General features: G+C 72.3%; 106 protein-coding genes and 1 tRNA gene (2 of these 107 running past the window's edge). 26 read left to right on the top strand and 81 right to left on the bottom strand.

What is annotated here, in order from left to right:
* Together ISU07_RS12150 and ISU07_RS12145 are read left to right on the top strand one after the other, a co-directional pair.
* On the top strand, positions 1 to 650 hold the 3' portion of the coding sequence (locus ISU07_RS12150) for a class I SAM-dependent methyltransferase (RefSeq protein WP_194707057.1). The gene continues 46 nt to the left of window position 1, outside the view; 650 of the gene's 696 nt are visible here — the last part of the coding sequence; the start codon falls outside the window, past its left edge; its stop codon occupies positions 648 to 650.
* A gap of 48 nt (positions 651 to 698) precedes the next feature.
* Positions 699 to 1,964 carry an oligosaccharide flippase family protein gene (locus ISU07_RS12145; RefSeq protein WP_194707056.1) on the top strand — a complete coding sequence of 422 codons (1,266 nt, stop codon included), beginning with the start codon at positions 699 to 701 and terminating at the stop codon, positions 1,962 to 1,964.
* 230 nt (positions 1,965 to 2,194) lie between these two features.
* Here the strand turns inward: ISU07_RS12145 and polA are convergent, their stop codons facing one another.
* The 5 genes from polA to ISU07_RS12120 all read right to left on the bottom strand — a co-directional run bounded on the left by polA (position 2,195) and on the right by ISU07_RS12120 (position 9,481).
* Positions 2,195 to 4,888 (bottom strand): DNA polymerase I, encoded by a 2,694-nt coding sequence (gene polA, locus ISU07_RS12140; protein ID WP_407671418.1) that lies wholly within the window; start codon positions 4,886 to 4,888, stop codon positions 2,195 to 2,197.
* A gap of 151 nt (positions 4,889 to 5,039) precedes the next feature.
* Complete coding sequence (locus ISU07_RS12135) at positions 5,040 to 5,966, bottom strand: carbohydrate ABC transporter permease (protein ID WP_228521754.1); 927 nt, start codon at positions 5,964 to 5,966, stop codon at positions 5,040 to 5,042.
* Complete coding sequence (locus ISU07_RS12130) at positions 5,963 to 7,117, bottom strand: carbohydrate ABC transporter permease (protein ID WP_323742569.1); 1,155 nt, start codon at positions 7,115 to 7,117, stop codon at positions 5,963 to 5,965. Before ISU07_RS12130 ends, ISU07_RS12135 begins: the two co-directional genes overlap by 4 nt.
* 7 nt (positions 7,118 to 7,124) lie before the next feature.
* Positions 7,125 to 8,393, bottom strand: coding sequence for a sugar ABC transporter substrate-binding protein (locus ISU07_RS12125; protein WP_194707055.1), 1,269 nt, complete (start codon positions 8,391 to 8,393; stop codon positions 7,125 to 7,127).
* Positions 8,390 to 9,481, bottom strand: coding sequence for a LacI family DNA-binding transcriptional regulator (locus ISU07_RS12120; protein WP_194707054.1), 1,092 nt, complete (start codon positions 9,479 to 9,481; stop codon positions 8,390 to 8,392). Before ISU07_RS12120 ends, ISU07_RS12125 begins: the two co-directional genes overlap by 4 nt.
* A gap of 150 nt (positions 9,482 to 9,631) precedes the next feature.
* Here ISU07_RS12120 and ISU07_RS12115 point away from each other — a divergent pair, with 150 nt between their 5' ends.
* The gene (locus ISU07_RS12115; RefSeq protein ID WP_194707053.1) at positions 9,632 to 11,701 is read left to right on the top strand and encodes an amylo-alpha-1,6-glucosidase; all 2,070 of its coding nucleotides are present in this window, start codon (positions 9,632 to 9,634) and stop codon (positions 11,699 to 11,701) included.
* Positions 11,634 to 12,602 carry an aminoglycoside phosphotransferase family protein gene (locus tag ISU07_RS12110; RefSeq protein WP_228521752.1) on the top strand — a complete coding sequence of 323 codons (969 nt, stop codon included), beginning with the start codon at positions 11,634 to 11,636 and terminating at the stop codon, positions 12,600 to 12,602. The genes ISU07_RS12115 and ISU07_RS12110 overlap by 68 nt, the downstream gene beginning before the upstream one ends.
* Positions 12,603 to 12,624: 22 nt before the next feature.
* Here ISU07_RS12110 and ISU07_RS12105 read toward each other — a convergent pair whose 3' ends face one another.
* Entirely contained in the window at positions 12,625 to 13,191 is a 567-nt protein-coding gene (locus tag ISU07_RS12105) for a GNAT family N-acetyltransferase (protein WP_194707052.1), read from the bottom strand.
* 367 nt (positions 13,192 to 13,558) lie between these two features.
* Here ISU07_RS12105 and ISU07_RS12100 point away from each other — a divergent pair, with 367 nt between their 5' ends.
* Positions 13,559 to 14,908: an ABC transporter substrate-binding protein gene (locus ISU07_RS12100; RefSeq protein ID WP_323742568.1), complete on the top strand. Its 1,350-nt coding sequence runs from the start codon at positions 13,559 to 13,561 to the stop codon at positions 14,906 to 14,908.
* Positions 14,909 to 15,074: 166 nt separating this feature from the next.
* Here the strand turns inward: ISU07_RS12100 and ISU07_RS12095 are convergent, their stop codons facing one another.
* From ISU07_RS12095 to ISU07_RS12070, 6 genes are all read right to left on the bottom strand, one after another.
* On the bottom strand, positions 15,075 to 15,950 hold the full coding sequence (locus ISU07_RS12095) for an ABC transporter ATP-binding protein (protein ID WP_194707051.1): 876 nt from the start codon (positions 15,948 to 15,950) through the stop codon (positions 15,075 to 15,077).
* Positions 15,950 to 16,927, bottom strand: coding sequence for an ABC transporter ATP-binding protein (locus ISU07_RS12090; protein ID WP_194707050.1), 978 nt, complete (start codon positions 16,925 to 16,927; stop codon positions 15,950 to 15,952). Before ISU07_RS12090 ends, ISU07_RS12095 begins: the two co-directional genes overlap by 1 nt.
* The gene (locus ISU07_RS12085; RefSeq protein ID WP_228521751.1) at positions 16,920 to 18,089 is read right to left on the bottom strand and encodes a branched-chain amino acid ABC transporter permease; all 1,170 of its coding nucleotides are present in this window, start codon (positions 18,087 to 18,089) and stop codon (positions 16,920 to 16,922) included. The genes ISU07_RS12090 and ISU07_RS12085 overlap by 8 nt, the downstream gene beginning before the upstream one ends.
* A 26-nt stretch (positions 18,090 to 18,115) precedes the next feature.
* Positions 18,116 to 19,465 (bottom strand): branched-chain amino acid ABC transporter permease, encoded by a 1,350-nt coding sequence (locus ISU07_RS12080; RefSeq protein ID WP_323742567.1) that lies wholly within the window; start codon positions 19,463 to 19,465, stop codon positions 18,116 to 18,118.
* A gap of 172 nt (positions 19,466 to 19,637) precedes the next feature.
* Complete coding sequence (locus tag ISU07_RS12075; protein WP_194707049.1) at positions 19,638 to 20,231, bottom strand: ANTAR domain-containing response regulator; 594 nt, start codon at positions 20,229 to 20,231, stop codon at positions 19,638 to 19,640.
* A 20-nt stretch (positions 20,232 to 20,251) separates the two neighbouring features.
* Positions 20,252 to 20,452, bottom strand: coding sequence for a hypothetical protein (locus tag ISU07_RS12070; protein WP_194707048.1), 201 nt, complete (start codon positions 20,450 to 20,452; stop codon positions 20,252 to 20,254).
* A 98-nt stretch (positions 20,453 to 20,550) separates the two neighbouring features.
* Here ISU07_RS12070 and ISU07_RS12065 point away from each other — a divergent pair.
* Positions 20,551 to 20,624, top strand: a tRNA-Leu gene (locus ISU07_RS12065).
* A 10-nt stretch (positions 20,625 to 20,634) separates the two neighbouring features.
* Here ISU07_RS12065 and pyk read toward each other — a convergent pair.
* The gene (gene pyk, locus ISU07_RS12060) at positions 20,635 to 22,077 is read right to left on the bottom strand and encodes a pyruvate kinase (RefSeq protein WP_194707047.1); all 1,443 of its coding nucleotides are present in this window, start codon (positions 22,075 to 22,077) and stop codon (positions 20,635 to 20,637) included.
* Positions 22,078 to 22,122: 45 nt separating this feature from the next.
* Positions 22,123 to 22,560, bottom strand: a complete 438-nt coding sequence (locus ISU07_RS12055) for a MarR family winged helix-turn-helix transcriptional regulator (RefSeq protein ID WP_194707046.1) — start codon at positions 22,558 to 22,560, stop codon at positions 22,123 to 22,125.
* A gap of 46 nt (positions 22,561 to 22,606) precedes the next feature.
* Here ISU07_RS12055 and ISU07_RS12050 point away from each other — a divergent pair, with 46 nt between their 5' ends.
* Positions 22,607 to 23,005, top strand: coding sequence for a DUF1304 family protein (locus ISU07_RS12050; RefSeq protein ID WP_194707045.1), 399 nt, complete (start codon positions 22,607 to 22,609; stop codon positions 23,003 to 23,005).
* A 3-nt stretch (positions 23,006 to 23,008) separates the two neighbouring features.
* Here ISU07_RS12050 and ISU07_RS12045 read toward each other — a convergent pair whose 3' ends face one another.
* Together ISU07_RS12045 and gltB are read right to left on the bottom strand one after the other, a co-directional pair.
* Positions 23,009 to 24,475, bottom strand: coding sequence for a glutamate synthase subunit beta (locus tag ISU07_RS12045; RefSeq protein ID WP_194707044.1), 1,467 nt, complete (start codon positions 24,473 to 24,475; stop codon positions 23,009 to 23,011).
* Entirely contained in the window at positions 24,468 to 29,027 is a 4,560-nt protein-coding gene (gene gltB, locus ISU07_RS12040; RefSeq protein ID WP_194707043.1) for a glutamate synthase large subunit, read from the bottom strand. Before gltB ends, ISU07_RS12045 begins: the two co-directional genes overlap by 8 nt.
* 236 nt (positions 29,028 to 29,263) lie before the next feature.
* On the opposite strand from gltB, the gene ISU07_RS12035 reads away from it, so the two are divergent.
* Positions 29,264 to 29,782 (top strand): SigE family RNA polymerase sigma factor, encoded by a 519-nt coding sequence (locus ISU07_RS12035; RefSeq protein ID WP_194707042.1) that lies wholly within the window; start codon positions 29,264 to 29,266, stop codon positions 29,780 to 29,782.
* An 8-nt stretch (positions 29,783 to 29,790) separates the two neighbouring features.
* Complete coding sequence (locus ISU07_RS12030; protein ID WP_194707041.1) at positions 29,791 to 30,576, top strand: hypothetical protein; 786 nt, start codon at positions 29,791 to 29,793, stop codon at positions 30,574 to 30,576.
* A 41-nt stretch (positions 30,577 to 30,617) separates the two neighbouring features.
* Here ISU07_RS12030 and lgt read toward each other — a convergent pair whose 3' ends face one another.
* The 10 genes from lgt to ISU07_RS11980 form a co-directional block, all read right to left on the bottom strand.
* A complete protein-coding gene (lgt, locus tag ISU07_RS12025) occupies positions 30,618 to 31,553 on the bottom strand; it encodes a prolipoprotein diacylglyceryl transferase (protein ID WP_194707040.1) in 936 nt (311 codons plus the stop codon).
* Between the two features lie 9 nt (positions 31,554 to 31,562).
* Entirely contained in the window at positions 31,563 to 32,156 is a 594-nt protein-coding gene (locus ISU07_RS12020; protein ID WP_194707039.1) for an SCO family protein, read from the bottom strand.
* A 7-nt stretch (positions 32,157 to 32,163) separates the two neighbouring features.
* The gene (gene trpA / locus ISU07_RS12015; RefSeq protein WP_194707123.1) at positions 32,164 to 32,940 is read right to left on the bottom strand and encodes a tryptophan synthase subunit alpha; all 777 of its coding nucleotides are present in this window, start codon (positions 32,938 to 32,940) and stop codon (positions 32,164 to 32,166) included.
* A gap of 11 nt (positions 32,941 to 32,951) precedes the next feature.
* Entirely contained in the window at positions 32,952 to 34,166 is a 1,215-nt protein-coding gene (gene trpB, locus ISU07_RS12010) for a tryptophan synthase subunit beta (protein ID WP_194707038.1), read from the bottom strand.
* The gene (trpC, locus tag ISU07_RS12005) at positions 34,163 to 34,945 is read right to left on the bottom strand and encodes an indole-3-glycerol phosphate synthase TrpC (RefSeq protein WP_194707037.1); all 783 of its coding nucleotides are present in this window, start codon (positions 34,943 to 34,945) and stop codon (positions 34,163 to 34,165) included. The genes trpB and trpC overlap by 4 nt, the downstream gene beginning before the upstream one ends.
* Positions 34,946 to 35,006: 61 nt before the next feature.
* Positions 35,007 to 35,195: an HGxxPAAW family protein gene (locus tag ISU07_RS12000; protein WP_194707036.1), complete on the bottom strand. Its 189-nt coding sequence runs from the start codon at positions 35,193 to 35,195 to the stop codon at positions 35,007 to 35,009.
* 44 nt (positions 35,196 to 35,239) lie between these two features.
* Positions 35,240 to 35,857, bottom strand: a complete 618-nt coding sequence (locus tag ISU07_RS11995; protein WP_194707035.1) for a Trp biosynthesis-associated membrane protein — start codon at positions 35,855 to 35,857, stop codon at positions 35,240 to 35,242.
* Entirely contained in the window at positions 35,850 to 36,200 is a 351-nt protein-coding gene (hisI, locus tag ISU07_RS11990; RefSeq protein ID WP_194707034.1) for a phosphoribosyl-AMP cyclohydrolase, read from the bottom strand. Before hisI ends, ISU07_RS11995 begins: the two co-directional genes overlap by 8 nt.
* A gap of 118 nt (positions 36,201 to 36,318) precedes the next feature.
* Entirely contained in the window at positions 36,319 to 38,115 is a 1,797-nt protein-coding gene (locus tag ISU07_RS11985; protein ID WP_323742566.1) for an ABC transporter ATP-binding protein, read from the bottom strand.
* Entirely contained in the window at positions 38,112 to 39,908 is a 1,797-nt protein-coding gene (locus tag ISU07_RS11980) for an ABC transporter ATP-binding protein (RefSeq protein ID WP_194707033.1), read from the bottom strand. The genes ISU07_RS11985 and ISU07_RS11980 overlap by 4 nt, the downstream gene beginning before the upstream one ends.
* A 167-nt stretch (positions 39,909 to 40,075) precedes the next feature.
* Here ISU07_RS11980 and ISU07_RS11975 point away from each other — a divergent pair, with 167 nt between their 5' ends.
* Positions 40,076 to 40,729 carry a TIGR03085 family metal-binding protein gene (locus ISU07_RS11975; protein WP_194707032.1) on the top strand — a complete coding sequence of 218 codons (654 nt, stop codon included), beginning with the start codon at positions 40,076 to 40,078 and terminating at the stop codon, positions 40,727 to 40,729.
* 100 nt (positions 40,730 to 40,829) lie between these two features.
* On the opposite strand, the gene hisF is transcribed toward ISU07_RS11975, so the two are convergent.
* The 7 genes from hisF to hisD form a co-directional block, all read right to left on the bottom strand.
* Positions 40,830 to 41,594 carry an imidazole glycerol phosphate synthase subunit HisF gene (gene hisF, locus ISU07_RS11970; protein WP_194707031.1) on the bottom strand — a complete coding sequence of 255 codons (765 nt, stop codon included), beginning with the start codon at positions 41,592 to 41,594 and terminating at the stop codon, positions 40,830 to 40,832.
* Positions 41,591 to 42,319 (bottom strand): bifunctional 1-(5-phosphoribosyl)-5-((5-phosphoribosylamino)methylideneamino)imidazole-4-carboxamide isomerase/phosphoribosylanthranilate isomerase PriA, encoded by a 729-nt coding sequence (gene priA, locus ISU07_RS11965; RefSeq protein ID WP_194707030.1) that lies wholly within the window; start codon positions 42,317 to 42,319, stop codon positions 41,591 to 41,593. The genes hisF and priA overlap by 4 nt, the downstream gene beginning before the upstream one ends.
* A 107-nt stretch (positions 42,320 to 42,426) precedes the next feature.
* Entirely contained in the window at positions 42,427 to 42,750 is a 324-nt protein-coding gene (locus ISU07_RS11960; protein ID WP_194707029.1) for a hypothetical protein, read from the bottom strand.
* Positions 42,751 to 42,757: 7 nt separating this feature from the next.
* A complete protein-coding gene (gene hisH, locus ISU07_RS11955; RefSeq protein WP_194707028.1) occupies positions 42,758 to 43,387 on the bottom strand; it encodes an imidazole glycerol phosphate synthase subunit HisH in 630 nt (209 codons plus the stop codon).
* A gap of 4 nt (positions 43,388 to 43,391) precedes the next feature.
* Positions 43,392 to 43,991, bottom strand: a complete 600-nt coding sequence (gene hisB / locus ISU07_RS11950; RefSeq protein WP_194707027.1) for an imidazoleglycerol-phosphate dehydratase HisB — start codon at positions 43,989 to 43,991, stop codon at positions 43,392 to 43,394.
* A complete protein-coding gene (locus tag ISU07_RS11945; RefSeq protein WP_194707026.1) occupies positions 43,988 to 45,103 on the bottom strand; it encodes a histidinol-phosphate transaminase in 1,116 nt (371 codons plus the stop codon). The genes hisB and ISU07_RS11945 overlap by 4 nt, the downstream gene beginning before the upstream one ends.
* Positions 45,100 to 46,428, bottom strand: coding sequence for a histidinol dehydrogenase (gene hisD, locus ISU07_RS11940; protein ID WP_194707025.1), 1,329 nt, complete (start codon positions 46,426 to 46,428; stop codon positions 45,100 to 45,102). Before hisD ends, ISU07_RS11945 begins: the two co-directional genes overlap by 4 nt.
* An 81-nt stretch (positions 46,429 to 46,509) precedes the next feature.
* Between hisD and ISU07_RS11935 the strand changes: the two genes are divergently transcribed.
* Together ISU07_RS11935 and ybaK are read left to right on the top strand one after the other, a co-directional pair.
* Complete coding sequence (locus ISU07_RS11935; RefSeq protein ID WP_194707024.1) at positions 46,510 to 47,172, top strand: LON peptidase substrate-binding domain-containing protein; 663 nt, start codon at positions 46,510 to 46,512, stop codon at positions 47,170 to 47,172.
* On the top strand, positions 47,169 to 47,633 hold the full coding sequence (gene ybaK, locus ISU07_RS11930) for a Cys-tRNA(Pro) deacylase (protein WP_228521750.1): 465 nt from the start codon (positions 47,169 to 47,171) through the stop codon (positions 47,631 to 47,633). The genes ISU07_RS11935 and ybaK overlap by 4 nt, the downstream gene beginning before the upstream one ends.
* Before the next feature lie 6 nt (positions 47,634 to 47,639).
* Here ybaK and ISU07_RS11925 read toward each other — a convergent pair whose 3' ends face one another.
* The 3 genes from ISU07_RS11925 to dnaE form a co-directional block, all read right to left on the bottom strand.
* Positions 47,640 to 49,397: a DUF3352 domain-containing protein gene (locus tag ISU07_RS11925; RefSeq protein WP_194707023.1), complete on the bottom strand. Its 1,758-nt coding sequence runs from the start codon at positions 49,395 to 49,397 to the stop codon at positions 47,640 to 47,642.
* A 66-nt stretch (positions 49,398 to 49,463) separates the two neighbouring features.
* Positions 49,464 to 50,072 (bottom strand): hypothetical protein, encoded by a 609-nt coding sequence (locus ISU07_RS11920; RefSeq protein ID WP_194707022.1) that lies wholly within the window; start codon positions 50,070 to 50,072, stop codon positions 49,464 to 49,466.
* Positions 50,057 to 53,623: a DNA polymerase III subunit alpha gene (gene dnaE / locus ISU07_RS11915; RefSeq protein ID WP_194707021.1), complete on the bottom strand. Its 3,567-nt coding sequence runs from the start codon at positions 53,621 to 53,623 to the stop codon at positions 50,057 to 50,059. Before dnaE ends, ISU07_RS11920 begins: the two co-directional genes overlap by 16 nt.
* Positions 53,624 to 53,807: 184 nt before the next feature.
* On the opposite strand from dnaE, the gene ISU07_RS11910 reads away from it, so the two are divergent.
* Complete coding sequence (locus tag ISU07_RS11910) at positions 53,808 to 54,314, top strand: VOC family protein (protein WP_323742565.1); 507 nt, start codon at positions 53,808 to 53,810, stop codon at positions 54,312 to 54,314.
* A gap of 72 nt (positions 54,315 to 54,386) precedes the next feature.
* Here the strand turns inward: ISU07_RS11910 and ISU07_RS11905 are convergent, their stop codons facing one another.
* The 23 genes from ISU07_RS11905 to mraZ all read right to left on the bottom strand — a co-directional run bounded on the left by ISU07_RS11905 (position 54,387) and on the right by mraZ (position 77,000).
* Complete coding sequence (locus tag ISU07_RS11905) at positions 54,387 to 55,124, bottom strand: GNAT family N-acetyltransferase (protein WP_194707019.1); 738 nt, start codon at positions 55,122 to 55,124, stop codon at positions 54,387 to 54,389.
* Between the two features lie 2 nt (positions 55,125 to 55,126).
* On the bottom strand, positions 55,127 to 56,062 hold the full coding sequence (locus ISU07_RS11900; protein ID WP_323742564.1) for an RluA family pseudouridine synthase: 936 nt from the start codon (positions 56,060 to 56,062) through the stop codon (positions 55,127 to 55,129).
* A complete protein-coding gene (gene lspA, locus ISU07_RS11895; protein WP_194707018.1) occupies positions 56,059 to 56,634 on the bottom strand; it encodes a signal peptidase II in 576 nt (191 codons plus the stop codon). The genes ISU07_RS11900 and lspA overlap by 4 nt, the downstream gene beginning before the upstream one ends.
* On the bottom strand, positions 56,607 to 57,635 hold the full coding sequence (locus tag ISU07_RS24795; protein ID WP_194707017.1) for a TraR/DksA family transcriptional regulator: 1,029 nt from the start codon (positions 57,633 to 57,635) through the stop codon (positions 56,607 to 56,609). The genes lspA and ISU07_RS24795 overlap by 28 nt, the downstream gene beginning before the upstream one ends.
* A 195-nt stretch (positions 57,636 to 57,830) precedes the next feature.
* The gene (locus ISU07_RS11885) at positions 57,831 to 58,613 is read right to left on the bottom strand and encodes a DivIVA domain-containing protein (protein ID WP_194707016.1); all 783 of its coding nucleotides are present in this window, start codon (positions 58,611 to 58,613) and stop codon (positions 57,831 to 57,833) included.
* An 83-nt stretch (positions 58,614 to 58,696) separates the two neighbouring features.
* Positions 58,697 to 58,987 (bottom strand): YggT family protein, encoded by a 291-nt coding sequence (locus tag ISU07_RS11880; RefSeq protein ID WP_194707015.1) that lies wholly within the window; start codon positions 58,985 to 58,987, stop codon positions 58,697 to 58,699.
* A gap of 44 nt (positions 58,988 to 59,031) precedes the next feature.
* The gene (locus ISU07_RS11875) at positions 59,032 to 59,523 is read right to left on the bottom strand and encodes a cell division protein SepF (RefSeq protein ID WP_194707014.1); all 492 of its coding nucleotides are present in this window, start codon (positions 59,521 to 59,523) and stop codon (positions 59,032 to 59,034) included.
* Positions 59,524 to 59,564: 41 nt separating this feature from the next.
* Entirely contained in the window at positions 59,565 to 60,269 is a 705-nt protein-coding gene (locus ISU07_RS11870) for a YggS family pyridoxal phosphate-dependent enzyme (protein ID WP_194707013.1), read from the bottom strand.
* Positions 60,266 to 60,970 carry a peptidoglycan editing factor PgeF gene (gene pgeF / locus ISU07_RS11865; protein ID WP_228521788.1) on the bottom strand — a complete coding sequence of 235 codons (705 nt, stop codon included), beginning with the start codon at positions 60,968 to 60,970 and terminating at the stop codon, positions 60,266 to 60,268. Before pgeF ends, ISU07_RS11870 begins: the two co-directional genes overlap by 4 nt.
* A 45-nt stretch (positions 60,971 to 61,015) precedes the next feature.
* Positions 61,016 to 62,221, bottom strand: coding sequence for a cell division protein FtsZ (gene ftsZ, locus ISU07_RS11860; protein WP_194707012.1), 1,206 nt, complete (start codon positions 62,219 to 62,221; stop codon positions 61,016 to 61,018).
* Between the two features lie 407 nt (positions 62,222 to 62,628).
* On the bottom strand, positions 62,629 to 63,420 hold the full coding sequence (locus ISU07_RS11855) for a cell division protein FtsQ/DivIB (RefSeq protein ID WP_194707011.1): 792 nt from the start codon (positions 63,418 to 63,420) through the stop codon (positions 62,629 to 62,631).
* Complete coding sequence (gene murC / locus ISU07_RS11850) at positions 63,417 to 64,829, bottom strand: UDP-N-acetylmuramate--L-alanine ligase (RefSeq protein WP_194707010.1); 1,413 nt, start codon at positions 64,827 to 64,829, stop codon at positions 63,417 to 63,419. The genes ISU07_RS11855 and murC overlap by 4 nt, the downstream gene beginning before the upstream one ends.
* Complete coding sequence (gene murG / locus ISU07_RS11845) at positions 64,826 to 65,905, bottom strand: undecaprenyldiphospho-muramoylpentapeptide beta-N-acetylglucosaminyltransferase (RefSeq protein WP_194707009.1); 1,080 nt, start codon at positions 65,903 to 65,905, stop codon at positions 64,826 to 64,828. The genes murC and murG overlap by 4 nt, the downstream gene beginning before the upstream one ends.
* A gap of 24 nt (positions 65,906 to 65,929) precedes the next feature.
* The gene (gene ftsW / locus ISU07_RS11840; RefSeq protein WP_194707008.1) at positions 65,930 to 67,201 is read right to left on the bottom strand and encodes a putative lipid II flippase FtsW; all 1,272 of its coding nucleotides are present in this window, start codon (positions 67,199 to 67,201) and stop codon (positions 65,930 to 65,932) included.
* Positions 67,202 to 67,213: 12 nt separating this feature from the next.
* The gene (gene murD / locus ISU07_RS11835; RefSeq protein WP_194707007.1) at positions 67,214 to 68,686 is read right to left on the bottom strand and encodes a UDP-N-acetylmuramoyl-L-alanine--D-glutamate ligase; all 1,473 of its coding nucleotides are present in this window, start codon (positions 68,684 to 68,686) and stop codon (positions 67,214 to 67,216) included.
* Between the two features lie 87 nt (positions 68,687 to 68,773).
* Positions 68,774 to 69,883: a phospho-N-acetylmuramoyl-pentapeptide-transferase gene (mraY, locus tag ISU07_RS11830; protein WP_194707006.1), complete on the bottom strand. Its 1,110-nt coding sequence runs from the start codon at positions 69,881 to 69,883 to the stop codon at positions 68,774 to 68,776.
* Positions 69,880 to 71,256, bottom strand: coding sequence for a UDP-N-acetylmuramoyl-tripeptide--D-alanyl-D-alanine ligase (locus tag ISU07_RS11825; protein ID WP_228521784.1), 1,377 nt, complete (start codon positions 71,254 to 71,256; stop codon positions 69,880 to 69,882). The genes mraY and ISU07_RS11825 overlap by 4 nt, the downstream gene beginning before the upstream one ends.
* 5 nt (positions 71,257 to 71,261) lie before the next feature.
* Complete coding sequence (locus ISU07_RS11820) at positions 71,262 to 72,803, bottom strand: UDP-N-acetylmuramoyl-L-alanyl-D-glutamate--2,6-diaminopimelate ligase (RefSeq protein ID WP_194707004.1); 1,542 nt, start codon at positions 72,801 to 72,803, stop codon at positions 71,262 to 71,264.
* Entirely contained in the window at positions 72,796 to 74,613 is a 1,818-nt protein-coding gene (locus tag ISU07_RS11815; RefSeq protein ID WP_194707003.1) for a peptidoglycan D,D-transpeptidase FtsI family protein, read from the bottom strand. The genes ISU07_RS11820 and ISU07_RS11815 overlap by 8 nt, the downstream gene beginning before the upstream one ends.
* Before the next feature lie 14 nt (positions 74,614 to 74,627).
* Entirely contained in the window at positions 74,628 to 75,236 is a 609-nt protein-coding gene (locus ISU07_RS11810; protein WP_194707002.1) for a hypothetical protein, read from the bottom strand.
* Positions 75,237 to 75,239: 3 nt separating this feature from the next.
* Complete coding sequence (gene rsmH, locus ISU07_RS11805; RefSeq protein ID WP_194707001.1) at positions 75,240 to 76,208, bottom strand: 16S rRNA (cytosine(1402)-N(4))-methyltransferase RsmH; 969 nt, start codon at positions 76,206 to 76,208, stop codon at positions 75,240 to 75,242.
* Between the two features lie 9 nt (positions 76,209 to 76,217).
* On the bottom strand, positions 76,218 to 76,367 hold the full coding sequence (locus ISU07_RS11800) for a hypothetical protein (RefSeq protein ID WP_194707000.1): 150 nt from the start codon (positions 76,365 to 76,367) through the stop codon (positions 76,218 to 76,220).
* 204 nt (positions 76,368 to 76,571) lie between these two features.
* A complete protein-coding gene (gene mraZ, locus ISU07_RS11795) occupies positions 76,572 to 77,000 on the bottom strand; it encodes a division/cell wall cluster transcriptional repressor MraZ (RefSeq protein WP_194706999.1) in 429 nt (142 codons plus the stop codon).
* Positions 77,001 to 77,343: 343 nt separating this feature from the next.
* On the opposite strand from mraZ, the gene ISU07_RS11790 reads away from it, so the two are divergent.
* The 3 genes from ISU07_RS11790 to ISU07_RS11780 are packed head-to-tail and all read left to right on the top strand — an operon-like array spanning position 77,344 to position 82,047.
* Positions 77,344 to 78,357, top strand: a complete 1,014-nt coding sequence (locus ISU07_RS11790) for an AAA family ATPase (protein WP_194706998.1) — start codon at positions 77,344 to 77,346, stop codon at positions 78,355 to 78,357.
* Between the two features lie 10 nt (positions 78,358 to 78,367).
* The gene (locus tag ISU07_RS11785) at positions 78,368 to 79,645 is read left to right on the top strand and encodes a DUF58 domain-containing protein (protein ID WP_194706997.1); all 1,278 of its coding nucleotides are present in this window, start codon (positions 78,368 to 78,370) and stop codon (positions 79,643 to 79,645) included.
* A complete protein-coding gene (locus ISU07_RS11780) occupies positions 79,642 to 82,047 on the top strand; it encodes a transglutaminase family protein (RefSeq protein ID WP_194706996.1) in 2,406 nt (801 codons plus the stop codon). Before ISU07_RS11785 ends, ISU07_RS11780 begins: the two co-directional genes overlap by 4 nt.
* A 276-nt stretch (positions 82,048 to 82,323) precedes the next feature.
* On the opposite strand, the gene ISU07_RS11775 is transcribed toward ISU07_RS11780, so the two are convergent.
* The 7 genes from ISU07_RS11775 to ISU07_RS11745 form a co-directional block, all read right to left on the bottom strand.
* The gene (locus tag ISU07_RS11775; protein WP_194706995.1) at positions 82,324 to 82,776 is read right to left on the bottom strand and encodes a DUF3040 domain-containing protein; all 453 of its coding nucleotides are present in this window, start codon (positions 82,774 to 82,776) and stop codon (positions 82,324 to 82,326) included.
* Positions 82,777 to 82,945: 169 nt separating this feature from the next.
* A complete protein-coding gene (gene dinB / locus ISU07_RS11770) occupies positions 82,946 to 84,130 on the bottom strand; it encodes a DNA polymerase IV (RefSeq protein ID WP_194706994.1) in 1,185 nt (394 codons plus the stop codon).
* Positions 84,131 to 84,150: 20 nt separating this feature from the next.
* Positions 84,151 to 84,885 carry a class I SAM-dependent methyltransferase gene (locus ISU07_RS11765; protein WP_194706993.1) on the bottom strand — a complete coding sequence of 245 codons (735 nt, stop codon included), beginning with the start codon at positions 84,883 to 84,885 and terminating at the stop codon, positions 84,151 to 84,153.
* A gap of 31 nt (positions 84,886 to 84,916) precedes the next feature.
* The gene (locus ISU07_RS11760; RefSeq protein ID WP_194706992.1) at positions 84,917 to 88,804 is read right to left on the bottom strand and encodes a DNA polymerase III subunit alpha; all 3,888 of its coding nucleotides are present in this window, start codon (positions 88,802 to 88,804) and stop codon (positions 84,917 to 84,919) included.
* A 7-nt stretch (positions 88,805 to 88,811) separates the two neighbouring features.
* Positions 88,812 to 89,249: an SAV_6107 family HEPN domain-containing protein gene (locus ISU07_RS11755; RefSeq protein WP_228521749.1), complete on the bottom strand. Its 438-nt coding sequence runs from the start codon at positions 89,247 to 89,249 to the stop codon at positions 88,812 to 88,814.
* A 6-nt stretch (positions 89,250 to 89,255) separates the two neighbouring features.
* Positions 89,256 to 89,654, bottom strand: a complete 399-nt coding sequence (locus tag ISU07_RS11750; protein ID WP_228521748.1) for a DUF6504 family protein — start codon at positions 89,652 to 89,654, stop codon at positions 89,256 to 89,258.
* Positions 89,655 to 89,864: 210 nt separating this feature from the next.
* The gene (locus tag ISU07_RS11745) at positions 89,865 to 90,383 is read right to left on the bottom strand and encodes a hypothetical protein (RefSeq protein WP_194706990.1); all 519 of its coding nucleotides are present in this window, start codon (positions 90,381 to 90,383) and stop codon (positions 89,865 to 89,867) included.
* Positions 90,384 to 90,428: 45 nt separating this feature from the next.
* Here ISU07_RS11745 and ISU07_RS11740 point away from each other — a divergent pair, with 45 nt between their 5' ends.
* From ISU07_RS11740 to ISU07_RS11730, 3 genes are read left to right on the top strand one after another with little or no spacing between them, the layout of a single operon-like run.
* Entirely contained in the window at positions 90,429 to 90,902 is a 474-nt protein-coding gene (locus tag ISU07_RS11740) for a YbaK/EbsC family protein (RefSeq protein ID WP_194706989.1), read from the top strand.
* 7 nt (positions 90,903 to 90,909) lie between these two features.
* Positions 90,910 to 91,269 (top strand): ArsC/Spx/MgsR family protein, encoded by a 360-nt coding sequence (locus ISU07_RS11735; RefSeq protein WP_194706988.1) that lies wholly within the window; start codon positions 90,910 to 90,912, stop codon positions 91,267 to 91,269.
* 9 nt (positions 91,270 to 91,278) lie between these two features.
* The gene (locus ISU07_RS11730) at positions 91,279 to 91,860 is read left to right on the top strand and encodes a DUF4126 domain-containing protein (RefSeq protein ID WP_194706987.1); all 582 of its coding nucleotides are present in this window, start codon (positions 91,279 to 91,281) and stop codon (positions 91,858 to 91,860) included.
* 1 nt (position 91,861) lies between these two features.
* On the opposite strand, the gene ISU07_RS11725 is transcribed toward ISU07_RS11730, so the two are convergent.
* Entirely contained in the window at positions 91,862 to 92,590 is a 729-nt protein-coding gene (locus ISU07_RS11725; protein ID WP_194706986.1) for a TSUP family transporter, read from the bottom strand.
* 22 nt (positions 92,591 to 92,612) lie between these two features.
* Here ISU07_RS11725 and ISU07_RS11720 point away from each other — a divergent pair, with 22 nt between their 5' ends.
* Positions 92,613 to 94,010 carry a hypothetical protein gene (locus ISU07_RS11720; RefSeq protein ID WP_194706985.1) on the top strand — a complete coding sequence of 466 codons (1,398 nt, stop codon included), beginning with the start codon at positions 92,613 to 92,615 and terminating at the stop codon, positions 94,008 to 94,010.
* A gap of 68 nt (positions 94,011 to 94,078) precedes the next feature.
* Positions 94,079 to 95,368 carry a phytoene desaturase family protein gene (locus ISU07_RS11715; RefSeq protein WP_194706984.1) on the top strand — a complete coding sequence of 430 codons (1,290 nt, stop codon included), beginning with the start codon at positions 94,079 to 94,081 and terminating at the stop codon, positions 95,366 to 95,368.
* Between the two features lie 2 nt (positions 95,369 to 95,370).
* On the opposite strand, the gene ISU07_RS11710 is transcribed toward ISU07_RS11715, so the two are convergent.
* Together ISU07_RS11710 and metF are read right to left on the bottom strand one after the other, a co-directional pair.
* Positions 95,371 to 95,970, bottom strand: a complete 600-nt coding sequence (locus ISU07_RS11710) for an SIMPL domain-containing protein (RefSeq protein ID WP_194706983.1) — start codon at positions 95,968 to 95,970, stop codon at positions 95,371 to 95,373.
* A gap of 21 nt (positions 95,971 to 95,991) precedes the next feature.
* On the bottom strand, positions 95,992 to 96,900 hold the full coding sequence (gene metF, locus ISU07_RS11705) for a methylenetetrahydrofolate reductase [NAD(P)H] (RefSeq protein ID WP_194706982.1): 909 nt from the start codon (positions 96,898 to 96,900) through the stop codon (positions 95,992 to 95,994).
* Between the two features lie 41 nt (positions 96,901 to 96,941).
* On the opposite strand from metF, the gene ISU07_RS11700 reads away from it, so the two are divergent.
* Positions 96,942 to 98,006, top strand: coding sequence for a polyprenyl synthetase family protein (locus ISU07_RS11700; RefSeq protein WP_194706981.1), 1,065 nt, complete (start codon positions 96,942 to 96,944; stop codon positions 98,004 to 98,006).
* Positions 98,007 to 98,086: 80 nt separating this feature from the next.
* Here the strand turns inward: ISU07_RS11700 and ISU07_RS11695 are convergent, their stop codons facing one another.
* From ISU07_RS11695 to ISU07_RS11685, 3 genes are read right to left on the bottom strand one after another with little or no spacing between them, the layout of a single operon-like run.
* Positions 98,087 to 98,521, bottom strand: coding sequence for a barstar family protein (locus ISU07_RS11695; RefSeq protein WP_194706980.1), 435 nt, complete (start codon positions 98,519 to 98,521; stop codon positions 98,087 to 98,089).
* Positions 98,518 to 98,922 (bottom strand): ribonuclease, encoded by a 405-nt coding sequence (locus ISU07_RS11690; protein WP_323742563.1) that lies wholly within the window; start codon positions 98,920 to 98,922, stop codon positions 98,518 to 98,520. The genes ISU07_RS11695 and ISU07_RS11690 overlap by 4 nt, the downstream gene beginning before the upstream one ends.
* 10 nt (positions 98,923 to 98,932) lie before the next feature.
* Positions 98,933 to 99,316, bottom strand: coding sequence for an Rv2175c family DNA-binding protein (locus tag ISU07_RS11685; RefSeq protein WP_194706979.1), 384 nt, complete (start codon positions 99,314 to 99,316; stop codon positions 98,933 to 98,935).
* Positions 99,317 to 99,438: 122 nt separating this feature from the next.
* On the opposite strand from ISU07_RS11685, the gene pknB reads away from it, so the two are divergent.
* The 3 genes from pknB (at position 99,439) to ISU07_RS11670 (ending at position 103,554) form a co-directional block, all read left to right on the top strand.
* Complete coding sequence (gene pknB / locus ISU07_RS11680; RefSeq protein ID WP_323742562.1) at positions 99,439 to 101,457, top strand: Stk1 family PASTA domain-containing Ser/Thr kinase; 2,019 nt, start codon at positions 99,439 to 99,441, stop codon at positions 101,455 to 101,457.
* Between the two features lie 13 nt (positions 101,458 to 101,470).
* Positions 101,471 to 102,364, top strand: a complete 894-nt coding sequence (locus ISU07_RS11675; RefSeq protein WP_194706978.1) for a DMT family transporter — start codon at positions 101,471 to 101,473, stop codon at positions 102,362 to 102,364.
* 74 nt (positions 102,365 to 102,438) lie between these two features.
* On the top strand, positions 102,439 to 103,554 hold the full coding sequence (locus tag ISU07_RS11670) for an NADase-type glycan-binding domain-containing protein (RefSeq protein WP_194706977.1): 1,116 nt from the start codon (positions 102,439 to 102,441) through the stop codon (positions 103,552 to 103,554).
* A gap of 3 nt (positions 103,555 to 103,557) precedes the next feature.
* On the opposite strand, the gene ISU07_RS11665 is transcribed toward ISU07_RS11670, so the two are convergent.
* Positions 103,558 to 104,568, bottom strand: coding sequence for a threonine aldolase family protein (locus tag ISU07_RS11665; protein ID WP_194706976.1), 1,011 nt, complete (start codon positions 104,566 to 104,568; stop codon positions 103,558 to 103,560).
* Between the two features lie 28 nt (positions 104,569 to 104,596).
* Between ISU07_RS11665 and ISU07_RS11660 the strand changes: the two genes are divergently transcribed.
* Entirely contained in the window at positions 104,597 to 105,175 is a 579-nt protein-coding gene (locus ISU07_RS11660) for a GNAT family N-acetyltransferase (RefSeq protein WP_194706975.1), read from the top strand.
* Between the two features lie 34 nt (positions 105,176 to 105,209).
* Here ISU07_RS11660 and ISU07_RS11655 read toward each other — a convergent pair whose 3' ends face one another.
* The 8 genes from ISU07_RS11655 to ISU07_RS11620 form a co-directional block, all read right to left on the bottom strand.
* Complete coding sequence (locus tag ISU07_RS11655; protein WP_228521747.1) at positions 105,210 to 106,130, bottom strand: trypsin-like serine peptidase; 921 nt, start codon at positions 106,128 to 106,130, stop codon at positions 105,210 to 105,212.
* 111 nt (positions 106,131 to 106,241) lie between these two features.
* Positions 106,242 to 106,829 (bottom strand): cupredoxin domain-containing protein, encoded by a 588-nt coding sequence (locus ISU07_RS11650; protein ID WP_194706974.1) that lies wholly within the window; start codon positions 106,827 to 106,829, stop codon positions 106,242 to 106,244.
* Positions 106,830 to 106,861: 32 nt separating this feature from the next.
* A complete protein-coding gene (locus tag ISU07_RS11645) occupies positions 106,862 to 107,491 on the bottom strand; it encodes a hypothetical protein (protein ID WP_194706973.1) in 630 nt (209 codons plus the stop codon).
* Positions 107,492 to 107,551: 60 nt separating this feature from the next.
* Complete coding sequence (locus tag ISU07_RS11640; protein WP_194706972.1) at positions 107,552 to 108,934, bottom strand: class II 3-deoxy-7-phosphoheptulonate synthase; 1,383 nt, start codon at positions 108,932 to 108,934, stop codon at positions 107,552 to 107,554.
* Positions 108,935 to 108,960: 26 nt separating this feature from the next.
* Positions 108,961 to 109,251: a hypothetical protein gene (locus tag ISU07_RS11635; protein WP_194706971.1), complete on the bottom strand. Its 291-nt coding sequence runs from the start codon at positions 109,249 to 109,251 to the stop codon at positions 108,961 to 108,963.
* 132 nt (positions 109,252 to 109,383) lie between these two features.
* A complete protein-coding gene (locus ISU07_RS11630) occupies positions 109,384 to 110,016 on the bottom strand; it encodes a response regulator transcription factor (RefSeq protein WP_194706970.1) in 633 nt (210 codons plus the stop codon).
* On the bottom strand, positions 110,007 to 111,989 hold the full coding sequence (locus tag ISU07_RS11625) for a sensor histidine kinase (RefSeq protein ID WP_194706969.1): 1,983 nt from the start codon (positions 111,987 to 111,989) through the stop codon (positions 110,007 to 110,009). Before ISU07_RS11625 ends, ISU07_RS11630 begins: the two co-directional genes overlap by 10 nt.
* Positions 111,990 to 112,058: 69 nt before the next feature.
* Positions 112,059 to 112,521: the 3' end of an APC family permease gene (locus ISU07_RS11620; protein WP_194706968.1), read on the bottom strand. Its footprint extends 992 nt past the window's final position; 463 of the gene's 1,455 nt are visible here — the last part of the coding sequence; its start codon lies beyond the right edge, outside the window; it ends in the stop codon at positions 112,059 to 112,061.

The following is a 112,521-nucleotide window of genomic DNA, read 5'->3' as shown; positions in this document are numbered from 1 at the left end:
GGTGGCTGACCCGTGAGCAGGCCCGCGTGCTGCACGACGCCGTGGTCGCGCTGCCGCCGGGGTCGACCGTGGTCGAGATCGGGTCGCACCAGGGCCGCTCGACGCTGGCGCTCTCGCTCGCCCGGCCGGACGTCACGGTCGTCGCGGTCGACCCCTTCCGGGCGGGCGGGAAGTTCGGCGGGCCCGAGACCCGGGGCGTCTTCGAGGCCAACCTGCGGCGCGCCGAGGTACGGGACCGGGTCGACCACGTCGGCGAGCCGAGCGGCGACGTACGCCGCGGCTGGCGGCGGCCGGTCGACCTGGTGTTCGTGGACGGCAAGCACGACGTGTGGAGCACGCGCACCGACCTGCTGTGGGCGCAGCGGCTGCCGGCCGGTCGCGTGCTGCTCGTGCACGACGCGTTCGGGTCGGTCGGGGTGACGCTCGCGCTGCTGCTGTTCGTGCTGCCGTCGCGGTCGCTGCGGTACGCCGGCCGGGTCGGCAGCCTGGCCCGGTTCGAGCGGACGCGGCCGACCCTGCACGACAGGGCTGCTCTGCTGGCCCAGCTGCCGTGGTTCGCGCGGAACGTCGGGATCAAGGTGCTGCTGCGGCTGCACCTGCGGCCGCTGGCCCGCCTGGCGGGGCACCGCGACACCGCCGACCCGTACTGACGCCGGCTGATGCGGCGTACGGGCCGGACCCGATTAGGGTGGCGGGTTGTGACGTCCACCGACCGCGACTCCGGCGGCCCGTCGCGCCTGCGCGAGCGCGGGGCGAGCGTCGCCGTCGCGATGGCGGGCATGAACGTCGCGACGTACCTCTTCACCGCCCTCGCGGCCCGGCTGCTCGGTCCTCAGGCGTACGGCGCGATGGCCTCGCTGCTCGCCGTGCTGCTGGTCGTCACCATGATCCAGCTCGGCATCCAGGCCACCGCGGCGAGGCGCATCTCCGCCGAGCCGGAGCACGTGGCCCAGATCGAGCGGGAGATCCTCTCGCTGACGTACTGGTGCGCGGGAGCCGTCGGCGTGCTGCTGCTGGTGCTGGCGCCTCTCCTGGACCGGCTGCTCCGGCTCGACAGCGTCGCCACGGCCGCGCTGGTCGGCCTGACCGCCGTCCCGCTGACGATCGTCGGCGGCCAGCTCGGCGTCCTCCAGGGCGAGCGCCGGTGGTGGCCGGTGTCGGTCGTCTACCTGGCCAGCGGCGTACCGCGCCTGCTCGTCGGCACCGCGCTGATCCTGTGGCGCCCCGACGAGTTCATGGCCATGCTCGGCGTGCTGATCGGCACCATCGTCCCGGCACTCTTCGGGTGGTACGCCCTGCGCATCAAGCGCCCGGCCCGCGAGCACGTCGAGCACCACTCCCGGCGCACGCTGATCCGGGAGATCCTCGGCAACTCCCAGACCCTGCTGGCGTTCATGTGCCTGATGAACTGCGACGTGATCGTGGCCCGAAACATCCTCCCCGAGCACGACGCGGGCCTCTACGCCGGCGGCCTCATCCTCACCAAGGCGATGCTGTTCCTGCCGCAGTTCGTGGTGGTCGTCGCGTTCCCGGCGATGTCGACCGCCGAGGAGCGCCGGGGGGCACTGATGCGGGGGCTCACCCTGGTGCTGGGCCTCGGCGTCGCCGGTGTGCTGGCCAGCGCCGTGCTCCCCCAGCTCGCGCTGATCTTCGTCGGCGGGGACGAGTACGCCGAGATCGACTCCCGCCTCTGGCTCTTCGCCGTGCTCGGGACGGCCCTGTCGCTGCTCCAGCTGCTGATCTACGCGGTGCTCGCCCGGCAGGGTACGAAGTCGGTGTACCTCGTGTGGGCCGCTCTCGCCGCGGTGCTGGCCATCGGCTCCCAGGCCGACAGCATCGGCACCCTGCTCCTCACCGTGGTCACCATCGACAGCCTGCTCTTCCTCGGCCTGCTGGTCATCAGCCTGCACCGGCTCCGCTCCCCCGTCTCCGACGAGGAGCTCCCGCCGGAAGCGGTGATGTAGCCCCCGTCGGGCGCAGCCGCTGGTGCCGATTCGTCAGCGCTCCTCCGGGTACCTGCAGCGGGCGGCGTACGAACCAACGCACCGTGACTCGGGGCCGCGTCATCTCCGCCGGGTCCGAGCGCGCCGCCCCGTCTGGACTGACGAGCGCATGCGAGCGCCAGCGAGCGAGCGAGGAGGGAAGACGGGGCGCCGACGCGCGCTCGGACAGGCGAGCTCCGCTCGCCCGGGCATCAGTGGGCGGCTTCGTGCCAGCTGCGGCCGGTGCCGATGGAGACGTCGAGCGGGACCTTGAGCGACGCGGCGCCGCCCATCTGCGCGCGGACGAGCGCCTCGAACTCCTCGCGCTCGCCCGGGAACACCTCGAAGACCAGCTCGTCGTGGACCTGGAGCAGCATCCGCGACCGCAGCCCGGCCGCGACGGTCGCGTCGTGGACGCGCAGCATGGCGACCTTGATGACGTCGGCGGCCGAGCCCTGGATGGGGGCGTTCAGCGCCATCCGCTCGGCCATCTCGCGGCGCTGGCGGTTGTCGGAGGTCAGGTCGGGGAGGTACCGGCGGCGGCCGAGGATGGTCTCGGTGTAGCCGGTGCGCCGCGCCTCGTCGACGACGCTGGCCAGGTAGTCGCGGACGCCGCCGAACGTCTCGAAGTACTCGTCCATCAGCACCCGCGCCTCGCTCGGGTCGATGCGCAGCTGACCGCCGAGGCCGAACGCCGAGAGGCCGTAGGCGAGGCCGTAGTTCATCGCCTTGATCTTGGCCCGCTGGCCGGGCGTGACGTCGTCGGCCGGCACGTCGAAGACCCGTGACGCCGTGATCGAGTGGAAGTCGCGGCCGGAGTTGAACGCCTCGATCAGGCCGGCGTCCTCGGAGAGGTCGGCCATGATCCGCATCTCGATCTGGCTGTAGTCGGCGGTCATCAGGCACTCGTAGCCGTCGCCGACCACGAACCCCTCGCGGATCCGCCGGCCCTCCTCGGTGCGGATCGGGATGTTCTGCAAGTTCGGCTCGGTCGACGAGAGCCGGCCGGTGGCCGCGATGAGCTGGTTGAACGTCGTGTGGATGCGGCCATCGGTCGCGACCGTCTTGAGCAGCCCCTCGAGCGTCTGCCGCAGCCGGGACACGTCGCGGTGGCGCAGCAGCGCGAGCAGGAACGGGTGCTCGGTCTTCTCGTAGAGCGACTGCAGCGCGTCGGCGTCGGTGGTGTATCCCGTCTTCGTGCGCTTCGTCTTCGGCATCCCGAGCTCGTCGAACAGTACGGTCTGCAGCTGCTTGGGCGAGCCCAGGTTGATCTCCTTGCCGATCACCGAGAACGCGTCCTCGGCGGCGCGCTTCACCTCGCCGGCGAAGTGCGCCTCCAGCGACTGGAGGTGGTCGATGTCGACGGCGATGCCGGTCTGCTCGAGCAGCGCGAGCAGGTCGATGAGCGGCAGCTCGACGTCGGCCAGCAGCTGCTTGCCGCCCCGCTCCTCGATCTCGTTGTCGAGCGCGTCGGCCAGGTCGACCACCGCTCGGGCGTGCAGCATCGCGGTGTCGGCCGCGTCGGTGGAGGCCGAGTCGTCGAGCGCGTCGAACGTCAGCTGCCCGTCATCGGTGGCGCCCTGCTTGAGCTCGCGCTTGAGGTAGCGGAGCGTGAGGTCGGCCAGGTCGTAGGAGCGCTGGTCGGGACGGGCGAGGTACGCCGCCAGCGCGGTGTCGCTGACCAGCCCGCGCAGCGGCCAGCCCCGGGCCGCCAGCGCGAGCATCGGACCCTTCGCGTCGTGCAGGACCTTCTCGCGGGCCGGGTCGTCGAACCACGTCGTCAGCGCGGCGTCGTCCTCGGGCGAGACCTCGCCGGCGTCGACGAACGCGCCGGTGCCGTCGGCCGCGGCGAACGCGATCGACCACACCTCGCCGGTGCCCGATCCCCAGCGGCCCTGGACCGTCACACCCGTGCGGCCCTCGGCCGTGTGATCGGCCAGCCAGTCGGCGACCTGGTCCTGCCCCAGCCGCGCGCCGGCCAGCTCGAACCCGGACTCGTCGATCTCCTCGTGCTGCACGTCCCACGACTCCAGCAGCCGCTCGCGCAGGACGCGGAACTCCAGCGAGTCGAACAGCGTGTGCACCAGCTGCCGGTCCCACGACTCCGCCTGCAGGTCCTCGGGCGCCAGCTCGAGGTCGAGGTCGCGGACCAGCTCGTTGAGCTGACGGTTGCGGATCACGTCGCTGAGGTGCTCGCGCAGCGCCTCACCCTTCTTGCCGGTGATCTTGTCGGCGTGGGTGATGACGTTGTCGAGGCCGTCGTACTCCTTGAGCCAGCGGGCCGCGAACCCCGGCCCGACGCCGGGCACGCCCGGCAGGTTGTCGGACGTCTCCCCCACGATCGCCGCGAGGTCGGGGTAGCGCGCGGGCGAGACGCCGTAGCGGGCCTCGACCGCGGCGGGCGTCATCCGTGCGAGCTCGGAGACCCCGCGCATGGGGTACAGCACCGTGGAGCGGTCGGTGACGAGCTGGAAGGCGTCGCGGTCGCCGGAGAGGATCAGGACCTCGAAGTCCTCGTCGGCCAGCGCCCGGGTGACGAGGGTGGCGATGATGTCGTCGGCCTCGTAGCCCTCCTTGCGCAGGTGCTTGATCTTGAGCGCGTCGAGCACCTCGTCGATCAGCGGGAGCTGGCTGGAGAACTCGTCGGGCGTCTTGTTGCGCTTCGCCTTGTACTCGGAGTACTGCTCGAGCCGGAACGTCTGCCGGGACTTGTCGAAGGCCACGCCGATGTGGGTCGGCTGCTCGTCGCGGAGCACGTTGATGAGCATCGAGGTGAACCCGAAGACCGCGTTGGTGTGCTGCCCGGTAGTCGTGGAGAAGTTCTCGACCGGCAGGGCGAAGAACGCACGGTAGGCCAGCGAGTGGCCGTCGAGCAGGAGCAGACGCTTCGTCGGTGCGGGCACCACCCGAGCCTAGTCACGCCCACCGACACCGCCATCGCTGGTCGAGGAGGTTGCGCTAGCAACCGTCACGAGACCCGGTGGGAGGTACGCCGACCCCTCGCCGGGTCTCGTGACAGGCGCTAGCGCGCCTTCCTCGACCAGCGAACGAAGGCTTCTAGCCCTTTTCAGCCCCGGCGTTGGCCCCCTGGGTGAAGAACCGCTGGAACACCACGAACACCATCGCCACCGGGATGGTCATCAGCAGCGCGGCGGCCATCTTGATCGGGAACTGGTTGCCGGCGCCGAGGCTGCCGGAGGTCAGGCCCGCGACGCCGCGGGTCAGCGTGTAGAGGTCCGGGTTGTTGGTGGCGATGATCATGTGGCCCAGCTCGTTCCAGGACGCCTGGAACGACAGGATCGTCAAGGTGATCAACGCCGGCTTGGACATCGGGAGCACGACCGACCAGAAGATCCGGAACGTGCTCGCCCCGTCGATGCGGGCCGCCTCCTCCACCGACGCGGGGATGCTCTCGAAGAACTGCTTCATGATGAACACCCCCGCGGCGTCCGCGATGAGCGGGACGATCAGCGCCGGGTAGGTGTTGTACATGCTCAGGTAGTTGAGCACCAGGAACTTCGGGATCAGCAGCACGACGCCCGGCACGGCCATCACCGCGATCACGGCGTTGAAGACCGCCGACCGGCCGGGGAACCGCAGGCGGGCCAGGGCGTACCCCGCCAGCGAGTCGAAGAAGACCCGTCCCACCGTCACGCAGACCGCGACCACGACCGAGTTGGTGAACCAGAGCGCGAAGTCGTTGGCGAAGAGCGTGTCCAGCGCCTTGCCGGTGAAGGGGCGGGGCACGAGCGTCAGCGGGTGCGCCACCGCGTCCGGGTTCGTCTTGAACGCCGTGACCAGCTGCACCACGAACGGGTAGAGGTAGAGCAGGGCGAAGAAGAGGAGCAGCCCGTACACGACGACCTTGCGGGCGCCGCTCGACGTGTGCAACGCCTGACCGCTGCCCTTGGGTGGCGAGCCCGCGACCTTGGTCATCGCCGTGCCTTCGTACCCCGTCTGCACGGTCGAGCTGTCGATGCTCATGCCGCCGCCTCCTCACGCTGACGACGGCGCTGCCGCCGCAGGGCCTGCTTGCGGGCCCACTCGTCCTTGTCCCGGAGGAACCAGCGCTGCGCACTCGTGAGGACGAGGATCAGCGCGAAGAGCAGGAACGCGATCGCCGCGCCCTGGCCCCAGTGCTGCTGGTTGAAGGCCGCCTGGTAGCTCAGGTACGCCGGGGTCAGCGTCGTCTTCGCCGGGCCGCCCTGGGTCATGACGTACATCTGGTCGAAGACCTGCCAGGTCCCGATCACGCCGAGCGTGACGACCAGCAGGATGGTCGGCCGCAGGTGCGGGACCGTCACGTAGCGGAAGACGTTCGACTTGGTGGCGCCGTCGACCATGGCGGCCTCCTCGACGTCGGCCGGGAGGTCCTGGAGCGCGGCCAGGAACATCAGCATGAAGGTGCCGGCCGTCGTCCAGACGACCTGCATCATGATCGCGCTCAGCGCGACGCTGGGGCCGGCCAGCCAGTCCCACCACGACAGGCCGAGCACCTGGTGGTCGGCCAGCGCGGACGGCGGGCTGTCGATGTTCCAGAGGCCCAGGCTGTTGCCGAGCAGGTGGATCAGCCCGCGGGAGTCGGCGAACCAGGTCGGCCCGTTGATGCCGACGGCGTCCAGCGCCTGGTTGACCGCGCCGGTGCCGGTGAAGAGGTAGAGGAACACCAGCGAGATGGCGACCGAGGACACCACGGAGGGGAAGTAGAACGCCGTGCGGAAGAAGGTCCGGCCCTTGAGGAACCGCTGGTTCACGATCACCGCGAGCAGCAGCGCCAGCACCGTCTGCAGCGGCACCACCCCCACGACGTAGTAGAAGGTGTTGCGCAGCGACAGCATGAAGTCCTGCCGGCTCAGGCCGGGCTCGCTCAGCAGCGGCTGGTAGTTGTCCGGGCCGACGAAGCCGACGTTGCCGGAGAACGGGCTGCCCCGGCCGCTCCAGTCGCTGACCGAGACCCACAGCGCCATCAGGATCGGCAGCACCAGGAACAGCCCGAGCAGCACCAGCATCGGCGTCACGAACAGCCAGCCGGAGCGTGTCTGCCGGTTGAGCGAGTTGCCCGTGCGCCGCGGGGCGCGGTCCCGGTGGGGAGGCTGCGTGGCCGCAGCCTCCTCACCGGTCTGGGTGGTGGTCACGGGCGCTTCACTGGCCCAGCGCGGCGTCCGCGTTGGTGTCGAAGGACTTCACGACCGACGCGAGGTCGGCGCCCTTGAAGTCCTCCAGCTTGGAGTTGAGGTCGGCGATGACCTGGTCCATGCCGGGGGCGGTGATCGGGCCGTGGCCGTAGTCGGCGCCCTCGATGAACGCCTTGTCCTCGGGGTACTTGGATTCGTAGTCGCCGGCGGCGCTCTGGCGGCTCGGCATCACGCCGAACGCGTCGGAGAAGGCCAGCTGCTGCTCGTCGGTGGTCAGGAAGTTCACCAGGTCGACGGCCTGCGACTGTGCCTTGGACTGCGCGGCGACGCCCCAGCACTGGGTGAAGAGCAGGGTGCCCTTGCCCGCCGGGCCCTCGGGCATCGGCGCCACGGTGTACTTCACGTCCGGGTAGTCGCTGGTCATCGCGCCCTTGATCCAGTTTCCCTCGATCGTCATCGCGGCCTTGCCCGTGCCGAACGCCTCGCCGCCCCAGCCGGTGTCGAGGTCGCTGGACATCGCGAAGGACCCCTTCGTGAGGTTGTCCTGGACGTACTGCAGGGCGTCGAGCACCGACGGGTCCTCCGCGGCGCCCTCGGTGTTGTCCTCGTTGAGCCACCAGCCGCCGTTCTCCACGACGAACGCACCGGCGCGGTCGATGCCGGGACCGATCGCCAGGCCGACCTGGTCACCGGTGGTCAGCTTCTCGGCCACACTCGCCAGGCTGTCCCAGTCGGTGGGGATGTCGGCGTCGGTGAGGCCGGCCTTCTTCCAGGAGTCGGTGTTGATCTCGAGCGCGATCGTGGAGACGTCCTTCGGCACGCACTGCAGCTGGTCGTCGAAGGTGAACGTGCTGCGCAGGGACTCGTAGAAGTCGTCGACGTTGTCCACCTGGTCGCCGTAGGCGTAGAGGCTGCCGTTGCTGGCGTAGTTCGCGAACTGCGAGGCGTCGAGGTAGAAGACGTCCGGCGGGTTGCCGCCGGCGAAGCCCTGGGCGAGCTCCTGGTTCATGTCGCTGGCCACCGTCACCTTCACGGTGTTGCCGGACTCGTCACCCCACTTCTTGACCGCGTCCTGCACCGCCTGGGTCTCCGCGTCGCCGGAGGAGGCGATCAGCATGTTCAGCGTCACCGGCCCGTCGGCCGACGAGCCCTCGCCGTCCCCGCCGCCACTGCCGCCGGAGCTGTCGAACCCTCCGCCGCCGCAGGCCGTCAGCGCCAGGCCGCCGGCCAACGCCGTCGCGAGCAGCAGGCTCTTCCTCGTCGCCCGAGTCCTCATGTCTTCTCCTCTTCCTTGGTCCCGGTCAGGGGCCGGGTCGCATCCAGTGGTGGTGTGTCGGTACGTCGGGTGGAGCCGCGGGGGGTGAGCCCGGGCCGCAGGAGTACCCCGTCGGCGCGCGTGGCATCCCCGCCGAGCGCTTCGTGCACCAGCTCCAGGGCGGTGCGGGCGATCTCGGCCAGCGGCTGGGAGACCGAGGTGAGTCCGTGCATGCGGGCCAGCTCGGAGTCGTCGAACCCGACGATGCCGATGTCCCTGCCGGGCTCCAGGCCCGCGCGCCAGACGGCGTGCAGGACGGCCACGGCGTGCAGGTCGGTGACGCAGACGACGGCCCCGCCGGGGCCGACGGCGGCGACGAGCTCGTCGGCCACGCGGCGTACGGCGTCCAGCTCGTCGGGGCCGGACCGGTCGGGCCCGGGAGCCCGACCGGTCGCGCGACACCCGTCCTGCCACCCGCTGCGCCGGGCGTCCGCCACGACCGAGACCCCGTCCGGAGAGCCGAGGTACCCGATCGTGGCGTAGCCCGCGTCGACACAGTGCGCCACGGCCAGTCCCGTGCCGTGGTGACCGTCCACGTCGACCCAGCGGGTGAAGGCCGGGTAGTCCCAGACCCGGCCGAAGGACGCGAAGGGGATGCCCTGGTCGCGCAGCCACGCGGGCCGCGGGTCGCCGACGTGGGTGTCGGCGAGGACGAAGGCATCGACGACCCGGCCCCGCCAGAGCTGCTGGTAGCTCTCGAGGGTCGGGGTGTGGGTCGGCGACCCGAAGGTCACCATGTGGAAGGAGTGGCCCGGCGCGGCGAGGGTGAGCTCGGCGACGAACGGCGCCATCACGGCGTTGTGGTACTCCGCGCCGAGCGCGTTCAGCTCGACGCCGATCGCCCCCGCCCGGCTCGCCTGCAGCGACTGGGCGGCGGCCGACGGCCGGTAGCCCAGCCGCACGATCTCCGCCTGCACCCGGGTGAGCGTCTCCGGGGCGACCCGCTCGGGGTGGCGCAGCACGTTGGTGACGGTCTGACGCGACACCTGGGCAGCCTCGGCGACGGTGTTGACGTTGACCCGGCCGGTCGGCTCGTGGGTCCCGCTCATCGTCGCTCCCGAGGCTGGTGTTGAACCTTCAAATCCTTCCCACTGGCGGTTTGAAGGTTCAAATGAGTACGGTGTGGACTGTGCTCCCCGTCACAGCGGATGTCAAGAGCCACTCCTCCGCCCTCGCAGGCCACCCTCTCGGGACCCCTCGTGTCGAGCAGACCTGAGGACACTGGTCGGCAGCCCTGGCTGCACGACCTGGAGATCGCCGCGCACGGGAACCTGACGTGTGTGGGCGACCGCAGCGGTGACCTGGACTCCCCCGGCACCGGCCTGTTCGTCGACGACCGCCGCGCCCTGACCCGCTGGACCCTCACCGTCGACGGTGACCGGCCGGTGCGGGTCTCGGCCCACAGCACCGGCGCGACCACCCACGTGATGTCGGTGGCCCGCAACCTGGGTGGCGCGGGTCCCGACCCGACGATCGAGGTGCACCGGCGGCGCCGGCTGGTCGACGGCGGCCTGCACGAGGAGGTCTCGGTCGTCTCACGCTGGGACCGTCCCCTGCGGTGCCGGCTTCGGCTGGAGGCAGCCGGGGACGGCGCCGAGCTAGGCATCCTCAAGGCCGGCCGCGCGCCGCGCGAGCTGCTGGCCGTGACCGCGGACGGCGACGCCCTGGCGTGGCGCGACGACCGCCACGAGACCCGGGTCCGCCTGGCGGGTGCCCGCGCGGAGGTGGGCGAGGGCGGCGTGGGAGCGCTGGTCTGGGAGGCGGACGTGCCGGCCGGCGGTCGCCGCGACTGGACCGTGGACGTCGCGGTCCGTCGTACCTCCGCCACGGTCTTCGGTCCCGAACCCGGCGGCCACCTGGTCGACTGGGGCGACGTCGTCGTCGCGGCCACCGACCGGCGCCTCGACCTGGTCGTCGACCGCTCCTTCGCCGACCTGACCGAGCTGGTGCTCGCCGATCCCGACTCGCCCGGCGACCCGTTCGCGGCGGCCGGGACGCCGTGGTACCTCACGCTGTTCGGCCGTGACTCCCTCTGGGCCGCCTCCCTGACGCTGCCGTTCGGGACCGACCTGGCGGCCGGCACGCTGCGCACGCTCGCGCGCCGGCAGGGACGGGTCGACGACCCCACCACGGAGGAGCAGCCGGGCAAGATCCTCCACGAGGTGCGCAGCGCGCCCAACGTGGACGCGCTCGAGAGCCACCTGCCACCTCTCTACTACGGCACGGTCGACGCGACCCCTCTCTGGGTGCGGCTGCTCCACGACGCGTGGCGCTGGGGGCTCGCCGACGACGTGGTGCGCGAGCTCCGGGGACCCCTCGACGCCGCGACGGGCTGGGTGCGCCGCGCCGCCGCGGACAGCCACGACGGCTTCCTCAGGTACGTCGACGCCACCGGCACCGGCCTCGCCAACCAGGGGTGGAAGGACTCCGCCGACGCGATGCGCCGCCGCGACGGCACGATCGCCACGGCACCGATCGCGCTGGTGGAGACCCAGGCGTACGCCGTCTCCGCGGCGTTCGGGGCGGCCCACCTGCTGGAGGCGGTGTTCGACGAGGAGGGGGCCGAGCTCCGCGCGTGGGCCGAGGACCTCGTCGGGCGGGTGCGGGACCGGTTCTGGGTGGAGGACGCCGGCGGCCCCTACCTCGCGATGGCCCTGGACCGGGACGGCGCACCCGTCGACGGGGTCGGCAGCAACATGGGGCACGTGCTCGGCACGGGCACGCTCACGGCCGGGGAGAGCGCGCTGGTCGCGGCGCGGCTGACCGGCGCCGACCTGCTCGGTCCGTTCGGCGTGGGCACGCTCGGCCGCGCGAACCCGGCGTACAACCCCATCGGCTACCACACCGGCTCGGTCTGGACCCACGACACCGCGATCTCGGCGCTGGGGCTGGCCCGCGACGGCCACGCCGCCGAGGCGGCCGCGGTGCTGCGCGCCCTCGTGGACGCCGCGACCCACTTCGAGTTCCGCTTCCCCGAGCTGTTCGGCGGGAGCCCGGAGTCCGGGCTGCCGGTCCCGTACCCGGCCTCGTGCCGGCCGCAGGCCTGGTCGGCCGCCTCGGCCGGAGCCATGGTCACCGCCGCGCTCGGGCTCGAGGCGGACGTCCCGGCCGGCCGGCTGACGGTGAGCCCGATGCGGCCCGTGCCGTTCGGGGACCTGCGGGTGCGGGGGCTGCGGGTGCGCGGCGAGGCCGTCGAGATCGATGTCGACGACGATGGTCGGGTCCGCGACGTCCGCGCCCCCGAGTGGCTGGAGGTCCGGGTCACCTGATGATGGTCCGCTGATCGAGGTACCTCCGGGGCTGCTCGGCTCCCCCCGCTTCTGGCACGACCCGGCCGGGTTGGCCTGGCTCGACCGGCTGCCCGCGCTGGTGGAGACCACGTGCGCCGAGTGGGGTCTGCGGGTGGACGGGGCCCCGCGCCACGGCTCCAACGCGCTGGTGCTCCCGGTGGCGTCGGACGGCGGCCCGGCCGTGCTCCGGCTGACGCCCCCGGACGCCCGGGCCGCCGAGGACCTGCGAGCGCTGCGGTTCTGGGCCGACGGCCCGGTGGTCGGCGTCCTGCGGGCGTCCGAGGACGGCTCGAGGCTCCTGCTCGAGCGGCTGGACCCCGACCGGTCGCTGGCGACGCGGCCACCGGACGAGGTGGCGCAGGTGCTCGGCAGGCTGGTGACCGCCCTGGCCGTCACCGACCCGCCCGCGGACGCGCCCAGCACCGCCGGCGCCGCCGCCGAGCTGGCCGAGCACGGCCGGCGGCGCTGGCACGCTTCCGGCCGCGCGGTGCCGGCCGAGGTGCTCGGAGCCGCGGTGGGGCTGGCGAGCGACCTGGCCGTCGACGACGAGGGGCTGGCCACGAACGGGGACCTGCACGCCGACCAGGTGCTCCGCGACCCGGCCGGTGCCTGGCGGGTGGTCGACCCCGTGCTGATGCGCGGCGACCCGGCGTACGACCTCGCTCGCGCGGTGTGGACGACCGTCGACCGGCTGCCGGACGCCGGGGCGATCCTCGGCTTCACCGACCGGCTCGTCGGCGCGACCGGTCTGGACCGGTCACGCGCCGAGGCGTGGCTGATCGTGCGGACGGTCGCCTACTGGCTCTGGTGCCTCGAGGCGGGGCTGACCGAGGACCCGGTGCGCTGCGCGAGGTTCGTCGCGGCCTTCGCCGACGACTGAGCGGCCGTCACCGGCCGAGCGGTCAGGAGCCGGTCGCCTGGCGCCGTACCGCGCGGCGTACGGCGAGCACGTGGGTCAGCTGCCGGGTCGGGCGGGCGACCGGCGGCCGCTGGGCCGCCAGCTTGGCCCGGACGACTGGCGTGGCCGCGATGCGCAGGGTCGCCGAGGGGCCGAGGCCGAGGCGTGCGAGGAACCGGTTGGCGTCGCGCAGCCCCGACGGCGCGGCGGTGGCGACGTGGCTCGCTCCGGTCTCCTCGGCGAAGGTGACGGCGGCATCCATCAGCGCCCGGCCGACGCCGTGACGGCGGTGCTCCGGGAACACCGTCGGCGACATGACCTGCACAGACAGGTCCAGGTTGAGCGGTGTGATGGTGGTCAGCCGCAGGTGGACGGCACCGGCCAGGACGCCGTCGTACTCGGCGACCACGAGCTTCTGGTCCGGATCCTCCCGGGCGGTCTCGACCACGTGCAGCATGTCGGCGTGCCGGTCGGAGACGTCACCGCGGCGCAGCACGTCGATCCAGAGATCGGTCAGCTGCGGGACGTCGGTGGGAACCGCTTCTCTGAGGTACACCAGCGACCGACTCATACTTCGCCTCCAGGCCCGGGGCGAGCGACACTCCTGCCCCCGCGGACGTCGCTCTCGGCCGACCCTAGCGGCACGGGCGGGCCTTGTCCCCAGGTCGGGGGAACCCGGTCCTGGTGGTAGGTCGCCGCGCCCCGTCGTACGGCGAGCCTCCGAGGCCCCGTAAATGGGCGGTTATCCGCCCTTTGGGCTCGCCGCGACGGTCATTGACGTAACGGTTTCCTAACGACAGGGTTCGGTGTGCAGTCCTGCAACATTGCCGGTTTACGGTGACCTCGCTGCCCAACCCTGACTCCTCGGACCGGGGGTCGTGGCAGCGGTGACCGTGCACCCAAAAGAAAGGTCCCACCCCGTGAGTCGTACCAAACCCGTGACCTGGGCCAAGGTCATGGCCGGCACCGCGGTGCTCGCCCTGTCCCTGGCTGCCTGTGGTTCCGACGACAGCAGCACTCCTGAGGCCACCGACACCAACACCCCGTCGGAGTCCACCTCCGCCTCGGAGTCGGCGTCGAGCGCCCCGGCCGAAACCTTCACCAACGACAAGTGCAAGGGCAACCAGGACAGCAGCAACACGCTGCGCGTCGGCGGCATCCTGCCGCTGACCGGCAACCTGGCCTTCCTCGGCCCCCCTGAGATCGCGGGGGTCGGCCTGGCCGTGTCCGAGATCAACGCCGCCGGAACCGACCTCACCGCGTGCCACGACATCCAGGACTCCGGCGACTCCACCGACATGTCCATCTCGTCGTCCTCGGCGCAGACGCTGATCCAGAGCAAGCCGTCGGTCGTCATCGGTGCGGCGTCCTCGTCGGTGTCACTGAACGTCGTCGACACGTTCGCCAGCAGCAAGATCGTCGAGATCTCGCCGGCCAACACCGCCATCGACCTCAGCGGCTACTCGCCGTGGTACTTCCGTACCGCTCCCCCGGACACCATCCAGGGTTCGGCGCTCGGCCAGCTGATCTCCTCCGACGGCTACCAGAAGATCGCGTTCCTGGTGTTCAACGACACCTACGGCACGGGCCTTCGTGACGCGGTCCAGAACACCGTGGAGAGCCAGGGCGGCCAGTGCGTCTACGGCTGCAAGGGCGACGGCAACGAGTTCCCCGCCGGCCAGACCACGTTCTCGACCGAGGTCGGCGCGGCGCTCGCGTCCAACCCCGACGCGATCGTGATCCTCGCCTTCGACGAGACCAAGGCCATCGTGCCCGAGCTCAAGGGGCAGGGCTGGGACATGTCGAAGACCTACTACTCCGACGGCAACACCGCGGACTACAGCAAGGACTTCCCGAAGGGCACGCTCGAGGGCGCCCAGGGCACCATCCCCGGTGCGGATGCCTCCGCCGAGTTCAAGGGCCGTCTCGACGGCTGGGCCCAGTCCGCAGAGGGCGCGGCTCTCGACAACTACGCCTACGGTCCCGAGTCGTACGACGCCACCATCCTGGCCGCGCTCGCCGCGCTCAAGGGTGGCGACACCACGGCCCCGACGATCAAGGCGAACCTGGCTGCGGTCTCCGGCTCCACCGGCGGCACCGAGTGCGCGAGCTTCAAGGAGTGCGCTGACCTCATCGCCGGTGGCGACGAGGTGCACTACACCGGCCCGTCCGGCATCGGCCCGATCAACAAGCAGAACGACCCGTCGTCTGCCTTCGTCGGGATCTACAAGTTCGACGCCAACAACAAGAACATCTTCACGACCACGGTCGAGGGTTCGGTGGAGTGACCTGACGGTCACCCTCTGATCTGTTCAGCGAAGGCCCCGGGCGTCAGCCCGGGGCCTTCGTGCATGTCCGGGGTCCGACTCGGCGCACGCGCGGGCCCGCGATTCGTCAGCGATCCTCCGGGTGGTCGTCGCCGGAAGATCCCTGACGAATCGCGTGAACGGACCGTCAGGCCGAGCCCTCGACGTGCTGGCCGTCCCGGTGCTCGTGGTGCGGGTGGGCGTGGCCGGAGGCCTGGTCGTGCTCGTGGCCGGCGGGCTTCTCGTCGCGCTTCTCGTCGACGTCCTTCGCCAGGGTGCCGAGGTACAGCTCGATGACCTTGGGGTCGTTGGCCAGCTCGCGGCCGGTGCCGGAGTAGGCGTCACGACCCTGGTCGAGGACGTACCCGCGGTCGCAGATCTGCAGGCAGCGGCGGGCGTTCTGCTCGACCATGACGACGCACACGCCGGTCTTGTTGATGTGACGGGTGCGCAGGAAGGTCTCGTCCTGGCGGACCGGGGACAGGCCGGCGGACGGCTCGTCGAGCAGCAGCACCGACGGCTCCATCATCAGGGCGCGGGCCATGGCCAGCGACTGGCGCTCGCCGCCGGAGAGCGCGCCCGCTCGCTGGTTGCGGCGGTCGTGGAGCACGGGGAACAGGTCCCACATCGCCTTCAGCCGGTCGCCCAGCTTCGCCGGACGCAGGAACAGCCCCATCCGGAGGTTCTCCTCGATGGTCAGCGTCGGGAAGACGTTGTTGGTCTGCGGGACGAACCCGACCCCGGTCTCCACCAGCCGGTTGGCCTTGAGGTTGGTGATGTCCTTGCCGTGCAGGGTCACCTGGCCGGAGTGGACGCGCACCAGGCCGAACATCGCCTTGAGCAGCGTCGACTTGCCGGCGCCGTTGGGGCCGATGATGCCGATCATCTCGCCGGGGTAGGCGACCAGGCTGCAGCCGTTGAGGATGTTCACGCCGGGGAGGTACCCGGCGACGAGGTCCTTGGCCTCGATGACGGCGTCGCCGCGCGGTGCCGTCGTCGTGGTGCTGGTCTGGGTCTCGGTCATCAGCTCTTCTCCTCAGCCTCGCGCTCGGCCTCTTCCGCCGCGACCTCCTGGGCCATCTCTTCCAGGGCCTCGTCGGAGAGCAGGGAGTCGTCACCGAGGTCGGTGTCATGGTGGGCGCCGAGGTAGGCGTCGATCACGGCCGGGTTGGACATCACCGTGTCGGCCGGGCCCTCGGCCACGATCCGGCCCTCGGCCATCACCACGACCCAGTCGGAGATGTGTCGTACGACGTGCATGTCGTGCTCCACGAAGAGCACGGTCATCCCCTCGTCCCGCAGCGTCTGGATGTGGCTCAGCAGCGACTGCGTGAGGGCGGGGTTCACCCCGGCCATCGGCTCGTCGAGCATGATCATCGTCGGGTCGCTCATCAGGGCCCGCGCCATCTCCAGGAGCTTGCGCTGACCGCCGGAGAGGCTGCCGGCGTAGTCGTCCTTCTTGGCGTAGAGCTTGAACCGGTCCAGCAGCTCGTAGGCCTTCTTCTCGACCTCCTTCTCCTGAGCGCCCCAGGTGCCCTTGAACATCGCCGTCAGGAGGTTCTCGCCGCGCTGGCCGCGCGCCCCGAGCATCATGTTGTCCATCACCGTCATCCGGTTGAGGGACTTGGTCAGCTGGAAGGTGCGGACCATGCCGGCGAGCGCGACCGAGGACGCCGACGTCTTGTCGAGCTTCTTGCCCTCGAAGGACCAGTGCGCGCCGGTCTTGGCCGAGCTGGGCCGGTCGAAGCCGGTGATCAGGTTGAAGAACGTCGTCTTGCCCGCGCCGTTCGGCCCGATCAGCGCGGTGATGATGCCGCGCTGGACCTCGAGGTGGTCCACGTGCACCGCGGTCATGCCGCCGAAGTTGCGGATGATGTGGTCGACCTCCAGGATCGGGTCCGGCTTCGAGGAGCCGGCCTCGGGTGACACGCCGCTCATGAGAGCGCGCCGGGCCTCGGGGTCGGCCAGCTTGCTCGGCGTACCGATCGTGGCTTCAGACATTGAACCGCAGCTCCCTCTTGTCGCCGAGGATTCCTTGTGGTCGGAAGATCACCAGCAGCATCAGCGTGATGCCCACGCAGATCCAGGCGAACTGAGCCGTCTGGGAGAGGTTCATGATGCTGTCGGGCACGATCGCGCCGGCCGTGCCCTGGATGAAGACGCGCAGGGCGAAGAAGAGGATCGCCCCGATCACCGGCCCGAAGACGGTGGCCGCGCCGCCGAGCAGAAGGGCCGTCCAGCAGAAGAACGTCAGGTTTCTTCCCATCGCGTCCGGTTGCATCGACGACGGCAGGATGTAGACCATCCCGCCCAGCGCACCGAACAGGCCGCCGATGACCAGCGCCTGCATCTTGATGGCGAAGACGTTCTTGCCGAGGCTGCGGATGGCGTCCTCGTCCTCGCGGATGCCGCGCAGGAGCCGGCCCCACGGGCTGCGGGCCAGAAGGAAGACGATGACGCAGCACAGCGCCACCAGCAGCCAGGCCACGAACCGGACCCACCACCCGTTGACGCCGGTGGACTGCAGGTTGGGCAGCCAGCCGCCCGCGTCGAAGGTGCCGTCCCCGAAGAAGGACAGGTTGACGAACGGGTCGCGGTACTGCGAGCCGGGGATGCCCTGCGCGGCCCCGGTGAAGTTCTCCAGCTTCGCCAGCCGGCCGACGTACCTGAGGATCTCCGCCGCCGAGATGGTCACGATCGCGAGATAGTCGCCTCGGAGCTTCAGGGTCGGTACGCCGAGGATCAGGGCGAACACGAACGCCGCCAGGAAGCCGACCAGGATGCCCACCGGCATCGGCAGGCCCTTCCAGATCGAGATCGAGAAGCCGTAGGCGCCGAGCAGCATGAAGCCCGACTGGCCCATGTTCAGCAGGCCGGTGTACCCGAAGTGGACGTTCAGGCCGATGATCGCGATCGCCACCGCGGCGGTCTGCGCCGACAGCGACTCGCGGAGCATGCCGCGGGCGATGACCCCCACGGTGCCGGGAGCGAACTTGGCGACCAGCAGGATCACGACGAAGTACCCGATGAAGATCGCCGCCGCGATCATGGCTCTGCGCTGCGGCGGGGGCCCCTGGGGGTCGTTGGGGTCGTAGACGCCGGCCGCGGTGTCGCCGGCCTGCGCCTGGTCCGGGGTCGGGATGGACTCGGAGACGGTGGACATGTGTGGCTCTCCCTTGTCTGTCGGCCTCAGCCGACCCGCTCGGCGCGTCCCAGCAGGCCCTGCGGGCGCACCAGGAGCAGCAGGATGAGGATCAGCAGCGCGGACGCGTACTTCAGGTCGCCCGGCGCTCCGAGCACCGGCGCGAGCTCCACGATCAACCCGATGACGAGGGCGCCGACGAGGGCCCCGAACGCCGTGCCGAGACCGCCGAGCGTGACCGCGGCGAAGAGCAGCAGCAGGATCTGGAGACCCGAGTCCCACTTCATGCCGTGCTGGATGACCAGCGAGTACAAGATCCCGGAGAGCCCCGCCAGCGCGGCCGACACGGTCCACACCAGGCGGATCACGCGGTCCACGTCGATGCCCGAGGCCGACGCGAGTGCCGGGTTGTCGGACACCGCGCGGGTGGCGCGGCCGATGCGGGTGCGCAGCAGGGCGTACCCGACGAGGGCGATCATCACGATCGAGATCACCATCGCCATCAGGTCCAGGGCGTTGTAGACGATCGGCCCGACCTTGTGGGGTGTCGGGTCCGAGACCACGATCTTCACGGTGGCCGCGCCCACGAAGTACTGGTAGACGTACTGCAGCGCGAGCGAGAGACCGATGGTCACGATCATCATCTGGGCCAGGCCCAATCCGCGCCGGCGGAGCGGTTGCCAGACGACCCGGTCCTGGAAGTAGCCGGTGAACGCGCAGAAGGCCACGACCAGCAGGCAGCCCAGCCAGACGTTGACGCCCCACTTGTTGACCACGATGTAGCCGAGCATCCCGCCCATCGTCACCTGCTCGGCGTGCGCGAAGTTCGACAGGCCGGTGGTGCCGTAGATCAGTGACAGGCCGATCGAGGCCAGAGCCAGCAGCAGACCGAGCCGGAGGCCGCTGAAGATGCTCTTGATGACGCGGTCCGTGGTGGTGACGGCGGCGCTGTAGTCACCGGTCCGGACGCCGAACGTCACCGCCTTGCCCTGCGTCAGGCTGGCGATCGTGACCGTCACCTTGCCCTCGTCGCCGGTCACGGCGGTGCCCTTGGGGAGGGTCTCCTGGTCGAGCTCGGCGGTGTAGTCGCCCGGCTCGAGGACGGTGACGCTCCACTTCCCCGCGTCGTCGCTGGTGGCGACCTCGTCGAACCCGTTGGGCCCGGTGACGTGCACGTCGACGCCGGGGACGACGTCCTTCTCGGTGCGGATGGTGCCGCTGATGCAGCCCTTGTCCGCGGTGCCGGCGAAGCAGGTCTCGGCGCTGGCCGGCGAGGCGAACGCGATCACCGCCAGCGGCGCGAGGAGTGCGGCGAGGACCAACCCGATGATCCGTGGAAGCGACCGTGTCAGCCGGCGGGGCCGCCCGCGGTCGTGGACGGTGCGAGCTGGGCTCACGCGGGCCTCCCACAATCTTCTTCATTGGGCGCCGGCCAGGGGGGCCGGTGCGTTTCGCGCAGTCTATGGGCGTGCCGGGGTGACGGACACCCACCTGGCAGGCCGGAGCAGGATACGGCCTGGTGACGGTGCGGGTGCGGGAGGCGTCGTACGACGGGCGTGCCCCTCGGCCTCAGCCGCCGGCGAGCCCGGGCCCGTGCGTGATGACGCCGTCCGCGACCTGCCGCATGGTCAGCCGGAGGTCCATCGCGGTCTTCTGGATCCAGCGGAAGGCGTCGGGCTCGGTGAGGCCCAGGTCGCGCTGCAGGACGTTCTTGGCCCGCTCGACGGCCTTGCGGGTCTCCAGCCGGTCCTGCAGGTCGGTGACCTCGGCCTCGAGGGCCTTGATCTCGGCGAACCGGCTGACCGCCATCTCGATCGCCGGGGCGAGGTCGGACTGCGAGAACGGCTTGACGAGGTACGCCATCGCGCCGGCGTCCCGGGCCCGCTCGACGAGGTCGCGCTGCGAGAACGCCGTCAGCATGACGACCGGGGCGATGCGCTGGGCCGCGATCCGCTCGGCGGCCGCGATCCCGTCGAGGACGGGCATCTTCACGTCCAGGATCACCAGGTCGGGCCGCTCGCGCTCGGCCAGCTCGACGGCCTGCTGGCCGTCCGCGGCCTGGCCCACGACCTCGTACCCCTCGTCGGCCAGCATCTCGGCCAGGTCCATGCGGATCAGCGCCTCGTCCTCGGCGATGACCACGCGAGTCGGCTGCTGGCTCACGGCCTCAGGCTATCGGGGCCTCAGGCGATGACCGACGGGCGCTCCCGCTGCTGGACCCGCTGCTCGTTGAGCTCGGCGACGTACAGCTCGACCTCGATCCGCTCGACCAGCGCGCGGCTGCACTCGACGGCCGCCGCGCGGGCGTTCTCCACGGCGACCTCCTGGGTACGCCGGCTCCAGTCAGCCACGGTGCCGGCGACGACCGTCCACGGTGTCCACATCGAGTTGTCCCTCCCTCCGCAGGGTGAAAGTCTAGCGAATCGATAGACATTTGCAAGGTCGGTCCGGCAGCGTGTCTCCGCTACCGTTGTCCGCCGTTGCCCCGGTATCCCAACCGGCAGAGGAAGCGGTCTCAAACACCGTCCAGTGTGGGTTCGAATCCCACCCGGGGCACCTCAGGACGTCACCGGTGGTACGCCGGGGCCACCTCGTTGACGGCGTCGCCCATCTGGTGGACGCGGAGGGCGTTCGTGGAGCCCGGGATGCCAGGAGGGCTGCCGGCGATGATGACGACGGTGTCGCCCTCGACCACGCGGCCGATGTCGAGGAGCTGTTCGTCGACCTGGCGGACCATCTCGTCGGTGTGCTCGACGTCGACGGTCTTGAAGGTCTCCACGCCCCACGACATCGCCAGCTGGGAACGGGTCGAGTCGAGCGGGGTGAAGGCGAGCACCGGGGTGTGGGTGCGGATCATGGCCAGTCGACGCGCGGAGTCGCCGGACTGGGTGAACGCCACGATGTACCTCGCGCCGCTCTGGTCGGCGACGTCCGCGGCGGCCTTGGCGATGATCCCTCCGCGCGTCTCGGGGCTCCAGTCGATGCGGGCCATGTGCGCCAGGCCGTGGTCCTCGGTGGACTCGATGATCCGGGCCATCGTCTCGACGGCGACGATGGGGTACGCCCCGACGCTGGTCTCCCCCGACAGCATCACCGCGTCGGCGCCGTCGAGGACGGCGTTCGCGACGTCGGAGGCCTCGGCGCGGGTCGGCGCGGGGTTCTCGATCATCGACTCGAGCATCTGGGTGGCCACGATGACCGGTTTGGCGCGGCGGCGCGCCTTGTCGATGACCAGCTTCTGGTGCACGGGCACGTCCTCGAGCGGGCACTCCACGCCGAGGTCGCCACGCGCCACCATGATCCCGTCGAACGCCTCGACGATCCCGTCGATGGCCTCCAGGGCCTGCGGCTTCTCGATCTTGGCGATGACCGGCAGGCGGCGGTTCTCCTCGTCCATGACCTTGTGCACGTCGTCGACGTCGTTGGCCGACCGCACGAAGCTCAGGGCCACGAAGTCCACGCCCATCCGCAGCGCCCAGCGCAGGTCCTCGACGTCCTTCTCCGACAGCGCGGGCACCGAGACCGCGACCCCGGGCAGGTTGATGCCCTTGTGGTCACTGACCTTGCCGCCCACCACGACCGTGCAGCGCACCTCGTCGGCGGTCACCGAGTCGACCACCAGGCGCACCTTGCCGTCGTCGATGAGGATCGGGTCGCCCTCGCCGACGTCCCCGGGAAGTCCCTTGTACGTCGTGCCGCAGATCTCGGCCGTCCCCTCCACGTCGCGCGTGGTGATGGTGAACTGGTTGCCCTTCTTCAGCTTCACCGGCCCGTCGGCGAACTTCTCCAGCCGGATCTTGGGGCCCTGGAGGTCGGCGAAGATGCCGACCCCGTGGCCGCTCTCGTCGGACATCCGCCGGACCATCCGGTAGTTCGCCTCGTGGTCGGCGTACGACCCGTGGCTCATGTTCAGCCGGGCGACGTCCATCCCGGCGTCGACGAGCTCGCGGATCTTCTCCGCTCCGGCGACGGCGGGACCCAGGGTGCAGACGATCTTGGCTCTACGCACGCCACCACACTATCGAGGCTTGGATCGATCAAAGGCGCACGGGTCTCACGCGAACGGATCGGTGATCTCGACCAGGTCCGCCAGGATGCGCCTGAGCTGCTCGTACTTCGCGACCCCGAGGTGCTCCCGCCACCGCGCCTCCACCTGGTGAAGGACGGGCAGCCCCGCCTCGATCGCCTGCCGCCCCCGCTCGGCCACCACGACCAGGCGCGCACGCGCGTCGTCAGGATCGGGCACGCGCTCGACGTACCCCGCACTCTCGAGCTGGTCGACGATGGAGCCGATGGTCTGCTTGCTGACTTGCGACGCCTCCGCGAGCTCGCCGAGCCGCGACCCGGCGGGGCCGATCCGCTGGAACACCCTCGCCTGGTTGATCGGCATCTCGAACCCCTGTCGCCGGACCTCCTCGAGCACGGCGCTCTCCATGGCGCGATACGGGATGAACAGCAGGAGGCCGAGGTTCGCTCCAGGGCCGTCGCTCATGACTCTCACTCTGGCACAAGTCCGAAACTCGGACTAATTTGCCAGCATGAGTTCTCTCTCCCAGCTTGCCGCCCTCGTCGGCGCCCTCGCCTACCTCGGCGCCGCGCCCTTCGAGATGGTCCTCTTCGGCCGGCCCGCGACCATGCGCTTCCTGCACGTCGAGACGGACCACGTCGAAGACGTCCGGATGTGGGCCTTCTGCATCGGCGCCCGCAACGCGCTGGCCGGAGCCGGCACGATCGCCGGACTGGTCATCCTCCACTCGGGCGACGCGACCGTCGGGCGGGCGGTCGTGATCACGTGCGTGGCGTACATGCTCCTGGCCAGCCTGGCGATGGGTGTGGCCGATGCGCTGGGGTACTGGCGTCCGCGCGGCGGCAGCGTGCTCGGCACGGTCGCGTCCAGCGCACCGCCCCTGGTCGCCCTCGTCGCCGCGACCCTCTGAGCCCTAGACCGCCAGAGGTCGAGCCGTGGGCGGGATCGGGGAGGGCAGGGCGGTCGAGCCCGTGAGGTACACGTCCACGGCGGCCGCCGCGGCCCGGCCCTCCGCGATCGCCCAGACGATCAGCGACTGGCCGCGACCGCAGTCGCCGGCCACGAAGACGCCGTCGACCGAGGAGGCGTACGACGCGTCGCGGCGTACGTTGCCCCGCTCGTCGAGCTCGCACCCGAGGTCCTCGACCAGGCCGGCGGTCTGCGGGCCGGTGAAGCCCATCGCCAGCAGCACCAGGTCGGCCGGGATCTCCCGCTCCGTGCCGGGCACCTCCACGGGGCGGCCGCCCTCGAACACCACGTCCACGAGCCGCAGGGCCCGCACGTGGCCGGACGCGTCACCGAGGAACTCCTGCGTGGAGACGGCGTACACCCTCCTCCCGGCCTCCTCGTGGGCCGAGGAGACGCGGAAGATCATCGGGTACGTCGGCCAGGGTTGGCCCGCAGGTCGCTCGCTGGGAGGCTCCGGCAGGATCTCCAGCTGCGTGATCGAGGCGGCGCCCTGGCGGGTGGACGTGCCCAGGCAGTCCGCGCCCGTGTCGCCGCCGCCGATGATCACGACGTGCTTGCCCTCGGCGGTCACCTGGCCCTCGACCGTCTCGCCGAGCGCGACCCGGTTGGCCGGCGGCAGGAACTCCATCGCCTGGAGGATCCCCCCGAGCTCGCGGCCGGTGGCCGGCAGGTCGCGCGGGAGGGTGGCGCCCATGGCGAGCACGATCGCGTCGTACCGGTCCTGGAGCTGCGCGGCGGTGAGGTCCTCCCCCACGTCCACGCCCGCCCGGAACACCGTGCCCTCGCGGCGCATCTGGTCCAGCCGACGGTCGAGGTGCGCCTTCTCCATCTTGAACTCGGGGATGCCGTACCTCAGCAGGCCGCCGATCTTGTCCGCGCGCTCGTAGACGGCCACGGTGTGACCGGCCCGGGTGAGCTGCTGGGCCGCCGCCAGGCCGGCGGGACCCGAGCCCACGACAGCCACCGTGCGACCGGAGAGCCACTCCGGGGGCTGGGGCCGCACGTACCCCGAGCCCCACGCCTTGTCGATGATCGCGACCTCGACGTTCTTGATCGTGACCGGGTCCTGGTTGATCCCGAGGACGCAGGCCGTCTCGCACGGCGCCGGGCACAGCCGCCCGGTGAACTCCGGGAAGTTGTTCGTCGCGTGCAGCCGGTCCATCGCGCCGTCCCAGTCACCGCGCCAGACCAGGTCGTTCCACTCGGGGATGATGTTGCCCAGCGGGCAGCCCTGGTGGCAGAACGGGATGCCGCAGTCCATGCACCGGCCGGCCTGCGTGGTGATGATCGGCAGCAGTGCACGGCCGATGCCGTCGGGGTAGACCTCGTGCCAGTCGTGCACCCGCTCCTCGACCGGGCGTCGCTCCGCGACCTCGCGGCCGTGGTTCAGGAAACCCTTGGGGTCAGCCATGAAGGACCTCCATGATGCGTGCCTCGGCCTCGTGGTCGTCGAGGCCGTCCTCGATCGCCTCGGCCTTCGCCTCCAGCACCCGCTTGTAGTCGCTGGGCATCACCTCGGTGAACCGCGCCACCGCCGCGGGCCAGTCGGCCAGCAGCGCTTCCGCGACCGCCGACCCGGTCTCCTCGTGGTGGCGGCGGACCAGGTCGTGCAGCTCGTCGGCAGCCTGTCCGGAGACGGCGCCGAGCTCGACGAGCTCGCCGTTGACCCGGCCTTCGTCGAGGTCGAGCACGAAGGCGTACCCGCCTGACATGCCGGCCGCGACGTTGCGGCCGGTCGGTCCCAGGATGACCGCGCGGCCGCCGGTCATGTACTCGCAGGCGTGGTCGCCCACGCCCTCGACGACGGCGGTGACACCGGAGTTGCGGACGCAGAACCGCTCGCCCACGCCGCCGCGGATGAAGATCTCGCCGGCGGTCGCGCCGTACCCGATCACGTTGCCGGCGATGATCTGCTCCTCGGCCCTGAACGTCGCGGCCCGGTCCGGCCGGACGACGATCCGGCCGCCGGAGAGGCCCTTGCCGAGGTAGTCGTTGGCGTCGCCCTCGAGCCGCAGCGTGATGCCACGCGGCACGAACGCCCCGAACGACTGGCCGGCCGACCCCGTGAACGTCAGGTCGATGGTGTCGTCCGGGAGCCCGGCGCCGGCGTACCTCTTGGTCACCTCGTGGCCGAGGATCGTGCCGACCGTGCGGTTGACGTTGCGCACCGGCAGCGTCGCCCGCACCGGCTCGCCACGCTCGAGCGCGTCCTCGGCCAGCGCGACCAGCTCGTTGTCGAGCGCCTTGTCCAGACCGTGGTCCTGGCTCTTGGTGCAGCGCATGTCCTGGTCGGGGAAGACGTCCTGGTACGCCGGCACGTGCAGGACCGGGGTCAGGTCAAGGCCGCTGGCCTTCCAGTGGTCGACGGCGTCGGCGACGTCGAGCGCGTCGACCCGGCCGATGGCCTCCTCGAGCGTGCGGAAGCCCAGCTCGGCGAGGATCTCGCGGACCTCCTGGGCGATGTACTCGAAGAACGTGACCACGAACTCCGGCTTGCCGCTGAACCGCTCGCGCAGGACGGGGTTCTGGGTGGCGACCCCGACCGGGCAGGTGTCCAGGTGGCAGACGCGCATCATGATGCAGCCGCTGACGACCAGCGGAGCGGTCGCGAAGCCGTACTCCTCGGCGCCCAGCAACGCCGCGATGACGACGTCGCGGCCGGTCTTCAGCTGACCGTCGGTCTGCACCACGATCCGGTCGCGCAGGCCGTTGAGCAGCAGCGTCTGCTGGGTCTCGGCGAGGCCGAGCTCCCACGGGCCGCCGGCGTGCTTGAGCGACGTCAGCGGCGAGGCGCCGGTGCCGCCGTCGTGGCCGGAGATCAGCACGACGTCGGCGTGCGCCTTCGAGACGCCGGCCGCGACCGTGCCCACGCCGACCTCGGCGACCAGCTTCACGTGCACCCGGGCTCGCGGGTTGGCGTTCTTGAGGTCGTGGATGAGCTGCTTGAGGTCCTCGATCGAGTAGATGTCGTGGTGTGGCGGCGGGCTGATCAGGCCGACGCCCGGGGTGGAGTACCGCGTGCGCGCGACCCACGGGTAGACCTTGTGGCCCGGCAGCTGGCCGCCCTCGCCGGGCTTGGCGCCCTGGGCCATCTTGATCTGGATGTCGTCGGCGTTGGTGAGGTACTCCGACGTCACGCCGAACCGGCCCGACGCGACCTGCTTGATCGCGCTGCGGCGCTCGGGGTCGTGCAGCCGGTCGGCGTCCTCGCCACCCTCGCCGGTGTTGGACTTGGCGCCGATGCTGTTCATCGCGATCGCCAGCGTCTCGTGCGCCTCCTGGCTGATCGAGCCGTAGGACATCGCGCCGGTCGAGAAGCGCTTGACGATCGACGCGACCGGCTCGACCTCGTCGATGTCGATCGGCTCCCTGTCGGATTCTGTGGGGTCCTTGAAGCGGAACAGCCCCCGCAGCGTCATCAGCCGCTCCGACTGCTCGTCGACGCGCGCGGTGTACTGCTTGAAGATGTCGTAGCGCCCCGCCCGCGTCGCGTGTTGCAGCCGGAACACCGTCTCGGGGTCGAACAGGTGCGGCTCGCCGTCACGCCGCCACTGGTACTCCCCGCCGATCGCGAGCTCGCGGTGACCCGCGGAGTGACTGGCCGAGATGCCGCCGCGGGGGTAGGCCACAGCGTGCCGCCGTGCGACCTCCTCGGCGACCACGTCGAGCCCGATGCCGCCGAGCTTGGAGGTGGTGCCGGTGAAGTAGCGGTCGACGACGTCCTGGGAGATGCCGACGGCCTCGAAGATCTGGGCACCGGTGTACGACGCCACGGTGCTGACGCCCATCTTCGACATCACCTTGAGCACGCCCTTGCCGAGCGCCTTGATGAGGTTCTTGACCGCGACCTCCGGCTCGACCTTCACGTAGAAGCCGTCGCGGGCGAGGTCCTCGACCGACTCCATCGCGAGGTACGGGTTGACCGCCGCCGCGCCGTACCCGATGAGCAGCGCGACGTGGTGCACCTCGCGCACGTCTCCGGTCTCGACGAGCAGCCCGACCTGGGTGCGGGTCTTCTCGCGGACGAGGTGGTGGTGCACGGCGCCCGTGAGCAGCAGCGACGGGATCGGGGCCAGCTCCGCGGTGGAGTGCCGGTCGGAGAGCACGATGATGCGGGCGCCCTCGGCGATGGCCGCGGAGATCTCCGCGCAGATCTCGTCGATGCGGGCCGCCATCGCGGCGCCGCCGCCCTCGACGTCGTACAGGCCGCGCGCGACGTGCGTGGCGAAGCCGGGCATGTCGCCGTCGCGGTTGATGTGCCGGATCTTGGCCAGGTCGTCGTTGGAGAAGACGGGGAACGGCAGCAGCACCTGGCGGCACGAGGCCGGGGTCGGGTCGAGGAGGTTGGCCTCGGGGCCGATGCTGCCGGCCAGGGAGGTGACCAGCTCCTCGCGGATCGCGTCGAGCGGCGGGTTGGTCACCTGCGCGAACAGCTGGCTGAAGTAGTCGAACAGCAACCGGGGCTTGTCGCTCAGTGCCGCGATCGGCGCGTCGGTGCCCATCGAGCCGATCGGCTCCGCGCCGGTGTTGGCCATCGGGGTGAGCAGGATGCGCAGCTCCTCCTCGGTGTACCCGAAGATCTGCTGGCGCCGCGTCACCGACGCGTGGGTGTGCACGATGTGCTCGCGCTCGGGCACGTCGCCGAGGTGGATCAGCCCGGCGTGCAGCCACTCGTCGTACGGGTGCTCGGCCGCCAGCTCGGACTTGATCTCCTCGTCCTCGATGATGCGGTTCTCGTCGGTGTCGACGAGGAACATCCGGCCCGGCTGGAGCCTGCCCTTGCGCACGATGGTGGCCGGGTCGAGGTCGAGCACGCCGACCTCCGAGGCCAGCACCACCAGGCCGTCGTCGGTCACCCAGTAGCGCGAGGGGCGCAGGCCGTTGCGGTCGAGGACCGCGCCGATCTGCGAGCCGTCGGTGAAGACCACGGCCGCCGGCCCGTCCCACGGCTCCATCAGCGAGGAGTGGAACTCGTAGAAGGCGCGGCGCTTGGCGTCCATCTCGGCGTGGTTCTCCCACGCCTCCGGGATCATCATCAGCACCGCGTGCGGCAGCGACCGGCCGCCGAGGTGCAGCAGCTCGAGCACCTCGTCGAACGACGCGGAGTCGGACGCGCCGGGCGTGCAGATCGGGAACAGGCGCTCGAGGTCGCCCGGGATCAGGTCGGAGGCCAGCAGCGCCTCGCGGGCCCGCATCCAGTTGCGGTTGCCCATCACGGTGTTGATCTCGCCGTTGTGCGCGATGAACCGGAACGGGTGCGCCAGCGGCCAGCTCGGGAAGGTGTTGGTCGAGAACCGCGAGTGCACGACCGCCAGGGCGCTGGCGAGCCGCTCGTCGGTGAGGTCGGGGAAGAAGTGGTCGAGCTGGTCGGTGGTGAGCATGCCCTTGTAGACCAGGGTGCGCGAGGAGAGCGACGGGAAGTAGACGTCCGCCTCCTTCTCCGCGCGCTTGCGCAGGCAGAACGCCTGGCGCTCCAGGGCCATCCCGGCCACGCGCGAACCCGCGCCGGCCACGAACACCTGCACGAACGCCGGCATCGCGCTCCGCGCCATCGCGCCCAGCACGTCGTCCTGCACCGGGACCTCGCGCCAGCCGAGCACCTGGAGGCCCTCCTCGACCGCCAGCTCCTCGACCTTCTGCCGCGACTTGGCCACGTCGTCGGCGTCACCGGCGAAGAAGCCCGTGCCCACGGCGTAGGCGTGGTGCGGCGGCAGCTCGAAGTCGACGACCTCGCGCAGGAACGCGTCCGGGACCTGCAGCAGGATGCCCGCGCCGTCGCCGGAGTTGACCTCGGCGCCGGCGGCGCCGCGGTGGTCGAGGTTGCGCAGGGCGGTGAGCGCCTGGTCGACGATGCCCCGGCTCGGTACGCCGGTCAGCGTCGCCACGAAGGCGACGCCGCACGCGTCGTGCTCGAAGCGCGGGTCGTAGAGACCCTGCTGGGGGTGTGCCAACGGTGCACGCATGGCGGGGGGCTCCCGTCGTGGTCGTCTGCCGCGGTGGTCAAGGTGCTGGCGCGCGTGGTGACGGGGACGACACTGGCCCCGGGGAGCGCCACACTAACAACTGACGGACGGCACCGCGGGTCATGCGCCCACGAGTCGGACAGACCAGATTTCTCCACCCGGCGGGTCAACCTGCGAGACGCTGGGACGTCTGATCCGTCGTGGAAGCCGTCGGCGAGCAGCTCGAGGCGGGCACCGTGGACAGACATGAGAGGTTCGGCCGGACCGAAGCCGTCTCGGACCTGTTCCTGGCCCACCACCGTCGCCTGGTCGGGCTGGCCGTTCTGCTGGTGGACGAGCGCGCGACCGCGGAGGACGTGGTTCAAGAGGCCTTCGTCGGCCTGCACCGGCGCTGGCGGCACCTGCGCGACCCTGGCTCCGCCGTCGGGTACCTCAACAGGGCGGTGGTGAACGGCGCGCGGGACCGCCTGCGCCGCAAGCGCCGCGCCGCCGTCGTCCTGCCGAGGATGGTGCCGGTCGCCGAGGGCCGCGCCTCGGCCGAGCAGGACGCCGTCACGCACGACGAGGCCGACCGCCTGTGGCAGGCGATCCGGGCCCTCCCGACACGGCAGCGGCAGGTTCTCGTCCTGCGCTACTACGTCGACCAGAGCGAGGCCGAGATCGCCGAGACCCTCCACGTGTCGCACGGCTCGGTGAAGAAGCACGCCAGCCGCGGTCTGGCCGCGCTGGCCAGGACTTGGGAGCCGGAGCGATGAGCAGAGACATGAGCACCGACCTGGAACTTCGGCTCGGCGAAGTTCTCCGGAACCACGCGGAGGACACCATGGAGCGCACCGACACCCACGAGCAGCTCGACGTCCTGCGCCAGGCTCTCGACGACGAGCAGCTGCGACACAGCCGCGTCCGGATGGCTGGTGTCCTGGCGGTGGCCGCCTCCTTGGCGCTGGCCGCGGTGGTGGCCGGCACGCTGGGGGACGGCCCGTCGAACACCCCATCGCCCGCCGGGAAACCGGAGCCCTCGCCCACCCTCGTGGCGACGAGGTTCCTCGACGCTTTCACGTCGTTCGACGTGGGCGCGGCCGACGGGTACCTCGCCCCGGGTGCACACCTCGAGATCTGGGGTGTCGAACGCGACGAGGCCTGGATGAACGAACAGGCGCGCTGGCTGCGGGCCACCGGGTTCACCTACGACCCGGGGCCCTGCACGGCCGAGGGACCGACCACCGTCGTCTGCACCTTCGACTACGACGGCTTCGGTTCCCGGCGACTGGGGCGGGGACCCTTCACGGACTCGTTCAGGCTCACGATCGACGACGGAGCGATCGTCGAGGGAGCCCTGACCGTGACCGGCGGACCCGACGGCTTCGCGGCCCGGATGTGGCGGCCACTCGCCGGATGGGTCACCCAGCACCACCCGGACGACGCCGCGCTCATGTACGCCGACTGGCCCGGGACCAGCCGGCAGGCCGTCGACGACCGGGCCATCGCGGTGTGGGTCACGATGGTGAGGCGATACCAGGAAGCGGTCGAGGAGGGCCGGGCCGACTGACGATCCCGATTCGTCTGTCGACGGCCACCGGGGAGACCAGGTCAGACCGCAGACGAATCGGGGTCCGAGGTGGCCTGCGAGCCCTCGCTGCGCGTCCCGGCGTCGGAGCCGCGCCCCTCGACGTACACCGACGTCTCGCGGGTGTAACCCTTGCGGCCGGCGTACACGAAGTACGCCGCGGCGCCGAGGAACAGCACGATCGAGGTCCAGGCGTTGAACCGGAGGCCCAGGACGTTGTTCAGCTCCACGGTGTCGATGCGAAGCAGCTCGATCCAGAAGCGGCCGAGGGTGTAGCCCATGACGTACAGGGCGAGCACCCGGCCGTGGCCGAGCTGGTAACGCCGGTCGAGCCAGAGGATCACCGCGAAGGCGAGCAGGCACCAGAGGAACTCGTAGAGGAAGGTCGGGTGGAAGGTCGCGTAGTCCTCGTACCCCGGCGGGCGGAACTCCGGGTCGATCTGCAGGCCCCACGGCAGGTCGGTCGGCTTGCCGAACAGCTCCTGGTTGAACCAGTTGCCCCACCGACCGAGCGCCTGCGCGACCAGGACGCCGGGCGCCAGCGCGTCCACCATCGGCAGCACCTTGATGCCGCGCAGCTTGGCGCCGATGATCACGCCGACCGCGCCGAGGGCGATCGCGCCCCAGACGCCGAGGCCGCCGCGCCAGACGTACAGCGCCTCGATGGGGTGCTTGCCGTCGCCGAAGTACAGGTCGTGGTCGGTGATCACGTGGTAGATCCGGCCGCCGACCACGCCGAACGGCACCGCCCAGACCGCGACGTCGGAGACCTCGCCGGACCGGCCGCCCCGCGCGACCCAGCGTCGCTCGCCGATCCAGATGGCGGCGATGATGCCCGCGATGATCGACAGCGCGTAGCCGCGGATCGGCACCGGACCCAGGTGCCACACGCCCTCGCTCGGGCTCGGGATCGAGAGGAGAGCCAGGTCGGCCGAGAGGTGGGGCAGCAGCGAGAGCATCGAGTCGTCCTACGAGAGCAGCTGGTGGATGTCGGCGGCGTACTGGGTGGCGGAGGTCTCCTGGCTCCACACGATAGGCACCTGGTCCTTGCCGTCGATGCCGAGGACCGAGGTGCCGTGGGTGATGTCGTACCCGCCGCTCGGCAGCTTCTCGCCCTGCTCGACGCCGATGTGCAGGCCGTCCGCCACACTGACGACGTCCGCCAGCGGCCCCGTCAGCCCGACGAAGTCGGGGTCGATGTGGTCGAGGTACCCGCGCAGCACGGTCGCGGTGTCCCGCTCCGGGTCGGTGGTCACGAACACGACGTCGACGTTGTCGCGGTCGGCGTCGTCGAGCCGCGTCACCGCGCTGGCCAGCGTCGCCATCACCACCTGGCAGATGTCGGGGCAGTGCGTGTAGCCGAAGAAGACCAGGGTCAGGCGCTTGTCCGTGTCGGCGGCGAGCGAGTACGCCGCGCCGTCGGTGTCGGTCAGCGCGGTGTCCGGCACGGCGTACGGCTGGTCGAGGACCGCGCCGGTCAGCTGCTCGTCCCCGCTGCCCCCGCAGGCGCCCAGCAGCAGTGCCAGCGGCAGCAGGAGACCGGCCAGGGGACGGTGGAGCATCCGGCGGCTACCGCCCACGCCGGACCCCGTCGGCGAGGTCCGCCGTCAGCGCGGCCAGCGCGTGGAGGTCGCCCGGGGCGTCCAGGAGCGTCCGCACGAAGGCGCTGCCCACGATGACCCCGTCGGCGTACGACGCCACCTCGGCCGCCTGGTCACCGGTGCTCACGCCGAGCCCGACCGCGACCGGCAGGTCGGTGGTCGCCTTGGTGCGCTCCACCAGCGGCGCGGCCAGCTCGCTGGTCGTGGCCCGCGTGCCGGTCACGCCCATCACGGCGGTGGCGTAGACGAAGCCGCGGCAGGCGGCGGTGGTCATCGCGATCCGCGCGTCGGTGGACGACGGGGCGACCAGGAAGACCTTGTCCAGGTCGAGCTGGTCGGCCACGACCGGCCACTCGGTGCGGCTGTCGGGCGTGATGTCGGGTGTGATCAGCCCGGCGCCTCCGGCCGATGCGAGGTCGGTGGCGAAGCGGGTCACGCCGTACCGCTCGACGGGGTTCCAGTAGGTCATCACGACGGTCGGCGTACCGGTGGCGGCCACGGCCTCCACGGTGCGGAACACGTCGCGGATCCGCACACCGCCCTCGAGAGCGCGCTGGGCCGCCGCCTGGATCGTCGGGCCGTCCATGACCGGGTCGCTGTAGGGCAGTCCGACCTCGATCACGTCGCAGCCGGAGTCGACGAGGACCTTCAGGGCGTCGATGCCGCCGTCCACGTCGGGGAAGCCGGCGGGGAGGTACCCGACGAGCGCGGCGCGACCGTCCGCCCTGGCCTTCTCGAACGCCATGGCGGTGCCGCTCACCGACCCCCTCCCAGGCCGAACCAGTCGATCGCGGTCTCCATGTCCTTGTCGCCGCGGCCGGAGAGGTTCACCAGCACCAGCCCGGACGGTCCGAGGTCGCGGGCGACGTCGACCGCGCCGGCCAGCGCGTGCGCGGACTCCACGGCGCAGATGATGCCCTCGGTGCGAGCGAGGAGCGCGAGCGCGTCCATGGCCCGGCGGTCGGTGATCGGCAGGTACTCCGCGCGGCCGGACTTCGCCAGGTGCGCGTGCTGCGGCCCCACGCCCGGGTAGTCGAGGCCGGCCGAGATCGAGTGCGACTCGATGGTCTGCCCGTCCTCGTCCTGGAGCACGAACGTGCGCGCACCGTGCAGCACGCCGCTGTCGCCGCCGGCGATGGTCGCCGCGTGCCGCCCGGTCTCGACCCCGTCGCCGCCGGCCTCGTAGCCGAGGATCCGCACGTCCGCGTCGTCGAGGAACGCCGTGAACAGGCCGATCGCGTTGGACCCGCCGCCCACGCACGCGGCGATCGCGTCGGGCAGCCGGCCGGTGAGCTCCAGGCACTGCGCGCGCGCCTCGTCGCCGATGCCGCGCGTGAAGTCGCGGACCATGCTCGGGAACGGGTGCGGGCCGGCGGCCGTGCCGAAGAGGTACGCCGTGTGGCCGACGCTGGCGACCCAGTCGCGCAGCGCCTCGTTGATGGCGTCCTTCAGCGTGGCGCTGCCGGAGTCGACCGGGACCACCTTCGCGCCGAGCAGCTCCATCCGGGCGACGTTCAGCGCCTGGCGCTTCGTGTCGACCGAGCCCATGTACACCGTGCAGTCGAGGCCGAAGTACGCCGCGGCGGTCGCGCTCGCCACGCCGTGCTGGCCGGCGCCGGTCTCGGCGATCACGCGGGTCTTGCCCATCCGCTTGGTCAGCAGGGCCTGGCCGAGCACGTTGCGGATCTTGTGGGCGCCGGTGTGGTTGAGGTCCTCGCGCTTGAGCAGGATCCGCGCGCCGCCGACGTGCTCGGTGAGGCGGGTGGCGTCGTACAGCAGCGACGGCACCCCGGCGTACTCGCGCAGGATCGTGTCGAACTCGGCCACGAACACCGGGTCCGCCATCGCCTCCTGCCAGGCGACGGTCAGCTCGTCGAGCGCGGCCACCAGCGCCTCGGGCATGAACCGGCCGCCGAAGTCGCCGAACCAGCCCTGGTCGTCGGCGTCCCACGTGCTCCCCAGCTCGCTCATCGTCCGGCCTCCCTCATCGCTCGCACCGCGGCCTCGGGGTCGCCGTCGCGCACGAGGGCCTCGCCCACGAGCACGACGCGGGCGCCCTGGGCGACGTACGCCGTGACGTCGGCCGGGCCGGTGATGCCCGACTCGGCGACGAGCACCCGGTCCTCGGGGACCAGCGGGGCGAGCTTGCCGAACGTCGCGTCGTCGACGTCGAGCGTGCGCAGGTTGCGGGCGTTGACGCCGATGAGCTCGGCGCCGAGGTCCAGCGCGCGCTCGGTCTCCGGCTCGTCGTGCACCTCGACCAGCACCGTGAGGCCGAGCTCGCGGGCCCGGTCGTGCAGGCGGCCCAGGTCGTCGTCGTCCAGCGCGGCCACGATCAGGAGCGCGAGGTCCGCGCCGGCCGCGCGCGCCTCGAGCAGCTGGTACTCCTCGACGATGAAGTCCTTGCGCAGCAGCGGGGTGTCCACGGCCGCGCGGACGGCCCGCAGGTCGTCCAGGCTGCCACCGAACCGGCGCTGCTCGGTGAGCACGCTGATCGCGGCCGCTCCGCCGGCGGCGTACGCCGTGGCCAGCGCGGCCGGGTCCGGGATGTCGGCCAGGTCGCCCTTGCTCGGGCTGCGCCGCTTGACCTCGGCGATCACGCTCACGTCCGGGTCGCGGAAACCGGGCATCGGGTCGCGCGGCGCGGGCGCGTCGGCGAGCGCGGAGCGCAGGTCGGCCTCGGGGACGTCCGCCCGGCGGCGGGCGAGATCGTCGCGGACGCCGACGATGATCTCGTCGAGCACGGACATGCGGACAAGCCTCTCATCCCGGGACAACGCGCCCCGGACGGCGTCCGCCCGGACGAGATGGCTAGTCGTTCATCCCCATCTTGGCCATCACCACGAAGACCACGAGGGAGGCGATGCCGATCGCCACGCCGATCCAGAAGAGGGGCATGCTCACCGGGTCGAGCATCAGGGCGATGCCGCCGACGACGAACCCGACCATTGCCACCGTCACGGCGGTCCAGGCTGCGGGCGTGTTGCCGTGGTGGGCCATCTGGGGCTCCTGATCGAGTCGCGCGTGGTCGGTCGGGCGACAGTCTAGGGGTCGGTACGCCGCTCGGGCGGGAGGGTGGGGTCGCGCCCGTCGTCCATGGCGCGCCACAGGTCCAGGCTGGTCTCGTCGCGCGGCGGAGGCGCCGAACCGGGGGCGTCGTAGCGGCTGCCCATCTCGGGCCAGCCCGGCACGAGCCTGACCGCCGCAGCCGTCGCGCCGACCGAGACCAGCGCGGCGACGACCCCCAGGTACGGCCACGCGGGGCGACCGACGTCCACGGACGCACCGAGGGCGGAGAAGGACTCGCGGAGGTCGTCCGGCACGGTCGCGAACGCCACGACGGCGGCGGCCAGCGTCCCCAGGGAGGCGACGAGGCCGAGGACGGCGACCGCGCGACGGAAGCGGCGCCGCGTCACGAGCAGGACGCCCCAGCAGGCCAGCGCGACCAGGGCCAGCGCCGTGACGAGCGGCGCCTCGGGCAGTCGCGACAGGCTCACGCCCAGCGACGAGGTGTACCCGTCCGACCCGGCCGAACCGTCCGGTCGCTGGTCGAACGTCGCCCACGCGCGGCTGCCGGCGAGCGCAGCCGCGCCGCCGGCTGCCAGGCCCAGCAGCACCACGGGGGCGAACGTGCGGCGGGGCCCCGTCGATCGATCAGCCATGGGCGGCCATGAGCACGTCGGCGTCGAAGCAGGTCCGGGTGCCGGTGTGGCAGGCCGGGCCCTCCTGGTCGACCTTGACCAGCAGCGTGTCGCCGTCGCAGTCGAGCCGGACCTCCTTGACCCACTGCCGGTGGCCCGAGGTCTCGCCCTTGACCCAGTACTCCTGGCGGCTGCGGCTCCAGTACGTCGCGCGGCCGGTCGTCAGGGTGCGGGCCAGCGCCTCGTCGTCCATCCACCCGAGCATCAGCACCTCGCCGGTGTCGTGCTGCTGGACGACCGCCGGCACCAGGCCGTCGGCCGACCGCTTGAGACGGTCGGCGATGGCGGGGTCCAGGGCAGTCACGTCGAGAAGTATGCCGAGGGTGTGGGGGGCCGTCGGCAGTGGCGTTTGGTCCCAAACGCCAACGTGGAAGCGCTCTCAGGTGGCGTTCGTGCCCAATGGTGAGCCCGAAGGGGCCGTATCAGGCCGGGGAGGAGCCTTGCTGCGCGACCCAGGAGGCGTGCAGGCCGGCGTACACGCTGCCCTCCTGGAGGACGAGCTCGGCGTGCGGGCCGCGCTGGACGATGCGACCGCGGTCGACGACGACGACCTCGTCGGCCTTCTCGGCGGTCGAGAGGCGGTGCGCGATGGTGACCGAGGTGCGGCCACGCATCAGCCGCTCCAGGGCGAGCCCGATGCGCATCTCGAGCTGCGGGTCGACGGCCGACGTGGCCTCGTCGAGGACGAGCAGGTCGGGGTCGGCGAGCTGGGCGCGGACCAGCGCCACGAGCTGCCGCTCCCCCGCGGACAGCGACTCGCCCCGCTGGCCGACGCGGGTCTGGAGGCCGCGCGGCAGGCCGGCCAGCCAGTCGGCGAGGCCGAGGGCGTCCACGGCGAACAGGAGGTACTCGTCGGTGGCCGTGAGCTCGCCGTAGCGGAGGTTCTCGGCCAGGGTGTCGTCGAACAGGAAGCCCTCCTGCGGCACCAGCACGACGCTCTGCCGCAGCGACCGCTGGGAGACCTCGCGCAGGTCGACTTCGTCCAGCAGCACCGCCCCGGACCCCGGGTCCATCAGCCGGGTCAGCAGCTTGGCGAAGGTCGACTTGCCCGACCCCGTCTCACCCACGATGGCCACGCGGGTCCCGGCGGCGATCTCCAGGTCGACGTCGCGGAGCACCAGCGGCCCGTCGGGGTAGGCGAAGTCGACGTGGTCGAAGCGCACGTCGACCGGCCCACGGGGCAGCACCTTCCCGTCCGGCCCGGGGTCGACGAGGTCGGCCGGCGTCTCGAGGATGCCGATCACCCGTCGCCAGCCGGCGATGGCGTTCTGGGCGTCGGTGAGGATCTGGGTGCCCATCTGCACCGGGCCGACGAACAGCGACACCAGGAACGCGAACGCCAGCACCTCGCCGGACGAGATGTCGCCGGCGAACCCGAGCAGCACGCCGATCACGATCACGCCGGCGTTGGCCAGTCCGGCCGAGACCCCGCCGAGGGAGAACGAGAACGCCGTGAAGCCCTGCGCCCGCGTGCTGGCGGCCTTGTACTCGTCGATGGCGGCGTCGATGCGGTCCTGGGTGCGTTCCTCGACGGCGTACGAGCGGACGACCGCCGCCCCGACCACCGGCTCGGAGATCGCCGACAGCATCACGCCGACCTGGCGACGGACGGTGCTGTAGGCCGCGGACAGCTTGCGCTGGAAGTACCGCAGCGAGAGGAACAGCGGCGCGAAGGCCACCCACACCACGATCGCCAGCTGCCAGGAGTAGATGAGCATCACGACGGTCGCGACGAGGACCTGGCCGATGCTGACGATGAACAGCAGGCCGCCGAACACCAGGAACTGGCTGACCTGGTCGACGTCGCTGGTCACCCGCGAGACCAGGGCGCCACGGCGCTCGGTGTTCTGCGTCAGGAGCGGGAGGTCGTGGACGTGCCGGAACGCCTTGATCCGCAGCGTCGCCAGGCCCCGCTCGGAGGAGGTGAACAGGCGCGAGGTCATCAGGTACGACGCGAAGCTGGTCACCGCGATCGCCAGCGCGGCGAGCAGCCCCATCGCGACGGTGAAGCCGACGTTCGGGCCGCCCTTGCCGTGGATCCCGTGGTCGAGGGTCTGCTGCACGGCGACGGGCACCACGACCTGGCCGACCGAGGCCAGCACGGCGAGGAACAGCGTGAACCGGATGCCCTCGGTCAGCTCGGGCGAGAACGCCATGCCGCGGCGGATGGTGTCGAGGGCGCCGATGTCCTCGCCGGTGTCCATCTGGGTGGCGCTCACGAGGCGTCACCCGCCTCGACCGGCTCGTGCTGCTCGGCGGCGTGCTGCTCGTAGGCGTTGACCAGCCGGGCGTACGACGGGCGGGTGGCGAGCAGCTCCTCGTGGGTGCCGCGCGCGACGATCCGGCCGTCCTCGAGGTGCACGACCTCGTCGGCCAGCCCGATGGTCGCCTTGCGGTAGGCCACCACGACGAGGGTGGAGTCCGCGGCACCGGCCCTCAGCGCGCCGAGGATCCTGGCCTCGACCTCGGGGTCGACGGCCGACGTCGCGTCGTCGAGGACGAGCAACCGGGGGTGACGCACCAGGGCGCGGGCCAGGGAGATGCGCTGGCGCTGCCCGCCCGACAGCGACGTACCTCGCTCCCCCAGGCGGGTGTCCAGGCTGTCGGGCAGCGCGGCGACGAAGCCGTCCGCCTGCGCGACCCGCAGCGCCTCCCAGACCTCCGCGTCGCTGACGTCGGCGCCGAGGGTGACGTTGCCGCGGACGGTGTCGTCGAAGAGGAACGCGGTCTGCGGCACGACCGCGACCACCTCGGCCAGCCGGCCCTGCGCGAGGTCGCGGAGGTCCACGCCGTCGACCCTGATGACGCCCCGGTCGGGGTCGACGAGCCGGGTCAGCAGCGTGGTGAGCGTGCTCTTGCCGGCGGCCGTGGCGCCGACGACCGCGACCGTGCGCCCGGGCTCGACCGCGAAGGTGACGTCCTGGAGCACCGGCTGCTCGGGGTCGTAGGCGTAGCCGACGTGCTCCAGCTCGAGGAGCGCACCGTGGCCCGACCGCGGCAGCGAGCGGGCGCCGTACGGCATCTCGCCGGTGGCCTCGAGGACCGCCGAGACGCGACGGAACCCGACGACGCTGCGCGGGAACTCGCCCAGCAGCCAGCCGATGGAGCGGATCGGGAAGGAGACGATGGTGAGCAGGTAGGCGACGGTGACGACGTCGCCGGCCACCGACTGGCCGTTGAGCACGCGCTCGACGCCGACGGCGAGGACGAGCAGCACGCCGAGGTTCGGCAGGGCCGCGAGGGCGGGGTCGAACGCCGCCCGGATGCGGCCGGCGCGGATGTTGACGTCGCGCAGCTCCTCGGCCTTGGCCGCGAAGCGCCGGGTCTCCTCCGCCTCGCGGCCGAGGGTCTTGACGACCATCGCGCCGTCGAAGGACTCGTGCGCGATCTCACTGACCTCGGCACGCAGCTGCTGGGCCCGCGTCATCAGCGGCGAGGCGAGCCGTTGGTAGAAGAGGTTCGCAGCCACCACGGCCGGGAAGACGAGCAGGCCGACGAGCGCGAGCACCAGGTCGGACAGCAGCATCTGGGCGACGGCGATCACCATCATGGCGACCGTGCCGACCGCCATCGGCAGGGGCGCGATCGGCCCCCATGCCGCCTCGACGTCGGAGTTGGCGTTGGAGAGGAGCTGGCCCGTCGGGTGGCGCTGGTGCCACTCCATGGGGAGGCGGAGGTACTGACGGGTCACGTCGCGGCGGTAGTGGGCCTGCATGCGGTACTGCATGATGCCGGCACCGAGCCGGCGCGCGACGATGCCGACCGCCCGCAGGATCGCCACCCCGAGGAACAGCGCGACGACCGCGACGAGCAGGCCACTGCCGATCTCGCCGTCGCGGAACGCCGGCAGCACGACGTGGTCGGTGGCCCAGCCCAGCACCCAGGCGTCCGCGACGGTCAGCGCGCCGAACAGCACGCTGCCCAACGTCGACAGGGCGAAGATGCCGCGCTCGCGCTTGATGGCGACCCAGAGAACGCCGAACCCCTCGCGGGTCGTCGCCCCCTCGCTCACGTCTGCCTCCGTCGTCGCCACCAGCCCCAACCGACCGGCCCGTCGAGGCTATTCCCTGACGCAGACACCTCCGGAATCCTGACGCGTCGATCCGCCGGGGCCGGCAACGGTCCAGTCCTGGGAGGGTGGTCGCTGCGCGGCCGAGGGTGGGTCCCTAGGCTTGGGTCATGCCGGGGTTGCCACCGCTGCGCGCGGATTTCGTGCGCAGGGAGCGGCAGGCTCTGTGCGACACCGCACAGAGCGTCGGGCCGAAGGCCCGGACCTTGTGCGTGGGGTGGGACGTGAAGGACCTGATGTGCCACCTGCTCGTCCGAGAGAGCAGCGTGCTGGGGGCGCTGGGGATCGCCCTCTCCCCGCTGTCCGGACTGACGGAGAAGGAGATGGCGAGGCTGAAGCGACAACCGTTCGACCGCCTGGTCGAGCGCTTCCGCAACAACCGCCTCTCCTTCTCCGCGCTGCCGCCCGCCGACGCTGCGTTCAACACGCTGGAGCTCTTCGTGCACCACGAGGACATCCGGCGGGCGCAGCCCGGCTGGCGGCGGCGGACCCTGTCCGAGGACGCCGCCGACACGCTCTGGAAGGCGCTGCGCTCCCAGGGTCCCGCGCTCGTGCGCTCGACCGGGGTGCCCGTCGTGGTCCGGCGCACCGACACCGACCAGACGACCCGGCTGCTGCCCGGCAGCGGCGCGGTCGAGGTACGTGGTCCGGTCGGTGAGCTGGTGATGTTCCTGCACGGGCGCGACGAGGTGCGCGAGATCGCCTTCGACGGTCCGGAGGAGCGCGTGGCGAAGGTACGTCGCGCGGACCTGGGCACCTTCTGAGGATCACCCGAGGTCGGGACACCCGCTCGAGCGGGTGTCCCGGACGTTCGGCGTCGTTGCAACGACGCCGAACAGGCAGGAACGACGCCGAAGTACGGCGTCAGCGCACCGGGTGGCCGGCGGCCTCGAGCGCCCGCTTCACCTCGCCGATCGACAGCGTGCCGAAGTGGAACACGCTGGCGGCCAGGACGGCGTCCGCGCCCGCGTCGACGGCGGGCGGGAAGTGCTCGGCCGCTCCCGCCCCGCCTGAGGCGATCACGGGCACCGTGACCTCCCGGCGCACGGCCGCGATCAGCTCGAGGTCGAAGCCCTCGCGGGTGCCGTCGGCGTCCATCGCGTTGAGCAGGATCTCGCCGGCACCCAGGTCGCAGGCCTGCTGGGCCCACGCGACGGCATCCAGCCCGGCGGACTTGCGGCCCCCGTGGGTGGTCACCTCGAAGCCGGAGTCGGTCCCCGTCGCGACGCGACGGGCGTCGACAGAGAGGACCAGCACCTGGTTGCCGAAGCGGTCGGCGATCTCGGCGACCAGCTCGGGGCGGTGGATGGCGGCGGTGTTGACCGCGATCTTGTCGGCCCCCGCGCGGAGCAGGGTGTCGACGTCGTCGGTGCTGGAGATGCCGCCGCCGACGGTGAGCGGGATGAACACCTGCTCGGCGGTCCGGTTGACCATCTCCAGCGTGGTCGCGCGGCCCTCGTGGGAGGCCGAGATGTCGAGGAACGTCAGCTCGTCGGCGCCTTCGCGGTCGTACAGCGCGGCCAGCTCGACCGGGTCCCCGGCGTCGCGCAGGTTCTCGAAGTTGACCCCCTTGACGACGCGGCCGTTGTCGACGTCGAGGCACGGGATGACCCGGATCGCGAGGCTCACGGTCGGGTCAGCTCCAGCGCGTCGGTCAGCGTGAACCGCCCCTCGTAGAGCGCGGTCCCGATGATCGCCCCTTCGACGCCCTCACCCACCAGGCCCATCAGCGCCTCGAGGTCGGCCAGCTCGGTGATGCCACCGCTGGCCACGACGGGCCGGTCGGTGGCCGCGCACACGTCCTTCAGCAGCTGGAGGTTGGGACCCTGCAGCATGCCGTCCTTGGCGACGTCGGTGACGACGTACCTCGCGCAGCCCTCGTCGTCCAGCCGACCCAGCACGTCGTAGAGGTCGCCACCCTCGCGGGTCCAGCCGCGCGCGGCGAGGGTCCGGCCGCGTACGTCGAGCCCGACGGCCACCCGGTCGCCCCAGGTCGCTATCGCCTGCGCACACCACTGCGGGGTCTCGAGGGCCGCCGTACCGATGTTCACCCGCCGACAACCGGTCGCCATCGCCGCCTCCAGCGACGCGTCGTCGCGGATGCCGCCGCTCATCTCGACCCGGATGTCGAGCCGGCCGACGATCTCGGCCTGGAGCTCGCGGTTGTGGCCGCGCCCAAACGCCGCGTCGAGGTCGACCAGGTGGATCCACTCCGCGCCCGCCTCCTGCCAGCGCAGGGCGGCCTCGACGGGGTCGCCGAACCGCTTCTCCGACCCGGCCACCCCCTGGACGAGCTGCACGGCCTGCCCGCCGGCGATGTCCACCGCGGGGAGCAGCTCCAGGTACGTCGACACGACCTCACCCTATTTCAACGCCGAGCTGCGCCTCCGACACCGTCCAGCTGCGCCTCCGGTACGACCGGAGGCGCAATTCGGCGGTACCGGAGGCGCAACTCGACCGCTCAGCCCTTCCGGACGAAGAGCAGGAGGACGGGGAACACGAGCACGCTGACGACCGCGGCCCCGAGGCGGGACTCCCAGTCCGGCCGGACGATCCAGACCAGGATGTTGAGCGCGAGCAGGAGCGCGATCGTGGCCGCCATCTCGCGACGGCGACGCGCGGCCAGCTCGCCGGGCAGCAACCGGGCCCGGGGCAGCCACCGCGTGACGGCCCGCTTGCGGGCGGCGGCGCGGGCTCGCCTCTCGGCCTCGCGAGCCCGGGCGGCGGCCTTCACCGCCGCCTCGCGCTCACGCTCGGCCCGCCGTTGGGCCCGCTCCTTGCTCATCGGGGGCTCACAGGGTGCCCACCCAGTTGCTCAGCAGCGCCGCCCCGGCGTCGCCGGACTTCTCCGGGTGGAACTGCGTCGCCGACAAGGGACCGTTCTCGACCGCCGCCACGAACCGGTCCCCGCCGTGCTCGGCCCAGGTGACCAGCGGCGCGCGGGTGCGGTCGTTGGTGACCAGCTCCCACCGCCGGGCGGCGTACGAGTGCACGAAGTAGAACCGCTCCCCCGCGACGCCGTCGAAGAGGACGGACCCCTCCGGCACGTCGACGGTGTTCCAGCCCATGTGCGGGACCACCGGCGCCTGCAGCCGCTCGACCGTGCCCGGCCACTCGTCGCAGCCGGCGGTCTCGACGCCGTGCTCCACGCCGCGCTCGAACAGCACCTGCATGCCCACGCAGATGCCCAGCACCGGGCGGCCACCGGCCAGCCGCCGTCCGATGACCTCGTGGCCGCGTACGGCGCGCAACCCGGCCATGCAGGCGGCGAACGCACCGACTCCGGGCACCACCAGGCCGTCGGCCTCCTGCGCCGCCTGCCGGTCGGCCGTCAGCGTCACCGAGGCCCCGGCGCGTTCGAGCGCGCGCACGGCGGAGCGCACGTTGCCCGACCCGTAGTCGAGCACCACCACGGACCTCATGCGATCAGAGAGTGCCCTTGGTCGAGGGCACGCCCTGCTCGCGCGGGTCGATCGCGACGGCGTCGCGGAACGCACGCGCGAACGCCTTGAACTGCGCCTCGACCAGGTGGTGCGGGTCGCGGCCGGACAGCACCCGCACGTGCAGCGCGAGCTGCGCGTGGAAGGCGAGCGTCTCGAAGACGTGGCGGGTCAGCGAGCCGAGGTACTGGTCACCGATCAGGACGTAGGCCTGGGCGTCCGGCTCGCCGGTGTGCACGCAGTACGGGCGCCCCGAGACGTCCACGACCGCCTGCACCAACGCCTCGTCCAGCGGCACGGTCGCGTCGCCGAAGCGCCGGATGCCGGCCTTGTCGCCCAGCGCCTCGCGCAGCGCGTCGCCGAGCACGATCGCGGTGTCCTCGACGGTGTGGTGCGCGTCGACGTGGGTGTCGCCGTTGGTGTGCACGACGAGGTCCACCAGCGCGTGCCGGGCGAACGCCGTGATCATGTGGTCGTAGAACCCGACGCCGGTGGACACGTCCGACCGGCCCGACCCGTCGAGGTCGACCTCGACGTGGACCTTGGACTCCTTGGTCTCCCGGTCCACCACCGCGGTGCGTGTCATCGCGTCTCCTCCATCACTGCCGCACCGACATCCGTCAGTGCGTCCCTGAATGCTGCCATCTCCGCGGGCGTGCCGACCGAGACGCGCAGCCACCCGTCCGGTCCGGTCTCCCGGATCAGCACGCCGCGGTCGAGCAGGCCCTGCCATACGGCGTGCCGGTCGGCGTACCTCCCGAACAACACGAAGTTGGCGTCGCTCGCCGCGACCTCGAGCCCTTGCTCGGCCAGCCACGCCGCGAGCGCGTCGCGCTCCTCGCGCAGGTCGGCGACGCGCGCGAGCAGCTCGTCGGCGTGCCGCAGCGCGGCCAGCGCCGCCGCCTGGGTGACGGCGCTGAGGTGGTACGGCAGGCGGACGACGCGGACCGCGTCGCCGATCTCGGGCGCGGCCGCGAAGTACCCCAGCCGCGCGCCGGCGAACGCGAACGCCTTGCTCATCGTCCGGGTGACGACCAGGTTGCGCAGCGACGGCAGCAGCTCCAGCGCGCTCGGCGTGCCGGCGCGGCGGAACTCGGCGTACGCCTCGTCGACGACCACCAGCCCGCCGATGTCCGGGCCGGCGGCGGCCTCGCAGAGCGCCGCCACGACGTCCAGGGGCAGTGCCGTCCCGGTCGGGTTGTTCGGCGACGGCAGCAGCACGACGCTCGGCCGGTGCTCGAGCACGAGGTCGCGCGCGTGCACCGGGTCGAGGGCGAAGTCCTGCTCGCGCCGGCCGGCGACCCAGGCCGTGCCGGTGTCGCGGGCGTACTCCGGGTACATCGAGTACGTCGGCGCGAAGCTCAGCGCGGTCCTCCCCGGCCCGCCGAAGGCCTGGAGCAGGTGCAGCATCACCTCGTTCGAGCCGTTGGCCGCCCAGACCTGCTCCGGTGTGACGACGTGGGAGCTGTCTGCGGAGAGGTACGCCGCCAGGGCGACGCGGAGCTCGGTGAACTCGCGGTCGGGGTACCGGTTCAGGCCGGCCGCCGCCGCGGCGACCGACGCCGCGATGTCCTCGACGACGGCGGCCGAGGGCGGGTACGGGTTCTCGTTGACGTTCAGCGTCACCGGCACGTCGAGCTGCGGTGCGCCGTACGGCGCGAGGCCGACGAGCTCCTCGCGCAGCGGCGGGAACCTCATGACCCCGGCTCGGTGACCAGCCGCACGCGGACCGCCGCGCCGTGCGCGGGCAGGTCCTCGGCCTCGGCCAGGGCGACCACGTGGTCGGCGACCTCGCCGAGGGCGTCGCGGTCGTACTCGACGACGTGCACCGACTTCAGGAACGCGCGCACCGAGAGCCCCGAGGAGTGGCAGGCGCAGCCGCCCGTGGGCAGCACGTGGTTGGAGCCGGCGCAGTAGTCGCCCAGCGACACCGGCGCGAAGGAGCCCACGAAGACCGCACCCGCGTTGCGCACCCGCGCGGCCCACGCGGCGGCGTCCTCGGTCTGGATCTCCAGGTGCTCCGCGGCGTACGCGTCCACCACCGCGAGCCCCTGCTCGAGGTCGTCGACCAGGACGATCGCGGACTGCACGGCCGACAGGGCCGTCCGGATGCGGTCGCTGTGCCGCGTCGCGAAGACCTGCTTCTCCAGCTCGGCCTCGACGTCGTCGGCCAGCCGCTCGCTCGGGGTGACCAGGACGCTCGCGGCCAGCACGTCGTGCTCGGCCTGGCTGATCAGGTCGGCGGCGACGTACGCCGCGTCGGCGGTGTCGTCGGCCAGCACCGCGATCTCGGTCGGCCCGGCCTCGGAGTCGATGCCGATGACGCCCTTGAGCAGCCGCTTGGCCGCGACGGTGTGGATCGAGCCCGGTCCGGTGACCAGGTCGACCCGCTCGCAGGGGCCGGCGCCGTAGGCGAACATGGCGATCGCCTGGGCGCCGCCGACGGCGTACACCTCCTCGACCCCGAGCAGCGCGCACGCCGCCAGGATCGTCGGGTGCGGCAGCCCGCCGTGGTCCTTCTGCGGCGAGGAGGTCAGCGCGATCGAGCCGACGCCGGCGACCTGGGCCGGGACGACGTTCATCACGACGCTGGAGACGAGGGGGGCGACGCCGCCGGGCACGTACAGCCCGACGCGGCCCACGGGGACCATCCGGTGCGTCACGGTGGCGCCACCGGCACGGCCGTACGTCGTGACGGTGTCCCGCTCGCGCTCGGCCTCGCAGGACGTGCGCAGCCGGCGGATGGACTCCTCCAGCCCGGCACGGACGTCGGGGTCGAGCGTCTCCAAGGCATCGGCCAGCGCGCTCGCGGGCACCCGGATGTCCTCGGGAGCGACGCCGTCGAAGCGCTGGCTGAGCTCCGCGATGGCCTCGACGCCGCGGGTGCGGACGGCCTCGCAGATGGGGCGGACGGCATGCAGCGCGGCCTCCACGTCGACCTCCGCGCGCGGGACGGCCGCGCGGTAGTCGACGGGGCCGGAATCCGGCGTGGTGCCGCCACGCAGGTCGATCCGCCGCATCATGGCACCCGAGTCTAGGAGCGCGAGCCATGCCAACCGGCGTCGGTGCGCTGCCGTGGACGCCCACCGGGGTAGGTTCGGAGCGTGGCGACCACGCTGCCGATGTTCCCGCTGAACGCCGTGCTGTTCCCGGGTGTCAGCGTGCCGCTCACCGTCTTCGAGGACCGCTACCGCGCGCTCGTGCACCACCTGCTGCGGGCCGACCCCGAGGAGCGGTACTTCGGCAGCGTCGGCATCCGCGAGGGCTACGAGGTCGGCGAGCACGGCGCGCAGTCGCTGTTCCGGATCGGGTGCCGGGTCAAGATGACCGACGTCGAGTCGCACGCCGACGGCACGTTCAGCCTGGTCGCGGTGGGCATGGAACGCATCTCGCTGGAGCACCTCGACATCTCCGGCGCGTACCCGGTCGGCCAGGTCGAGCCCCGTCCCGAGGTGCCGAGCGAGGTGCCCGCGGAGGTGGTGGAGCGCGCGGTCGCGACTTTCACGGCCTACCGCGTCGTGCTGTCCGACTTCCGTGACGACCCGTACCCGCACCCGCTGCCCCAGGACCCGGCGTACCTCTCGTGGACCCTCGCCGCCGTCGCCCCGCTCCCCCTGCACGAGCGGCAGGCGCTGCTGGAGGCCGAGGACGCCGGCGTGCGGCTGGCGATGGTCACCGACCTGCTGCGCGCCGAGCTGCGGGCCATGAACGTGATCCCGTCGCTGCCGGCCACCGAGGTCGCGCGCACCCGCTGGTCCCCCAATTGACCCCGGCCGTCGTCGCGCTGACCCGGGCGGGGATCGCGCACACGCTGCACGAGTACGACCACGACCCGCGCGCGACCTCGTACGGGCTGGAGGCCGCCGACGCCCTCGGCCTCGATCCCGACCAGGTCTTCAAGACGCTGCTCGCCGATCTCGACGGCTCCCTGGTCGTCGCGGTGGTGCCGGTCTCCACCAAGCTCGACCTCAAGGCGCTCGCGCGTGCTCTCGGCGGCAGCAGGGCGTCGACGGCCGACCCGAGGGCCGCCGAGCGGGCCACCGGCTACGTCACCGGCGGCATCTCCCCCGTCGGCCAGCGCAAGACGCACCGCACGGTGGTCGACGAGACCGCGGAGCTGTACGACGTGGTGTACGTGTCCGCGGGACGTCGCGGCCTGGACGTGGGGATCGCCCCGGCCGACCTCGTGGAGGTGACCGGGGCGATCGTGGCCGACATCAGCCGCTGAGGCGGGCTACTTGTCGGTCGTGAGCCTCATGACCGAGTGGGTCCAGTCGTCGTCCTGCCAGGCGGTGATGCCGAACCCGGCCAGCGGCTGGAGGTTCTCCTTCACCGACTGGTCGTCGCCGGCCAGCCGGACCAGCCAGTCGTCGCCGACGTCGAAGTTGACGTACAGCAAGGCGCTGGCCTTGTCGGACTCGCGGATGACGTCCCGGTAGACCTCGTTGTTGCCGAGGTCGCCGCGGCCGAGCACGGCGGTGCGGTGGTCCTCGTCGGGCCCGATCGCGAAGTACCCGGCGTCGCTGTCGAGGGCGAAGTACTTCCCGGCCTCGGGGTCCTGGGCCAGGATCTTGTCGAGCACCTTGCGGGCCGCCGCCTCGTCGCCCTTCACCTTCAACGTGATGGGGAGGTCGCTGGCGTCGCCGGAGTTGAAGAACGCCTCCGGGTCGAAGTCCGAGCCGAACGACAGCGCCGCGGACTCGCCCAGCAGGGTCTCGATGTCCGCCGGCACGTCCAGGCCGGTGGCGTCGGACGCCTCCTGGAACAGCTCGTCGGTGGTCATGCCGCCGCCGAACGCGGAGAACTGGTCCACGACGTCGGTGAGCCAGCCGGGCTCGAAGCCGACGCCGATCGCCGCGGCCGTGGCCGTCGGCAGCGTCTCCACGACGTCGGCGCCGCGGTCCGTGCCGTACAGCGACTTGGGCAGCAGCCCGGTGTCGCCCGCGGACTCGATCTCCAGCGCGCCGTCGGAGAAGCGCACCGAGACGGCCATCCCCTTGAAGTTCTTCAGCGCGTCGGCCATCGGGTTGCTGCCGTCCTGCGGCTGGAGCTCCTCGCCGCCGCCGAGCATGTCGCCGCCGGTCAGGCCCTGCTCGAGCTCACCGGCGAGACCGCCGACGCCGCCCATGCTGTCGGCGAGGTACTGCCCCGCGGCCGGGGCGGCGTACATCGAGACGATGCCCGCCGAGCCGGCCCGCGCGGTGATGTCCTTGAAGTCCGCGTCGTCGGCCAGCGTGCCCTTCGCGGTCGCGTCGGCCACCGCCTGCGCGCCCTCCTGGTCCTCCGCGACGATGGCCCACCCGTCGTTGATGACCCAGCCGCCGGACGACTCGCTGGTGCCGCCGTTGCCGCAGTCGCGCAGCTTGGTGAGGCCGGCGTCGGCCTCCTTCTCGTCCTTGACCTGGATCACGCCCACGATCTCGGGGGCGTCCTGGCCGGTGTCGACCGCCGCCACCGCGAAGCGGTCACCGAGCCAGGGCTCGATGTCCTCGGCGTAGAAGATCTTGCAGTCCTCCGGGAAGTCGAGCTCCTCGAAGATCTTCTGGCGCACGTCGTCGTTGGCGTCGAGGCCGATCTCGTCCTTGAACGCCGGGAACTTGTTGAGCGTGCGCAGCGCCTCGATCTTCTGGCCGCCGCTCGGGTCGAGGTCGATGCTGGCGTAGCCGATCGTGCTCGCCGGCAGCGCCTCCGCCGGCTGCGCGCCGGTCGCGAAGAACTGCGCCGCCGCCCACGCGCCCACGCCGACGACCGCGAGGGCGGCGACGCCGCCACCGATCATCAGGCCGCGCCGACGACCACCGCCACCCGCCGCCGCGACCGGGGTGTCCGGAGGCAGCGGCGAGCCGCCGCCGGCCTCGAGGTACTCCGGCGCACCCGTCGAGGGCTGGGGGTACGCCGGCTGGCCGTACGCCGGCGCGTAGGCGGGCGGGACCGGGGGCTGGGCACCCGGCTCGACCGGGCCGGCAGGGCCCGGAGGGTAGGTGTCGGACATGTGGGGACCCCGTGATGTTCGGGCGGCGCCCTGGGCGGCGCCGCATGCGTTCTTCGGACGCGAAGCCTACCTGCGCGGTTCCTCGTCCAAGCGCGCTTCGCGCGTCTTGCCGGGGAACATCGTGTACACCACCGCGAGCGCGACGAGCGTGCCGAACGTGAACGCCAGGGTCGGGCTGAAGCCGGTCACCGCCAGCGCGCTGGGCAGCTCCTTGCCGTCCGCGGCCTTCGCGGCGAGGGTGTGCGGGTCCTCCGGACCCAGGCCCTGGCCCACGGTGGTCATCAGGTACGCCGCCAGCGCCGAGCCGACCACGGCCGCGACCACGGTCACCAGGGGCCGCCGGCCGCCGAGCACCGCGCTCACCAGCCCCAGGACGAGCCCGGCCACGGTGGCCACCACGACGTAGATGCCGGTGCCCGAGAAGTCTTCGCGGAGGGCGTCGCCGGAGGCGTACCACTGGTGGCCGACCACCACCCCGTTGGCGGGCGTCCACAGCTCGTGCCACAGCCAGCCCGCGGCCACCCCCACGATGCCGTAGGCGACCAGCACCCCGACGACGAGGAGCACCGGTCCACGCAGGTCCCCGAGTCGCGAGGACCGCCGTGGCGGGGGCAGCTCGATGTGGTCGGGATCGTCGAGCTGGTCGGTCGCGCGGCTGTCTACGGGGTCAGACATCCCGGTCCCAGCAGCTGCTTGAGGTCGGCGAAGAGCGCCGGGGTCGCGGTGACCCGGTGGGCGGGCAGCCGCAGGACCTGGGTGGAGTCGCGGGCCAGCAGCTGGAGGTGTACCTCGGTCATGCCCGGGTGGGTGCGCAGCACCTCGGTGAGCTTCTCCACGACCGGCGGGGTGCACCGGGTCGAGGGCAGCCTGATCACCACCGGGCCGCTCGGCCCGTCGGAGAGGTCGGGGACGGTGACCTCCTGGGCCCGGACCGCCGGGGTGTCCTTGTCGCGCGAGAGCGTGCCGCGCACCGTGATGATGGCGTCCTCGACGAGGTAGGTGCTGGCCAGCTGGTAGGTGCTCGGGAACATCAGCACCTCGATGCCGCCGTCGAGGTCCTCCAGCTGGACGATCGCCCAGGAGTCGCCCTTCTTGGTGATCTTGCGCTGCACGGAGGTGACCAGACCGCTGATGGTGACGTAGCTGCCGTCGGGCCGCTCCTCGTCGAGCAGCAGCTGACCGATGGTGGCGTCCGTGCCCTGCGAGAGGACGTGCTCGAGCCCGAGCAGCGGGTGGTCGGAGACGTAGAGCCCGAGCATCTCCCGCTCGTGGCCCAGCAGCGTGGTCTTGTCCCACTCCTCGAGGTCGGGCACGGTCACCGAGATCCCGAAGCTGCTGCTGCCGCCACCCTCGAGCCCGTCGAGGCCGGCGAAGAGGGAGTCCTGGCCGATCGCCTCGTTGCGCTTGATGTCGACGTACTGGTCGACGGCCGTCTCATGGATGGCCACCAGCGCGCGGCGCTTGTGCTTCATGTCGTCGAACGCGCCGGCCTTGACCAGCGACTCGATGACCCGCTTGTTGCAGACCAGGGCGGGCACCTTGTCCATGAAGTCGTTGAAGTCGGCGTACCGCCCCTTCTCCTGCCGCGCCTCGACGATCCCGGTGACGACGTTGTGGCCGACGTTGCGCACGGCGGTGAGCCCGAAGCGGATGTCGCGGCCGACGGGCGTGAAGTTGGTCGCCGACTCGTTGACGTCGGGCGGGAGCACCTGGATCTTCATCCGGCGGCTCTCGTTGAGGTAGATGGCCATCTTGTCCTTGTCGTCCTTGACGGACGTGAGGAGCGCGGCCATGTACTCCGCCGGGTAGTTGGCCTTGAGGTAGGCGGTCCAGTAGGAGACCAGCCCGTAGGCCGCGGAGTGGGCCTTGTTGAAGGCGTAGTCGGAGAAGGGCAGCAGGGCGTCCCACAGTGCCTTGATCGCGCCCTCGCCGAAGCCGTTGGCGCGCATCCCCTCGGCGTAGGGGACGTACTCGGCGTCCAGGATCTCCTTCTTCTTCTTGCCCATCGCCTTGCGCAGCAGGTCGGCCTGGCCGAGGGAGTAGCCCGCGACCTTCCGCACGATGGCCATCACCTGCTCCTGGTAGACCAGCAGGCCGTAGGTCTCGTCGAGGATCTCCGCCAGCGGCTCGGCGAGCTCGGGGTGGATGGCCACGACGGGCTCGCGCCCGGTCTTGCGGCGGGCGTACTTGTTGTGGGAGTCCATGCCCATCGGGCCGGGACGGTAGAGGGCGCCGACGGCCGAGATGTCCTTGAACTCGTCGGGCCGCATCGAGCGCAGCAGCGCGCGCATCGGGCCGCCGTCGAGCTGGAAGACCCCGAGCGTGTCGCCCTTCTGCAGCAGCTGGTAGGTCGCCGGGTCGTCGAGCGGGAGGGTCTCGAGCACCACGGTCTCGCCGCGGTTGGCCTCGATGTTCTTGACGCAGTCGTCGAGGACGGTGAGGTTGCGCAGGCCCAGGAAGTCCATCTTGATCAGGCCCAGCGACTCGCAGGTCGGGTAGTCGAACTGGGTGATCATCGCGCCGTCGGCGGGACGCTTGAGCATCGGGATGATGTCGAGCAGCGGCTCGCTGGACATGATCACGCCGGCGGCGTGCACGCCCCACTGGCGCTTGAGGCCCTCGATGCCGATCGCGGTGTCGACCACGCGGCGTACGTCGGGGTCGGACTCGACCAGCGAGCGGAACTCCCCGCCCTCGGAGTAGCGCTTGTGCTCGGGGTTGAAGAGATCCTGGAGCGGGACGTCCTTGCCCATGACGGCGGGCGGCATCGCCTTGGTGACGCGGTCGCCCATGGCGAACGGGTAGCCCAGGATGCGCGAGGAGTCCTTGATCGCCTGCTTGGACTTGATCGTCCCGTAGGTGACGATCATCGAGACGCGGTCCTCGCCGTACTTGTCGGTGACGTACTTGATCACCTCACCGCGACGACGCTCGTCGAAGTCGATGTCGAAGTCGGGCATGGAGACGCGGTCGGGGTTGAGGAAACGTTCGAACAGCAGGCCGTGGACGAGCGGGTCGAGGTCGGTGATGCGCAGGGCGTAGGCGACGATCGAGCCCGCGCCCGACCCACGCCCCGGGCCGACGCGGATGCCGTTGTCCTTGGCCCAGTTGATGAAGTCGGCGACGACGAGGAAGTAGCCGCTGAAGCCCATCTGGGTGATCACGCCGAGCTCGAACTCGGCCCGCTGGCGGATCTCCTCCGACGTGCCGCCGGGGTAGCGGAACCGCAGCCCCGCCTCGACCTCCTTGAGCAGCCAGGAGGTCTCGTCCTCGCCCGGCGGGCAGGGGAAGCGCGGCATGTAGGTGCCGTTGCCCTCGGTGAAGCTGACGTCGCACCGCTCGGCGATGAGCAGCGTGTTGTCGCAGGCCTCGGGCAGGCCGTGCTTGTCGGCCCACAGGGACCGCATCTCCGCGGCCGACTTGATGTAGTAGTCGGTGCCGGAGAACGCGAACCGCTGGCCCGGGCCGTCACCGGCCGGGACGTCCATGGTCGAGCCGGAGTTGATGCAGAGCAGGTGCTCCTGGGAGGGAGCGTCCTTCTGGTCGACGTAGTGGGAGTCGTTGGTCGCGAGCAGCGGGATCCGGAGGTCCTTGGCCAGCTTGAGCAGCCCGTCACGGACCCGCTTCTCCAGCGGCAGGTCGTGGTCCATCAGCTCCAGGAAGTAGCTGTCGCGACCGAAGATGTCCTGGTGGTCGGCGGCCGCCTGCCGCGCGGCGTCGTAGTTGCCGTAGCGGAGGTGGACCTGCACCTCGCCGGACGGGCAGCCGGTCGTCGCGATGATGCCCCTGCTGTGCTGCGCGAGGAGCTCGCGGTCGAGGCGGGGCTGCTTGAAGAAGCCGTCGCGCCAGGCGCCCGTGCTGAGCCGGAAGAGGTTGTGCATGCCCTCGGTGGACTCCGAGAGCAGGGTCATGTGGGTGTAGGCGCCCCGGGCGGACACGTCGTCGGAGCCGCCGTCGTAGAAGTTGACGCCCTTGCGCTCGAAGCGGCTGATGTTGGGGGCGGCGTACGCCTCCATGCCGATGATCGGCTTGACCCCCACCGCCTTGGCCTGCTTGTAGAACTCGTAGGCGCCGAAGACGTTGCCGTGGTCGGTCATCGCGACCGCCGGCATGCCGAGCTCGGCGACCCGTCCGGCCAGCGCGCCCAGGCGCGCGGCGCCGTCGAGCATGGAGTACTCGGTGTGGACGTGCAGGTGGACGAAGGAGTCGCGGGCACCTGTCGTCATCGGTGGTTCGGAGCTCCCTAGAAAATTGTCGACACAGGGGTCGGCTGGGCCAATGGTTCTGCCTGATCTCAGCGGCCTCGGAGGAAGTGCGAGGCGACCTTCTGGGGAAGGACGCCAGCCTACGCGACCGCCGGGGCGAGTCTGGCACCACGCGCCGACAGTCCCGATCGGGGAGGATGGGGCCGTGACGACTCCTGGGGACATCGATCTCGACGCCATCAACGCCGACCGCGAGCGGATCCGCGCCGAGTACCTCCGCGGCGGCGCCGACCGTCCCGAGAGCAGTGCGCGCGGCCTGCACCACTTCGCGCTGATCTGCTCCGACGTACGCACGACGATCGACTTCTACCAGGGGCTCCTGGAGTTCCCGCTCACCGAGATCTTCGAGAACCGCGACTACGCCGGCTCCAACCACTTCTTCTTCGACATCGGCCACGGCAACCTGCTGGCGTTCTTCGACCTCCCCGGCCTCGACCTCGGCCCGTACGCCGAGGTCCTCGGCGGCCTGCACCACCTGGCCATCTCGGTGACGCGCGACAAGTGGGAGCACCTGCGCGGCAAGCTCGACGCCGCCGGGGTCGAGTACCTCGAGGAGAGCGACGCCTCCTTGTACTTCCGCGACCCCGACGGCGCCCGCCTCGAGCTGCTCGCCGACCCGCTCGGGGAGATGTACGGGACGACCGTCCTCTGACCCTCGGGCGCTCGCCGTCTCCCTGGCGGCGGTGAGCCTGGCACCGTCTCCCCGTCCCTGACGGAGCCACGGTCACCGCTCCGGCGCGGGCGCCTCGGTCGGGCTCGGGCGAACGGCGTCCAGGCTCTCGGTGATGATCGCGTGCACGATGCGGGCCAGGCGGTCCGCGCCGAGCTCGGGCGCGACGCGGGCGATGCGCTCGGCGATCTGCCGCTCGCGGTCGGGGTCGCGGGCGTCGGACTGCTTGACGGCCTGGACGGCGCGGGTGAGGGCGACGCGGCGGGCCAACAGCTCTCCGAGGGAGTCGTCGACCTCGTCGATCAGGCCGCGGAAGAAGGCGATCGGGTCCGGGCCGGGCCAGGCCATCCGGACGTCGGGGGCCTTCTCCTCGTTGCCCGCACCATCGGTGCGCTCGAGCTCGACCAGGCCGCGGCGGGCGTAGAAGGACCGGGCGGCCGTGTTCATCTCGAACACCCAGAGGCAGAAGCCCGCGGGTCGCACGGCCTTGACGGTGTCGAGCAGGACGCCGCCGACCCCGGAGCCCTGGGCGTCGGGGTCCACGAACAGGTGGTCGAGCCAGGTCGAGGTGGCCAGGGCGTAGCCCAGGAGGGAGCCGTCCCGCTGGTCCCCCCTCTGGGCCACCCAGACGTCGTGGTCGTCGTCGCGCAGTCGCGCGGCGAACCAGCCGCGGTCCTCCTCGGCCGTGTGCAGCGCCGGCGGCATCGAGGCCGCGGCCCGCGACCGGCCGTACAGCGCGGCGATCGCGTCGGAGTCCTCCGGCGCGGCGGGACGGACGAGCAGGTCGGACACGGTCAGTCCAGCCCGCGCACCACGTCCAGGGCGTGGGCGAGGTCGTCGGGGTACGTCGACTCGTACTCGACGTACTCGCCGGAGTCCGGGTGCTCGAAGCCGAGTCGCATCGCGTGCAGCCACTGCCGTTCGAGCCCGAGCCGCTGGGCGAGTGTCGGGTCCGCGCCGTAGGTGAGGTCGCCGACGCAGGGGTGCTTGAGGGCCGTCATGTGCACGCGGATCTGGTGGGTGCGCCCGGTCTCCAGGTGCACCTCGAGCAAGGAGGCGAACCGGTGGGCCTCCAGCGTCGAGTAGTGCGTGACGCTGTGCCGGCCGTCGGCCATCACGGCGTACTTGTAGTCGGCCTTCGGGTGCCGGCCGATGGGGGCGTCGACCGTGCCCTCGAGCGGGTCGGGATGACCTTGGACGAGCGCGTGGTAGACCTTGTCGACCTTGCGGTGGCGGAAGGCGTTCTTGAGCACGGAGTAGGCGCGCTCGCCCTTGCAGATCACCATCACCCCGGACGTGCCGACGTCGAGCCGCTGCACGATGCCCTGGCGTTCGGAGGCCCCGCCCGTCGCGATCCGGAAGCCCGCCGCGGCCAGGTGCCCGACGACGGTGGGACCGTGCCAGCCGGGCGAGGGGTGGACGGCGACGCCGACCGGCTTGTCGATCACCACGATCGAGTCGTCGTCGTGGATGATCCTGATGCCCTCGACGATCGCCGGGACGACCTCCAGCGGGTCGGCCAGTGACGGGATCGCGACCTCGAGCAGGGTGCCGGCGACCAGCCGGTCGCTCTTGACGGCGGTGGACCCGTCGACCTGGACGTGGCCGTGGGAGATCAGGTCGGCCGCACGGGTGCGCGAGAGCCCGAACAGCCTCGCCATGCCCGCGTCGAGGCGCTCGCCCGCGAGGCCGTCGGGCACCGTGAGCACCCGGTGGTCGACCGCGGTCACGCCGCGTCCTCCCGGGACTGCTCGTCGGACACGCGCGAGCCGTCGAGCCGCACGTTGCGGAAGGCCTGCAGCAGGATCAACCCGGCGGCGACGTCGATGCACACGTCGGCCACGTTGAACACCGGCCAGTGGGGCACCATGAAGAGGTCGACGACATGGCCGCGCAGTGGCCCGGGATCGCGGAAGACCCGGTCGGTCAGGTTGCCGCCGATGCCCGCCAGCAGCAGGCCGAGCGCGACGGCCCACCCAGTGGTGCCCACACGCCGCGCGAACCACAGCACCACGCCCACCGCGACGATGGCGACCAGGCTGAACACGATCGTGAACTCCGTGCCGGTGCTGAACGCCGCTCCCGGGTTGCGCACGAGGTGCAGCACGAACCAGTCGCCGAGCACCTCGATGTCACCGCGTGAGAGCCGATGGACGGCCCAGGTCTTGGCCGAGATGTCGACGACGTACGCCGTCAGCGCCACCAGTCCGAAGATCGTGCGGGCCCGGCGACGGTCTCGGGTGTGGGTGCCGGACCCCTCTGCGTCGCTGGAGGTCAGCGACGCTCCTCGCGCTGCTTGCATGTCATGCACAGTGTGGCACGCGGGAATGCCATGGCCCGCATCTTGCCGATGGGGTTCCCGCAGGACTCGCAGATGCCGTAGGTGCCGTCCGCGATGCGGCCCAGCGCACGGTCGATCTGCGCCAGCTTCTCGCGCTCGTTCTGCACCACGATGATCTCCTGGTCGCGCTCGAAGCTCGTCGCGCCCATGTCGGCCTGGTCGTGGCCGGCGCCGTCACCGGCGTCGCGCATCAGGCTGTCGAGCTCGGCTTCCTGGCCGGCGAGCGTGCGGACGACGCGGTCGCGGTCCTGGTGGAGCTCGGAGAGGACCTCCTTGATCTCCGCCTTGGTCCAGGCCTCCTCGCCCTCCTTGACCACGAGCGTCCGGGCGGCGCGCGTCGGCGCGGCCTTGCGCGGCGTCGTCCCCGTCGGACGGGTCGCGACGGTCGCGCCGGGCGTCCTCGCCGGCGCCGTCTTCTTCGCGGCCGTCTTCTTCGCGGGCGCCTTCTTCGCGGGCGCCTTCTTCGCCGTCGCCTTCTTCGCGGGGGCGGCCTTCTTGGCCGTGGCCTTCTTCGCGGGCGCAGCCTTCTTCGCGGCCACGGTCTTCTTGGCCGGCGCCTTCTTGGCGGGCGCGGCCTTCTTCACCGTGGCCTTCTTCGCCGGGGCGGCCTTCTTCGCCGTGGCCTTCTTCGCCGGGGCCGACTTCTTGGCGGGCGCGGCCTTCTTCACCGTGGCCTTCTTCGCCGGGGCGGCCTTCTTCGCCGGCGCAGTCTTCTTGGCGGTAGCCTTCTTGGCCGGCGCGGCCTTCTTCGCCGGCGCGGCCTTCTTCGCCGGCGCGGCCTTCTTCGCCGGCGCAGTCTTCTTGGCGGTGGCCTTCTTGGCCGGCGCGGCCTTCTTCACCGTGGCCTTCTTCACGGGGGCGGCCTTCTTCGCCGGCGCCGACTTCTTGGCGGGCGCAGCCTTCTTGGTCGCGGCCTTCTTCGCGGTGGCGGCCGTGGTCTTCCGGGTACTGGTGCGAGCCATCGGGGAACCGGCCTTCCTGGCCTGGTGGTGGCTGCCGTTGGAGTCCGGCGGGCCACAGTGGTGGCACGGAGGGTAACGCCCTGACAGGGGCGACTCAACCAGGCTCGCCACAGCCGGACGCCCGCCCACCCCAGGGGGTGAGCGGGCGTCTAGCCCGAACGGGTGAATGCGACAGGAACGCTCGGTGGCGTCAGGTCAGCCGTCGTCCTCGCCGAGGATCGAGCGCAGCCGCTTCGGCTGGGGCTGCTCGTCGCCGGACGGCGCCGTGGTCTCGCCACTGTTGAGCAGCTCCAGCTGCTGGCTGAAGTAGCTCTTGAGGCGCGAGCGGTACTCGCGCTCGAACTGGCGCAGGTTCTCGACCTCGCTGTTGAGCTTCTCCTGCTCCTTCTCGAGGTCGCCGAACATGATCTGCCGCTTCTGGGCGGTCTCGGAGTCGAGCATCTGCGCGCGGCTGCGGGCGTCGGCCTCGAGCCTGTCGGCGTTGGCCTTGGACTCGGCCTCGAGGCGCTCGGCCTTGGTGCGGGCCTCGCCGATGATCTTGTCGGCCTGGTTCTTCGCGTCGTCCACGAGCTCGTCGGCGTTGCGGGTGGCCAGCTCGAGGAGCCGGGCCGCGGCGTTGGAGGCCTCGGGGACCGTCTCGACGCGGATCGTCTCGAGGGGCTTCTCCGCGACCGGCGCGACGAACGCGGGGGCCGGCTCGGGCTCCGGCTCGGGCTCGGGCTCCGGCTCGGGCTCCGGCTCGTGGGCGACGTACGGCTCGGGCGTCGGCTCGGCGCCGACCGGCTCGGGCTGGGCGTATCCCCCGCCCTGCTGCGCCGTCGCCAGCTTGGTGCGGAGCTCGTCGTTCTCCTTCGTCAGCCGGGCGAGCTCGGCCTCGACCTCGTCGAGGAACTGGTCGACCTCACCCATGTCGTAGCCCTCGCGCAGGCGGACGGGCGTAAAGCGCTTGTTGCTCACGTCCTCAGGCGTCAGCGGCATGACCTCACCCAATTCATCGTCAGGAGCAGTTTCTGTCGGTGTGAACCATAGCGCCACCACGACCCGGTAGCGCTCATGCGTCACTACAGCAGCAGGCCCCGGTTGAGCCGCAGCAGGATGTAGGCGCCCACGAACACCAGCAGCATGCTGAGGTCGAGGGCGAAGTTGCCGATGCGCAGCGGCGGGATCACCCGGCGCAGCGCCTTGATCGGCGGGTCGGTCACGGAGTACACGCCTTCGAGGGCGACGAGCAGGGCGCCGCGCGGCGACCACGAGCGTGCGAACACCTGGACCCACTCCGTGACGAAGCGGACCCACATGAACGCGATGAAGAACCACAGGACGTACTCGATGACGACCCCGACGACGGTCACGCGCGCCTTTCAGCCTCGGGGCCGACCTGGGCAGGTACCCGGGGTCAGCTCTGGTTGAAGAATCCGTTCTCGGCGATCCGCTGCTTGTCCTCGGCGGCGACCGAGACATTGGGCGGCGAGAGCAGGAACACCTTGTTGGTGACGCGCTCGATGGTGCCACGAGTGGCAAAGACGAGGCCAGCGGCGAAGTCGACGAGGCGCTTGGCGTCGGAGTCGTCCATCTCGGAGAGGTTCATGATCACCGGCGTGCCCTCGCGGAAGTTCTCCCCCACGGTGCGCGCCTCGTTGTAGGTGCGCGGGTGCAGGGTCGTGATCCGGGACAGCTCGGCCACCATCGCACCTCCGGCAGGGACGGGTGTGGGCCGGCGGCGCTCGGCCAGGTCAGCCACCGCGGCCGGACGGCTCTCCCGCACGACCGGGGCCGACTGCCCGACGGCGGTCTGCTCGTAGAACTCCTCGTCGAGCTCGTCGTCGTAGCGGCCGGTGTCCTCGAGGAGGCCGAGGTACTCGCCGATCTTGCGCATCGCGCCGCTCATGGTCGCTTCCTCCGGGTTGCCTGGTGGTGTTTGTGACGTTACTAGTTGCGGGGCCTCGGACCGAGGACCGCCGTGCCCAAGCGCACGTGTGTCGCGCCTGCCTTCACGGCCGCCTCGAGGTCGGCACTCATCCCCGCCGACAGCAGGTCCGCCGACGGTCGTGCGGCGACGAAGTCCGCCCGGATCCGGGAGAGGCGGTCGTAGGCCGCCGACGGGTCCTCTCCCAACGGCGCGACGGCCATCAGCCCGCGCAGCCGCAGCATCCCGGCTTCCTCGACGGCCCTCGCCAGGTCGTCCAGGTCCTCGGCGTCGGCGCCTGCCCGACCCTCACGACCGGGCGGGTCGAGGCTGACCTGGAGCAGCACCTCGATCTCGTGCGAACGCTCGTGCGCGCCGCGGTTGAGCGGGGCCACCAGCTTGCGCCGGTCGACGGACTCCACGACGTCGGCGTACGACGCCACGGCGGCCGCCTTGTTGCTCTGCAGCCCGCCGATGAAGTGCCACCGCAGGTCGAGGTCCGCACACGCGGCGGCCTTGTCCTGGGCCTCCTGGTGACGGTTCTCCCCCACGTCGGTCACGCCCAGCTCGGCGAGCAGGCGGACGTCGGAGGCGGGGAAGAACTTGGTGACGGCGACCAGGGTGACCTCGTCGGGGTCGCGGCCCACGGCCGTCGCGGCGGCCTCGATGCGACGGCGTACGGCGTCGAGGTTGGCGGCGAGCTCGTCGCGGCGGGCCAGGTCGCTCACCGGGGCGCCGCCATCCGGATGACCCCGGCCTGCCGGCCGGAGGTGAGGCGGTCGCGGCGGTAGGAGTAGAGGTCGGGTGACTCGCGCGTGCACACCGACAGGTCGACGCAGGCGACGTCCTCGGCGGCCAGCTGGGCCCGGATGCCGGCGCCGACGTCGACCGACGGCGTGCCCCAGGAGGTGGTGGCGCGGCTCTCCGGCACGGCGGCGGCCACCTCGTCCTGCATCTCCTGCGGGACTTCGTAGCAGGCGCCGCACACGTGCGGGCCGAGCCAGGCCGTGATGTCGCGAGCACCCAGCTCGCGCATCCGCCTCAAGGTCGCGGGCACCACGCCGACCACGAGGCCGGGACGGCCGCAGTGGCAGCCGCCGATCACCCCCGCCTCGGCGTCGGCGAAGAGCACCATCGCGCAGTCGGCACCGCGGACCATCAAGGTGACGGCGGGCTGGTCGGTGACCACGCCGTCGGCCTGGGCGTGCAGGTGCCCGTGCAGCGTCGTCGACGGACCGTCCGGGCCGACGTACGCGACGTCGTTGCCGTGCACCTGGCTGAGCGCGGCCACCGGGTCACCGGGGGCGAAGTCCGCCGCGAGCAGGCGATGGTTCTCCTCCAGCGCCTCGGGGTCGTCGCCGGCCCAGGCCAGGTTGAGCGAGTCGAAGGGCGCGCGACTGACCCCGCCGTGCCGGTCGGTGAAGGCCAGCGCGACGGGGCCGTGCGTCAGTCGCGAGGAGTACAGGCGCGGCTCCTACTTGAGGAAGTCGGGGATGTCGAGGTCGTCGTCGTCGAACTGCATCGGGCGCGGCGCCGGCCTGGCCGGCTGGGCCTCCTGGCGGACCGAGGCACCCACCGGCTGGGGCCGCGGGGTCTCCGGCTGGGCAGCGGGCTTCTCGGCCGACGCCTTCTGCGCGGCCAGCGCCTCGGCGGCCCGCCGCGTCTCCTCCTGCGTCTGCTTCGGCGTGCCCTGCGGACGGCGCAGCGTGGCGTCATGGTTCTTGTGCTTCGGCTGGCCGCCGTCGAAGCCGGCCGCGATCACGGTGACCCGCACCTCGTCGCCGAGGGCGTCGTCGATCGTCGCGCCGAAGATGATGTTGGCCTCGGGGTGGGCGGCCGACGACACCAGGGCCGCGGCCTCGTTGATCTCGAACAGGCCGAGGTCCGAGCCGCCGGCGATCGAGAGCAGCACGCCGTGGGCGCCGTCGATGCTCGCCTCGAGGAGAGGGCTCGACACCGCCATCTCGGCGGCCGCGACCGACCGGTCCTCGCCGCGTGCCGAGCCGATGCCCATCAGGGCCGAGCCGGCGTTGGCCATCACGGACTTCACGTCGGCGAAGTCCAGGTTGATCAGGCCGGGCGTGGTGATCAGGTCGGTGATGCCGGAGACACCTTGCAGCAGCACCTGGTCGGCCTGCTTGAAGGCGTCGAGCACCGAGACGCTGCGGTCGCTGATCGACAGCAACCGGTCGTTCGGGATGACGATGAGGGTGTCGACCTCCTCGCGCAGCTGCGCGATGCCCTCCTCCGCGGAGTTGGCGCGACGCCGGCCCTCGAAGGCGAACGGGCGGGTGACCACCCCGATCGTCAGCGCGCCGAGGCTGCGGGCAATGCGGGCCACGACGGGCGCGCCGCCGGTGCCGGTGCCGCCGCCCTCGCCGGCCGTCACGAACACCATGTCCGCGCCCTTCATGACCTCTTCGATCTCGTCGGCGTGGTCGTCGGCCGCCTGCTTGCCCACGTCGGGGTTCGCGCCGGCGCCGAGACCGCGGGTGAGCTCGCGGCCGATGTCGAGCTTGACGTCGGCGTCGCTCATGAGGAGGGCCTGCGCGTCGGTGTTGATGGCGATGAACTCCACGCCCTTCAACCCGACCTCGATCATCCGGTTCACGGCGTTCACACCGCCGCCACCGATGCCCACGACCTTGATGATGGCCAGGTAGTTCTGCGCTGCTGCCACGGCGGATGCGCCCTTCGCTGAGTGGTCTGTCGGAGTGTCGAGCCTGGGGAAGAGGTCCGGCGAGTCGAGAACTGTCACCCTCAGGCTGAGGGTTATAGTTATGTCAACCTCGTCGTGCCCACGACAGTAGGCAGCCCTGCCACGTCGGTGCGGGAGACACGCCGGGTGGGGCGTGGGTTGCCGAGAATCGCGCGATCGCGCGGAAATGGCAGGTTTCGCGCCCGCGGATCTGCAGTTCGGCCGCGATCGCGCGATTTCTGGCACCCCGGACAGCCCAGCCGCCGCCACGAACACCCCCGGACGAACGCCGGGCCGGGTAGCACCCCCCGTGCCCCCGGCCCGCCGTCCCTGTGAGTGACCTCCAAGAGCGGTGGGCACGGGCACTGATACACCGACCGGGCGACGTCTCAGGATGCGGTGCAGGCCTCGACGGTGTCCTGGGTGCAGGTGGTGGGCTGGCCGGGGACGGAGACGTCGTAGACCTTGCCCGGCTGGCGCAGCAGCTTGAGCAGCACCTCGGCCTTGAGGGCGGAGTCGTCGGCGCTCCCCCACACCACGATCCGCTGGTCCTTGAGGACCAGGGTGATCTGGTCGACGGTCTGCACCTCGACGTGGTCGACCATCGCGGCCAGCTCCTTGGGCAGCGCGGACACGACGGTGGCGGCCTCGCGCAGCGCGTCGGGGGTGGTGGCCGAGGTCGAGCTGATGCGCGGGAGGCCGGGCGGCGCCTTGGCGTACTCGGTGAACACCACGCCGTCGGCGTCCAGCCCGCGCAGCCGGCCGCCGATCTCGATGACGGCGACCGCGACGCGTTCCTGGATCTCGATCTGCACGGCGTCCGGCCACTTCCGCGACACGTCGACCGACCGCACCTCGGCGAGCGAGCGGAGCCGGGAGGCGATCGCGCCGACGTCCAGCGTGGCCAGCTGCTCCCCGGCCGGCACCCGCGCCGTGGCCAGCACCTGTCGGCGCGACAGCAGGTGCTGGCCGCCGACCTCGACGCGCTTCACGGTCAGCACGCTGGAGAAGTAGACGAGCCACACACCCCCGCCGACCAGCGCGACCAGCAGGACGCCGACGACGAGGTACCGCCACGCCAGCCAGCGCCGCCGCCACTGGCGTCGCGCGAAGCGACGCCGCGAGCGCAGGGCGTTGCGCTCGACCGGGTCGACCGGCGGCCGCCGCCGCAGTCCTCTCATCGGGCGCCCAACAGCGCCAGGACCCGCGGGCCGACCGACGTGACGTCGCCGGCCCCGAGGGTGAGCACCAGGTCGCCGGGCCGGGCCCGCGCGACCAGCTCCTCGGCCGCCTCGTCCAGCCCGTCCACGAACGCCACCGACGACGACCCAAGAGGTACGGCGTCGGCCACCAGGCGTCCGGTGACGTCGGGGTCCGCGTTCTCGCGGGCGAGGTACACGTCGAGCACCACCACCTCGTCGGCGGCGCCGAGCGCCTCGCCCATCGCGGCGCCGAAGAGCCGGGTGCGCGAGACCAGGTGCGGCTGGAAGGCGACGACGAGGCGCCCCTCCCCCGCGACCGAGCGCGCCGCGTCGAGGTCGGCCGCGATCTCGGCGGGGTGGTGGGCGTAGCTGTCGTACACGCGGACGCCGGCCGCCTCGCCCTTGGCCTCCATCCGGCGGCCCGAGCCCGCGAACGCCTCCAGCCCCTCGCGCAGCCCGTCGAACCCGTGCCCGAGCTCGAGCCCGGCCGCCAGTGCACCGAGGGCGTCGACGACGTAGTGGCGCCCCGGGATCCGCAGCCGCACCACGCCGAGCGCCTCCTCGCCGCGCACCACCGTGAAGGTGGACGTGCTGCCCTCGAACGCCAGGTCGGTGGCCCGGAGGTCGGCGTCGGCGGCCTCGCCGACGGTGACCACCCGCAGCCCGGTGGCAGCAGCGTGCTCGGCCAGCGACCGCGCGCCGGCGTCGTCGACGCAGCAGACCAGGAAGCCGTCGCGGTCGACCGTGCCGGCGAAGTCCCGGAACGCCTGCTGGTACGCCGCCTCGGTTCCCCACACGTCGAGGTGGTCGGCCGCCACGTTGGTCACGACCGCGGCGTGCGGCTGGTAGACCAGGAACGCCCCGTCGCTCTCGTCGGCCTCGGCGACGAACAGGTCGCCGCGCCCGACCTCGGCGTTGTGGCCGGTGGAGGCGAGCACCCCGCCGACGGCGTACGTCGGGTCGCCGCCGGCCGCGACCAGCGCCGAGATGAGCAGCGAGGTGGTCGTGGTCTTGCCGTGCGTGCCGGCGACCGCGACGACCTGGCACCCGGCCATCACCGACCAGAGTCCGGCCGACCGGGGCAGGATCCGCAGGCCGCGGCGCCGTCCCTCGAGCACCTCGGGGTTGTCCTCGCGGGCGGCGGTCGTGACCACCAGGGTGTCGGCGTCGCCGACGTGCTCCGCGGCGTACTCCAGGTGGCAGGTGACGCCGAGCTCGCGCAGGCCGGCCAGGAACGGCGTGTCGTTGTCGTCGCTGCCCGTCACCGGGACCCCGCGCACCGCCATGATCCGCGCGATCGCCGACAGCGCGGCGCCGCCGATGCCGACGAAGTGCACGCGCCCGAGCTCGTCGGCGGGCAGCAGCACGTCCGGGACGGGGATCTTCACGCGCGGGCTCCCGCGACCTCGAGGACGATGCGGGCGAGCTTCTCGTCGGCGTCGCGCGGCACCAGGCCCGACGCGGCCCGGCCCATGGCGGCGAGGCGCGGGGCGTCGGTGGCCAGCGGCACGACGTGCGCCGTCACCCAGGTGGACGTGAGGTCCGCGTCCGGCACGAGCAGCGCTCCCCCGGCGTCGACGACCGGCCGGGCGTTGAGGTCCTGCTCGCCGTTGCCGATCGGCAGCGGCACGAAGACCGCGGGGAGACCGACGGCGGCGGCCTCGATCACGCTGTTGGCGCCCGCGCGGGACAGCACGAGGTCGGCGGCGGCGTACGCCAGGTCCATCCGGTCCACGAACGGCACGACGGCGTACGGCACCGCGCTGGGCTCGGGGGTCGCCGCGCCGTTCGGGCCGACGACGTGGAGCACCTGCACGCCGGCACCGGCCAGTGCGGCCGAGGCACCGGACACCGCCTCGTTGAGCCGGCGCGCGCCCTGCGAGCCGCCGGTGACCAGCAGGGTCGGGCGGTCCGGGTCGAGGTCGAAGAACCGGCGGGCCTCGTCGCGCAGGGCCGCGCGGTTGAGCCGCGCGATCATCGCGCGCAGCGGCAGCCCGACGTACTCGGCCCGCGGCAGCGGGGTGTCCGGGAACGAGACCGCGACCCGGCGGGCCAGCCGCGCGCCGGCCCGGTTCGCCAGGCCCGGCTTGGCGTTCTGCTCGTGCAGCACGATCGGTACCTTGCGGCGCCGGGCGGCCAGGTACGCCGGCATCGACACGTACCCGCCGTACCCGACCACGACCTCGGCGCCGGTGCGGTCGATCACCGCCGCGGCCTCGCGCACGGCCCCGCGCAGCCGCCCGGGCAGCCGGGCGAGGTCGGCGTTGGGGCGGCGCGGCATCGGCACCGGGGGGATCAGCTCCAGCGGGTACCCCGCCTCAGGCACGACCCGGGTCTCCAGGCCGCGCGCGGTGCCGAGGCAGGTGATCTCGACGCCGGGGTCCAGCCGGCGCAGGGCGTCGGCGGTCGCCAGCATGGGAGAGGTGTGCCCGGCGGTGCCACCGCCGGCCAGGAGTACGCGCATCGGGTCGAGCCTAGGGCGGCGGCCTCAGAGCCCGCGGCCCGGCACACGTCCCGCCGAGAGGCCCGCCGACCGGGACCGCCGGCGTTGGCGCAGGGCCGCCGCGGCCTCCGGCTCGCGGCGCGCGAACCCGACCAGCAGGCCGAGGGCGACGAGTGACGGCACCAGGGCCGATCCGCCGTAGGAGACCACCGGGAGCGGGATGCCGATGACGGGCAGGAGGGTCAGGACCATGCCGACGTTGATCATCATCTGGCCGAGCAGCCAGACCACGATGCCGAAGGACATGTAGCGCACGAACGGGTCGGCGGTGTGGGTGGCGACGCGGATCGCGGCGTACGCGATGGTCACGAACAGCGCGATCACCAGCAGCGTGCCGACCAGTCCGAGCTCCTCCCCGAGCACCGCGAAGATGAAGTCGGTGTGTGCCTCCGGCAGCTGGCCCCACTTCTGCTGGCTGGCCCCGATGCCCTGGCCGAACAGCCCGCCGCTGGACAGCGCGTACAAGCCGTGCGCCGGTTGCCAGCCCGCCGTGTGGTAGTCGGAGAACGGGTCCACGAAGGTCGTGATGCGCGCCATCCGCTCCTTGTTGGTCGTCGCGAGGTAGAGCGCGAGCACGCTGACCACGGAGATGCTGAACAGGAAGAACCGCGCGGGCGCGCCGACGACCCAGAGCATCCCCAGCAGGATCGCGAACAGCACCAGCGCGGTGCCGAGGTCGCGGCCGAAGACGACGAGCCCGGTGGCGATCAGCAGGCCCGGCACCACCGGGATCATGATCTGGTGCGTGCTGGAGAGCCGCCGGTCCTTGTTGGCGTACACGTGCGCGGCCCACAGGATCAGCGCCAGCTTCGCGATCTCCGAGGGCTGGATGACGATCGGGCCGAGCGCGAGCCAGTTGGTGTTGCCGTTGCGCTCCACGCCGAGGAACGCCGTCAGCAGCAGCAGCGTCAGCGACACGGCGTACCCGGGATAGGCGAGGCGGCGGATCCAGCGCAGCGGCAGCCGGCTGGCGACCCAGGCGCACGGGACGCCGATGGCCACCCAGAGCAGCTGCTTCTCAACGATCGCGTAGGAGTCGTCGTAGATGCGGAAGGAGTACACGCTCGAAGCGCTGAGCACCATGATCAGGCCGATGGTCAGCAGCAGGGCCGAGGCGCCGAGCAGCAGGTAGTACGACGTGAGCGGCCGGTCCAGCGCGTGGCGCAGGGCGCGGGTCCAGGTGAAGAGACCCCGCGCGGGCTTCTCGGCGGGGGGATCGACGGTTCGGGCGGGCCGGCTCGGATGGGTGAGCGCCACGCCCGCCTCCTGTCAGGTCCCGATGTGTCGTCGTACGGCGTCGGCGAACGCGTCGCCGCGCTCGCCGTAGTTGCGGAACTGGTCCTGGGAGGCGCAGCCGGGAGCCAGCAGGACCGTGTCGCCGGGGTGCGCGAGCCGGGCCGCTGCCTCCACGACCCGCTCCATCGGGCCGCTTCCTGGTGTGTCTAGTGGCTCATCCTCGCCGCCGCCCGTGTCGATGACCGGCACATCGGGAGCGTGTCGCGCAAGTGCGTCGGCGATGACCGCTCGGTCCCGGCCGAGCAGCACGACGCCGCGCAGCCGGTCGCGCACGCCGGCCACCAGGTCGTCGAACCGGGCACCCTTGGCCAGCCCGCCCGCGACCCACACGACGTGCTCGAACGCCTGGAGCGAGGACTGCGCGGCGTGCGGGTTGGTGGCCTTCGAGTCGTCGACCCAGGCCACGTCGCCGGACACCGCGACCGTCTGGATCCGGTGACCGTCGATGGTGAAGCCGCGCAGCCCGTCGCGGACGGCGGCCTGGGTGACGCCGTGCGCGCGGGCGAGGGCGGCGGCGGCCAGCGCGTTGGCCACGACGTGCGGTGCCGGCGAGGGCAGGTCCGCGACGGCGCACAGCTCGGCGGCGCTGGTCTGGCGCTCGGCGATGAACGCCCGGTCGACCAGGAGGTCCTCGACCACGCCGACCATCCCGACCGCCGGCGTGCCGAGGGTGAACCCGACGGCGCGCGCGCCCTCGACGACGTCGGCCTCGCGCACCAGCCGCTCGGTCTCCGCGTCCGCCACGTTGTAGACGCAGGCCTTCTGGACCCGCTCGTAGATGCGGCCCTTGTCGGCGGCGTAGTCGGCCATCGCGGTCGGGCCGGTGTACCAGTCGAGGTGGTCCTCGGCGAGGTTCAGCACGACGGCCGCCTCGGCACTGACCGACTGCGTGTAGTGGAGCTGGAAGCTGGACAGCTCGACCGCCAGCACGTCGTACGGCGTGGGGTCCATGACTGCCTCCGTCACCGGGCGGCCGACGTTCCCGACCGCCGCGCTGCGCAGGCCGGCGGCGGTGAGGATCGCGTGCAGCATCTGGACCGTCGTGGTCTTGCCGTTGGTGCCGGTCACGCACAGCCAGGGCGCCGCGGTCGCGGGATCGCGCAGCCGCCACGCCAGCTCGACCTCGCCCCAGACCGGGATCCCTCGCTGGTGCGCCTGGGCGAGCAGCGGTGCGTCGGGCTTGAAGCCCGGTGACGTGACGAGGAGGTCGACGTCCTCGGGCAGCGTGCTGGTGGCGCCGGCGTGGATGTCGACGCGGCCGCCGAGCACCTCGAGCAGCTCGGCCTTCTCCAGCTCCTCGGCGCTGGCGGTGTCGGTCAGCGCGTGCACCTGGGCGCCCACGTGGATGAGGTTGTCCGCCGCGGCGAACCCGGAGACCCCGAACCCGGCCACGACCGCCCGGACGCCGGACCAGTCGTCGTGCTGCCCGAGGGACTCAGGATTCATACCTGTCCAGCCCCGCAGGTCGGGGTCCCCGCGAAGTCGTGAGCCGGAGGAGCGAAGCGGGGGAGCGAGCGACCTCGTGGGGTGACTTCACGCACCGGCGACCCACTGGGCGTAGAAGACGCCGAGCCCCGCCGCGACGCACAGACCGGTGATGATCCAGAACCGGATGACGATGGTGACCTGCTCCCAGCCGAGCATCTCGAAGTGGTGCTGGAGCGGGGTCATCCGGAAGACCCGGTGCTGCGGACCGACCCGGAAGACGGTGCGCACCAGCGCGAAGCGGCGCGACGCCTTGAAGAAGCTGACCTGGATCATCACCGACAGGGTGATCACGACGAACAGGCCACCGATGATCAGCAGCAGCAGCTCGGTGCGGGTGAGGATCGCCAGCCCGGCCAGCGCTCCGCCCAGCCCCAGCGAGCCGGTGTCGCCCATGATGATCGCGGCCGGCGAGGCGTTCCACCACAGGAAGCCGAAGCAGGCCCCCATGATCGCGGCGGACACGACCGCGAGGTCGAGCGGGTCGCGCACCTCGTAGCAGGTCGCCCCCGCGGCGGTCGCGCAGCTCTGGTTGTTCTGCCAGATGTTGACGAGGGTGTAGGCGCCGAACACCATCACCGACGCCCCGCAGGACAGGCCGTCGAGGCCGTCGGCGAGGTTCACGGCGTTGCTGGTGCCGGTGATGATCACCCAGAAGAGCACGAGGGCCAGCACCGTCGGCAGGGCCAGCCACTGGATGTCGCGCAGGAACGAGAGGTGCGTGGAGGCCGGGGTGTTGCCGCGCTGGTCCGCCAGCTCGTGCCACAGCGCCAGCAGGCCGAACACCAGGGAGACGACGGTCTGGCCGACCACCTTGGCCCGGCCGCGCAGCCCGATGCTGTTCTGCTGGCTGACCTTGAGGTAGTCGTCCATGAAGCCGACCAGGCCCAGGCCCACGAAGAGGAAGAGGAGCAGCATCGCCGAGGCCGACGGCTCGCTCTGGGTGATCAGCTTGGCGGCGAAGTACCCGACGACCGTCGAGAAGATGATCACCAGCCCGCCCATGGTCGGTGTCCCGCGCTTGGTGTGGTGGCTCGTGGGGCCGTCGTCGCGGATCGGCTGACCGGCCCCGATACGGGTGAACGCCGTGATCGCGAACCGCGTGCCGAGGAGCGAGATCAGCAGGGCCAGGCCACCGGCGAACAGGACGGACCTCATCGGCTCCCTTCCTCCCCTTCCAGCAGGCCTTCGGCGACGGACTCCAGCGCTGCCCCCCGCGACGCCTTCACGAGGACGACGTCGCCAGCCGCGACATTCTGTCGCACCCAGGCCAGCGCCTCGTCACGCCCCTCCGCGGTGACCGAGGTTCCCGACCACTGTGGTACGGCGTCCGCGCCGGCCGCGATCCCCGCCGCGTCCGGGCCGACGGCGACCACCACGTCGACGCCGCGCTCGGCGGCGTACCGGCCGACTCCCGCGTGCTCGTCGTCGTGCGCCGCACCGAGCTCGAGCATCACGCCGAGCACCGCGACGGTCCGCGCCGACCGGCGCGCGCCGATGCTCACCAGCGCGTCGAGCGCGGCGCGCGCGGACGCGGGGTTGGCGTTGTAGGCGTCGTTGACGACGACCAGCCCGTCGGGGCGCTCGTGCAGCTCCATCCGCCAGCGTGAGGTGGGTACGGCGGTCGTGAGCGCGGCCGCGACGGCGGCGGGCCGCAGTCCCACCGCGAGCGCCATCGCGGCGGCCGCGACCGCGTTGGGGACCTGGTGCGCGCCCGGCTGGCGCAGCGAGACGGGGTGCCACTCCCCCGCGTGCCCCAGCTCGAACGACGGCCGGCCCAGGTCGTCGAGCACGAGCCCGCGCCAGGTGACCTCGCCGGCCTCGCCGAAGGTCAGCACCCGGGCGGCGGTGCGGTGGCGCATCGCCGCCACCAGGTCGTCGTCGGCGTTGAGCACCGCCGTACCCTCCGGGCCGAGCGCCTCGACGATCTCGCCCTTGGCCTGCGCGATGGCCTCGCGCGACCCGAACTCGCCGAGGTGCGCGGTGCCGACGTTGAGCACCGCCGCCACGTCGGGCGGGGCGATCCGGCACAGCTCGGCGACGTGGCCGATGCCCCGCGCGCCCATCTCCACGACGAGGAAGTCGGTGTCGGGCGCGGCTCGCAGCACGGTCAGGGGGACGCCCAGCTCGTTGTTGAGGTTGCCGGCCGTCGCCACGGTCGGCCCGGCGCCGGCCAGCACCTGGCCGAGGTAGTCCTTGGTGCCGGTCTTCCCCTGCGAGCCGGTCAGCGCGAGCACGGTCGGTCGCAGGGCGTCCACGACGTGCCGCGCCAGCCGGGCCAGTGCGTCCTGGACGTCGGCGACCACCACGGTGGGGGCACCGGTCGCCCGGGTGCCGAGCACGGCGGCGGCGCCGCCCGCGACGGCCCGCGCCGCGAAGTCGTGGCCGTCGACGCGTTCGCCGGTGATGGCCACGAAGAGGCCGCCCTGCTGGGGATCGCGGTCGTCGCGGAACGCCGGGCCGGTCACCGTCACCCCGGGGTCGCCGGACACCTCACCGCCGACGACCACGGCGATCTCGCCGAGCGTCATCTCGATCACCGGCCGAGCTCCTCGCTGAGGATGATGCGGGCCACGTCGCGGTCGTCGAAGGGGTGCACGACGCCGGCGACCTCCTGTCCGGTCTCGTGGCCCTTGCCCGCGACGAGGACGACGTCGCCGGTACGTGCGCGGCCGAGCGCCTCGCGGATCGCCTCGCGACGGTCGCCGACCTCGAGCACCTCGGCCGTGCCGTCGCGGGTCCCGGCCAGGACCTCGGCGCGGATGGTGGCCGGGTCCTCGCCGCGCGGGTTGTCGTCGGTCACCACGAGGACGTCGGCGGCACCGGCCGCGATCGCGCCCATCAGCGGGCGCTTGCCCGGGTCGCGCTCACCCCCGGCACCGAGGACCACGATGACGCGACCCTCGGTCAACGGGCGCAGCGCCGCGATCGCGGCCGCCACGGCGTCGGGCTTGTGCGCGTAGTCCACGACGACCGTGAAGTCCTGGCCGGCGTCGACGAGCTCGAGGCGGCCGGGTACACCGCCGCCTTCGGCCATCGCCGCCGCCACGGGAGCCACGTCGTACCCGAGCAGGCCGCAGCCCGCCAGCGCGGCCAGGGCGTTGGCGACGTTGTAGTCGCCCGGCAGCGGGCAGCCGGCCTCGACCCGCAGCCCGTCCGGACCCTCGACCACGAACCGGGACCCGTCCGGGGCGGTCTCGAGGTCGACCGCGCGCCACTCGGCGTCGCCGCCGGTGGTGGAGAAGGAGGAGAGGGGTACGCCGCGGTCCTCGGCCAGCAGCCGGCGCCCGTGCGCGTCGTCGGCGTTCACCAGCCCCTGCCGGCACCGCTCGGGGGTGAAGAGGGAGGCCTTCGCCTGGAAGTAGTCCTCCTCGTCGGCGTGGAAGTCGAGGTGGTCGCGGCCGAGGTTGGTGAACACCGCGACGTCGAACAGCACGCCGTCGACGCGGCCCTGCACCAGGGCGTGGCTGGACACCTCCATCGCGCAGGCCTCCACCGACTGCTCGCGCATCACCGCGAAGAGCGCGTGGAGGTCGGGCGCCTCCGGCGTCGTCAGGGCGGTCTTCACCTCGCGGCCGTCGATCCGGGTGCCGACGGTGCCGACCACCGCCGAGCGCGTGCCCGCGCGCTGCAGTGCGCTCTCGGCCAGCCGCGTGGTGGTCGTCTTGCCCTGGGTGCCGGTCACGCCCAGCATGCGCAGCGAACGAGCGGGCTCGTCGTACACGTAGGCCGCCAGGCGCCCGAGCAGGGCCCGTGGCTCGGCGACCCCCAGCACCGGCATGCCCGGCGGTGCGTGCGGCACGCCGGCAGCGTCCGTCAGCACCGCGACCGCACCCGCCGCCTGCGCCTGCGCGGCGTACTCGATGCCGTGGGCGCGGCTGCCCGGCAGGGCGGCGTACACGTCCCCGGCGACGACGCGCTGCGACGAGAGCGTCAGACCCGTGACGACCACGTCGAGCTCGCCCTGCACGAGGATCGAGGGATCGACCGTGGCCAGCCAGTCGCCGAGCTCGGCCAGGCGGTGGCGCGGTGGGTGGAGGGGACGGCCAACGGGTGCGTCGGTCAGCGGGTCACCCATTGGGGGAGGCTACTTGCCCGGGCCTCCACGTCGTCGGGACGTGCGAAGGGGCGGTGCCCGTGGGCGGGACGCCGTACCTGCGCAGCGCGTAGCTCATGATCTTGGCGAACGCCGGCCCGCCGACCGAGCCGCCACCGCCGCCGTTGCGGGGGTTCTGCACGACGACGTACACGGTGAACCGCGGCTTGTCGGCGGGCGCGAAGCCGGCGAAGGAGACGGTGAACGTGCCGTTGTAGCACCCGCACCTCGGGCCGACGCGCTGGGCGGTGCCGGTCTTGCCGGCGACGCGGTAGCCCGGGATCTGCGCGGCAGGCGCGACGCCCACGTCCGGGTCGACGACGCGCTCCATCATCAGCGCCATCTGGTGAGCCGCCCGCTTGCTGACCACCCGCTGCTCGGTCGTGGTGTCCGTGCCGACGACGGTGCCGTCGTTCGTCGTGGCCGAGCCCTGGACGAGGCTGGGCGAGACGCGGACACCGCCGTTGGCGATGGTGTTGACGGCCGCGGCCATCTGCAGCGCGTTGACCGACAGCGACTGGCCGAAGGCGATGCGGTCCTGCGTCATCGACGTCCAGATGCTCGGGTCGGGCAGGATGCCCTGGGTCTCGCCGGCGACGCCGACGTTCGTCCGCTGCCCGAGGCCGAACTCGGTGAGGTACTCGCGCAGCTGGCCGGTCTCGAAGTTGCGCGAGGCCAGCACGGTGCCGATGTTGGACGACTGGGCGATGACGCCGGCCAGCGTCATGTGCAGGGTGCCGTGGCCGAACCAGTCGTGGATGACGCGGTCGCCGCTGGGCAGGCTGGGCGGCACCGTGACGCGGGTGCGCATCGTCGCCTTGCCGGCGTCGATCAGCGCGCTGAGGGTGAGCACCTTCTCGACCGAGCCGGGCTCGTAGACGTCGGTCATCGCCCGGGAGACGCGGTCGCGCTTGGGCGCGGCCTGCGGGTTGCGCGCGTCGAAGGTCGGGTCGTCGCCGAGGGCGAGCACCTCGCCGGTGCGGGTGTCCATGACGACGGCGAACGCCGAGTCGGCGCGGGCGTCCTCGCGGGTCTGGCGGAGCACGCGCTGCACGTACCACTGGAGGTCGAGGTCGATGGTGGTGTGCAGGTCCTGGCCGTTGACGGCCGGCTCGAGGGTGGCGCGACCGAGCGGGATCCGGTTGCCGTTGCCGACGGCGTACCGCTCCAGCCCGTCCTTGCCGGCCAGCTGCTTGTCGAAGGTCGCCTCGAACCCGGCCAGCGGCTCGTCGATGCCCAGGAAGCCGACGAGGTTCGCCGCGACGTCCCCGGCCGGGTAGTCGCGCACGGGGTCGTGGCGGGTGTCGAGGCCGTCGTACCCGGCCGCCTTCGCGGCGGCCACCACGTCCTCGGCCTTGCTGGCCGGCACGCGGCGGGCGATGTAGGCGAACTGGCGGTCCTTCTGGCGCAGCGCCTTGAGCGTCGTGAAGTAGTCGATGTCGAGCCGCGAGGAGAGGAACTTGGCGAGCTCCGGCGCCTGGGCGCGCGTCATCTCCGGGTTCGCCACGACCATCTCACCGTCCACCGAGTCGGCGATGGGCCGGCCGTTGCGGTCGAGGATGTCGCCCCGCTCGGCCGGGAGGTCGATGGTGGTCGTCCCCTCGGCGGCCGCCATCGCGGCGTACGCCTCCGGGTCGACGCCCTGGAGCTGCACCAGCCGGGCACCGAAGAGCGACAGCACCATCGCGATGACGACGAAGCCGAAGCGGAGCCGCAGCTGCGGGGACCCTCGGAGAGAGCCCCTCCTGCGTGTCTGGGGCCGGGAGGCCGGACCCGACAACGACGTGGGCATCAGTAACGCTCTCCTCAGTCGTTGCCGTGGGTGTGCCGCTCGTGGTGATCGTTCTTACCGTGCTGCTGCTGCTGCCTCGCGTCTCCCGCGCCGGTCGGCGGCTCGATCGCCTGGCCGACGACGGTGACGACGTTCGGCGGCGGGTCGAGGACGGCGGGCTTCTTGGGGGCCTGCGGCAGCAGCCGGAGCGGGTTCTCGCGGGTGGCCGGGGTGGGCGTGCCGAGGACCTTGCCGTCGGAGAGGCGGAGGAAGGCCGGCGTGGCCGGGATGACCATGCCCATGCCCTGGGCCTCGCGGGCCACGCGCTGCGGGTCGCGCAGCTGGTCGAGCTCCATCTGCAGGGTCTGCTTGCGGGCCTCGAGCGTGGAGGCCTGCCGCTCCATCGAGGTCGTGGTGAACGACGCCTGCTGCATGGAGGTGTTGAACATGAGCAGCCCGATCACGCCGGCCAGCAGCACGAAGGACACCAGCATCACGAACGGCACCGGGCTGGTCCTGGTCCGTGCGCGCGGCACGACGGTCAGGCGGGCCCGCTGGAGGGCGTCGGTCACGCGGCCGGGGATCGACCCCGGGGCGGTGGCGCGGAGACGTCCGGACCTGATCTGGAAGGCGGGGCTGCTCATTTCCTATGCGACTCCTGCGCTCGGGGAAGGGGTGAGTCGTTCGAGGGCGCGCAGCCGGACGCTGGCGGCACGCGGGTTGTGGTCGACCTCGGCGGCATCGGCCTTCTCGGCGCCGCGGGTGACCAGCCGGAAGGCGGGCTCGTGGCCGGCCGGGACGAACGGCAGGTCCTCGGGCACGTCGCTGCGGACCGCGTCGGCGAAGGCCCGCTTCACCAGCCGGTCCTCCAGCGAGTGGTAGGACTCCACGACGACGCGGCCGCCGACGGCGATGGCGTCGATGGCCGCGGGCAGTGCCCGTCGCAGCACGACGAGCTCCTCGTTGACCTCCATGCGCAGGGCCTGGAAGGTCCGCTTGGCCGGGTGGCCGCCGGTACGGCGTGCGGGCGCCGGGATCACGTCGTACAGCAGCTCGACGAGCCGGGCACTGGTGGTGAAGGGCTGCGTCTCGCGGGCCCGCACGACGGCGTTGGCGATCTGCCGGGCGAACCGCTCCTCGCCGTACTCCCGGAGGATGCGGGCCAGGTCCGGGGCCGAGTACGTGTTGAGCACATCGGCGGCGGTCGGTCCCCCACTCGCGTCCATGCGCATGTCCAGGGGCGCGTCCTCGCGGTAGGCGAAGCCGCGGTCGACCATGTCGAGCTGGAGCGAGGAGACGCCGAGGTCGAAGAGGACCGCGTCGACGGCGTCCAGGCCGAGGTCGTCGAGGACGTCGGGGATCTCGTCGTACACGGCGTGGACGCCCTGGAAGCGCGCGCCGTACGACGCGAGGCGCCCGCCTGCGAGGGCCAGCGCCTGGGGATCGCGGTCGATGCCGACCACGCGGGCCAGCTCGCAGCGCTGGAGCACCGCCTCGGTGTGGCCGCCGAGGCCGAGGGTCGCGTCGACGAGGACGGCACCGTCGTGGTCCAGGGCAGGGGCCAGGAGGGCCACGACCCGGTCGAGGAGCACCGGGAGGTGGGAGAAGTCGCTCATCTCGCCGGCTCAGCGTCCCCAGTGGGCCAGCAGGACGAGGGCTCCGGCGATGGCCACCGACGTGGCCGCCGAGAAGGCCATCAGCGCCGCGGCCTCACGGGCCTGCTGCCGCACCCGGATGGGCCGCGGGTGCGCCTCGGTGACCGGCGTGATGCTCATTCGAGTCTCGACCCTCGTGTTGGTGGAGCGGTGTGGAGCGGGGAGTGGTGCACGGGTGGTGCCGATCGTCCGGTCAGGCCCCCGCCCGCTGGGCGCTGTGGGGAAGTCACCATCTGGGGCCGGGGAAGGTGTCCCAGAGGGTGGCCAGCGGGCTGAGACCTGGCCGGACGATCGCTGTTGAGATGTCGGGGAAGGTGGTGCGGCTCAGAGACCGGGGAAGACCTCTTCGCTGATGTCGGCGAAGGTCTCCTGGTTCTGGGTGTTGAAGGCCTCCCACCGTTCGGGGTCCCAGATCTCGATCCGGTTGATGACCCCGATGACGGTGACGTCCTTGGTGAGAGCGGCGTACTCGCGCTGCATCGGCGTGATGGTGATGCGGCCCTGCTTGTCGGGGGTGTCCTGGTTGGCGTTGGCACCGAGGAACCGGCCGTAGTCGCGGGCTCCCTTGTGGGTCACCGGGGCGGCCTGGACCCGAGCGGCCACCTCGGCGAAGTCGGCGAGCTTGTAGACGGTGAGGCAGCGCTCCTGCCCCGTCGTCACCACGAGCCCCGCCATCAGTTCCTCCCTGAACTTCGCCGGGAGGAACAGCCGGCCCTTCTCGTCGATCTTGGGGGTGTAGGTGCCCAGGAACATCCCGAACCCTCCACTTCCCCGCCGCCGTCCTCCACTTTGCGCCACTGTACTCCACTTTGCTCCACCGTCAACCACATTCACCCCACACCGCTCCCCTTTCCACGCCGTGGCCGCGCGCCGTCGCGACGGCCTTCGTGGAGGGCCGATGGCAGGTCCGGAGCGAGGTGAGGTCGGTTAGGCTCGTCAGGTCGCTGGCTGCGGTCGAACGGAATCCGCAACCAAACCGTGATCCCGGGAGTCAGAGGCACCAGAGGGATCGGCGCGTAGGTTTCTCCCCAACGCCCCACCCGATGGACCGGTGGGGCGAACGTGTCCTCACGCAAGACTGGGAAAGGGACAGCACGTGGAAGCCTCGGAGACCGACGCACCCGCCGGAACACGACGCGCGGCCACCTCGTCCGCCGGCGCCGACCTGGAGACGCTGACCCGGGTCGTGGAGCGGGTGCGCTCCAACATCAAGAAGGTGATCGAAGGCAAGCCCGACGTCATCACGTCGGTGCTCATCGGCCTGCTGGCCGAGGGCCACATCCTCATGGAGGACGTGCCCGGTGTCGGCAAGACGATGCTGAGCAAGTCCCTGGCGCGGAGCATCGAGTGCACCGTGCGCCGCATCCAGTTCACGCCCGACCTGCTGCCGTCGGACGTCACGGGCGTCTCGATCTTCAACCAGAACACCCGCGAGTTCGAGTTCCGGCCCGGCGGCGTCTTCGCCAACATCGTGATCGGCGACGAGATCAACCGCGCGTCGCCCAAGACCCAGTCCGCGCTGCTGGAGTGCATGGAGGAGCACCAGGTCACCGTCGACAACGCGACGTACCACCTGGAGTCGCCCTTCATGGTCATCGCGACCCAGAACCCCATCGAGATGGAGGGCACCTACGCCCTTCCCGAGGCGCAGCGGGACCGCTTCATGCTGCGGCTCTCGATCGGCTACCCGGTCGAGGCCTCCGAGATCGCGATGCTCGACAGCCACACCCAGACCAACCCGCTCGACGACCTCGAGCCGGTCACCGACGCCGCCGAGATCCGCAAGCTGATCGGCATCGTCAACCAGATCTACGTCTCCGACGCCGTGCACCGGTACGCCGTCGCGCTCACGTCGGCGACCCGGCGCTCCGAGGAGCTCACCCTGGGCGCCTCCCCGCGCGCGACCCTGCACCTCGTGCGCGCCGCCAAGGCCAGCGCCGCGATGACCGGCCGTGACTACGTGCTGCCCGACGACCTGCGCACGCTGGCCCGCCAGGTGCTCGCTCACCGGCTGCTCCCGAGTGTCGAGTCGTCGATGAGCGGCCGCAACACCGGCGCGATCCTCGACGGCATCGTCGCGCAGGTGCCGGTCCCGGAGGGGACGAGATAAATGGGGACCCGTGCGTGAGGCCCTCTCCGGCCTGACCGTCCGCGGACGGGCGTTCGTCGCTGCGGGGATCACGGCGATCGTGTGCGCGGTGCTGCTCGGCCAGGACGCCCTGACGCGCGTCGGCGTGCTGGTGCTCGCGCTGCCGCTGGTGACGGCGTACGTCCTGGGCCGCAGCCGCTACCGGCTCGCGCTGGTGCGCACGCTGTCGCCGCAGATCGTGGCCGCCGGCCAGCCGGCCAGGCTCAATCTCACGCTGACCAACGAGGGCAAGACCCCCAGCGGCGCGCTGCTGCTCGAGGACCAGGTCCCCTACGTGCTCGGCACGCGGCCGCGGTTCGTGCTGGACGGCATCGGCCAGGGCTGGCGCCGCCACGCGTCGTACCAGGTGCGCTCCGACGTCCGCGGGAAGTTCGAGATCGGCCCGATGTCGGTGCGGGTCTCGGATCCGTTCGGGCTGGTCGAGCTCGGGCGCGCGTTCCACACCACGGTGTCGCTGACCGTGACGCCGCGCACCGTGCCGCTCCCCCAGATCCCGCTCGGCGGCGCGTGGACCGGCTCCGGCGACAACCGGCCTCGGGCGTTCGCCACCGGTTCCGCCGAGGACGTGACCGTGCGCGAGTACCGCCGCGGCGACGAGCTGCGGCGGGTGCACTGGCGCAGCTCGGCCAAGATGGGTGAGCTGATGGTGCGCCGCGAGGAGCAGCCCTGGCAGTCGCGCGCGACGCTCTTCCTCGACAACCGGCTGCGGGCCCACCGCGGCCAGGGCATCGCCTCCTCGCTCGAGGCCGCGGTCTCGGCGGCCGCGTCGATCGCGGTGCACCTGAGCCAGCGCGGCTTCATGGTGCGGTTCGTGACCGCCGCGGGCGAGGACCCCAACAACGCCTGGCACTACCGCGACGCCGACCTCAACACGGCGCCGTTGCTCGAGGCGCTGGCGGTCGTGCAACCGATCCAGCAGCCGCGCATCGACACCGGCTGGCTGGCCGAGGCCTCGCAGGGCGGCCTGATCGTGGCGGTCGTGGGCGGGCTCGAGGACCACGACCTGCCCGTGCTGCGCCGCATGCACCACCACGCTGCCGCGAGCCTGGCGATGGCGCTCGACGTGGACGCGTGGACGGGCACCGTGCGCCACACCAGCGGCGGGGCGACCTCGACGCTGGCCCAGCAGGGCTGGCGGGCCGTGCGGCTCAGCCCGCGCGACCGGCTGGAGACGGTCTGGCAGGAGCTCGGGCGCACCGCCCGGTCCATCCCGCGCGACGAGCTGCGGGGAGAGGTGGTGTCGCGATGAGCGCGTCGTACTCCTACCGCCGGCCGTTGGGTCGCGTCCGCGGCGGGCTGCGCGACGCACTCGTGCTGTCCGGCGTCGCCGCCGCGACCACGTGGTTCGCGCTGCTGTCGTGGAAGGGCTTCGCCCTCAACTGGGGCGGCTTCATGGGACCGCTCGTCTTGGTCGCGATCGTGGTCGCCACCAGCGGTGCGCTGCTGCGCTGGCTGCGCGTGCCCGGCCCGCTCGTCGTGCTGGCCCAGGTCGTCGTCGTGGGCGTGGTGCTCTCGCTCCAGCTCGTCGGTGCGCCGCTGCCGCTCGGGGACTACTGGACGCAGCTGCACCAGCTCTTCGCCGACGCCTCGGCGTCAGCCCAGTCCTACCGGGCTCCGGTGCCCCGCGGCGTCCCTCCGATCGACCCGCTGCTGATCTCCGGTGGCGCGGCCTGCCTGCTGCTCGTCGACCTGGCCGTGGGCACGATGCGCCGGGTGCCGCTGGCCGGCCTGCCGTTGCTGACGATCTACAGCGTGCCGGTCAGCCTGCTGGGCGGCGGCGTCTCGCTCATCGTCTTCACCATCACGACTATCGGCTTCCTGCTGCTGCTCTACCTCCAGGAGAGCCGCCAGATCGCGCGCTGGGGTCGGCCGCTCGGCCACGACGCGAACAGCGACCCGAGCGGGTTCGGTGTGAGCAACGGCGCGCTGCGGTCCTCGGCCGGCGCCATCGGCGGTGTGGCGACGGCGCTGGCCATCGTCGTCCCGCTGTTCGTGCCGTCGTTCGGGCTGCACGTGTTCGGCAACGGGTTCGGCCAGGGTGACGGCGACCAGATCAAGATCGTGAACCCGATGACCGACCTCAAGCGGGACATCGACCGCGGGCGGGACGTCCCCATGATCACCGTGACGACGACCGACCCCGACCCGTCGTACCTCCGGGTCGCCGTGCTCAACCGGTTCTCCGACAACGAGTGGACCTCGGGCGACCGCAAGGCACCCACCGACCAGCGTGCGTTCGGCGACATGCCGGACATCGAGGGCCTGTCCTCGCAGGTGCCGCGGAAGACCTACGACTACGACGTCCGCGTCGAACCGAACTTCGACTCGACGTGGCTGCCCACGCAGTTCCCGATCTCCAGGATCGACGCGGCCGGCGACTGGCGCTACGACCTCAGCACCATGGACTTCATGGCGTTCGACGACAACACGAACGCCCAGGGCGAGCACTACACGATGACGGCGGTCCAGCCGCAGCTCGACCCGCAGTCGCTCAACAACTCGCTGACGTCGACCCAGCTGGCCGGCACGCAGTTCACCGAGCTGCCCGACGGGCTGCCGGACATCGTCTCCTCGCTGACCCTCCAGGTGACGTCGGACCTGCCGACCAAGTACCAGAAGGCGGTGGCGCTGCAGAACTGGTTCCGCGACAACTTCACCTACTCCCTCGCGAACGGCCCGTCGGGCAACGGCAGCGATGCGCTGGCGGAGTTCCTCGACGCCGGTGGGCGCGTGGGGTACTGCGAGCAGTTCGCCTCCGCGATGGCCGTGATGGCACGCACGATCAACATCCCGGCGCGCGTGGCCGTCGGCTTCCTCAGGCCGAAGCAGGTCGACAAGGACACGTGGGTCTACAGCGCGTGGGACATGCACGCGTGGCCGGAGCTGTTCTTCCCGGGCTCGGGCTGGGTGCGCTTCGAGCCGACCCCGGCGACGCGGTTCGGCGACACGACGGCGCCGAGCTACACCGACGTCCAGTTCCCCAGCCCGACCGACAACCTGCCGAGCTCCGCGGCGACGAGCCGCGAGGTCGACCGCCCGACGGCTCCCAGCGACGCCAAGGAGCAGAACCCGCAGGACCAGGGCTCCAGCGGCGCGGTCGGCCTGGGCATCCCCTGGCGCTTCGTGCTCCTGGGGCTGGCCGCGCTGGCGCTGCTGGTCGCTCTCGCCCTCCTGCCCCGGCTGGTACGTCGCCGCCGCCGCGAGGCCCGCTTGGCCGGGGGGCCCGAGCCGGTCTGGATCGAGCTGCGCGACACCGTCATCGACCTCGGGCTCACCTGGCCGGTGGGCCGGTCACCGCGGGAGACGGGTTCCTACCTCGTCCACTACTTCGGTCGTCCACCCAGCGAGGACACGGCCACCCGGCCACGGCATGGCGCGGACGTGTCCCCCGAGGCCGAGACCGCCCTGGCCCGCATCGTCACCACGATCGAGCACCAGCGGTACGCGCCTCCGGGCCGCGACCAGGACGCCATCCTGCGCGCCGACGCCGAGACGGTCATCGAGGCGCTCGTGGGCGGGGTACCGGTCCGCGCCCGCCGCCGCGCCGAGTGGCTGCCCCGCTCCCTCGTCGCCTCCCGCCGTCGCCCCACGACCGCCGCCACCCCCACCGAGGAGACCCGGTACGGCGGCGTCGTCGACCACGTCGGCTGACCCACTCGACCGGCGAGTTGCGCCCCCGGCACCGGCGAGTTGCGCCCCCGGCACCGGCGAGTAGCGCCCCCGGCACCGGCGAGTTGCGCCCCCGGCACCGGCGAGTTGCGCCCCCGGCACCGGCGAGTTGCGCCCCGGGTACAGGTCAGTTGCGCGTCCGGTACGCGGCGAGGTGCCGGACGCGCAACTCGGACGTATCGGAGGCGCAACTCGACTCGGGGCGGACATGACGAGAGCCCGGGGTGGTGGTCCCGGGCTCAGGTGAGGCGTAGGGGTCTAGAAGCCGTTGTCCTCGCGGCGGCGGCGCCAGCGCTCCTCCATGCGGTCCATGAAGGAGCCGTGCTTCTGGGAGCTGCCGCGCTGGCGGCGGGTGCGGCCGGTGCGGCCACCCTCGATGACGGTGAAGCCGCCTCGGCTCGTCGAGCCGGTGGGGCGGGCGGCTTCGCCGCCTGTCACTCCGCGCTGGCCCCGCAACACGGTGAGTCCGATGGTGGCTGAGACGAGCATGACCACGAAGCCCAGGATGCCGACGACCGGGACCTCGGCGATCGCGCCGGTCATCAGCATGACGACGCCACCGACGAAGACGACGCCGGCGAGGATCGCCTTGCGTCGTGCGGACTGCCGCAGGGTGGTGCCGCGCAGGGTCGAGGCGAACTTGGGGTCCTCCTCGACGAGGGCACGCTCCATCTGCTCGAGCAGTCGCAGCTCTTCCTCGGAGAGCGGCACGGTTGCCTCCTGGTGGCGCCGGTGGTCCGCCGGTGGTCATGGCCTGTTCCCGCCAGTCTAGGCAGGGGTCGGGGCGTTCGGTAGCGGGCTGACGAAATTGTGTCCTCGTCTCACACCTCGGGGTGGACGAGCGCGGGGAAAGGGCTGGGGGCCACGGGTCCGGTGGGGCTCAGGTGAGCAGGCTGGCGGGCCGGACGACGTCGTCCCCGAACCGGAACCTCGCCAGGTCGACCGCCCGGTCGGCGTCGCGCCAGCCGTGCTCCCGCTCCCCGAGCACCAGCTGCCGGTGGACGGTGTCGCGCGGCACCAGCCCCTCCACCCGAACCCCCACCAGCCGGATCCTGGCCCGCTGGAGGCCGAGGGCGTCGTACAGGCGGACGGCGGTGCGGTGCACCTCGTGGGTGACGTCGGTCGCCTCGGGGATCGTCCGGGAGCGGGTGATGGTGGTGAAGTCGGCGAACCGGACCGTGATCGTCACCGTGCGCCCGGCCACGCCGGCGGTGCGCATCCGGCGGGTGACCCGGCCGGTCAGCTTGAGCAGCTCGCGGGTGATCACGTCGCGGTCGTCGGTGTCGCGGCCGAAGGTCTCGTTGGCGCCCATGGACTTCTCGGGGTCGTCGACGGTGCTGCGCGGGGTGAGCTCGCGACGGTCGGTGCCCCACGCGAGCTCGTGGAGGTGGCGGCCGAGCCCGTCGCCGACCGCGCGTTGGAGGGTGGTGAGCGGGGTGTGCGCGACGTCGCCGACGGTGCGCAGCCCGAAGCGCTGGAGCAGGTCGCGGGTCTTCTCCCCCACGCCCCACAGCTCGCCGACCTCCATCGGGTGCAGGAAGGAGGTGATGGCCTCGGGAGGTACGACGACCACGCCGTCGGGCTTGGCGCGCTTGCCGGCCAGCTTGGCCACCGAGACGGTCGCGGCCACTCCCACCGAGCAGGTGATGCCCTGCTCGTCGTAGATCAGTGCCCGCAGCCGCTCGGCGATCTCCAGCGGGGTGCCGAGCCGCTTGGTCGAGCCGCGGACGTCGAGGAAGGCCTCGTCGAGCGAGACCGCCTCGACCAGCGGGGTGACCCGCCGGAAGGTCTCCATCACCGCCTTGGACACCGTGACGAACTCGTCGTAGTCGGGCGAGACCACCACCGCCTGCGGGCACAGCCGGCGGGCGCGGGTGCCGGGCATGCCGGAGCGGACGCCGTACTCCCGCGCCAGGTAGTTGGCCGACAGCACCACGCCCCGTCCCCCACCGCCGACGATGACGGGCACGTGCCACAGCTCCGGCTTCTCGCGAACCGCCACGGACGCGTAGAAGGCGTCCATGTCGATGTGCAGGATCGGGCACGCCCGCGACGGGTCACCCATGCCGGTCCCCGTGGCGGGGGCTAGCGGGTGGCGAGCAGGTGGACCTGGGTGGCGAGGGGGAGGTACTCCGAGCGGCCGGCCACGGCGCGCTCGAGGTCGACCAGGGCGGCGGTGGCGCCGGGCTCGAGGTCGAGCAGGGAGCCGGGAACCAGGTCGGCGAAGACCCGGACGGCCTGGGTCGCCTCGACGGCGAAGCCGGCGTCGGCGAGCAGCGCGATGACCTCGTCGGCGGTGTAGCGGCGGCCGCGACCGCCGGCCCCGACCCGGTAGTCCGGGTCGTCGAGGAGCGCCAGCGCCTGCTGGAAGTGACCGGCCATCGCGCGGGCGACGACGGCGGCGTGCCGCTGGGCGACGAGCAGGCTGAGCAGCCCGCCCTCGCGGAGCACCCCGGCGATGGTGCCGAGCGCGGCGCCGGGGTCGGGCACCACCTCGAGCACGCCGTGGCACAGCACCACGTCGGCCGAACCCGGGCCGACGTGGGCGCCGAGGTCGGTGAGGTCGCCCTGGACGCCGGTGACCAGGTCGGCGACGCCGGCCTCGTCGGCGCGCCGGCCGAGCGCCGCGAGGGCGTCCGGACTCGGGTCCACGACGGTGACCGGGTGGCCCTGCTGGGCGAGCCGGACCGCGAACCCGCCGGTGCCGCCGCCGATGTCGACCACGCTGGCGCCGGGCTCGATGCGTGCGGTGACGGCGTCCCAGACCACGCCGGTCCGGACGCTGCTGCGCCGGACGCTGGGCCGCTCGCTGGTCGACATGGCGCCCAGCCTAGGGGGCGCGGGTGGGCCGTCATCCCGGGCTTCCGGGGCTGGTGTGCCACAGCTTGCGGGCGACGTCCTTGACCGACTCGCCGGCCGGCTTCACGTCGGCGTAGGGGGACATCTGGAAGCCGCTGGAGTGCACCAGCACCCGGCTGCGCACGGGCTTCGGGCCGTCCCCGGTCGCGTCCTGCTGCACGCCGACCTCGGCGTAGCCCTCGGGCACGCGCGCGAGGTGCTCGTGCACGGCGTCCATCCCCCGGCCCCGCCAGAGGGCGTGCAGCTCGGGCAGCTCCCAGGCGCCGGTGGCGCGCAGGGAGACGCCGCGGCGGCCGGTACGACGGAGCTCACCGCGGACGACCAGCAGCCAGGAGCCGAACACGGTGGCGGCGTATGGACCCTGGGCGTCCTCGAAGAACGTGGCGTCCACGGGGCCGGTGCCGTCGTCGAGGGTCAGGAACACGACCCGGCGGCCGGAGCGGATCGGCGGGGTCTGGGTGGCGACCTTGACCCCGGCGACCAGCAGCTCGGCCTTGCTGCGGCGGTGCAGGAGGTCCTTGCTGCGGGTGGTGCCGAGCGCGTCGAGGAAGTCGGCGTAGGCGTCCATGACGTGCCGGCTGACGTCGAGGCCGAGGATCTCCAGCTCGGCACGCATCCGGTCCTCCGGCGTCATCTCGGGCAGGCCGGTGACGGTCTCCTGCGGCTCGTCGCCGAGGGAGAGGGCGAGCTGCACGGAGTCGACCGGCCGGGGCGGCTGGGTGTCCTGCGCCTGGGCGGACGCGCGCGCCCAGACCCCCTGCTCGGCGAGCGGGTGCCGCTCGGGCAGTGCGCCGGCCTCCTGGTCGCGGGCGTGCGGGTCGGTGCTGTTGCGGCGGGCGGCGGCCGCGGCGCGGTGCGCCGCGGGCGTGAGCTGGTTGGCGGAGGCGAGCCCGCGGCCGCGCAGGCTGCGTCCCTGGGCACGGTCCAGCGCCCGGGCGTGGCGGTCGAGCTGGGCGACCTGGAGCAGCAGGTCGCGGCGGGTGATCCGGCCACGCCGGCGGACGTCGACCATCCCGGTGGAGGCGCCGATGCCGTAGAGCCCGTCGAACCCGCCCGCCAGCACCAGCCGCTCCACGATCGGGCGGGACACCTGGGCGCGGTGCCAGAAGTCGGTGAGCGAGTCGTACGGGCTGCCGAACTTCCTGGCGGCCACGATGCGGTCGACCTCGCCCTCGTTGATGCCCTTCACCTCGGCCAGCGCCAGCCGGATCCCCCAGGCGGTGCCGTCGGGGACGCCGGAGGTGGGGATCGGCGGCGGGACGGTGACGACGGAGGACTCGGGGTCGAGCCACTCCACGACGTACTCCTTCTCCGAGGCGTTGACGTCGAGGCCGAGCACGCTGATCCCGCACTGGCGGGCGTCGTCGAGGATCAGCCGCTTGGGGTACATGCCCGGGTCGTGGGTGAGCACCCCGGCCAGGAAGTGCGCCGGCCAGTGGGCCTTCAGCCACGCGGACTGGTAGGTCGGCAGCGCGAACGCCGCGGCGTGCGCCTTGCAGAAGCCGAACGACGCGAACGCCTCGAGGATCTTCCAGATGCCCTCGACGACCCGCTCGTCGTAACCCCGGGCGCGCGCCACGGGGTAGAACCACGCCTTGGTCTCGGCCATCCCCTCGACGTCACCGAGCGCACGGCGGCGCTCGTCGGCCTCGGCGTAGTCGACCCCGGCGAACCTCGCGATGATCTCGATGACGTGCTCGTGGAAGACCACCACGCCGTGGGTGTCCTCGAGGATCGGGCGCAGGTCGTCGTGGAGGTACGTCGGGGCCTTCCAGCCCTGCTTGGACTCGAGGTAGGGCGTGATCATGTCGCTCTTCACCGGGCCGGGCCGGAACAGCGAGATGTCGGCGATGATGTCGTCGAAGCTGTCGAGGCCGGACTTGCCGACCAGCTCGCGCTGGCCCGGCGACTCGATCTGGAACACCCCGAGGGTCTTGGCCGCCGAGATCATCCGGAAGGTGTCGTCGTCCTCGAACGGCACCTGCGCCCGGTCGTCGAGGTCGATGTCGTGGCCGGTGGTGTCGCGGATCAGCTCGACGGCGTGGGCCATCGAGGACTGCATGCGGATGCCGAGCACGTCGAGCTTGAGCAGCCCGAGCTCCTCGACGTCGTCCTTGTCGAACTGGCTCATCGGGAACCCCGCGAAGCTCGCCTCCACCGGCGTGCGGTCGAGCAGCGTGGTGTCGGACAGCAGCACCCCGCACGGGTGCACCGCGATGTGGCGGGGCAGCCCGTCGAGCCGCTCGACCAGCCCGAACATCAGGTCCAGCCGGTCGGCGTCGATGCCGCTGGCCCGCAGCTCGGGCAGCTCGCGCAGCGCGACCCGGGCGTCGCGGGCGCGGATGTGCGGGAACGCCTTGGCGATCGTGTCGATCTCCAGCGGCGGCATGCCGAGCGCGGCGCCGACGTCGCGGACGGCGTGCCGGACGCGGTAGGTGTCCATCATCGAGACGCAGACGCACCGCTCGCCGCCGAACCGGTCGAGGATCGCCTCGTAGATCTCGGTGCGCCGCGCGGACTCCACGTCGACGTCGATGTCGGGCAGCGAGGCGCGCAGCGGCGAGAGGAACCGCTCCATCAGCAGGTGGTGCCGGATCGGGTCGATGCCGGAGACGCCGAGCAGGTAGTTGACCAGGCTGCCCGCGCCGGACCCGCGCGCCGCGCACCGCACCCCGCGCTCGCGGATCAGGTCGGTGACGTCGGCGACGGTGAGGAAGTACGACGCGTAGCCGAGGCCGCGGATCAGCTCGAGCTCGTCGTCGAGCCGCTTCCAGATGCGCTGCCGCGGGGCGGAGCCGTAGCGGTCGCCGACCGCCCCTTCGCACCGCGCGCGCAGCACCGCGTCGGCCTGCTCCGCGGCCACGTCCAGCTCGGGGAAGTGCACCTCGCCCAGCCCGAGGTCGGCGCGCGGGTCGAGGGCGCAGGACTCGGCGACGGCGCGGGTGCGGGCGAGGAGCCGGTGGGGGTCCTCTCCCCCGAGCCGGCCGACCTCCTCGGCGATCTCGAGCATCTGCTTGCCGGACTTGAGGAACCCCTCGGCGTTCGCCCTGAAATCGGAGGGGCCGAGGTGGCGAAGTTGGGCAGAGCCGAGGGCGACCAGCCGACGGGAGGCGTCGAGGACGTCGATGGTCGGGGCGTCACGGCGGTCGGCGTACCTCACCGCGTTGGTGAGCACAGTGCCGACGCCGGCGCGCCGGGCCAGGCCGGCCATCCGGGCGGCGTGCGCGGACGAGCCGGGACCCCACTCCCCCGTCGCTCCCGGCCCGGGCCGGCCGAGACGGTGCGAGACCAGCTCGACCTGGAGGTGGCCGGGCGGCACCACCGCGCGCCAGGCGGCCAGCGCGGCCTCGGCCAGGTCGTCGCGGCGCCGGGCGACGGCGACGCCGAGCTCGGAGCCGGGACCGAGCAGCACGGTGAGGTTGCCCTCGGCCAGCCAGGGCGCCAGCAGGTCGAGGGTGGCGACCGGCTGCCCGCGCTCGCCGGCGAGGTGCACCGCGGAGACCGCCCGGCACACCGCCGCCCAGCCGACCCGGCCGCCGCCGGGGCCACCGGCGGAGGCGAGCAGGGTGACCCGCGGCAGTCCGGCGCCGACCGGGTCGCGGAGCTCGCCGCCGCGGGTGGGTGTGCGGGAGCGTGACGCCGACCGCGGGGCTGCCGTCAGCACCGGCCGGTAGGCGAGGTCGACCCCGAGGACCGGCCGCACGCCGTAGGCCTGGCAGGCCTGCGCGAACTTCACCGCGCCGTAGGTGCCGTTGCGGTCGGTCAGCGCCAGGATGTCCATCTCCTGCTCGGCGGCCCGCTCCACCAGCACGTGCGGGTGGGAGGCACCGTGCTGGAGGGAGTAGCCGGACGCGACGCGCAGGTGGACGAAGGGGTCCACGGCCGCCCTATCCGACGCGGGCGATGAGCTGGGCCTGGTGGGGCACGTGCGGCGCCAGCCCGAGGGACTGCTCGACCACGCCGAGGAACCGGTCGGCGTCGCGGAGCAGGTCGTCGGCCTCCCGCTCGCTGACCGCGCGGGTGGAGCCCGCCTCGGCCGCGGCCCGCTTGGCCGCACCGGCGGCGAAGAACGTCGCCCACTCGGCCAGCTCGGGGGCGACCTCGGCGAGCAGCACCCAGGCGTTCTTCTGGCGGCGGCCGCGGGTCGGCGCGGGATGGGCGCGCGCGGCCAGCAGCGCGGCGGCCGCCCGGAGCGCGGCCACGTGGGCGCAGGCGTAGCGGGTCGGCACGTCGGTGGCCGTCATCGCCTCGCTGAGCGACTCGGCCGCGCGGGCGAGGTAGGAGTGGGTGGTCGCCGGCAGGGAGTAGGGGTTCATCGTGGTCATCACCCCTCAGTCCACGCAGCCGACGAGCTGCCAGGAGCCGTCGGACCAGTCGAAGGACAGGTCGAAGACGCCGGGGTCGGGGCTCATCCCGGCCGCGGCCTCGACCCGCCAGAGCTCGCGCTCGGCCAACAGGTCACCTGTTCGGTCACCGGGTCTCGACACGGGCTCGCCCAGGGGCTCGCCCGGCTCGACCACCGAATAGTCGTCGGTGCCGATCACCGCCCGCGCCCCGGCGGACTGCCACCAGGCGCCGGTCTCCACCCAGTGCGCGAGCACCGCGCGGACCTTCCACAGCTTGCCCCGCCACAGGAACTGCGCCGGTCCTTCAAGCGCTCCCTCCACGTCGTCGACTGCGTTGCCCACTGGGCCCTTGCGGACCTCCACGGGGTCGTCGTACCGCCGCATCACGTACCCACCTCTCGCCGGCTCCTCGACCCCTGGCCGACCCGGCGGGGAGCGGGGTCGAGGTCGCCCCCGCCGGATCGGATCGAACAGGTGTTCGACTAGGAGAACAGTACCTCGCGACGCCGACACCCCGTCAAGGAGAAGAGCACACCGGTGGACAGAGGTCTCGTGACGGGCCTCCGGCCCTCCTCGACCAGCGGGTGCGCGAGGTCAGGCGGCGGTGTCCGAGGGCGCGGCCTCGTCGTGGTGGACCAGCCAGGCACCCCGGACGAAGTCGTTGGTGTCGCGGTGGAAGAGCAGCACCAGGAAGACCACGTCGACCAGCAGGGCGAGCACGCAGAGCACCACGAACACCGCCGGCGGGTCCTCGCGGAAGGCGATGAGACCGGAACCGAGGCCGATCAGCACCGCGACACCGGCCAGCGCCAGCCGCGCCCACTGGTAGCCCTCGCGGAAGAACACCCGCAGCACGCCGAGCAGGCACAGCAGGACGACGAACATGACGACCACGACGGGCACGAACGCCGGGAGCGAGATCGAGCTCGCACGCAGCCCGTCGATCCCGCCCTCCTCGAGGATCTCGCGGGCAGCGGGGCTCCGCTCGGCCCAGGCGCGGATGAGGGAGTCCTCCAACAGGACGGTCATCACGGTGCCGAGCGCCATCAACGCCACGAGCGCGCCGAGGGCCCGCTGGGCGTTGACCATCGAGCTCGGCCACTGCCGACCCATGCACCCTCCTCCAGTCGTCCGCGCGCCCCTGACTAGGGTGCGGCCATGTCGATCGAACCCGCTGCGATCGCCCGGTTCCGGGACGAGCACGCTGCCCGCGGAGGCGCGGGCGAGATCGTCATTCTTCCAGAGTCGGTGCACACGGCGGCACTCGCGGCGGCCGCCCTCGGCTGCGAGGTCGGCGCGATCGCCAACAGCCTCCTCTTCGACGCGGGCGGCTCGCCGGTCCTGATCCTGACCTCGGGCTCGCACCGCGTCGACACCCAGCTGACCTCCGCGCGGATCGGGGTCGCCGGGCTCAAGCGAGGAACCCCGGAGTTCGTCCGCGAGCACACCGGCCAGGTGATCGGCGGGGTCTCCCCCATCGGACACCCGTCACCGATCCCGACGTACCTGGACATCCAGCTGGGCGAGTACGACATCGTCTGGGCCGCCGCCGGCCACCCGGCGGCCGTCTACTCCACGACGTACGACGAGCTGCTCGCCATGACCGACGCGACCGAGATCGAGGTGGACTGAGCCCGTCATGGAGCTCTGGCTGAACCCCGCCTGCTCGAAGTGCCGCGTCGCGGTCGAGGAGCTGGACGCCGCGGGCATCGCGTACACCGTCCGCCGCTACCTCGACGACCCGCCCGACGAGGCGACCCTCCGGGAGGTCGTCGCCCGTCTCGGGCTCGAGCCGTGGGACATCGCACGCCCGAAGGAGAGCAAGGAGGAGGGCGTCGAGGTGCCGAAGGACGAGGCGCACCGCGACGACTGGTACGCCGCCCTGGCCGCGCACCCGAGGATCATCCAGCGCCCGATCATCACCGCCGCCGACGGCACCACCGTGGTCGGCCGCGACGAGGCCGCGCTGGCGAAGGTCATCGACGCCGAGACCACCTAGGGTCCACCCATGGACTCGCTGCCCCTCGTCTTCTCGAGCGGCTGGGCCAGTGGCGTCAACGCGTACCTGGTCGTGCTGGTCCTCGGCTTCGCCGACCGCGTGAGCCCGACCGCCGAGATCCCCGACGCCCTCCACCGGTGGGACGTGCTGGGCGTGGCGCTGTTCATGTACGCCATGGAGTTCGTCGCCGACAAGATCCCCTACATCGACTCGACGTGGGACGCGGTCTCGACGTTCATCCGGCCCACCGCGGGCGCCGTGATCGGCGTGCTGATGGCCGGCGACGCCGACACCCTCCAGCAGGCGGTCCTCGGCACCGTCGGCGGCGGGACCGCCCTCCTCTCGCACCTGGTCAAGGCCGGTGGCCGGCTGGCCATCAACTCCTCGCCCGAGCCGGTCACCAACATCGGAGCCAGCATCGCCGAGGACATCACCGTGCTGGCGCTGGTGTGGTTCGCCATCCAGCACCCGCGCGCGGCGGCGGCGGTCGCCGCCGTCCTGCTCGTCCTGGGTCTGCTGATGCTGTACGTCGTGGCCAAGCTCGTCCGCCGTGGCTGGCGCCGCTGGAAGGACCGGGAGCCGGCCCGGTGAGCTAGCCCAGCGCAGCCCTCAGGATGATCGAGGCCCCGGAGACCAGGCAGAACACCAGCATCGCGACCCGCATCCGGTTGCCCTCGAGCCGCCGGGTGACCGGGCCGGCCAGGACGAACCCCACGACCAGGAACGGCACGAGGATCGCACCCCACCGCACCTGGGACCCGGTCAGCTCCCCCGCCACGACCAGCCCCAGCAACGACGCCATCGACCCCACCGTGAAGAACGCCGCGAGCGTCGCGCGGATGGTGGCCGGGTCCTCGTGCTGGAGCGTCATCGCCACGAAGGGACCGCCCACGGCCGCCGACGTACCCGACACCCCGGTCAGCATCCCGGCCACGAACAGGTTGCGCGGCCGCGCCTCGAACGCCGGCGCGTACGCCGACACGAGGGCCACCACCAGCACCAGGACGCCGACCAGCAGGGCGATCAGCCGGGGGCTGGACACCGCGACCACCCAGACGCCCACCGGGGTGAGCAGCAGCCGCCCGGCCAGCGCGGAACGCAGGCTCGACCCGTCGACCTCGCGCCACCGTGACACCAGGTGCAGCAGCGGCATCACGAACCCGCAGATCAGCATCGAGCCCGGCATCAGCTCGGGCGCGGCCCAGATGACGAAGGGCGCCGCGACGACCACGATCCCGAACCCGACGCTCCCCTGCACCACCGCGCCCACAAGCACCGCCCCGCCGAGCAGCAGCACGAGGCCGAGGGTGGGGTCGGGCACGGCGTCAACCTAGTGTGACCGCGTGGACCTGACCGACGCCGCGACCCGGGCGGCGGTCGGCGACCGCCTGATGGAGCGGTACGCCGGCCGCCCGGTCGTCATCGGACCCGGGATCCTGGCGGCGCGGACCGAGATGGTCTCCTGGATCCGCTCCGTCGGCGGCACCGCGCTGGTGCTGGCGACCTCGCACGGCGCCGGCCCGAAGCCCGCGGATGGTGACTGCGTGGTGGTCGACGTGGAGCCGCCGCCGACGACGAGCGTCACCGAGGAGCTGCGCGCCCTCGACCATCTGGCCCGGCACCTCCCCGAGCACGCCGTGGCCGCGGTCGAGGCGTTCGACCCGGACCGCCGCGCCGTGTGGGTCGGCGGGCCGTTCGTCACCGCCGACGAGCCGATCCTCGGCCGCGCGGTGGTCTCCGGCAGACCGGCGGCGTTCGTCGCCCTGGAGGACAAGCTGCTGGCCGACCACCTGTGGGACGCCGCCGGCGTCGACCGGGCGCCGTACGCCGTCGTGCCGGTCGACCGCGACGCGCTGGCCGCCGCGACCCGCGACCTCGCCGGCCCGCTCGGCGCCGTGTGGTCCGGCGACACCGCGGAAGGGTTCAACGGCGGCGGCGACTACGTGCGGTGGGTGCGCGACGAGGCCGACCAGGCCCGGGCGCTGGCCTTCTTCCTGCCGCGCTGCGAGCAGGTGCGGGTGATGCCGTTCCTCGACGGCGTGCCGTGCTCGATCCACGGCCTCGTGCTGCCCGACGGCACGGCCGTGCTCGTGCCGGTGGAGATCTCGATCCTGCGCGACGAGGCGGCGCGGACGTTCACCTACGGCGGCCTGTCGACGTTCTGGCAGCCGCCGGCGGCGGACCGCGAGGCGATGCGTGCGGCGACCAAGCGGGTCGGCGAGCACCTGCGCGCGGCGTACGGCTATCGCGGCGCGTTCGGCATCGACGGCGTGCTGACCGCCGACGGGTTCCGGCCGACCGAGCTCAACAGCCGCGGGTCCGCCGGCTGGACCCAGGTGACCGGCATCGACCGCAAGCTGTTCTCGCTCCTGCAGGACGCGCTGGTCCTCGGCGAGGACCCGGGTGTCCGCGTGGCCGACGTGGAGGCGCTGCTGCCGCTGGTCGAGGCCGCCCCGAGCGGCCGGGCGGTGGCGCTCTCCAAGTCCGCGAAGGTCGGCGACATCACCGAGGCGCTGACCTGGGACGGCCGCCGCTTCGAGATCGCCGAGCCCGGCGTGGAGACCTCGAACGTGCTGGTGATGGCCGACACCCCGTCCGGCCTGTTCGCGAAGGTGGACCCGTGCGCCGCGCTGTACCGCGGCGTCCGCGTCGCGCGGATCAACCTCGCTCTCTACGAGCTGCTCCAGCGCGAGTACGGCGTGGAGTCCGGCCACCTCTCCATCGCCCCGGACCTGCGGTAGCGGTCGGGTCACCGGGTCTGGGACGGGCCTGACGGCCCTCCTCGAGCAGCGGTCGGGAGAATGCCGACATGGCACGGGTGGTCGTCGTCGGCGGCGGGTACGGCGGGATGGCCGCCGCGGCCCGCCTGGCGAAGCTCGGTCACGGCGTCACCCTGCTCGAACGCGGCCCCCGCCTCGGCGGCGCGCTCGTCCCGGTGGAGCAGGAGGGGTTCACCTGGGACGGCGGGCCGACGTCGACCCTGCTGCCCGCCGTCGTGCGTGACATGTTCCGCAAGAGCGGCCGGCCCCTGGACCGCGAGCTCGACCTCGTCGAGCTGGACGTGCTGCGCGAGCACCGGTTCGCCGACGGGAGCTCGGTCCGGCTGCCGTTCGGCTCACGTGCCGCCCAGATGGCGGCGGTCGACGGGCTGGGCGCAGGCCTGGGGCGGCGCTGGGCCGACCACGTGCAGGCCTACGCCGAGGCCTGGGAGGTGCTGCGCCGCGAGTACCTCGAGCGGCCCTGGTCCCCCGACCACCTGCCCGCGGCGCTGAGAGACCTGCTCGGCAGCCGCGAGACGCTGGCGCGACGGGTCCGCGGCCTGAAGGACGAGCGGCTGCGGCTGATGGCGACGTACCCGGCCGTGGCCGAGGGGCACGAGCCGCGCGACGTGCCGGCGTGGACGGGCGTGGCGGCGTACGTCGAGCAGCGCTTCGGCGCCTGGACCGTCGTGGGCGGGATGGGCGCGCTGGCCGACGCCCTGACGGCACGGCTGGCCACCCGCCGCGTCGAGGTGCACACCGACACCGACGTGCGCGACCTGGTCGTGCGCGGCGGGCGGGTCGCCGCCGTCGCCACGTCGACCGGCGACGTCGACGCCGACGTGGTCGTGGTGACCTGCGACCCGCGCCGGCTGCCGGTGCTGGCGGGGTACGTCGAGCGGACCATGCCCGCCATGCCGCCGGTCGTCGTGCACCTCGGCCTCGCCCAGGAGCCGCCCGGGCTCGCCCACGAGACCGTGCTGCACGGGTCGGCCAAGGAACCGACCATCACGCTGCGCGGGTCGGGCACGTCCTGGACCCTCCTCGGTCGCGGCCGGGTCGACGAGGACCTGGTGACCGCACTCGTGCGCCGCGGCATCGATGTCCGCCCGCACGTCGTCACCCGTGTCGATCGGTCGCCGCGGGACCTGGTCGAGGCGTACGGCGGGTCGCCGTACGGCGTGCTGTGGCAGGGCCGCCGGACCACCTTCCGGCGGCTCGGGCCGGCGACGCCGGTCGAGGGCGTGTACGCCGCCGGGGCCCATGCGACCCCGGGCGCGGGGCTGCCCTACGTGGGGCTGTCCGCCGCCCTGGTGGCCCAGCTCGTCGGGCCGGCCTGACCTCAGACCAGGGAGAACGTCACCGTCACGCTGGCCGAGACGCTCGTCTCACCGGGCTGGATCGCGACGCCCTTGGCCTCGCGCGACATCGCCAGGTCGGCGAACGGGACCGGGGCGCCGCCTTCCGCCATCGCCTGTACGGCGTCGACCCGCTCGCCGGCGAGCTCGGCCAGGTGGTTGGCGCGCGCGACGGCGTCGGAGTACGCGGCCGACCTCGCCTGCTGCACGGCCCGCGCCGTGTCGCCGATCTCCAGCCCGACGCTCTCGACCTGGAGGCGGTCGCCGACCCGCTCGGCGAGCGCGGCGATCATCGCGCCGGCCTTCTCCATGTCGGTGCACGAGACGGCCAGGCCGTGGCGCGCCTCGAAGCCGGACTGCTGGCCCTCGTTGTCGTAGGCCGGCCAGAGGTTCAGCGTCGTGGACTGGATGCGGCGGGACTCGGTGTGCTCCCGGGCGACCGCGACGATCTCGTCGGCCGCGGAGCCGGCACCCGCCAGCGCCTCGGCCACCCCCGCGGCGCGGTGGCTGGCCGCGACGCGGACGACGACGGTGTCGGGGACCTCGCGGGCCGTGCCCTGCCCGGTGACGGTGACGGTGCGCATGTGGGCGAGGCTAGCCAGCACTCACACGGTGATGCGCAGGGCCTCGAAGATCTCCAGCGTCGCGCGCGACCGGTTGAGGGTGAAGAAGTGCAGACCCGGGGCGCCGAGGGCGAGCAGCTGCTCGCACAGCTCGGTGGCGACCTGGACGCCCACGCGTCGTACGTCGGCAGGGTCGTCGAGCCCGTCGAACCGGGCGGCCACCTCGTCGGGCAGCTCGGCGCCGGACAGCTCCGCCATCCGGGCGACCTGCCTGAGGTTCGTGATCGGCATGATCCCCGGCAGGATCGGGAGGTCGCTGCCCAGCGCCCGCACGCGCGCGACGAGGTCGGCGTAGTCGGAGGCGCGGAAGAAGAGCTGCGTCACCGCGAACTCGGCGCCGGCCTCGGCCTTGGCCACCAGCACCCGGGCGTCGGCGTCCTTGGACGCGGCGGACGGGTGGGCCTCCGGGAACGCCGCCACGCCGATGCTGAACCCGCCGAGCTCACGGGCCAGGGCGACCAGCTCGCTGGCGTAGGTCAGCCCGCCCGGCGTCGGCGTCCACTCGGCGCGCGGCCCCTCCTTGGGGTCGCCGCGCAGGGCGAGGACGTCGCGGACGCCGGCCGCCCGGTAGGACTCGAGGATCTCGACGAGCTCCTCGCGGGTGTGGCCGACGCAGGTGAGGTGCCCCATCGCCCGCAGCGACGTCTCGCGGGCGATCCGGCCGGTGATCTGGACGGTCGTGTCCCGGGTGGTGCCGCCGGCGCCGTAGGTCACGGACACGAATGTCGGATGGTACGGCTCGAGGTCGCGGATCGCGGACCAGAGCTGCTCGACCCCCGCTTCGTCCTTGGGCGGCATGAACTCGAACGAGATGGACCGCTGCCCTTTGCGGACGAGCTCGCCGATGCTGGCGCGAGGAGCGCTCGGTCGATCACTGGGGCCCGGAACCATGGGGGGAGTCTAGGGAAGCAGGGGCCCACTAGCCTCGACGCATGACGTCGTGGGACGAGGGCTCTTTCCGGGAGCGGCTCCAGAAGACCCTCGACGAGTTCCTCGACGAGATGGCCGAGCGCCTCGCTCCGCTCGGCCCCGACGCCGCCCTTCTCCTCGAGGAGGGCCGCCGCTCGGTGTCGGGCGGCAAGCGGTTCCGGGCGGCGTTCTGCTGGTGGGGGTACCGCGCCGTCGAGCCCGAGGTCGCCGACGAGGACGCCCTGCTGCGCGCGTGCGCGGCCCTCGAGCTGCTGCACGCCAGCGCCCTGGTGCACGACGACTACATGGACGCCTCCGACACCCGCCGCGGCCGGCCGGCGACGCACCGCGCGTTCGCGACCGCGCACCGCGAGGCGTCCTGGCGCGGCGACCCGGAGCAGTACGGCGCGTCCGCGGCCATCCTGCTCGGTGACCTGCTGCTGACCTGGTCCGACGAGCTGCTACGCCGCTGCGGGCTCCCGTCCGATCGCGTCGTGGCGGCGCTGACGGCCTTCGACCACACCCGCAGCGAAGTCATCACCGGCCAGTTCCTCGACGTCTCGGTCCAGGCGCGCGGCCGGGCCGACGTGGACGCGGCGATGACGGTGCTGCGCTACAAGTCCGCCAAGTACTCCATCGAGCGCCCGCTCCACATCGGCGGCCTCCTCGCGGGCGCCTCGCTGGAGCAGCTGGGCGAGCTGTCGGCGTACGGCCTGCCGCTCGGCGAAGCCTTCCAGCTCCGCGACGACCTGCTGGGCGTGTACGGCGACCCGGCCGCGACCGGCAAGCCGGCCGGCGACGACCTGGTCGAGGGCAAGCGCACAGTGCTCGTCGCCCTCGCCCTCGACAGCGCCCCGGCCGAGGACGCGCGCCGGCTGGACGCCGCCCTCGGTACGCCGCTCACCGAGGCCGACGTCCAGGATCTGCGGGCGATCATCGACGCCTCCGGCGCCCACGCCCAGCTGGAGCAGGTCATCGACGACCTGGTCACCCTCGCACTGGACAGACTCGACCGCTCCTCGCTCCACCAAATGGCCCAACAGGTACTGCGCCAGCTGGCCGCCGCCGCCACCGACCGGGCCACGTAGACGTCGCCATTGGGCAGAAACGCCAGGTGGAAGCGCTCCCAAACGCGCGTTTGGTCCCAAACGCCATGTGGACGAGTGGCTCAGTCGAGGGAGGGGACGCCCGGGACGTCGGGGCCGTCGCCGCGGAGGACGACCACGAACGGGCCGCCGCGGTCGGCGTTGACCCTGCCGCCGAGCACCGAGAGGGCGACGGAGAAGGCGCGCTCGTCCGTGCGGGCCAGCGGGCCCCAGCCGTCCCACAGCAGCACCCAGCCCTCGCTGTCGCCGGCGACCACGTCGCCGAGGCAGTCGGCGAGGGCGTCGAAGTTCTGGCCGTAGTGCCCCGGGAACTGCAGCGCCTCCCCCACCGCCCGCAGGAAGTCGGCCTTCGAGTCGCCGTGCCAGCCGTCGACGTGGGCGTAGTGCCAGCCCGCGTGCTCGACGGTGTGCCTCACGTCGTCGTCCCTGAAGTGGCCGTGCCACAGGTAGATCCCGGGCTCCTTGCGATGGGCCAGGAGGGCGGCCAGTCCGCTCATCTGTCGATCCTCTCGAACGATCGGTAGTGGTCGTCGGTCCAGTAGTACACGGCGGGCTCCCCCACCGGTCCGCCGGTGATGATGCGACGCGCGCCGCGGTCGTCGGAGCCGGGCGTCGGCACCGTGTACTCGTGGTAGTAACCGCGCGGCTGGTCCGGCAGGAGGCGCTCCCGGTTCTGGAACACGATGCCGTCGTTGTCCGGGTACGGGAAGGGCCCGCCCGCGTCGATCAGCGCCAGGGTGTCGCGCGCCTCCGCAGGCAGGTCGGCGACCGCGATCGTGCCGCCGCGGTGGCCCGAGGAGGACGACGGCGCCGACCCGTCCTGGAGGTACCAGGTCAGGGCCGCCAGCACGACGACGACCACCAGGCCCAGCGCCGTACGCCGGGTGGTCGCGGGCACCGGGGACGTCCTAGAAGGCCATGGCCTGGGCGCGGCGCTTGACCTCGGTACCGCGGTTCTCGCGCAGCGCGTCGATCGGCCGGCCGGGCAGGTCGTCGTCGAGGAACAGCCAGGCGATGATCTCGCGGTCGTCGTACCCGTTGTCGTGCATCAGGGTCAGCAGGCCCGGGAGTCCCTTCACGACCAGCCCGTCCTGGATGAACGCCGCCGGCACCCGCTGGCCGGCACCGGGCGACGGGACCGCCGCGGCCAGCTCGTGGTCGCGGATCATGGTGCGGACCCGGGAGACCGCGACGCCGAGGAGCTCGGCGGCTCCCGCCCAGTCGACCCACTCGTCGACGAGCGCGGCGAGGTCATGGGTGGCCAAGGGCTGGGTGGAGGGCTGATCGGCCATGGGAACACTCTTCCACGGGTGACCCGCGCCACGCCGGGCGGTCGTGATGGGGCCTCGACGACCCGGGCTCCGTACGATGGGCTGACCGGACACTTCCCCGACCGGTGCACCAGGAGGGTCGAGTGCAGCCAGATGGGCGTGCCCCGACAGAGAGTCGCGGCGGCAACGCCGTCCTGAACGACGCCCTCGTCGGGCGGGTCGTGGACGGGCGCTACCGCATCGGCCCGCGCATCGCCCGCGGCGGCATGGCCAGCGTGTACGAGGCCACCGACCTCCGGCTCGAGCGCGCGTGCGCGGTCAAGGTCATGCACCCCGGCCTCGGCGACGACGAGGAGTTCGCCGCCCGGTTCGTGCGCGAGGCCCGTTCCGCCGCGCGCCTGGACCACCCCAACGTCGTCGCGGTCTACGACCAGGGCGACGACGAGGGCACGGTCTTCCTGGTCATGGAGCACGTGGCCGGCCACACGCTGCGCGACGTGATCCGCAAGGAGAGCCCGATGTCGCCGGCGCGGGCACTGGCCCTCGTCGAGCCGGTCCTCTCCGCCCTGGCGCACGCCCACCGGGCCGGCCTGATCCACCGCGACGTGAAGCCCGAGAACGTCCTCATCGCCGACGACGGCCGGGTCAAGGTCGCCGACTTCGGCCTGGCCAAGGCCGTCTCCGCCGACACCCAGCACACCGCCACGGGCGGCGTGCTCATCGGCACCGTCTCCTACCTCGCCCCCGAGCTCGTCGTCGACGGCCGCTCCGACGCGCGGGCGGACGTGTACGCCGCCGGCGTGCTGATCTACGAGCTGCTCACCGGCGCCAAGCCGCACGAGGGCGAGTCGCCGATCGCGGTCGCCTACAAGCACGTCCACGAGGACGTCCCGCCGCCGTCGCGGCTGGTGCCCGGCCTCCCGGCGTACGTCGACGCGCTGGTCGCCCGCGCCACCGCCCGCGACCTCGACCAGCGCCCGGCCGACGCCGGCGTGCTGCTGCACCAGGTGCACAGGGTCGGCCAGGCGCTGCGCGACGGCGTCCGCGAGGACGAGGAGCTCACCGGCGACCTCGCCCTCAGGTCCCCCGTACCGATCCGGGAGGACACCGCGCCCGACCCGTTCGACGTCGACGAGTTCGCGCGGATGGTCGCCCCGCACGTGACGGAGCCGGCAGAGGCGCCGCAGGCCGTGCACCGCACGACGGCCCTCGACCGCCGCCCGGTCCCGCCGCCGAACCAGGTCGCCCGGATCACCACCGCACGCCGCCCCCGCCGGCCGCGCCGCGGCCCGATCGTCCTGCTGCTCGCGCTGCTGCTGGTCGCGGGTGCCGGTGTCGGCGCCTGGTGGTTCGGCTGGGAGCGCTACACCTCCGCGCCCGGTGTGCTCGGGATGGTCGAGAAGCAGGCGGAGAAGAAGCTCGACGCGGCCGGCCTGGACGTGCAGCTCGGCGACCCGGCGTACTCCGAGACGGTGCCCGCCGGGCGTGTCCTGGCCGCGGACCCGAAGGCCGGCGCCCGGGTGCTCGACGGCGGCACGGTCACCCTGGTGATCTCGCTGGGCAAGGAGCGCTACGACGTACCCGCCCTCAAGGGGCTCACCGAGGACGCGGCGCAGGACCAGCTGGCCGCGACGCACCTGTCGTTCGGCAAGTCCATCGGCCGGTGGTCGGAGACGGTGCCCGAGGGCACGGTCCTGCACAGCGACCCGGGCGCGGGCCAGACGCTCCGACCGGGCACCGTGGTGGACCTGTACGTCAGCAAGGGCCGCAAGCCCCTGACCGTCCAGGACTGGACCGGCCACAGCTTCGTCGAGGCCGAGGCGGCCATGGAGCGCAAGGGTCTCGAGGTCACGTCCACCGAGGAGTACTCCGACACCGTCGAGCAGGGCATGGTCATCTCGCAGTCCCCCGACACCGGCACGCTCTTCCGCGGCGACGAGGTCGGCTTCGTGGTCTCGAAGGGTCCCCAGCTGGTCGAGATCCCCAGCGGGCTGCGCGGGTCCGGCGTCGAGTACGCCCAGCAACAGCTGGAGGCCGCCGGCTTCGAGGTCGACGTGCAGCACATCGACAACTACCTGGGTCTCGGCTTCGTCTACAGCGTCGACCCCGACTCCGGCACCATGCTCCCGACGGGCTCCACGGTCACCCTCTGGTTGATCTGATCTAGTAGCGCCCGTGGAGGGGACGCGACGCACGACGCTGCTCGCGACCCTCGCCCTCGTCGCGATCACGGCCGGCTGGGGCAGCACGTTCTTCCTCATCAAGGACCTGCTCGAGCGGGTGCCGACGCTGGACTTCCTCGCGGTCCGGTTCGCGATCGCCGCGCTGGCGCTCGTGCTCATGGCTCCCCGCGCACTCTCCCGGCTCAGCCGCGAGTCACGCCGGCACGCGGTCGTCCTCGGGCTTCTCTACGGGTTCGGGCAGATCCTCCAGACCGCCGGGCTGGCGCACACGCCGGCCAGCGTCTCCGGGTTCATCACCGGCCTGTACGTCGTCGCGACACCGCTGTTCGCCGCGGTGCTGCTGCACACCCGGATCACCTGGCTCACCTGGGGCGCCGTGCTGCTCGCGCTCGCGGGGCTCGGCGTGCTCACCCTGCAGGGGTTCTCGGTCGGGTACGGCGAGGCGCTGACCTTCGTGGCCGCGATGCTCTACGCCCTGCACATCGTCGGCCTCGGCGCCTGGTCGCAGCCGTCCGAGGCGATGGGCCTGGCGATCGTCCAGCTCATCGTGATCACCGTCGTCTGCCTGGTGACCACCGCCCCGGACGGGATCGTCCTCCCGGACCGGACGTCGGACTGGCTGGCGGTGCTGTACATGGCCGTCGTACCCGGCGCGCTGGGCATCGTCGGGCAGACCTGGGCACAGGCGCACCTGGCGCCGACCCGGACCGCGATCGTGATGAGCATGGAGCCGGTGTTCGCGGCGTTCTTCGCGGTGCTGCTGGGCGGCGAGTCGCTGACGGTGCGGATGCTGTTCGGCGGCGCCATGGTGCTGGCCGCGATGCTCGTGGTCGAGCTCGCGCCGCGGCGGAAAGTGGAGGGCGAGGTCACCCATCTGGCGGTCTAGAGAGTTGACCCAGCGTCATCCTCCCCTCCATTGTCGCGTTGGTGACGCGACAAGCACCGAAGGGAGGCGGAGCGATGACCACGTGTGCCCGGTGCGGCGCCGAGGTCGGCGACGCCTCCGCCTGCCCGCAGTGCGGGCAGAAGGTGCTGTCGCCCCAATCGAGTGACCAGTCGAGTGACCAGTCGTCCTCGGGATGGACGCCCGAGCCGCCGGACTGGCGGACCGACACCGCCGAACGACCGGCCGTGCGGCCGCCCGTGGAGCCCCAGCCGGCCGCCTCGACGCCGGGGCCTCCGCGCTTCCCCCTGTACGCCGACGAGGCCGAGGAGAGCGTCAGCGCGCACGTCGAGGTGGAGCCCGACCCCGCCGCGCACCAGCCGGTCCCCCTCGACCCGGCACCGTACGTGCCGCCACCGGACCCCTACGGCCCGCCCGACGAGGACGCCGACGACGGCCCGGGAGCCCCGGCCTGGCTGCCCTGGGCGATCGTGTCGCTGGTGATGGTGCTGGTGGCCGTCGGCGGCGTCTGGCTGCTGATGTCCGGGGGCGACGACACGGCCAGCGACCCGGCCCCCGCATCGACCGTGAGCGAGAAGATCCAGGCCAACCAGAGCCCGACCCCGCGATCGACCGCGCCGGAGACGTCGGACTCCGCGCCGGCCAGTCAGTCGGCCAGCGAGTCGGCCCCCGCGGGCGACGCGACCGACGTGGCCGGCCAGGCCACCGCCACGGCGCCGAGGAACGCGCCGCCGAACGTCGACGCCTTCGGCAACCGCACGACGTACGTCGCGGCCAACATGCTCGACGGCAGCCCCAGCACCTGCTGGCGGATGGCCGGCGACGCCAGCGGGTCGGAGCTGACCTTCGCGCTGGCCGCGCCGACCACGCTGACCGAGGTGGGGCTCGTCAACGGGTACGCCAAGACCGCGCTGGTCGGCGGCCGCAAGCTCAACTGGTACGCCGGCAACCGCCGCGTCCTGGCGGTGCAGTGGGTCTTCGACGACGGGACCACGCTCGACCAGCAGCTGCAGTCGACCAAGCAGATGCAGACCATCGACCTCGAGACTCCGGTGAGCACCTCGACGGTCACGCTCCGGCTCGTGTCGGTAAGCGCGCCCGGGACGGGTCGCTCGGCCCGCGACTACACCGCGGTCAGCGAGGTCAGCCTCGTGGGGACGCCGGCGGGCTGACCGTCACAGGCGGGCCAGCACCTCGGCCGCGCGCTTGGCGTCGCCGGCGGAGACGTCCAGGTGGGTGACGAGCCGGACCGCGCGCGGGCCGACCGCGGAGATGAGCACGCCCTCGTCGCGGGCGGCCGCGACGTACCGGGCCGCGTCCGGGCGGTCGACCACCACGATGTTGGTGTCGACGAGGCCCGGGTCGGCGCCGCACGCGTCGGCCAGCAGCCGTGCGTGGTCGTGGTCGTCCGCGAGCCGGTCGACGTGGTGGTCGAGGGCGTACGCCGCCGCGGCGGCGAGCACGCCGACCTGCCGCATCCCACCGCCGAGCCGCTTGCGCCAGACCCGGGCCTCGGTGACCGCGGCCGCGGAGCCGACCATCATCGAGCCGACCGGGGCACCGAGCCCCTTGGAGAAGCAGACGCCCAGGACGTCCGCGACCGCGCCGTACTCGCTCAGCGGCGTGCCCGTGGCGACGTGCGCGTTCCAGAGCCGGGCGCCGTCCAGGTGGATCGCGACCTCCGAGGCGTCGGCCCAGGAGCGCAGCGCCTGGAGATCGGCCAGCGGCAGCACGGCCCCGCCGGCGAAGTTGTGCGTGTTCTCGACCGACACGGCGGTCGTGCGCACGAAGAACGGGCCCATGTCCGGTGCGAACAGCCCGGAGATCGCGGCCAGGTCGACCTGCCCGCGCGGCGAGGTCCACGTGCGCATGGTGATGCCGGCGACCGCGCCGTGGGCGCCGAGCTCGGCGCGGGCGACGTGCGCCGACGACTCGCAGAGGACCTCCTGGCCGGGCGCCACCACGGACCGCACCGCGAGCAGGTTGGCCAGCGAGCCGGTCGGGGTGAACAGCGCGGCCTCGTGACCGAACATCGCCGCGACCCGCTCCTGCAGGGCGTTGACCGTCGGGTCCTCGCCGTACACGTCGTCGCCCACCTCGGCCCCGGCCATGGCCGCCCGCATCTCCGCGGTCGGGCGGGTGACGGTGTCGCTGCGCAGGTCGATGACGTCGGGCACGAGGCCCATCAGACCATGCGCCGTCTAGCGTCTTCTCGTGACCTCCACCGAGGACGTGTCCTGGCCGGTGACCACCGATCGGCTCTCGTTCCGGCCGTCGACGGCCGCCGACGCGGCGGCGTTCTTCGCCTACCGACGGCTGCCCGAGGTCTCGGAGTGGCTGCCGCGGACGTCACCCGACGGGGCCGGCGTCGCGGCACGCTTCGAGGACGAGGAGTTCCGCCGCCGTACCTTCGTCATCGAGGTCGACGGACGCGTCGTGGGCGACCTGTACCTGCACGTCTCGGACAGCTGGTCGCAGGCCGAGGCCGGGGACGCTCCCCAGCAGGCCGAGATCGGCTGGGCGCTGGACCCGGCGTACCAGGGCCGGGGTCTGGCCCTCGAGGCCGTGCGGGCGCTCATCGGTCTGTGCTTCGGCGAGCTGGGGCTGCGGCGGGTGTTCGCCACCACCTTCGCCGACAACACCGGTTCCTGGCGGCTGATGGAGCGGGTGGGCATGCGGCGCGAGGCGCACACCGTGCGCGACGCGCTGCACCGCGAGCGCGGCTGGCTCGACGGGTACACCTACGCCCTGCTGGCCGACGAGTGGGCCGACGAGTGGGCCGCCCGGGAGTGACTCCGGGGCGGCCCTCATGTGGTGGTGCGTGCGCTTAGCCGGCCTGAGCGGCGTTGTACGTCGCCTGGATGACCGAGCCGAAGTACGGGCCCCACAGGATGTTCTTCACGCCGGTGTAGCCGAAGCTGGTCACCGAGGCGAGGGAGCCGTTCTGGATCCAGCCACCGCCGGACGAGCCGCCGGTCATGTCGCAGGCCAGGCCCTGGTCGGTACTGCCGCCGTAGGTGTCCGGGACGACGACGCCGGTGCAGGAGTACAGTTGCTGGCCGTTGAACGGCCGGGCGGCCGGGTACCCGTAGGCCTTCATCGTCTGGTTCTTGGCCGCGTTGAAGACCGGGGCGTAGCTGCCGGTGACGTCGGTGAGGCTCTGGCCGGAGCCGTTGGCGTTCATCACCGCGAAGCCGACGTCGTAGTTGTAGTCACCCGTCGTGGCCCACTGGCTGGTCGTGTACAGGGTCTTCGCGGTCCACGTACCGAACGGCCCGCTGCCGTTGCTGTACGCCGGCGCGAACGCGAAGTTCGTGACGTAGGCGCCCGGACCCTCGTTCACGCAGTGGCCGGCCGTCGTGACCACGTCATGGTTCCCGCTGGTCGTCGCCGTGCCGGAGCAGACGTAGTTCGCATTGCCCTCGGTGAAGAAGACCTTGCCGAACTGCGGCACCGGGGTCTCGGCCACGGCCGTGCCGCCGCTGGTCCCTCCCCCGGGCTTGCCCTTCGCCGGGTCGATCTTCGTCCCGACCGGGATCGCGCTCCTCATCCGCGCCGGGGTCCAGTACTGCTCGATGCGCTTCTGCTCGCGCGTGGTCGTCGCCGCGTCGTGGCGGCTGACGCTCGATGCTGCCCTGGCACGGTCGGTGCCGGTGGCGCCCGCAACGCCCGCGGTGGCCAGGCCGATCGCCGAGCTCAGCGTCAGGCCGGCCGCCAGGGCCAGCCCCACAGTCATGCGTCCCTTCATGTGACTCCTCCTGTCGATGCCCCCCGAGAGGCTTCGACGGGTCTCGCCGAGCCGGGGACGGTCGGACGCTAGTCCGCCGGTCCCGTGCCCGGCCACACCCGCGGGAGGGGATCAGGGCAGCCGGAGGGCGGGCGACCACCCGGACGTGGACGAGCCCTTGTGGGTCCGCGCGCGGGCCTGCCAGGTGCCCTTGCCCGGGTCGAAGCGACCGGAGCCGGTCGTGGTCGCCTGCTTGTACGACGTCCAGGTCGTGGTGCCCGCCTTGCGCACCTGCACGTCGTACGAGCGGTTCTTGTGGTTCTTGCCCGCCAGCCAGCGCAGCTTCCACCCGTCCTTCACGGTCCCGGTGGCGGCCATCGGGACGACGACCTTCCCGTGCATCATCGAGTGGATGGAGCAGTGGTAGGCGTACGTCCCGGCCGAGGCGAACCGCACGGTGCGGCTGGCGCCGCCGGACGTGGGACCGGTGTCGAAGAACCCGTCGTCGGACGTCACGGTGTGCGAGATCGGGTCCTGGAACGTCCAGGTCACCGACTCCCCCAGCCCGACCCGGACCGCGGCAGGCGTGAAGGCCATGTTCACCACGGTCACGGTCGCTCCGGCGGCGTGCGCGTTGTCCGTCGCAGCATCCGTCGCGGCGACGGGCAGCAACGGGAGGGCGAGCGCAGCGAGGACGCCGACGACGCGCGAGGTTCTCATGATGGGCGGTACGGTCGTCGGGCACGACTGGTTCACGACGAGGGCGGCACCTCGTCTGCTTGATTGACGTCAATCAAGCCGGCCACAGCCTCATCCGCGCAGGCACCGGAGACCCAGTCGGCCCGTGGGCCGGCATGCTCGGCGCAGTAGAGCGCCAGGAGGTGTCGAGCCCGCGTGGGGCCGATCTCTGACTCACTGCATGCGGTCTCGCGTAGTCCGGCCACGAGGGCATGGAGCACCTGGAGCCGGTGGTCATCGGACTTCAGCTCGGGGTGGATGTCGGCGAGCAGCTCGTGCTCGTGCCGGCGGAGCGACGCGAGGAGCGGCGCGACGGATGGTCGACGACGAGCCTCCTCCTGTAGCGCGAGGAGGACGCGACACCATCCGGTCTCCTCCTCGTCGTCTCCGGGGAGCATGGCCAGCGCAGCGTGGTCGTAGGACCGGGACGTGGTCCACGGCACCCATCGCTGGTAGAACGTCGCGGCGATCAGCTCGACCATCCGGTCGCGGGTGCCGACCCACTGGTGGATGGCTTGAGGGCTGTGCCCGATCCGAGCCGCCAGGGAGGCGTAGGTGACTCCGGAAACCCCGCGTGTGGCGATGATCGGCATTGCGACGTCGGTGATGATGTCGCGGCGTGCCAGGGAGTCGAGGCGGAGCATGCGCCCAGCCGAGCACATCACGGGGCGGCAGGACCGCGCCCTCCACAGGCCTTGGACTGGTCAGACCTGGCGCAGCATCTCCGCGACGAGGAACGCCAGCTCCAGCGACTGGACCCGGTTGAGGCGGGGGTCGCAGACCGACTCGTAGCGGTGGGCCAGGTCGATCTCGGCGAGCTCCTCGCCCCCGCCCACGCACTCGGTGACGTCGTCGCCGGTGAGCTCGACGTGGACGCCGCCGGGCCAGGTGCCGAGGGAGCGGTGCACGTCGAAGAAGCCCTGGACCTCGGCGATCACGTCGTCGAAGCGACGCGTCTTGTAGCCAGACGAGGCCTCGAACGTGTTGCCGTGCATGGGGTCGCACACCCAGGCGACGTCCACGCCGGCGGCGGTGACCTTCTCCACGACCTCGGGGAGACCGTCGCGGATCCGCCCCGCGCCGAACCGCGTGACGAACGTCAGCCGACCGGGCTCGTTCTCGGGGTTGAGGCGGTCGGCGAGCGCCAGGGCGTCGTCGGGGGTGGTGCCGGGGCCGAGCTTCACGCCGATGGGGTTGCGGATGTGGCGCAGCAGCTCGACGTGCGCGCCGTCGAGCTGGCGGGTGCGCTCGCCGATCCAGACGAAGTGGCCGGAGACGTCGTACGGCGTGTCCGTGCGGGAGTCGATGCGGGTCATGGCGTGCTCGTACTCGAGCACCAGCGCCTCGTGGCTGCTGTGGAAGTCGACCCGGTGGAACTCGTCGGGGTCGGCCCCGATCGCCTGCATGAAGGTGAGCGCCCGCTCGATCTCGTTGGCCATCCGCTCGTAGCGCTGGCCCACCGAGGACTCGCGGACGAAGTCGGTGTTCCAGGTGTGCACCTGGCGCAGGTCGGCGTAGCCGCCGGTCACGAAGGCGCGCACGAGGTTCAGCGTGGCCGCCGACGAGTGGTAGACCTCGACCAGCCGGTGCGGGTCGTGGGCGCGCTCCTCGGCGGTGAACTCGTAGCCGTTGACCGCGTCACCCCGGTAGGCCGGGAGGGTGACCCCGTCGCGGGTCTCCAGGTCGGAGGAGCGCGGCTTGGCGTACTGCCCGGCGATCCGACCGACCTTGACCACCGGGACGGAGGCGGCGTAGGTCAGCACGACCGCCATCTGGAGCAGCACGCGGAGCTTGTTGCGCACGTTGTCGGCCGTGACGCCGGCGAACGTCTCGGCGCAGTCGCCGCCCTGGAGCAGGAACGCCTCGCCCCGCGACACCGCCGCGAGCTTGTCCTTGAGGTCGTCGCACTCGCCCGCGAAGACCAGCGGCGGCATCGTGCGCAGCTTGGCGACGGCGGCGTCCACGGCGGCCGGGTCGGCGTAGGTCGGCTGCTGGGACGCGCCCCGGGCGTGCAGGTCGGCCAGGGAGGGGACGAGGCCCTCGGTGGCGACGCGCTCGCCGGGCGCCCGACCGACTACTGGGTTCACCGCTCCAGGGTACGGGGCGGCGAGGGTCAGGAGCCGAACGCCGTCCAGAGCACGATCATCAGCACCATCGCGCCACCGAGCACCAGCCCGGTCACGGCCGCCCACCGGGCCGTCGCGAGCCCCCGCAGCGCGACGATCCCGGCGACGACCGCGGCCAGGGCGAGGGGCAGGCCCCAGACCCAGCCCTCCCCCGGCAGACCGGAGTCCCAGGTCAGGATCGACCCCGGCACGGAGAGCGCCCCGAGGACGAGTGCGACGTACGACGGGCGGGCGGACTGGTGGCCGGCGAGGTCCACTCCGGAGGAGATGTTGGTCATACGACGACGCTAGGGAGCCGGCGCCCCTGCCGTAACGCGGTCACCACCGGACTCCGTGTGCGTGGTGCTACTGACCGCCCGTGCTGATCGAGCCGCCGCGAGGGACGAGCGGCGTGTCGAGATCCCGGCCACCTACTGGGCGCGCAGGTAGGACAGCACCGCCTGCACGCGACGGTGTCCGTCGCCGTCGCCGTGCAGGTCGAGCTTCATGAACACCGCGCGTGTATGGCTCTCCACGGTCCGCTCGGTGAGCACCAGCCGCGCGGCGATGCCTGCGTTGGTGAGCCCCTCGGCCATCAGCCCCAGCACCTCGCGCTCCCGGGCGCTGAGCCGGTCGAGGGCGTCGTCGTCTCGGCGCACGAGCGTGGCGACCAGGTCCGGGTCCAGCGCGGAGCCGCCGGCCGCCACCCGCTGGGCGGCGTCGAGGAAGTCCGCGACGTCCAGCACGCGGTCCTTGAGCAGGTAGCCGAAGCCGCGCCCGGAGACCAGGTCGACCACGCCGCCGTACACGTGCTGCGACAGCATCAGCACACCCACGCCCGGGTGCTGCTCGCGCACCCAGCGCGCCACCTCGAGCCCCTCCTCGGTGTGCGTCGGCGGCATCCGGATGTCGGCCACCAACAGGTCCGGGACGCTCTCGGCGACGGCGCTGCGTGCCTCGTCGGCATCGCCGGCCAGCCCGACGACCTCGTGGCCGGCGTCGCGGAAGAGCCGCGCGAGCCCGTCACGCAGCAGCACCTGGTCCTCGGCGACGACTACGCGCACGGCAGCTCCGCCCGGACCCGCGTGCCGCCTGCGGGCGGGCTGTCGACGGTCAGCGTGCCGCCGAGCGCGGCGACGCGGTCGCCCATGCCGGCCAGGCCGCTGCCGGGCGCGGCCAGCGCTCCCCCGGGCCCGTCGTCGGTGACGACGACGACCAGCCGGCCCTCGACCCGGTCGGCCAGCACCTCGATCAGCGCCGGCCGGGCGTGCTTCAGTGCGTTGGCCAGCGCCTCGCTGACGACGAAGTACGCCGCGGTCTCGACGTCCCTCGCGAACCGCTCGTCGGTCACGTCCAGCACCGTCCGCACCGGGGCGCGCCCGGCCAGCTCGGACAGCGCCGGGCCGAGGCCGGCGTCGAGGGTGGCCGGGCGCACGCCACGGGCGAGCTCGCGCAGCTCGCGGATGGCACTGCCGAGGCGCTGCACGGAGTCGTCGAGCTGGTGGCGCACGGGCGAGTCGTCCTCCAGGCCGGCCTGGAGGTGGCGCAGGTCGAGCCCGATGGCGACCAGCTGCTGCTGGGCGCCGTCGTGCAGGTCGCGCTCGAGCCGGCGGCGCTCGTCGAGGGCGGCGGTGACGATGCGGGCCCGCGAGCGCTCGACCTCGGCCAGCTGGCGGCGCACCTCCACGCGCAGGCGGGCGATCTCCACGGCGAGCCCGGCGCGCATCAGCAGGTGCTCCAGGTCGCGCCGGACCGACGGACGGTGCACGACCGTTCCCAGGTGCAGCTCGCCACGGCGTACCGGCGTGCGAGCGGTCGGCGAGGCGGGCAGGTCGGCCACCAGGTGCCCGTCGGCGTCGGCGTGCGAGTCCTGTGCCGGCAGCCAGTAGTAGACGCGCAGGTCGTCGTCGCCGACCGCCCGGGCGAGCGTGTCGGCGACCTCCTCGGGCTCGCGTCGCCCCGCGCGCAGGTCGGCCAGGAAGGCGTCGACCAGCTGTTCGCCGGACCACCGCCGCGGGTTGAGTGAGCGCTCCACCCGGCCCTGCACCGTGGCGCGCACGGGGCGGAAGGCCAGCGCGACGGCCAGTGTCGCGGCGGCCGTGGTGATCGGGCTGCCACCGCCCAGCAGGACACCGCCCACCAGGATGACCGCCACGAACGCCGCCGCGAGGAGGGCCGTCACCGCGGCGTACGCCACGGTCGCCGCGACGACGCGGTCGACGTCCCAGAGGCGGTAGCGCAGCACGGCGACGCCGATGCTCGCCGGCAGTGCCATGAACAGCAGCACGAACGGCAGCCAGGTCGCCAGCCCGGACGAGTCGGGCGTCTTGTCGAGGAACGTGGAGCTGAGGATCGCCACGGGGAGCAGGCACCCGGCCAGCGCGATCCACTTGAGCTGCCGCCGGACGACGGCATCGGAGCGGCGGTACCTCAGCACCAGCGAGGTCGCCGCCAGCACCACGGTGATGGTCATGCCCGGCAGGCCCAGTCCCAGCACCGCGTGCACCGGTGCGGGGAGGACGTCGAACGAGGGAACGTCCTCGAAGGGCCGGTCCAGCCGCTCGCCACCGAGCACGCCGCTCAGCGTGGTCGCGCTGAAGGAGAGGACTCCGAGCACCACGACCCAACGCCACCGGCGCGAGAGGAGGGTGCCGTTCGGCAGCAGCAGCAGGACCAGCAGGAACGGCGCGAACAGCAGCGGCCAGCCGTGGGTGTCCCAGATCGCGGCGAGGCGCGCGCCGGGGAGGTCGCCGTGGCTGGTCGGCGAGTACGAGTAGCCGGCGTACGTCGAGGCGAACCCGAAGCTCACCAGCACCAGCCAGTTGGCCAGCAGCAACCAGCCGATCGCTCCGCCGGCCCGGCGGAGCACGAGGAGCCAGCCGACCGCGAACGACGCCAGCACCACCGGCGCGAAGGTGAGCAGCTCGCGGAGCCCACCGGCGTACCAGCCGCTGGCGCGCTCGACCAGCAGGTCGACGACCGACCCCACGACGTACAGCAGCGCGGTCGTGCCCGCGAGCACCCACCGCGTCCGCATGGCGACGATCGTCCGCCCTGCGGGGGCACCCGGCAACCGTGGTGGTACCGAGGCTCACCCGCTGGTGGGCTACTCGTCCAGGTGCTCGATGTCGCGGAAGCCCGTCTTCTTCGCCCGGGCTCCGCGGTTGACCATCCACGTGACCGCCCACAGCACGATGCCGACCAGCATCAGCCCGCCCGCGATCTGGTAGATGAGGACCGGGCGGTCGACCCAAGGCCCGACCAGGAACGCGCACAGGACCGCGGCGATCGCGGGGGTGATGCCGGGCGAGCGGAACCGGCTCCGGTGCTCGGTGTCGCGGCGCAGGACCAGGCAGGCGATGTTCACGACCGTGAACACGCAGAGCAGCAGCAACGAGGTCACGCTCGAGAGGTTGAGCACGATCTCGTCCTCGGCCCGCGAGGCGACGTACACGATCAGGCACAGCGCGAGGGCCGTGCTGAAGATGATGCCCATGTACGGCGCGCGGCGGTGGGGCGAGACCTTGCCCAGGCTGCGCGGCAGGACGTCCTGGTGGGCCAGGCCGTAG

This window comes from Nocardioides islandensis, from assembly GCF_015352455.1.
Lineage (GTDB): Bacteria > Actinomycetota > Actinomycetes > Propionibacteriales > Nocardioidaceae > Nocardioides > Nocardioides islandensis.
The sequence above is the reverse complement of the archived record's forward strand: the minus strand, read 5'-3'. Positions and strand labels throughout refer to the sequence as shown.

What these genes read in the sequence shown, in the direction of transcription:
- ISU07_RS11665 (WP_194706976.1), bottom strand. Translation starts at nt 104,568, where the DNA reads ATGGGCCTCGTGCCCGACGTCATCGACCTGCGCAGCGACACCGTCACC.
- ISU07_RS11625 (WP_194706969.1), bottom strand. Translation starts at nt 111,989, where the DNA reads ATGCGGACGCGGTGGGTGCTCGCGGGCACGACCGCGCTGCTGTACGTC.
- ISU07_RS11685 (WP_194706979.1), bottom strand. Translation starts at nt 99,316, where the DNA reads ATGGCCGATCAGCCCTCCACCCAGCCCTTGGCCACCCATGACCTCGCC.
- ISU07_RS12000 (WP_194707036.1), bottom strand. Translation starts at nt 35,195, where the DNA reads ATGGCCCACCACGGCAACACGCCCGCAGCCTGGACCGCCGTGACGGTG.
- ISU07_RS12030 (WP_194707041.1), top strand. Translation starts at nt 29,791, where the DNA reads ATGAGCACCGACCTGGAACTTCGGCTCGGCGAAGTTCTCCGGAACCAC.
- trpC (WP_194707037.1), bottom strand. Translation starts at nt 34,945, where the DNA reads ATGTCCGTGCTCGACGAGATCATCGTCGGCGTCCGCGACGATCTCGCC.
- ISU07_RS11655 (WP_228521747.1), bottom strand. Translation starts at nt 106,130, where the DNA reads ATGAAGGGACGCATGACTGTGGGGCTGGCCCTGGCGGCCGGCCTGACG.
- ISU07_RS12050 (WP_194707045.1), top strand. Translation starts at nt 22,607, where the DNA reads ATGAGTTCTCTCTCCCAGCTTGCCGCCCTCGTCGGCGCCCTCGCCTAC.
- ISU07_RS11995 (WP_194707035.1), bottom strand. Translation starts at nt 35,857, where the DNA reads ATGGCTGATCGATCGACGGGGCCCCGCCGCACGTTCGCCCCCGTGGTG.
- ISU07_RS11800 (WP_194707000.1), bottom strand. Translation starts at nt 76,367, where the DNA reads ATGAGCATCACGCCGGTCACCGAGGCGCACCCGCGGCCCATCCGGGTG.
- ISU07_RS12020 (WP_194707039.1), bottom strand. Translation starts at nt 32,156, where the DNA reads ATGCTCCACCGTCCCCTGGCCGGTCTCCTGCTGCCGCTGGCACTGCTG.
- dnaE (WP_194707021.1), bottom strand. Translation starts at nt 53,623, where the DNA reads ATGACGACAGGTGCCCGCGACTCCTTCGTCCACCTGCACGTCCACACC.
- murG (WP_194707009.1), bottom strand. Translation starts at nt 65,905, where the DNA reads ATGCGCGTACTCCTGGCCGGCGGTGGCACCGCCGGGCACACCTCTCCC.
- ISU07_RS11925 (WP_194707023.1), bottom strand. Translation starts at nt 49,397, where the DNA reads ATGTCCGACACCTACCCTCCGGGCCCTGCCGGCCCGGTCGAGCCGGGT.
- ISU07_RS11740 (WP_194706989.1), top strand. Translation starts at nt 90,429, where the DNA reads ATGTCGATCGAACCCGCTGCGATCGCCCGGTTCCGGGACGAGCACGCT.
- trpA (WP_194707123.1), bottom strand. Translation starts at nt 32,940, where the DNA reads ATGGCGTTCGAGAAGGCCAGGGCGGACGGTCGCGCCGCGCTCGTCGGG.
- ISU07_RS11710 (WP_194706983.1), bottom strand. Translation starts at nt 95,970, where the DNA reads ATGCGCACCGTCACCGTCACCGGGCAGGGCACGGCCCGCGAGGTCCCC.
- lgt (WP_194707040.1), bottom strand. Translation starts at nt 31,553, where the DNA reads ATGCTCTCGCTGCTGCCCCACCTCTCGGCCGACCTGGCTCTCCTCTCG.
- ISU07_RS12135 (WP_228521754.1), bottom strand. Translation starts at nt 5,966, where the DNA reads ATGAGCATCGACAGCTCGACCGTGCAGACGGGGTACGAAGGCACGGCG.
- ISU07_RS11920 (WP_194707022.1), bottom strand. Translation starts at nt 50,072, where the DNA reads ATGTCTGACCCCGTAGACAGCCGCGCGACCGACCAGCTCGACGATCCC.
- ISU07_RS12095 (WP_194707051.1), bottom strand. Translation starts at nt 15,950, where the DNA reads ATGACCGAGACCCAGACCAGCACCACGACGACGGCACCGCGCGGCGAC.
- mraZ (WP_194706999.1), bottom strand. Translation starts at nt 77,000, where the DNA reads ATGTTCCTGGGCACCTACACCCCCAAGATCGACGAGAAGGGCCGGCTG.
- ISU07_RS11810 (WP_194707002.1), bottom strand. Translation starts at nt 75,236, where the DNA reads ATGAGCAGCCCCGCCTTCCAGATCAGGTCCGGACGTCTCCGCGCCACC.
- ISU07_RS12110 (WP_228521752.1), top strand. Translation starts at nt 11,634, where the DNA reads ATGTCGACGACGATGGTCGGGTCCGCGACGTCCGCGCCCCCGAGTGGC.
- ISU07_RS11715 (WP_194706984.1), top strand. Translation starts at nt 94,079, where the DNA reads ATGGCACGGGTGGTCGTCGTCGGCGGCGGGTACGGCGGGATGGCCGCC.
- rsmH (WP_194707001.1), bottom strand. Translation starts at nt 76,208, where the DNA reads ATGAGCGACTTCTCCCACCTCCCGGTGCTCCTCGACCGGGTCGTGGCC.
- ISU07_RS11745 (WP_194706990.1), bottom strand. Translation starts at nt 90,383, where the DNA reads ATGGGTCGGCAGTGGCCGAGCTCGATGGTCAACGCCCAGCGGGCCCTC.
- ISU07_RS11855 (WP_194707011.1), bottom strand. Translation starts at nt 63,420, where the DNA reads ATGAGAGGACTGCGGCGGCGGCCGCCGGTCGACCCGGTCGAGCGCAAC.
- ISU07_RS11820 (WP_194707004.1), bottom strand. Translation starts at nt 72,803, where the DNA reads ATGGGTGACCCGCTGACCGACGCACCCGTTGGCCGTCCCCTCCACCCA.
- hisB (WP_194707027.1), bottom strand. Translation starts at nt 43,991, where the DNA reads ATGACACGCACCGCGGTGGTGGACCGGGAGACCAAGGAGTCCAAGGTC.
- ISU07_RS12120 (WP_194707054.1), bottom strand. Translation starts at nt 9,481, where the DNA reads ATGAGCGGGACCCACGAGCCGACCGGCCGGGTCAACGTCAACACCGTC.
- ISU07_RS11650 (WP_194706974.1), bottom strand. Translation starts at nt 106,829, where the DNA reads ATGAGAACCTCGCGCGTCGTCGGCGTCCTCGCTGCGCTCGCCCTCCCG.
- ISU07_RS11670 (WP_194706977.1), top strand. Translation starts at nt 102,439, where the DNA reads ATGACCACGTGTGCCCGGTGCGGCGCCGAGGTCGGCGACGCCTCCGCC.
- hisD (WP_194707025.1), bottom strand. Translation starts at nt 46,428, where the DNA reads ATGATGCGGCGGATCGACCTGCGTGGCGGCACCACGCCGGATTCCGGC.
- ISU07_RS11750 (WP_228521748.1), bottom strand. Translation starts at nt 89,654, where the DNA reads ATGCGGCGGTACGACGACCCCGTGGAGGTCCGCAAGGGCCCAGTGGGC.
- ISU07_RS11635 (WP_194706971.1), bottom strand. Translation starts at nt 109,251, where the DNA reads ATGACCAACATCTCCTCCGGAGTGGACCTCGCCGGCCACCAGTCCGCC.
- ISU07_RS11645 (WP_194706973.1), bottom strand. Translation starts at nt 107,491, where the DNA reads ATGCTCCGCCTCGACTCCCTGGCACGCCGCGACATCATCACCGACGTC.
- ISU07_RS11700 (WP_194706981.1), top strand. Translation starts at nt 96,942, where the DNA reads ATGACGTCGTGGGACGAGGGCTCTTTCCGGGAGCGGCTCCAGAAGACC.
- ISU07_RS11695 (WP_194706980.1), bottom strand. Translation starts at nt 98,521, where the DNA reads ATGAGCGGACTGGCCGCCCTCCTGGCCCATCGCAAGGAGCCCGGGATC.
- trpB (WP_194707038.1), bottom strand. Translation starts at nt 34,166, where the DNA reads ATGAGCGAGCTGGGGAGCACGTGGGACGCCGACGACCAGGGCTGGTTC.
- ISU07_RS11975 (WP_194707032.1), top strand. Translation starts at nt 40,076, where the DNA reads ATGCCGGGGTTGCCACCGCTGCGCGCGGATTTCGTGCGCAGGGAGCGG.
- ISU07_RS11780 (WP_194706996.1), top strand. Translation starts at nt 79,642, where the DNA reads ATGAGCGCGTCGTACTCCTACCGCCGGCCGTTGGGTCGCGTCCGCGGC.
- ISU07_RS12105 (WP_194707052.1), bottom strand. Translation starts at nt 13,191, where the DNA reads ATGAGTCGGTCGCTGGTGTACCTCAGAGAAGCGGTTCCCACCGACGTC.
- ISU07_RS11885 (WP_194707016.1), bottom strand. Translation starts at nt 58,613, where the DNA reads ATGCCGCTGACGCCTGAGGACGTGAGCAACAAGCGCTTTACGCCCGTC.
- ISU07_RS11945 (WP_194707026.1), bottom strand. Translation starts at nt 45,103, where the DNA reads ATGAGGTTCCCGCCGCTGCGCGAGGAGCTCGTCGGCCTCGCGCCGTAC.
- ISU07_RS11960 (WP_194707029.1), bottom strand. Translation starts at nt 42,750, where the DNA reads ATGAGCAAGGAGCGGGCCCAACGGCGGGCCGAGCGTGAGCGCGAGGCG.
- ISU07_RS11825 (WP_228521784.1), bottom strand. Translation starts at nt 71,256, where the DNA reads ATGACGCTCGGCGAGATCGCCGTGGTCGTCGGCGGTGAGGTGTCCGGC.
- gltB (WP_194707043.1), bottom strand. Translation starts at nt 29,027, where the DNA reads ATGCGTGCACCGTTGGCACACCCCCAGCAGGGTCTCTACGACCCGCGC.
- ISU07_RS11875 (WP_194707014.1), bottom strand. Translation starts at nt 59,523, where the DNA reads ATGAGCGGCGCGATGCGCAAGATCGGCGAGTACCTCGGCCTCCTCGAG.
- ISU07_RS11815 (WP_194707003.1), bottom strand. Translation starts at nt 74,613, where the DNA reads ATGCCCACGTCGTTGTCGGGTCCGGCCTCCCGGCCCCAGACACGCAGG.
- hisH (WP_194707028.1), bottom strand. Translation starts at nt 43,387, where the DNA reads ATGAGGTCCGTGGTGGTGCTCGACTACGGGTCGGGCAACGTGCGCTCC.
- ISU07_RS12070 (WP_194707048.1), bottom strand. Translation starts at nt 20,452, where the DNA reads ATGTGGACACCGTGGACGGTCGTCGCCGGCACCGTGGCTGACTGGAGC.
- ISU07_RS11755 (WP_228521749.1), bottom strand. Translation starts at nt 89,249, where the DNA reads ATGACCACGATGAACCCCTACTCCCTGCCGGCGACCACCCACTCCTAC.
- ISU07_RS12125 (WP_194707055.1), bottom strand. Translation starts at nt 8,393, where the DNA reads ATGAGGACTCGGGCGACGAGGAAGAGCCTGCTGCTCGCGACGGCGTTG.
- ISU07_RS11730 (WP_194706987.1), top strand. Translation starts at nt 91,279, where the DNA reads ATGGACTCGCTGCCCCTCGTCTTCTCGAGCGGCTGGGCCAGTGGCGTC.
- ISU07_RS12085 (WP_228521751.1), bottom strand. Translation starts at nt 18,089, where the DNA reads ATGTCCACCGTCTCCGAGTCCATCCCGACCCCGGACCAGGCGCAGGCC.
- murD (WP_194707007.1), bottom strand. Translation starts at nt 68,686, where the DNA reads ATGAATCCTGAGTCCCTCGGGCAGCACGACGACTGGTCCGGCGTCCGG.
- ISU07_RS12090 (WP_194707050.1), bottom strand. Translation starts at nt 16,927, where the DNA reads ATGTCTGAAGCCACGATCGGTACGCCGAGCAAGCTGGCCGACCCCGAG.
- metF (WP_194706982.1), bottom strand. Translation starts at nt 96,900, where the DNA reads ATGGTTCCGGGCCCCAGTGATCGACCGAGCGCTCCTCGCGCCAGCATC.
- dinB (WP_194706994.1), bottom strand. Translation starts at nt 84,130, where the DNA reads ATGGGTGACCCGTCGCGGGCGTGCCCGATCCTGCACATCGACATGGAC.
- ISU07_RS11765 (WP_194706993.1), bottom strand. Translation starts at nt 84,885, where the DNA reads ATGTCGACCAGCGAGCGGCCCAGCGTCCGGCGCAGCAGCGTCCGGACC.
- lspA (WP_194707018.1), bottom strand. Translation starts at nt 56,634, where the DNA reads ATGCAAGCAGCGCGAGGAGCGTCGCTGACCTCCAGCGACGCAGAGGGG.
- ISU07_RS24795 (WP_194707017.1), bottom strand. Translation starts at nt 57,635, where the DNA reads ATGGCTCGCACCAGTACCCGGAAGACCACGGCCGCCACCGCGAAGAAG.
- mraY (WP_194707006.1), bottom strand. Translation starts at nt 69,883, where the DNA reads ATGAGGTCCGTCCTGTTCGCCGGTGGCCTGGCCCTGCTGATCTCGCTC.
- ISU07_RS11735 (WP_194706988.1), top strand. Translation starts at nt 90,910, where the DNA reads ATGGAGCTCTGGCTGAACCCCGCCTGCTCGAAGTGCCGCGTCGCGGTC.
- ISU07_RS12055 (WP_194707046.1), bottom strand. Translation starts at nt 22,560, where the DNA reads ATGAGCGACGGCCCTGGAGCGAACCTCGGCCTCCTGCTGTTCATCCCG.
- ISU07_RS12045 (WP_194707044.1), bottom strand. Translation starts at nt 24,475, where the DNA reads ATGGCTGACCCCAAGGGTTTCCTGAACCACGGCCGCGAGGTCGCGGAG.